At 67.9% G+C, this 115343-nt stretch carries 93 protein-coding genes (1 of these 93 running past the window's edge); 47 read left to right on the forward strand and 46 right to left on the reverse strand.

Features of this window, described 5'->3' with window-relative positions:
* Positions 1-400: 400 nt before the first annotated feature.
* Positions 401-2308 carry a B12-binding domain-containing radical SAM protein gene (locus tag RQI28_RS14205; protein ID WP_311223315.1) on the reverse strand — a complete coding sequence of 636 codons (1908 nt, stop codon included), beginning with the start codon at positions 2306-2308 and terminating at the stop codon, positions 401-403.
* 140 nt (positions 2309-2448) lie between these two features.
* Here RQI28_RS14205 and RQI28_RS14210 point away from each other — a divergent pair, with 140 nt between their 5' ends.
* Positions 2449-3438 (forward strand): tripartite tricarboxylate transporter substrate binding protein, encoded by a 990-nt coding sequence (locus RQI28_RS14210; RefSeq protein ID WP_311223316.1) that lies wholly within the window; start codon positions 2449-2451, stop codon positions 3436-3438.
* Here RQI28_RS14210 and RQI28_RS14215 read toward each other — a convergent pair.
* Positions 3425-4474 (reverse strand): sensor domain-containing diguanylate cyclase, encoded by a 1050-nt coding sequence (locus RQI28_RS14215; protein WP_311223317.1) that lies wholly within the window; start codon positions 4472-4474, stop codon positions 3425-3427. The genes RQI28_RS14210 and RQI28_RS14215 overlap by 14 nt on opposite strands.
* Positions 4475-4599: 125 nt before the next feature.
* Here RQI28_RS14215 and RQI28_RS14220 point away from each other — a divergent pair, with 125 nt between their 5' ends.
* Positions 4600-5715, forward strand: coding sequence for an MBL fold metallo-hydrolase (locus RQI28_RS14220; protein WP_311223318.1), 1116 nt, complete (start codon positions 4600-4602; stop codon positions 5713-5715).
* An 80-nt stretch (positions 5716-5795) separates the two neighbouring features.
* Here the strand turns inward: RQI28_RS14220 and ubiM are convergent, their stop codons facing one another.
* Positions 5796-7085, reverse strand: coding sequence for a 5-demethoxyubiquinol-8 5-hydroxylase UbiM (ubiM, locus tag RQI28_RS14225; RefSeq protein ID WP_311223319.1), 1290 nt, complete (start codon positions 7083-7085; stop codon positions 5796-5798).
* 369 nt (positions 7086-7454) lie between these two features.
* Positions 7455-8936 (reverse strand): aldehyde dehydrogenase (NADP(+)), encoded by a 1482-nt coding sequence (locus RQI28_RS14230; RefSeq protein WP_311223320.1) that lies wholly within the window; start codon positions 8934-8936, stop codon positions 7455-7457.
* Between the two features lie 169 nt (positions 8937-9105).
* Between RQI28_RS14230 and RQI28_RS14235 the strand changes: the two genes are divergently transcribed.
* From RQI28_RS14235 to minE, 8 genes are all read left to right on the forward strand, one after another.
* Positions 9106-9342: a DUF6139 family protein gene (locus RQI28_RS14235; protein WP_311223321.1), complete on the forward strand. Its 237-nt coding sequence runs from the start codon at positions 9106-9108 to the stop codon at positions 9340-9342.
* Positions 9343-9568: 226 nt separating this feature from the next.
* Positions 9569-10402, forward strand: a complete 834-nt coding sequence (locus tag RQI28_RS14240) for a M48 family metallopeptidase (protein ID WP_311223322.1) — start codon at positions 9569-9571, stop codon at positions 10400-10402.
* A gap of 206 nt (positions 10403-10608) precedes the next feature.
* Positions 10609-12762, forward strand: coding sequence for an acetoacetate--CoA ligase (locus RQI28_RS14245; RefSeq protein WP_404976910.1), 2154 nt, complete (start codon positions 10609-10611; stop codon positions 12760-12762).
* 243 nt (positions 12763-13005) lie between these two features.
* Positions 13006-18528, forward strand: coding sequence for a diguanylate cyclase (locus RQI28_RS14250; protein ID WP_311230895.1), 5523 nt, complete (start codon positions 13006-13008; stop codon positions 18526-18528).
* Between the two features lie 105 nt (positions 18529-18633).
* Positions 18634-19263 (forward strand): CDP-diacylglycerol--serine O-phosphatidyltransferase, encoded by a 630-nt coding sequence (gene pssA, locus RQI28_RS14255; RefSeq protein ID WP_311223325.1) that lies wholly within the window; start codon positions 18634-18636, stop codon positions 19261-19263.
* A gap of 316 nt (positions 19264-19579) precedes the next feature.
* Entirely contained in the window at positions 19580-20350 is a 771-nt protein-coding gene (minC, locus tag RQI28_RS14260) for a septum site-determining protein MinC (RefSeq protein WP_311223326.1), read from the forward strand.
* Positions 20351-20421: 71 nt separating this feature from the next.
* Positions 20422-21237 (forward strand): septum site-determining protein MinD, encoded by an 816-nt coding sequence (gene minD / locus RQI28_RS14265; RefSeq protein WP_311223327.1) that lies wholly within the window; start codon positions 20422-20424, stop codon positions 21235-21237.
* Positions 21238-21242: 5 nt separating this feature from the next.
* On the forward strand, positions 21243-21509 hold the full coding sequence (gene minE / locus RQI28_RS14270; protein ID WP_311223328.1) for a cell division topological specificity factor MinE: 267 nt from the start codon (positions 21243-21245) through the stop codon (positions 21507-21509).
* A 110-nt stretch (positions 21510-21619) separates the two neighbouring features.
* On the opposite strand, the gene RQI28_RS14275 is transcribed toward minE, so the two are convergent.
* Positions 21620-22177: a flavin reductase family protein gene (locus RQI28_RS14275; protein ID WP_311223329.1), complete on the reverse strand. Its 558-nt coding sequence runs from the start codon at positions 22175-22177 to the stop codon at positions 21620-21622.
* A 106-nt stretch (positions 22178-22283) separates the two neighbouring features.
* Between RQI28_RS14275 and RQI28_RS14280 the strand changes: the two genes are divergently transcribed.
* On the forward strand, positions 22284-23069 hold the full coding sequence (locus RQI28_RS14280; protein WP_311223330.1) for an alpha/beta fold hydrolase: 786 nt from the start codon (positions 22284-22286) through the stop codon (positions 23067-23069).
* A 29-nt stretch (positions 23070-23098) separates the two neighbouring features.
* Positions 23099-24202, forward strand: coding sequence for a M14 family zinc carboxypeptidase (locus RQI28_RS14285; RefSeq protein WP_311223331.1), 1104 nt, complete (start codon positions 23099-23101; stop codon positions 24200-24202).
* A 151-nt stretch (positions 24203-24353) separates the two neighbouring features.
* Here RQI28_RS14285 and RQI28_RS14290 read toward each other — a convergent pair whose 3' ends face one another.
* On the reverse strand, positions 24354-24713 hold the full coding sequence (locus tag RQI28_RS14290) for an H-NS histone family protein (protein ID WP_311230434.1): 360 nt from the start codon (positions 24711-24713) through the stop codon (positions 24354-24356).
* A gap of 159 nt (positions 24714-24872) precedes the next feature.
* On the opposite strand from RQI28_RS14290, the gene RQI28_RS14295 reads away from it, so the two are divergent.
* Positions 24873-26477, forward strand: coding sequence for an alkaline phosphatase D family protein (locus RQI28_RS14295; RefSeq protein WP_311223333.1), 1605 nt, complete (start codon positions 24873-24875; stop codon positions 26475-26477).
* 34 nt (positions 26478-26511) lie between these two features.
* On the opposite strand, the gene RQI28_RS14300 is transcribed toward RQI28_RS14295, so the two are convergent.
* On the reverse strand, positions 26512-27864 hold the full coding sequence (locus RQI28_RS14300) for a D-amino acid dehydrogenase (RefSeq protein WP_311223334.1): 1353 nt from the start codon (positions 27862-27864) through the stop codon (positions 26512-26514).
* Positions 27865-27952: 88 nt separating this feature from the next.
* Between RQI28_RS14300 and RQI28_RS14305 the strand changes: the two genes are divergently transcribed.
* Complete coding sequence (locus tag RQI28_RS14305) at positions 27953-28870, forward strand: LysR family transcriptional regulator ArgP (RefSeq protein ID WP_311223335.1); 918 nt, start codon at positions 27953-27955, stop codon at positions 28868-28870.
* Between the two features lie 103 nt (positions 28871-28973).
* Positions 28974-29591, forward strand: a complete 618-nt coding sequence (locus tag RQI28_RS14310; RefSeq protein ID WP_311223336.1) for a TetR/AcrR family transcriptional regulator — start codon at positions 28974-28976, stop codon at positions 29589-29591.
* Positions 29592-29630: 39 nt separating this feature from the next.
* Here the strand turns inward: RQI28_RS14310 and RQI28_RS14315 are convergent, their stop codons facing one another.
* From RQI28_RS14315 to RQI28_RS14325, 3 genes are all read right to left on the reverse strand, one after another.
* Positions 29631-30053, reverse strand: a complete 423-nt coding sequence (locus RQI28_RS14315; RefSeq protein WP_311223337.1) for a universal stress protein — start codon at positions 30051-30053, stop codon at positions 29631-29633.
* A 90-nt stretch (positions 30054-30143) separates the two neighbouring features.
* Positions 30144-30992, reverse strand: a complete 849-nt coding sequence (locus tag RQI28_RS14320) for a metallophosphoesterase (RefSeq protein ID WP_311223338.1) — start codon at positions 30990-30992, stop codon at positions 30144-30146.
* Positions 30989-31978: a LysR family transcriptional regulator gene (locus RQI28_RS14325; protein WP_311223339.1), complete on the reverse strand. Its 990-nt coding sequence runs from the start codon at positions 31976-31978 to the stop codon at positions 30989-30991. Before RQI28_RS14325 ends, RQI28_RS14320 begins: the two co-directional genes overlap by 4 nt.
* A gap of 130 nt (positions 31979-32108) precedes the next feature.
* Here RQI28_RS14325 and RQI28_RS14330 point away from each other — a divergent pair, with 130 nt between their 5' ends.
* The gene (locus RQI28_RS14330) at positions 32109-32549 is read left to right on the forward strand and encodes a hypothetical protein (protein WP_311223340.1); all 441 of its coding nucleotides are present in this window, start codon (positions 32109-32111) and stop codon (positions 32547-32549) included.
* A 181-nt stretch (positions 32550-32730) separates the two neighbouring features.
* Here the strand turns inward: RQI28_RS14330 and RQI28_RS14335 are convergent, their stop codons facing one another.
* From RQI28_RS14335 to RQI28_RS14380, 10 genes are all read right to left on the reverse strand, one after another.
* Positions 32731-34173: an efflux transporter outer membrane subunit gene (locus RQI28_RS14335; RefSeq protein ID WP_311223341.1), complete on the reverse strand. Its 1443-nt coding sequence runs from the start codon at positions 34171-34173 to the stop codon at positions 32731-32733.
* A complete protein-coding gene (locus RQI28_RS14340; protein WP_311223342.1) occupies positions 34170-37319 on the reverse strand; it encodes an efflux RND transporter permease subunit in 3150 nt (1049 codons plus the stop codon). The genes RQI28_RS14335 and RQI28_RS14340 overlap by 4 nt, the downstream gene beginning before the upstream one ends.
* On the reverse strand, positions 37316-40483 hold the full coding sequence (locus tag RQI28_RS14345) for an efflux RND transporter permease subunit (protein WP_311223343.1): 3168 nt from the start codon (positions 40481-40483) through the stop codon (positions 37316-37318). Before RQI28_RS14345 ends, RQI28_RS14340 begins: the two co-directional genes overlap by 4 nt.
* Positions 40484-40499: 16 nt before the next feature.
* Positions 40500-41795 carry an efflux RND transporter periplasmic adaptor subunit gene (locus RQI28_RS14350; protein WP_311223344.1) on the reverse strand — a complete coding sequence of 432 codons (1296 nt, stop codon included), beginning with the start codon at positions 41793-41795 and terminating at the stop codon, positions 40500-40502.
* Between the two features lie 300 nt (positions 41796-42095).
* Positions 42096-43958: a phosphoenolpyruvate carboxykinase (GTP) gene (locus RQI28_RS14355; RefSeq protein ID WP_311223345.1), complete on the reverse strand. Its 1863-nt coding sequence runs from the start codon at positions 43956-43958 to the stop codon at positions 42096-42098.
* Between the two features lie 286 nt (positions 43959-44244).
* Entirely contained in the window at positions 44245-44961 is a 717-nt protein-coding gene (gene queC / locus RQI28_RS14360; protein WP_311223346.1) for a 7-cyano-7-deazaguanine synthase QueC, read from the reverse strand.
* A 94-nt stretch (positions 44962-45055) separates the two neighbouring features.
* Entirely contained in the window at positions 45056-45208 is a 153-nt protein-coding gene (locus tag RQI28_RS14365; protein ID WP_311223347.1) for a hypothetical protein, read from the reverse strand.
* Between the two features lie 249 nt (positions 45209-45457).
* Positions 45458-47059 carry a glucan biosynthesis protein D gene (locus RQI28_RS14370; protein WP_311223348.1) on the reverse strand — a complete coding sequence of 534 codons (1602 nt, stop codon included), beginning with the start codon at positions 47057-47059 and terminating at the stop codon, positions 45458-45460.
* A gap of 148 nt (positions 47060-47207) precedes the next feature.
* Positions 47208-48407 (reverse strand): threonine ammonia-lyase, encoded by a 1200-nt coding sequence (locus RQI28_RS14375; protein WP_311223349.1) that lies wholly within the window; start codon positions 48405-48407, stop codon positions 47208-47210.
* Between the two features lie 96 nt (positions 48408-48503).
* Positions 48504-48992: an Lrp/AsnC family transcriptional regulator gene (locus RQI28_RS14380; RefSeq protein WP_311223350.1), complete on the reverse strand. Its 489-nt coding sequence runs from the start codon at positions 48990-48992 to the stop codon at positions 48504-48506.
* Positions 48993-49140: 148 nt separating this feature from the next.
* Between RQI28_RS14380 and RQI28_RS14385 the strand changes: the two genes are divergently transcribed.
* The 7 genes from RQI28_RS14385 (at position 49141) to RQI28_RS14415 (ending at position 59184) form a co-directional block, all read left to right on the forward strand.
* Positions 49141-49299, forward strand: a complete 159-nt coding sequence (locus tag RQI28_RS14385) for a hypothetical protein (protein WP_311230738.1) — start codon at positions 49141-49143, stop codon at positions 49297-49299.
* Entirely contained in the window at positions 49296-49454 is a 159-nt protein-coding gene (locus RQI28_RS14390) for a hypothetical protein (RefSeq protein ID WP_311230737.1), read from the forward strand. Before RQI28_RS14385 ends, RQI28_RS14390 begins: the two co-directional genes overlap by 4 nt.
* The gene (locus RQI28_RS14395) at positions 49451-53017 is read left to right on the forward strand and encodes an indolepyruvate ferredoxin oxidoreductase family protein (protein ID WP_311223352.1); all 3567 of its coding nucleotides are present in this window, start codon (positions 49451-49453) and stop codon (positions 53015-53017) included. The genes RQI28_RS14390 and RQI28_RS14395 overlap by 4 nt, the downstream gene beginning before the upstream one ends.
* A 267-nt stretch (positions 53018-53284) precedes the next feature.
* A complete protein-coding gene (yajC, locus tag RQI28_RS14400) occupies positions 53285-53620 on the forward strand; it encodes a preprotein translocase subunit YajC (protein ID WP_311223353.1) in 336 nt (111 codons plus the stop codon).
* Positions 53621-53766: 146 nt separating this feature from the next.
* A complete protein-coding gene (gene secD, locus RQI28_RS14405; protein ID WP_311223354.1) occupies positions 53767-55662 on the forward strand; it encodes a protein translocase subunit SecD in 1896 nt (631 codons plus the stop codon).
* A gap of 12 nt (positions 55663-55674) precedes the next feature.
* Positions 55675-56628 (forward strand): protein translocase subunit SecF, encoded by a 954-nt coding sequence (secF, locus tag RQI28_RS14410; protein ID WP_311223355.1) that lies wholly within the window; start codon positions 55675-55677, stop codon positions 56626-56628.
* A 150-nt stretch (positions 56629-56778) separates the two neighbouring features.
* The gene (locus RQI28_RS14415; protein ID WP_311223356.1) at positions 56779-59184 is read left to right on the forward strand and encodes a DUF1631 family protein; all 2406 of its coding nucleotides are present in this window, start codon (positions 56779-56781) and stop codon (positions 59182-59184) included.
* A gap of 43 nt (positions 59185-59227) precedes the next feature.
* Here RQI28_RS14415 and RQI28_RS14420 read toward each other — a convergent pair whose 3' ends face one another.
* The 3 genes from RQI28_RS14420 to recA form a co-directional block, all read right to left on the reverse strand.
* Positions 59228-60202: a tripartite tricarboxylate transporter substrate binding protein gene (locus RQI28_RS14420; RefSeq protein WP_311223357.1), complete on the reverse strand. Its 975-nt coding sequence runs from the start codon at positions 60200-60202 to the stop codon at positions 59228-59230.
* 149 nt (positions 60203-60351) lie between these two features.
* The gene (gene recX / locus RQI28_RS14425; RefSeq protein ID WP_311223358.1) at positions 60352-60825 is read right to left on the reverse strand and encodes a recombination regulator RecX; all 474 of its coding nucleotides are present in this window, start codon (positions 60823-60825) and stop codon (positions 60352-60354) included.
* A 104-nt stretch (positions 60826-60929) separates the two neighbouring features.
* On the reverse strand, positions 60930-62045 hold the full coding sequence (recA, locus tag RQI28_RS14430) for a recombinase RecA (protein WP_311223359.1): 1116 nt from the start codon (positions 62043-62045) through the stop codon (positions 60930-60932).
* Between the two features lie 141 nt (positions 62046-62186).
* On the opposite strand from recA, the gene RQI28_RS14435 reads away from it, so the two are divergent.
* The 3 genes from RQI28_RS14435 to RQI28_RS14445 all read left to right on the forward strand — a co-directional run bounded on the left by RQI28_RS14435 (position 62187) and on the right by RQI28_RS14445 (position 65028).
* Positions 62187-62690, forward strand: a complete 504-nt coding sequence (locus tag RQI28_RS14435) for a MarR family winged helix-turn-helix transcriptional regulator (protein WP_311223360.1) — start codon at positions 62187-62189, stop codon at positions 62688-62690.
* Between the two features lie 70 nt (positions 62691-62760).
* A complete protein-coding gene (locus RQI28_RS14440) occupies positions 62761-63450 on the forward strand; it encodes a response regulator transcription factor (protein WP_311223361.1) in 690 nt (229 codons plus the stop codon).
* Positions 63451-63561: 111 nt separating this feature from the next.
* Complete coding sequence (locus RQI28_RS14445) at positions 63562-65028, forward strand: sensor histidine kinase N-terminal domain-containing protein (RefSeq protein ID WP_311223362.1); 1467 nt, start codon at positions 63562-63564, stop codon at positions 65026-65028.
* A 78-nt stretch (positions 65029-65106) separates the two neighbouring features.
* Here RQI28_RS14445 and RQI28_RS14450 read toward each other — a convergent pair whose 3' ends face one another.
* From RQI28_RS14450 to RQI28_RS14460, 3 genes are all read right to left on the reverse strand, one after another.
* Positions 65107-65490, reverse strand: a complete 384-nt coding sequence (locus RQI28_RS14450; protein WP_311223363.1) for a hypothetical protein — start codon at positions 65488-65490, stop codon at positions 65107-65109.
* Between the two features lie 416 nt (positions 65491-65906).
* Entirely contained in the window at positions 65907-66257 is a 351-nt protein-coding gene (locus RQI28_RS14455) for a DUF4148 domain-containing protein (RefSeq protein ID WP_311223364.1), read from the reverse strand.
* Positions 66258-66411: 154 nt separating this feature from the next.
* On the reverse strand, positions 66412-68064 hold the full coding sequence (locus tag RQI28_RS14460) for an adenylate/guanylate cyclase domain-containing protein (RefSeq protein ID WP_311223365.1): 1653 nt from the start codon (positions 68062-68064) through the stop codon (positions 66412-66414).
* Positions 68065-68184: 120 nt separating this feature from the next.
* Between RQI28_RS14460 and RQI28_RS14465 the strand changes: the two genes are divergently transcribed.
* Positions 68185-68901, forward strand: a complete 717-nt coding sequence (locus RQI28_RS14465) for a Crp/Fnr family transcriptional regulator (RefSeq protein WP_311223366.1) — start codon at positions 68185-68187, stop codon at positions 68899-68901.
* Between the two features lie 90 nt (positions 68902-68991).
* On the opposite strand, the gene RQI28_RS14470 is transcribed toward RQI28_RS14465, so the two are convergent.
* The gene (locus tag RQI28_RS14470; protein WP_311223367.1) at positions 68992-69912 is read right to left on the reverse strand and encodes a LysR substrate-binding domain-containing protein; all 921 of its coding nucleotides are present in this window, start codon (positions 69910-69912) and stop codon (positions 68992-68994) included.
* 135 nt (positions 69913-70047) lie between these two features.
* Here RQI28_RS14470 and RQI28_RS14475 point away from each other — a divergent pair, with 135 nt between their 5' ends.
* Positions 70048-71010: a tripartite tricarboxylate transporter substrate binding protein BugE gene (locus RQI28_RS14475; RefSeq protein ID WP_311223368.1), complete on the forward strand. Its 963-nt coding sequence runs from the start codon at positions 70048-70050 to the stop codon at positions 71008-71010.
* A gap of 21 nt (positions 71011-71031) precedes the next feature.
* Positions 71032-71961, forward strand: a complete 930-nt coding sequence (locus tag RQI28_RS14480; RefSeq protein WP_311223369.1) for an N-formylglutamate amidohydrolase — start codon at positions 71032-71034, stop codon at positions 71959-71961.
* A 50-nt stretch (positions 71962-72011) separates the two neighbouring features.
* On the opposite strand, the gene RQI28_RS14485 is transcribed toward RQI28_RS14480, so the two are convergent.
* Entirely contained in the window at positions 72012-72914 is a 903-nt protein-coding gene (locus RQI28_RS14485; protein WP_311223370.1) for a DMT family transporter, read from the reverse strand.
* Between the two features lie 112 nt (positions 72915-73026).
* A complete protein-coding gene (gene lplT / locus RQI28_RS14490) occupies positions 73027-74307 on the reverse strand; it encodes a lysophospholipid transporter LplT (protein WP_311223371.1) in 1281 nt (426 codons plus the stop codon).
* A gap of 139 nt (positions 74308-74446) precedes the next feature.
* On the opposite strand from lplT, the gene alr reads away from it, so the two are divergent.
* From alr to RQI28_RS14505, 3 genes are all read left to right on the forward strand, one after another.
* Positions 74447-75541, forward strand: a complete 1095-nt coding sequence (gene alr, locus RQI28_RS14495; RefSeq protein WP_311223372.1) for an alanine racemase — start codon at positions 74447-74449, stop codon at positions 75539-75541.
* A 55-nt stretch (positions 75542-75596) separates the two neighbouring features.
* Positions 75597-76382 (forward strand): hypothetical protein, encoded by a 786-nt coding sequence (locus RQI28_RS14500; RefSeq protein ID WP_311223456.1) that lies wholly within the window; start codon positions 75597-75599, stop codon positions 76380-76382.
* Positions 76383-76521: 139 nt separating this feature from the next.
* Positions 76522-78117: an ABC transporter substrate-binding protein gene (locus tag RQI28_RS14505; RefSeq protein ID WP_311223373.1), complete on the forward strand. Its 1596-nt coding sequence runs from the start codon at positions 76522-76524 to the stop codon at positions 78115-78117.
* A gap of 52 nt (positions 78118-78169) precedes the next feature.
* On the opposite strand, the gene RQI28_RS14510 is transcribed toward RQI28_RS14505, so the two are convergent.
* The 3 genes from RQI28_RS14510 to RQI28_RS14520 form a co-directional block, all read right to left on the reverse strand.
* Positions 78170-78787: a glutathione S-transferase family protein gene (locus tag RQI28_RS14510; protein ID WP_311223374.1), complete on the reverse strand. Its 618-nt coding sequence runs from the start codon at positions 78785-78787 to the stop codon at positions 78170-78172.
* Positions 78788-78914: 127 nt separating this feature from the next.
* Positions 78915-79910, reverse strand: coding sequence for a 2-dehydropantoate 2-reductase (locus RQI28_RS14515; protein WP_311223375.1), 996 nt, complete (start codon positions 79908-79910; stop codon positions 78915-78917).
* Positions 79911-80089: 179 nt separating this feature from the next.
* The gene (locus RQI28_RS14520) at positions 80090-80419 is read right to left on the reverse strand and encodes a hypothetical protein (protein ID WP_311223376.1); all 330 of its coding nucleotides are present in this window, start codon (positions 80417-80419) and stop codon (positions 80090-80092) included.
* 255 nt (positions 80420-80674) lie between these two features.
* Here RQI28_RS14520 and radA point away from each other — a divergent pair, with 255 nt between their 5' ends.
* The 4 genes from radA to RQI28_RS14540 all read left to right on the forward strand — a co-directional run bounded on the left by radA (position 80675) and on the right by RQI28_RS14540 (position 83800).
* Entirely contained in the window at positions 80675-82054 is a 1380-nt protein-coding gene (radA, locus tag RQI28_RS14525) for a DNA repair protein RadA (protein ID WP_311223377.1), read from the forward strand.
* Positions 82055-82127: 73 nt separating this feature from the next.
* Positions 82128-82565 carry a glycerate kinase gene (locus RQI28_RS14530; RefSeq protein WP_311223378.1) on the forward strand — a complete coding sequence of 146 codons (438 nt, stop codon included), beginning with the start codon at positions 82128-82130 and terminating at the stop codon, positions 82563-82565.
* Positions 82566-82649: 84 nt separating this feature from the next.
* Positions 82650-83588, forward strand: coding sequence for a branched-chain amino acid transaminase (locus tag RQI28_RS14535; RefSeq protein ID WP_311223379.1), 939 nt, complete (start codon positions 82650-82652; stop codon positions 83586-83588).
* Positions 83589-83593: 5 nt separating this feature from the next.
* Positions 83594-83800, forward strand: a complete 207-nt coding sequence (locus tag RQI28_RS14540) for a zinc-finger domain-containing protein (protein WP_311223380.1) — start codon at positions 83594-83596, stop codon at positions 83798-83800.
* Between the two features lie 34 nt (positions 83801-83834).
* Here RQI28_RS14540 and RQI28_RS14545 read toward each other — a convergent pair whose 3' ends face one another.
* Positions 83835-84821 carry a capsular polysaccharide synthesis protein gene (locus RQI28_RS14545; RefSeq protein WP_311223381.1) on the reverse strand — a complete coding sequence of 329 codons (987 nt, stop codon included), beginning with the start codon at positions 84819-84821 and terminating at the stop codon, positions 83835-83837.
* Positions 84822-85006: 185 nt separating this feature from the next.
* Here RQI28_RS14545 and RQI28_RS14550 point away from each other — a divergent pair, with 185 nt between their 5' ends.
* From RQI28_RS14550 to RQI28_RS14565, 4 genes are read left to right on the forward strand one after another with little or no spacing between them, the layout of a single operon-like run.
* Positions 85007-86311 (forward strand): O-antigen ligase family protein, encoded by a 1305-nt coding sequence (locus RQI28_RS14550; RefSeq protein WP_311223382.1) that lies wholly within the window; start codon positions 85007-85009, stop codon positions 86309-86311.
* On the forward strand, positions 86308-87474 hold the full coding sequence (locus RQI28_RS14555) for a glycosyltransferase (protein ID WP_311223383.1): 1167 nt from the start codon (positions 86308-86310) through the stop codon (positions 87472-87474). The genes RQI28_RS14550 and RQI28_RS14555 overlap by 4 nt, the downstream gene beginning before the upstream one ends.
* Positions 87471-88532, forward strand: a complete 1062-nt coding sequence (locus RQI28_RS14560) for a glycosyltransferase family 2 protein (RefSeq protein ID WP_311223384.1) — start codon at positions 87471-87473, stop codon at positions 88530-88532. The genes RQI28_RS14555 and RQI28_RS14560 overlap by 4 nt, the downstream gene beginning before the upstream one ends.
* Positions 88529-89509: a capsular polysaccharide synthesis protein gene (locus RQI28_RS14565; protein ID WP_311223385.1), complete on the forward strand. Its 981-nt coding sequence runs from the start codon at positions 88529-88531 to the stop codon at positions 89507-89509. The genes RQI28_RS14560 and RQI28_RS14565 overlap by 4 nt, the downstream gene beginning before the upstream one ends.
* Before the next feature lie 65 nt (positions 89510-89574).
* Here the strand turns inward: RQI28_RS14565 and RQI28_RS14570 are convergent, their stop codons facing one another.
* Both RQI28_RS14570 and RQI28_RS14575 read right to left on the reverse strand, forming a co-directional pair.
* On the reverse strand, positions 89575-90660 hold the full coding sequence (locus RQI28_RS14570) for a nitronate monooxygenase (RefSeq protein WP_311223386.1): 1086 nt from the start codon (positions 90658-90660) through the stop codon (positions 89575-89577).
* Between the two features lie 44 nt (positions 90661-90704).
* Positions 90705-91565 (reverse strand): LysR family transcriptional regulator, encoded by an 861-nt coding sequence (locus RQI28_RS14575; RefSeq protein ID WP_311223387.1) that lies wholly within the window; start codon positions 91563-91565, stop codon positions 90705-90707.
* A 71-nt stretch (positions 91566-91636) separates the two neighbouring features.
* On the opposite strand from RQI28_RS14575, the gene RQI28_RS14580 reads away from it, so the two are divergent.
* Positions 91637-92872 carry a YbfB/YjiJ family MFS transporter gene (locus RQI28_RS14580; RefSeq protein ID WP_311223388.1) on the forward strand — a complete coding sequence of 412 codons (1236 nt, stop codon included), beginning with the start codon at positions 91637-91639 and terminating at the stop codon, positions 92870-92872.
* A gap of 15 nt (positions 92873-92887) precedes the next feature.
* On the opposite strand, the gene RQI28_RS14585 is transcribed toward RQI28_RS14580, so the two are convergent.
* The 5 genes from RQI28_RS14585 to RQI28_RS14605 all read right to left on the reverse strand — a co-directional run bounded on the left by RQI28_RS14585 (position 92888) and on the right by RQI28_RS14605 (position 99292).
* On the reverse strand, positions 92888-94111 hold the full coding sequence (locus RQI28_RS14585) for an ATP-binding protein (RefSeq protein WP_311223389.1): 1224 nt from the start codon (positions 94109-94111) through the stop codon (positions 92888-92890).
* 13 nt (positions 94112-94124) lie between these two features.
* Positions 94125-94841, reverse strand: coding sequence for a response regulator transcription factor (locus RQI28_RS14590; RefSeq protein WP_311223390.1), 717 nt, complete (start codon positions 94839-94841; stop codon positions 94125-94127).
* A 103-nt stretch (positions 94842-94944) separates the two neighbouring features.
* Positions 94945-95511 (reverse strand): isochorismatase family protein, encoded by a 567-nt coding sequence (locus RQI28_RS14595; protein WP_311223391.1) that lies wholly within the window; start codon positions 95509-95511, stop codon positions 94945-94947.
* 38 nt (positions 95512-95549) lie between these two features.
* On the reverse strand, positions 95550-96920 hold the full coding sequence (locus RQI28_RS14600) for an AmpG family muropeptide MFS transporter (RefSeq protein WP_311223392.1): 1371 nt from the start codon (positions 96918-96920) through the stop codon (positions 95550-95552).
* Between the two features lie 152 nt (positions 96921-97072).
* A complete protein-coding gene (locus RQI28_RS14605) occupies positions 97073-99292 on the reverse strand; it encodes a bifunctional diguanylate cyclase/phosphodiesterase (RefSeq protein WP_311223393.1) in 2220 nt (739 codons plus the stop codon).
* A 140-nt stretch (positions 99293-99432) separates the two neighbouring features.
* On the opposite strand from RQI28_RS14605, the gene RQI28_RS14610 reads away from it, so the two are divergent.
* The 3 genes from RQI28_RS14610 to RQI28_RS14620 all read left to right on the forward strand — a co-directional run bounded on the left by RQI28_RS14610 (position 99433) and on the right by RQI28_RS14620 (position 102197).
* Complete coding sequence (locus RQI28_RS14610) at positions 99433-100230, forward strand: AraC family transcriptional regulator (protein ID WP_311223394.1); 798 nt, start codon at positions 99433-99435, stop codon at positions 100228-100230.
* A 47-nt stretch (positions 100231-100277) separates the two neighbouring features.
* Complete coding sequence (locus RQI28_RS14615; protein WP_404976911.1) at positions 100278-101219, forward strand: DMT family transporter; 942 nt, start codon at positions 100278-100280, stop codon at positions 101217-101219.
* Between the two features lie 72 nt (positions 101220-101291).
* Positions 101292-102197, forward strand: coding sequence for a M48 family metallopeptidase (locus tag RQI28_RS14620; protein WP_404976912.1), 906 nt, complete (start codon positions 101292-101294; stop codon positions 102195-102197).
* Between the two features lie 118 nt (positions 102198-102315).
* Here the strand turns inward: RQI28_RS14620 and RQI28_RS14625 are convergent, their stop codons facing one another.
* The 3 genes from RQI28_RS14625 to RQI28_RS14635 form a co-directional block, all read right to left on the reverse strand.
* The gene (locus RQI28_RS14625) at positions 102316-103698 is read right to left on the reverse strand and encodes a tripartite tricarboxylate transporter permease (RefSeq protein WP_311223395.1); all 1383 of its coding nucleotides are present in this window, start codon (positions 103696-103698) and stop codon (positions 102316-102318) included.
* 18 nt (positions 103699-103716) lie between these two features.
* Positions 103717-104226, reverse strand: a complete 510-nt coding sequence (locus RQI28_RS14630; RefSeq protein ID WP_311223396.1) for a hypothetical protein — start codon at positions 104224-104226, stop codon at positions 103717-103719.
* 87 nt (positions 104227-104313) lie between these two features.
* Positions 104314-105603, reverse strand: coding sequence for a hydroxymethylglutaryl-CoA reductase, degradative (locus RQI28_RS14635; RefSeq protein WP_311223397.1), 1290 nt, complete (start codon positions 105601-105603; stop codon positions 104314-104316).
* Between the two features lie 117 nt (positions 105604-105720).
* On the opposite strand from RQI28_RS14635, the gene RQI28_RS14640 reads away from it, so the two are divergent.
* Positions 105721-107124: a PLP-dependent aminotransferase family protein gene (locus RQI28_RS14640; RefSeq protein ID WP_311223398.1), complete on the forward strand. Its 1404-nt coding sequence runs from the start codon at positions 105721-105723 to the stop codon at positions 107122-107124.
* A gap of 128 nt (positions 107125-107252) precedes the next feature.
* Here the strand turns inward: RQI28_RS14640 and RQI28_RS14645 are convergent, their stop codons facing one another.
* The 3 genes from RQI28_RS14645 to RQI28_RS14655 all read right to left on the reverse strand — a co-directional run bounded on the left by RQI28_RS14645 (position 107253) and on the right by RQI28_RS14655 (position 112888).
* Positions 107253-107891 (reverse strand): MBL fold metallo-hydrolase, encoded by a 639-nt coding sequence (locus tag RQI28_RS14645; RefSeq protein ID WP_311223399.1) that lies wholly within the window; start codon positions 107889-107891, stop codon positions 107253-107255.
* A gap of 512 nt (positions 107892-108403) precedes the next feature.
* Positions 108404-110725, reverse strand: a complete 2322-nt coding sequence (locus RQI28_RS14650; protein ID WP_311223400.1) for a TonB-dependent receptor — start codon at positions 110723-110725, stop codon at positions 108404-108406.
* A 57-nt stretch (positions 110726-110782) separates the two neighbouring features.
* The gene (locus RQI28_RS14655) at positions 110783-112888 is read right to left on the reverse strand and encodes a sensor histidine kinase (protein ID WP_311223401.1); all 2106 of its coding nucleotides are present in this window, start codon (positions 112886-112888) and stop codon (positions 110783-110785) included.
* A gap of 65 nt (positions 112889-112953) precedes the next feature.
* On the opposite strand from RQI28_RS14655, the gene RQI28_RS14660 reads away from it, so the two are divergent.
* Together RQI28_RS14660 and RQI28_RS14665 are read left to right on the forward strand one after the other, a co-directional pair.
* Positions 112954-113712, forward strand: coding sequence for a response regulator transcription factor (locus tag RQI28_RS14660; RefSeq protein ID WP_311223402.1), 759 nt, complete (start codon positions 112954-112956; stop codon positions 113710-113712).
* A gap of 276 nt (positions 113713-113988) precedes the next feature.
* Positions 113989-115343, forward strand: the beginning of a protein-coding gene (locus RQI28_RS14665) for an IPTL-CTERM sorting domain-containing protein (RefSeq protein ID WP_311223403.1). The gene runs 2191 nt beyond the window's last position; the window shows 1355 of its 3546 coding nt (coding positions 1-1355); the start codon lies at positions 113989-113991; the stop codon falls past the right edge of the window.

Here is a 115343-nt window from a genome sequence, read left to right on the forward strand (position 1 = left end):
CGCTGCAAGCGCGCAGTGAGTTCTGCGGCACACCCCGCCCGCGAGCACCGCAGGTTGCCCCGTAGCGCAGCGAAGGGGACGCAGACAGCAGGGTCGCCCTTTCTTTGCTTACTTTCTTTCGGCGAAGCGAAAGAAAGTGAGTGCGCCGCCGGGCGCATCCCCCGGCCCCGGGACGCAACCTCACAACAGCTGTCAAAAAGATAGCTGAAAGCGCTTGCCAAATAAGCGCTAGAGTCCAAAAAGACCCCAAACTTCCTTCGCGTTGATGAAGCAAAGGAGAGCAAGCGTTCAGCCGGCCACATCACCCCGCCCCAGGAAGCAATTCCACCAGCAAGATACAAGACAAATAGCCCTCTAACGCTTGATAGATAAGCGCAAGCAGCTATCAAATAAATAGCAATTACCCACCCCGAAGCGCCCTCTCAATCCGATTCCGCTGCACCGTCGTCTTAGGCACCTTGAACGGAAACCAAGCCCGCACATCCTCTTCCAGCCCGATCCCGTGCATGTAGTTGTAGATCGCCTTCTTCAACCCCAGCCCCAGCGCATCGTGGTCCACACCCGTAGGGTCAATGAAGCCCACATCGTTCTTCGCGAAGTCGCCCGGCGGCAAAGGGGCCAGCGTCACGCCGTACTCCTCGGGGTTCTTGCCCACCGGCGAGTGCACGGTGCAGGCAAAGCGGTGAAAGAACCCGCTCTGGATGCAGCCGTTGGCGAACAGCTGGCGTACGTACTCCAGCGCGTCCACCGTGTCCTGCACCGTCTGCGTCGGAAAGCCGTACATCAGGTAGGCGTGCACCAGAATGCCGGAGTCGCTGAACGCCTTGGTCACGCGCGCTACCTGGTCCACCGACACGCCTTTTTTCATCAGCTGCAGCAGCCGGTCAGACGCGACCTCGAGCCCGCCCGAGATGGCGATGCAGCCCGAGTCGGCCATCAGCTCGGCCAGGTCGGGGGTGAAGGTTTTCTCGAAGCGCACGTTGCCCCACCAGCTGATGCCGGCCTTGCGCTCGATCAGCTCGGTGGCCAGGGCCTTGAGGGCCTTGGGAGGGGCGGCTTCATCGACGAAGTGAAAACCCGTCTGCCCGGTCTCGCGCACGATCTGCTCGATGCGGTCGGCCAGCACCGCCGCGCTCGCGCCCTCGTAGCGGCTGATGTAGTCCAGGCTCACATCGCAGAAGCTGCACTTCTTCCAGTAGCAGCCGTGCGCCACGGTGAGCTTGTTCCAGCGCCCGTCGCTCCACATCCGGTGCATGGGGTTGAGCATGTCCAGCAGCGACAGGTAGCGGTCCAGCGGCAGGCCGTCCCAAGTGGGCGTGCCCACTTCGGCGAAGGCCACGTCGGCTTCCATCATGTTCACGTACTGCACGGCGCCGTCATCGCCGCGCACGAAGGTGCGCACCAGCCGCTGGCGGCCGCGCTGGCCCTGCAGGTGCTCCAGCAGCGCCAGCAGCGGGCGCTCGCCGGCGTCCAGCGTCACGTAGTCCACATGGTCGAACACGCGGGGGTCGGCCAGTTCGCGCAGCTCGGTGTTCACGAAGCCACCGCCCAGCACCGTGGCGATGTGCGGCCAGCGTGCCTTGATGGCCTGCGCAATGCGAAACGCCGCGTATACCGAGCCGGGGAAAGGAACGGACAGCAGCACCACCGTGGGCTGGTGGCGCTCAATGGCGTCGTGTGTGAGTTGCACCAGCATGTCGTCCACCAGCGTGGGCGGCGCGGCCAGCGCCTGGGCCAGCGGGTCGAACGTGGGCTGGCTGCCAGCCAGCGATTCGGCGTAGCGCACGAACTCGAAGCGCTCGTCCACCGCGTCGCGCAGCACGTCGGCCAGGTCGTTCAAATACAGCGTGGCCAGGTGCTTGGCCTTGTCGTGCAACCCTAAGGCGCCAAAGGCCCAGCCCAGCGGGTCGCCGCCTTCGTCGTCCACATACACGTCGAGCGTCGCAAAGCGCGGCCCCTCTGGCAGGTAGTGCCGCCCGGCGATGCGGTGCGCCAGCGTGCTGTCGCGGCCCTGCAGGAAAGCGATGGCGGGGCCGATGGTGGCCAGGTAGCGGCCTTGCTGCTCTGCGAAAGATTGCACGGCAGGGCTGCGCTTTTTTGGCGGCAAGGCCTGCACGCGCGCCGCCACGTCTTTCAGGCCTTCGGGCGACAGCAGCCGCAGCACCAGCGCCAGCGCCAGGTCTTCCTGGAACGCGGTGACGCCGCGCGAGCGCAGAAAGCCCGTGAGGTAGGCGGTGGACGGGTAGGGCGTGTTCAGCTGCGTCATCGGCGGGATGACGGCGAGCACGCGGCAGGCAGAAGCGGACATGAAGGCGTGGGGTTGTGAAGCCCGATTATCCCGGTCGGTGTGCACACCCGCTGGGCCAGGGGCATGCGGCAGGCACATTTTTGGCTTTGCCTACCATCGCGGTCTTACCTGTTTGGGTCACAGGAGAGAGTGTGGTTTTCATGAAGATGCAACGTCGGGCCTGGGCCTGGAAAGTGGCGGCCGTGGCAGCGGCCGCATGGGTGGGCAGCGCCGGCGCGCTGGCGCAATCGGCCTATCCCTCGCGCCCCGTCACGCTGGTGGTGCCGTTCCCGCCCGGCGGCAGCAGCGACACGATTGGCCGCGCGATCGCACCCAAGCTGGGTGAAAAGCTCGGCCAGACCGTGATCATCGACAACCGGCCCGGCGGCGGCACGGCCGTGGCGGCCGGCTACGTGGCGCGTTCGGCGCCGGACGGCTACACGCTGCTGATCGGCTCGGGCTCCATGCTCACGCTCAACCCGGCGGTGCGCAAAGACCTGCCCTACGACTCGATCAAGAGCTTCGAGCAGATCGGCATGCTGAGCCGCGCCGGCATGGTGCTGCTGGCCGGCAAGGACGCGCCCTTCAACACGCTCGCGCAGGTGCAGGCCGCAGCCAGGAAGGCCCCGGGCCAGTTGCCCTATGCCTCGTTCGGCGCCGGCACTGCGTCGCAATTCACGGCCGAGATCGCCTGGCTGGCCATGGGCGTGCAGCTGCTGCACGTGCCCTACAAGGGCAGCGCGCCCATGCTCACCGACCTGATCGGCGGCCAGTTGCCGCTGGCCATGGACACGGTGGTCACCGCGGCGCCGCAGATCAAGGCGGGCAAGGTCCGCGCCATCGCCGTGGCGTCGCCCAAGCGGCTGCCCACGCTGCCGCAGGTGCCGACCTTCGCCGAGGCGGGTTTCCCCGACGTGGTGCTGGAATCCTGGGGCACGGTCATGGCGCCGCGCGGTCTGCCGTTAGCCGTGCACGCCCGGCTGGAAAAGGCCTTGATGGAAACCATGGCCGACGCCGGCGTGCGCAAGGCACTGGCCGACCAGGGCGTGGAGGCCGTGGTCGGGCCGGCCAAGCAGGGCGACGCGCTGCTCGAGCGCGAACTGCCCTTGATGCGCGCCGTGGCGGCGTGCGCCGGCATCAGCGCGGACTGATCGGCGGCTGCCCTGTGCTCTGCCGGGCTTGCCGGCGGGCCATCTTGGTCTGGTACATGGCCTGATCGGCCAGGCGTATCGCATCAGCGGCCCGATGGGGGCCGGCTGCGGGGGGCTGGCAGACCACGCCCACGCTGGCGCCTTCGTAGTCGAGCGAGATGCCGTTGAGCTCGAAGCGCCCGCGCGTGGCATCGGTGATGCGCTGGGTCAGCGTCTCCTGCGCAGCGCGGGCGGCGTGCCCGGTGTGCGCGCTCAGGCTGATCACGACGAACTCGTCCCCACCCAGGCGGGCGGCCATGTCCTCCGCGCGCAGCGTGCCCCGCAGACGCTGCGCCACGGCCATGAGGAACTGGTCCCCCGCCTCATGGCCGTGGGTGTCATTGATCGCCTTGAAACCGTCCAGATCCATGAAGGCGATCAGCACGTTCATTTTCTGGCGCTGTCCCTGGGCCAGCATCCGCTCCAGTGCGGCCACCAGCGCGTGGCGGTTGGGCAAACCGGTCAGCGCGTCGGTCGTGGCAAACGCCTGCAGCTTCTCGTTGGCGGCCAACAGCTGGTGGATCAGCTGCTCGCGCTCCACCTGCTGGCCAATCAGGTACGCGAACAGGGTCAGGATGCGCTCGGCCTGCGCCGTGCGGGGCCGCGAGCGCGGGCTGACCGCGCAGAGCGTGCCGTACAGCACGCCGTTGCCAGTGCGCACGGGCGTGCTGGAATACGTCTGGATGCCCAGCGCGCGCGCCGCCTGCGAATCGGGCCAGCGGTCCGGCACGTCATTGACGAACGTCTGGCCCTCGTTCAACGCCCGCTTGCACAGCGAATCGTCCCAGGGCACCGACAGCCCTTCGCTGATCTGCAGCGCGCTCGAATTGCGCGCATACAGCACGCGCTGTAGGCCCAGCGTGTGGTCGATGGAGGTGAGGTAGGTCGATTCAAGGCCCGTCACCGCCTCCAGCATCTCCAGCAGCGGCCGTGTGAGTTCTTCCACGGTGCGGGCGGTGGACACGGACTTCGACAGGTGCTCAAGGATCTGGGTCATGCGCGGAAATTATCCCCTTGTGGCGTCCGGACGCCGTGCGGGTCTCTGCCTTGCATGCCCTTGCGCCGTGCCCTGGTGTTGCAGCGGGACACCCCCGTATCCTGAATCGACGACACACTCTGCCCATGCCGCGCCGCATGCGCAGCACCCTGTCTGCCCTTCTTCTCCTGATCGCCATGGCCACCAGCCTCTCTTCTTGCGCCACCCCGGCGGCCCCGCCGCATGCACAGTCCTCCCAATACGTGGATGGCAAATTCCGCAACCAGGCGCCGCGCCGCCCGCTGGGCTTTGCCAAGACGGTGAGCGTGTTCTGGAACTTCCTGACCGGCAACAAGCCGCCGGACACCGTGCCCAGCCAGCCCATCGCCGTGCAGCCGCTGACCCGCGCCGCGCTGCTGGCCGCGCCCGATCTGAGCCTGTGGCGCCTGGGCCATTCCACGATGCTGATGAAGCTGAACGGCGGCTTCTGGCTGACCGACCCGGTGTTTTCCGAGCGCGCTTCGCCGGTGCAGTTCGCCGGCCCCAAGCGCTTTCATGCGCCGCCCATCGCCATCGATGAGTTGCCGCCCATCACCGGCGTGGTGCTCTCGCACGACCATTACGACCACCTGGACCACGCGGCCATCCTGGCGCTGGCGCCCGCGGTGGAGCACTTCGTGGCGCCGCTGGGCGTGGGCGACCGGCTCATCGCCTGGGGCGTGCCTGCGGCCAAGGTGCAGCAGTTCGACTGGTGGCAGGGCACGACCATTGGCGGCGTGCAGCTGGTGGCCACGCCCGCGCAGCATTTTTCGGGCCGCAGCCTGACCGATGGCAACAGCACGCTGTGGGCGTCATGGGTGCTCATCGCCGGCGGTGCGGCCGGCGAGACTCGCATCTTTTTCACCGGCGACACCGGCTACTTCGACGGTTTCAAGGCCATCGGCGAGCGCTACGGACCGTTCGATCTGACGATGGTGGAAACCGGCGCCTACAACCAGGACTGGCCCGACGTGCACATGCAGCCCGAGCAAAGCCTGCAGGCGCACCTGGACGTGCGCGGCCGCCACATGATGCCCATCCACAACGGCACATTCGATCTGTCGCTGCATGCGTGGAACGAGCCGTTCGAGCGCATCGATGCGCTGGCAGCGCAGCGCGGCGTACCGCTGGTCACACCCGCCATGGGCGAGCGCGTGGACATCGCCGCGCCCACCGGCACGCAGCCCTGGTGGCGCGCGAGCGTGGCCCAGCCTGCGGGCTGAAAAAATCTGTTCTAGGGAATCGACCTTGCCGCGCGCGCTGCTCAGGCCGGCGGTGCGGTTGCGGCTGCAGACCTGCCGGGCTATCGCAGCCCAGGTGCCGCCCCGCGCCCCGTCAGCTGCCGAGTGATCGCCGCCTGCAGCGGCGGCAGCCGGCGCGCGCCCTGCAGTACCAGCTGGCGCAGCAGCCGTGGTAGCGGCCGCGCATCGGTGTAGAGCCGCACGATGGCGTTCGTGCCCTGGTAGATGGGCAGGGCGTGCCGGTGGTGGGCGCGGGCGTAGCGGGCCAGCACCGACGCCGCGCCGATGTCCTGTCCGCGCGCTCTGGCTTCGGCCAGCACCCGGCTCAGGCCCTCGACGCCCGCCAGGCCCAGGTTGTAGCCGTGCGCCGTCACCGGGTGCATGCCCACGGCGGCGTCGCCCAGCAGGGCGCAGCGGTGTGCGCAAAAGCGGTGCGCGTACACGGCGACCAGTGGGTAGGCATGGCGCTCGCCCACCAGCTGCATGCTGCCCAGGCGCTGCTGGAACTGGGTGGCGACCTGCGCGGCGAATTCGCCTGCGTCCTGCGCCATCAGCGCTGTGGCATCGGCCGTGTCCGTGGTGACCACCACCGAGCACCGATGCGTGCCGTCCTGCCCGTCGTCCGGCAACGGCAGCACGGCCAGCGTGCGTGCGTAGCCGAAGCACTCGTGCGCCACGCCGCCGTGCGGCTGCGCGTGGCGCATGCGGCAGACGATGACGGTGCGGCCGAAGTCGGTCATCTGCGCGCCGATGCCCAGCTGCCGCCGCGTGGCGGAAAAGCGGCTGTCTGCGGCCACCACCAGCGGCGCCTGCAGACGCGTGACCGGTGTCTCGGCGGCGCTGCTTGGCTGTGTGTAGTCCACCTCGGCATGCGTGGCTAGCGTGGCGACCCGGCCCACCTGCGCGCCGCAGACGATGCGCACGCCCGGCGTGGCAGATGCCGCTTGCCAGGCCGTGCGGCGCAGGGCGTGGTTGGGCACGATCCAGCCCAGGTGGTCGGCGCCGCTGCGGTGCGCGCCGGGCGCCGCCAGCTGCAGCGCCGCGTGCTGGCCCACCGGCCCGTCGTGCACCTGCGCTTCGGTGATGCGGCCGATCTCGTGGGCGGCCAGCATTTGCCAGCTGCCCAGCCGGCGCAGCGTGTCGCCGCTGGGGTGCGTCAACGCGATCTCGCGGCCGTCCGGCGCGGGGCTGGCCAGTGATGCTTCGTCCTGCTGGTCGAGCACCGTGACGCGAAAACCGGCCTGCCCGAGCGATGCGGCCAGCGACAGGCCTGCCGGGCCCGCGCCGACAATCAGGACGTCGGTCGGGTCGGCGCTGGGGCTGCTGCGGTGGGCGGGCGACTCAGGAGACATGGCGGTTCCGCGGCGGTGGATACGGGGTGATGCGGTGGGCGTTGCGGTGGGGTGCGGGTCGAGGCGCCGTGGGCGGCCACTGCCTGCGCGACCATTGTCGGACAGCGGCAAACGCGCCGCTTGGCCTGCGTCAAAGAGCGGAGAGAAAGAAACCTTGTTGAATGGCGCTATGTTTTTAATAGCTGCATATCATTGTTGGATAAGCGCTAGAGGCCGAAAAGACCCAAAATTCACACGGCTTGGGTGCCATAACGCCTGCCTCACTGGGTTGCACAGGCGCTCCGCGCCCACGAAAAAAGGGCTCCGCGTGTTCGGCGGAGCCCCTTTGAGTGAGTGCGACAAGCAGCCGCGCAGCGCGGCGGGGTCAGGTCAGACCGAAACGCCCTTGCGATCCGTCAGCCAGGCCGGTGCGTCCTGCAGCGCCACGGGGCGCAGGAAGCGGTCCAGCGCGGCGTAGCCCACCGAGGTGGTGAACGGCGCGGTCGACGCAGGGAACGGGCCGCCGTGGTGCTGGGCGGCGGTCACTGCCACGCCGGTGGGCACGCCGGTGAACAGCACGCGGCCGCTGATTTGCGTTGCGGCGCGCACCAGGTCGCGGTTCTCGGCCGTGTCGTTGTCGGCACCCCAGATGGTGACGGTGAGCGAGCCGCCCACAGCCTTCAGCACGGCGATGGTCTCGGCAACGGAGCCCACGCGCACGACCAGCGCGGCAGAGCCGAACACTTCATCGTGCAGCTGGTGATCGGCGATGAAGTCGGCAGCCTGCACTTCACCCAGGAACGGGCGCGGCGTGGCGCCGGCGGCGGCCGTGTCGCTCACCAGGGCCTTGAGCTTGGCGTTGCCCTTCCAGGCGGCCACGCCCTTGTCGAACGCGCCACGGATGCCGGGGGTCAGCATGGCGTGGGGGGCCAGGGCGGCGAGCTTTTCAGCCAGGGTGGCGACGAAGGCGTCGCCCGAGGCGTCCGTGCGCACCACGATCACGCCGGGGCTGGTGCAGAACTGGCCCGAACCCAGGCAGATGGAGCCGGCCAGCGTCTCGGCCAGCGCGGCGCCGTTGGCTTCCAGCGCGGCAGGCAGGGCGACCAGCGGATTCACCGAACCCAGCTCGCCGTAGAACGGGATCGGGCGGGGGCGCTCGGCGGCCACCTTGGCCAGTGCCGTGCCGCCCTTGAACGAACCCGTGAACGCCACGGCAGCGATCGCAGGCGCCTTTACCAGGGCCACGCCGGCTTCGATCGAGCCGCCTTCGACCACCTGGAACACGCCGGCCGGCAGGCCGCGCGCAGCCACCACCTTCTGTGCCAGCGCCACGGTCTGGCGCGTCAGCTCGGGGTGGGCGGGGTGGCCCTTGATGACCACGGGGTTGCCGGCGGCCAGGGCCGAGGCGGTGTCGCCACCCAGCACGGAGAACGCGAATGGGAAGTTGCTGGCCGAGAACATGGCCACCGGGCCCAAGGGCACGCGCACGCGCAGCATGCGAGGACGGCCGGCGGGCGGCGCACCTGCCACGGCCGGGTCGTCGATGGTGGTGTGCGCGTCGCCGCGCTCGATCACGTCGGCAAAGCCGCGCAGCTGGAAGGCGGTGCGGTCCAGCTCGCCGTTCAGGCGCACGGGGCCTAAGCCGCTTTCGCGGTCAGCCAGGGGCACCAGGGTTTCGCGCTGGGCTTCCAGGGCGCTGGCCAGGTCGCGCAGCAGGGCGGCGCGGTCGGCGGCGGAGGTGGCGCCGAAGGCATCAGCGGCCTGCGCCGCGGCGGCCACAGCGGCGTCGATCTGGGCGGGGGTGGATTCAGCCCAGGCGTCGCCGTGGGGTTGGCCTGTGCGGGCGTCGATGGATTGGAGTGTGTTGGCCATAAGTTGTCTGATGTCTGATAAGTGAGAGCCCGCAGAGCATAGCGCGGCTAGGGCGCCGCAGGCAAGCCGGGCTGTCTGCCGCCCTGCCGGCGAAGCGCCTATTCCTACGCTCGTGTTCGGGTGCTGCCGGTAGAGTGGGCCTTCTTCCAACCCGACCCAGGATCCGACCATGCGCGTGGACATCTATCGCCGAGCCGAAGCCGAAGGCAAGTTCTCTCACCTTGTCGTGCCAGAAGGGCGCCAAATTCCCCAGGAGGCGATCAATACCGACTGGGAAAGCGAGCTGGCCGGCCAGGAGCTGGACGAGGGAGCCGCGCATTGGGACGACTTCGGCATTGCCGAGCCCGGTCGGCAGATCAGCGAGAAGGGCTACGCAATCACCAGCGTACGGGAACAGACGGACTGATCTGCCGAAGGGCTGCTTCAGCAATCTGAGCCGATGGCATTTCCCAAGGCGCTGTGGTCCCCGCGCGCCTGTTGGCAAGAGAAAAGTGCGTTGAACCGGGTATTTGCCCTGTCAAAAATTGCAACAATGTTGCCGCGCAGCGGGATCCTTGCTGCGTGCTTCGAAGAAGGTGCGGGCGCTATATCGGCTGCCCGCCACCTCGCCATTTTTAAAACGAGGGAAATTCATGAACACTTCTCGCCTGAGCGCGCTTGCGCTCGCTTTGTTTCTGGCCGGCTGCGTTACCAATGGCTCCAAGGGCAGCTCGTCCGCAGATTCGTCGCCCATCGCGTCCGTTGCTTCCGCTCTGGGCTCGGTAGGCGGTGGCAGTTCTAGCAGTACCGACAGCAAGATCGGCGCTGCAGCGGACGTGTTCAAGGCGGCCACCGTGTCGGACGAGGAGCTCAAGGCGGTATCGCTGCAGCTGCGCGCCTATGAAGAGCGCACCGAAAAGGTGGCCCCAGCCAACAATAAATATGCCCAGCGCCTGGCCCGGCTCACCAAGAAGCATGTCAACGAAGACGGCCTGAAGCTCAATTTCAAGGCCTACCTGAGCAACGAGGTCAATGCCAACGCCACGGCAGACGGCTCCATTCGCGTCTACAGCGGACTGATGGACATGATGAACGACCAGGAACTGCTGGGCGTCATCGGTCACGAGATCGGCCACGTGAAACTGCAGCACTCGCTGAGCGCCATGCGCACGGCCTACCTGGCTTCGGCCGGCCGTAAGGCCGCGTCTGCCGCCGGTGGTGTGGGCAAGCTGGCCGATAGCGACCTGGGTGCGCTGGGCGAGAAGCTGGTCAACAGCCAGTTCTCGCAAAGCCAGGAGACGGCCTCCGACGACTACGGCCTGGCTTTCATGAAAAAGCACAACTACAAGGTGAGCGGCATGGAGTCGGCCTTCCGCAAGCTGGCGGCGCAGAGCGGTGGCAAGGGCGGTGCGCTGGACGAGATGCTGTCGTCACACCCCAACCCCGCCGGCCGTGCTGACCGCATGCGCGATCTGGCGGCGAAGTAAAGCAGTAGACATTGCCGCGCCTCGCATGGCATGACTCCCCATCCCCTCGTGCGTCTGGCACCGCGAGGGGATTTTTCTTGGGCTCGATAAGCGCCATGGCCATGGCCCTGGGGCGTGAGAGCAGGCTCGTTTTGCTGTCAAGCCAGCGACGCGCTGTGGATGACATGTCCGGGTGATACGAAGTAGGCTGCGCTGCTATGGAAACCATGAAATTGCTGCCACCGCCGTACGTTCCCCAGATCCGCCTGTACCAGGACTGGCTGGGCCGCGAGCGGGGCCTGGTGTTCGATGATTACGACGCGCTCTGGCGCTGGTCCACCACCGACCTGGGCGCCTTCTGGCAGAGCATGTGGGATTACTTCGACGTGCAGTCGCCCACGCCGTACACCGCCGTGCTGGCGCGCAACGCCATGCCGGGCGCGCAGTGGTTTCCCGGCGCACAGGTCAACTACGCGCAGCAGGCCCTGCGGCATGTGGAGGCGGCCCACGCCGCCGGTCAGCCGGCCGTCATCAGCCGCGATGAAAGAGGCCGCCACCGCGAGCTGAGCTGGCCCGAGCTGCGCCGGCAAGTCGCGTCGCTCGCGCTGCACCTGCAGCGCCAGGGCGTCGGCCCCGGCGACCGCGTGGCCGCGTACCTTCCCAACATTCCTGAAGCACTGGTCGCCCTGCTGGCCACCGTGAGCCTGGGCGCCATCTGGAGCGTCTGCGCGCCCGACATGGGCACGGCGGCCGTGCTCGACCGCTTCCGGCAGATCGAGCCCAAGGCGCTGATCGCGGTCGACGGCGTGACCTACGGCGGGCGCGAGTTGGACCGCACCGGCGTGCTGGCCGAGCTGCGCGCGGCGCTGCCGTCGCTGCAGCACGTGGTGGTCGTTAACAACCTGAATGCTACTAAAACTATAGCTGATTGCGCTTGCTACATAAGCGCTACAGGCCGAAATGATGCTGAAGTCGCTGCCTTTGAGCCGCGCTGGGTGCCGTTCGATCACCCGCTCTGGATCGTCTATTCCAGCGGCACCACCGGCCTGCCCAAGCCCATCGTGCATGGCCACGGCGGGATGGTGCTGGTGGCGCTGCAGCTCAAAAGCCTGCACAACGACATCGGCTGCAGCTACGAGCCCAATTCCTTAGGCGAGCGCTATCACTGGTACAGCTCCACCGGCTGGGTGATGTGGAACGCGCAAGCCAGCGGGCTGTTGTCGGGCACGACCTGCGTGATCTACGACGGCAACCCCGGTGGCACCAAAGACAATCCCGACTGGGGCGTGCTGTGGCGCTTTGCTGCCGAGACCGGCGTCACCTTCTTCGGCGCCGGCGCGGCGTTCTACGCCAACTGCATGAAGGCGGGGCTGGAGCTTGCCGCCTGCGGTGACCTGTCGCGCATCCGCGCGTTGGGCACCACCGGCTCGCCGCTGTCGGCGGACGTGCAGGCCTGGGGCACGGCGCAGTTCGAGCGTATCGGCACGCCTGACGCCGCCGCGCCGGTCCGCGCAAGCCAAGGCGCGGCCCCCTCGGGGGGCAGCGACCCACACGCAGTGGGGGAGCGTGGGGGCGAACCCATCTGGTGGAACAACATCTCAGGGGGCACCGATTTTTGCGGCGCCTTCATCGGCGGCCACCGCGAACTGCCGCAGGTGCCCGGAGAGATGCAGTGCCGCATGCTGGGCGCAGCCGTAGAGGCCTGGGACGCTGAAGGCCACCCGGTGGTGGACGCCGTGGGCGAGCTGGTCTGCACGCAACCGATTCCCTCCATGCCGCTGTACCTATGGGGCGATACGGACGGCAAAAGATACCTCTCCAGCTACTTCGACATGTACCCACCGGGCCACGGCCGCCAACCCGGCGGCGGCGACGGCCCGCCGGAGATGGGCGCGGTCTGGCGGCACGGCGACTGGCTGAAGGTCACGCCTACGGGCAGCTGCATCATCTACGGCCGCAGCGACGCCACCATCAACCGGCACGGCCTGCGCATGGGCACCAGCGAGCTGTACAGCGCCGTCGAGGCCCTGCCCGAAGTGCTCGACAGCCTGGTGGTCGATCTGGAATATCTGGGTCGCCCCAGCTACATGCCGCTCTTCGTCGTGCTGCGGGATGGCGTGGTGCTGGACGACGCGCTGCGCCAGCGCATCGCCGGTGCTATCCGCACCGCGCTGTCGCCGCGCTTCGTGCCCGACGACATCCTGGCCGTGGCCGAAGTGCCGCGCACCCTCACCGGCAAGAAGCAGGAACTCCCCGTCAAGAAGCTGCTGCTGGGCCAGCCACTGGACAAGGTCGTGAACAAGGACGCCATGGCCAACCCCGGCAGCCTGGACTGGTACGTGGCCTACGCGGCGGCGCGGACGAGCAGCACCCACGCTTGACCCCCATCAGTCGCTGAACTGTCCGAACCCCCGGGAGCGCTGCTGACCGTGCTGGGCGATGTTCGGCCGCGACCTGCGCGGGGGGTGCGGGCAGGACGCGTCGAAGGCCGGGTGAGTCGCTCCTGCGCTGGGGCGGCTGTCGCCTGAAAATGCAACAAATGGTGCGCGCGCCACTATCATCGTCGGCAATTGCGCTCACAACCCATGTTGCCCCCTTCGTCCCCAGCCGCCGATCCGCTAGGTGTGCCTCCGGTTCCTGGCTTCGCCCGCCCTGGCCAGTCGTTCGCCGGCTATGAGGTGGGGGAAACTTTGTACCAAGGCCCCCGTTCGGTCGTGCTGCGCTGCCGGCAGGTGAGCGGACCGGCGGTCATCGTCAAATTGCTGCGGTGCGACCGGCTGGGGCCGGGCGACGTGGCCCGGTTTCGGCGCGAATACGAATTGTCGCGGCGCGTGCCACATGAGCGCGTGGTCAGCGCCACCGCACTCGGCAGCCATGACGGCGTGCTGTTCATCACCATGCCCGACGACGGCGCCACCGCTCTGCGCGAATGGCTGCGGCAGGGCCCGCTGCCCATTGCACAGGCGCTGGACATCGCGCTGGCCGTGGTGGACGCCCTGGAGGCCATTCACGTGCGCAACATCGTGCACAAGGACGTGGCGCCAGGAAACATCATTGCGCGGCCTGGCGGCGTCGTTCGCCTGATCGACTTCGGCATCGCCGCCAGCGTGTCGGTGGAGCGTACGCAGGCCGTGAGCCTGCGCGAGCTGGAAGGCACGCTGGCCACCATGGCGCCCGAGCAGACGGGCCGCATGAACCGCGACCTGGACTACCGGGCCGACTTCTACGCGCTGGGTGCCACGCTCTACGAATTGCTGACCGGCGCACCGCCCTTCGGCGCCATCGACGACCCGCTGCGCGCCGTGCACGCCCATCTGGCGCTAATGCCCCCGCCATTGCAGGCAGGCTGCCCGCAGGCTCCGGCCGTGCTGGGTGCGTTGGTCGACCGGCTGCTGGCCAAGGAGCCCGAGTCGCGCTACCAGAGCCACCATGTGCTGCGGCGCGATCTGCAGCGCATTCGTGCATCGTTGAACGACCCTGCTGCGCTGCAGGGCCTGGTGCTGGCGCAGGGTGATCTGTCAGAGCGTTTTCACGTCGCTGGCCGGCTCTACGGCCGCGCGCCTGAGGTGCGCCAGTTGCTGGCCGCTTTCGACGCGGCAGCCGGCGGCGCCGCGCGGCTGGTGACGCTGGACGGTGCTCCGGGCGTGGGCAAGACCGCACTGGTGCAGGAGGTGCAGCGCACCCTGCTGGCGCGGCAGGGCCAGATGGCCAGCGGCAAGTTCAACCAGTTCGGCCAGCCTGCGCCCTGCGCCGCCTTCGTGCAGGCGCTGGCGCAGCGCACCCGCCAGTTGCTGGCGCTGCCGCCGGCCGAACGCGCGGTGTGGGGCGCCCGGCTGCAGTCGCTGCTGGGTGCCAACAGCGCCCTGGCGCAGTCCACCCTGCCCGAGTTGGTGGCCCTGCTGGAGCCCGCCGCGCCCGATGAGCATGCGCTGGGCCCGATGGAGGCAGAAAACCGGTTCGTGCGCACCATGCAGTTGTGCTTTGCGGGCCTTTGCAGCGCCGACTCTCCGCTGCTCGTTTTCATCGACGACCTGCAGTGGAGCGACCGGCTGTCGCGCCGGCTGCTGCGCGAGATGGTGCTCGACGACGGCCTGCAGCACCTGCTGGTGATCGGCGCCTACCGCGCCGACGAAGTGGGGGCTGACCACCCGTTGGCGCAAGACCTGGCCACGCTGGCCGCCCAGGGCGACGCGGGCGGCCGGCACCTGGCCATGCGGCTCGATGCGCTGACGGTCAGCGACGCGGTGCAGTGGCTGGCCGATGCGTTGCAGCGGTCGCAGACCGAGGTGCAGCCGCTGGCACAGCTGTGCTATGCCAAGACCGGCGGCAACCCCTTCTTTCTGGGCCGTTTTCTGCACGACCTGCACCAGCGCGGCCTGATCTGGCTGGACCGGGCCGAGCCCCGCTGGAGCTGGGACAACGAACGCATCCGCCACGAGCATGTGGCCGACAACGTCGTGGCGCTGATGCTCGAGCAACTGCGCCGCCTGCCACCCGACACGCGCACCGTGCTGGCGACGGCCGCATGCCTGGGCAGCCGGTTCGACCCGCACCTGCTGGGCGTGGCGTGCGCGCGCACCACAGCCCGCGTGGCGGCTGCCCTGCACCCTGCGCTGGAGGCCGGGCTGGTGGTGCCCCGTGACGCGCGCTACAAATGGCTGCCGGTGCTGGACGCGCAGGAAAGCCAGGGCGTGCAGGCCGAGTTCGCCTTCGCCCATGACCGCGTGCAGGAAGCGGCCTACCTGCTTTCGTCCGAGCTGGCACGGCCCGCCCTGCACCTGCACATCGGCCGGTTGCTGCGCGACGCACGGCCGGGCGAGCAGCCCGATTTCGCGGTCGTCAACCACCTCAACCTGGGCCAGGCCCTGGTGCAAGCGCCCGCCGAGCGCGCGGCATTGGCCGGCTACAACGCGCGCGCCAGCGTGCTGGCTTGCGAGGCCGCATCGTTCGATTTGGCTGCGCATTACGCGGCCCAGGCCGTGGCATTGCGCGGCGCCGAGGGCTGGCACGCCGACGCTGCGGGCGCGCTCGAATTGCACGTGCATGCCGCGCGCATGGCGGCCCTCACGGGCAGCGCCGACATCATGGACGCGCTGATCGACACCGCGCTGCCGCATGCCGCCACGCCCATGGCACGGGCGCGTCTGCTGGACGTGCGCATCGAGTCTTTCTACGCATTGGGCCGGCTCGACGACACGCTGGAGTTGGGTTTGAGTGTGCTGCAGCTGCTGGGCGCGGCGCCGCCCGAGGCCGCATCGCCCGCCGACGCGGTGCAGCTGGTGACCGATGTGCGCGCCGAGATCGAGGCCATCGGCTTCGACGCGCTGGCTGCACGCCCGGCGATGACCGACGCGCTGTGCCTGCAGCAGTTGTCCGTGGTGGCCAAGATGACCGCCGCTGCCTATATCGCCCGCCCGGCGCTGCTGCCGCTGCTGACGGTGCTGCAGGTGCGCCTGATGGTGGCGCATGGGCACGCGCCCGTGGCGCTTTCGGCCTATTCGGTCATGGGGCTGATGGTGGCCGAATTCCTGCAGGACTACCCCTTCGGCTACCGGCTGGGCCGCCTGTCGATGGACCTGGTGGAGCGCCACGGCTGGCGCCATGTGCATGCGCACGCCGGGTTCTCGTTCAATGCCTTTCTGCGCCACTGGATCGAAGGCCTGGCCAGCGGCCTGCCGGGCCTGATGTCCGTGCACCGCAACGGGCTGGAGACGGGCAATCTGCGGCATGCGGGGCTGGGACTGTACGTGCACGGCTACCACGCGCTGCTGGCCGGCATGCCGCTGGCCGATCTGGAAACGCAGCTGGAGGCTGACGCCACCACGCTGCGCCGCATTCGCCAGCCCGTGGCGCACGATTATCTGGGCGCGTTGCTGGCCGTGGTGCGCGCGCTGCGCCGCCCGATGTTCGACGCCGAGCCGCTGGAGCAGCAGGCCGCCGGCTTCTCGGCCCGCGCGCTGGAGCAGACCTATGCCGACCGCGCCGACCAGACCGGCGCCATGTTCCTGCATGCGTGGCACTGCATGCTGCACGCGCTGGCCGGGCGGGCCGAAGAGGCCGTCGCCGCGGGCGATGCCGCCCAGGCCCTGTTTGCGGCCGGGCGGGGCATGGCCATGGTGCCGTTCTGCGTGTTCTTCTCTGCCATGTCGGCGCCGCACAGTGGCCGGCCCGATGCGGCGCAGCGCTGCAAGTCGGCCCTGCACCGGCTGGAGCTGTGGGCACACACCTGCGCTGACGTGCGGCCGCTGGCCTATCTGCTGCGCGCGCGCATGGCGGCCTTCGACATCAGTCTGCCCGGCCCCCCGGTGGATGTGCAGGCCGAAATCGATGCGGCCCAGCGCGCCGCGCAGACGCTGGACAACCTGTTCGTCCAGGGCCTGGTGCACTGGTCGGGCCACCAGGACGCAGCGCCCGCGCACCTGGCCGATGCCGCCGCCCGGGCCGAACGGGCGCAGGCGCGTGCGCTGTTCCTGCGCTGGGGCGCGGTGGCGCTGGCTGGCCGCATCGAGGAGCCCCGTGCCGCGGCGACCGACCCGTCGTCGCGCCCATCCGCATCGGCCTCCTCGCTGCCGGGCGGCGCCTTGCTGGCGAGCCCGGGCAGTGCGCTGGACTTGTCCACGCTGATGAAGGCGGTGCAGGCCGTCACGGCAGAGATCGCGCTGGATGCGCTGCTCAATCGCCTGCTGCAGGTGCTGCGCGAAAGCGCCGGCGCCAGCCGCGCGGCTGTGGTGCTGAGTGATGGCACGGTAGCCGGCGCCTGGTCACTGCGCGCCGACAGTGCCGCGCCCGCCGATGCCGGGCCCGACGGCACGCCGCTCGAAGACGCCGGTGCGCGCCTGCCGCTGGAGGTGCTGCGCACCGTGCTGCACCTGGCCGCCCCGGTGCTGATTCCCGATGTGCTGCAAGCGCATGTGTGGCGGCGCCTGCCTTACTTCAGCACGCGCTCGGTGCGCTCGGTGCTGTGCGTGCCGCTGGTGCGCCTGGGCAGCACCATGGGCGCGCTCTATCTCGAAAACGACGCGATGGCGGGCGTGTTTTCGCAGCAACGCATCCAGTTCCTGGAGCTGCTGTCGGGCAACGTGGTCAACGCCATCGACAACGCCCGGCTCTACGCGCAGTGGCGCGGGCTGGCGCAAACGCTGGAGCAGCGCGTGGCCGAGCGCACCCAAGCACTGGCCGAAAGCGAGTCGCGCCTGATGTCCATCCTGCACAACGCGCCGCTGCCCATGCTGGTAACCAACGTGGCCGAAAACAGATTTGTCTACGTCAACGAACGTGCCGCGCACCTCTCAGGCATGCCCATGGCCGAGCTGATGGAACGCGAGCCGCGCAGCCTCTATCGCAACCCCGGCGAACGCGACCGCATGTTTGCGCAATACCGCCGGGACGGTGTGCTGCGCGACTATGAAACCAGCCTGCTCACGCCGGACGGGCGCGAGCTGTGGGTGCTGGTGTCGATGGTGCCCGTCACCTATGACGGCGCGGCCTGCGCGCTGGCGACCATCGTCGACATCACGGAGCGCAAGGCGATGGAAGACGCGCTGCGTGTGGCCGCCACCACCGATGCGCTGACTGGCACGGCCAGCCGCCGGCATTTCATGGAGCGCTCCGAGGCCGCCGTGGCGCAGGCGCGCCGAGCGCCGCAAGGCAGCGCCGCCGCAGCGCTGTCGATGGTGATGTTCGACGTGGACGACTTCAAGCTCGTCAACGACCGGCACGGTCATGCGGCTGGCGACGCCGTGCTGCGCGCAGTCACGGCGGCTGCCGTGGGCCGGGTGCGCGCGGGCGACCTGGTGGGGCGGCTGGGCGGCGAGGAATTCGGTATCTTGCTGCCCGCCACCGGCCTGGCCGATGCGGTGGCCCTGGCGCAGGCGCTGCGGGCGGCCGTTGCGGCGGTCAACGTGCCGGTCGGCGACTCGGTGGATGCCTTGGCCGATGTGCCGGCAGGTGCAGCGGGCGTGCAGGTCACGGCCAGCTTCGGCGTGAGCACGCTGGCGCCCTGCGACACGCTGGACACCCTGCTCGCGCGTGCCGACGGCGGCCTCTACCAGGCCAAGCACCAGGGCCGCAACCGGGTGAACTGCCTGCCGACACCGCAGGTGCCGGCCATGGGCAACGATCTGCCGCCGACCCCCGCTGCTCCGTAGGATTCGCCTGACGGCCCGCCGCGTGGCTGCGTTCCATAATGGTTCGCAACGCCGGCCGGCGCTCTCCGTCTCGTCGCCAGGCCGACCGCCATCCCAAGGAATCCCATGAACGCACCCGTCCCCAAGCGCTTTTCGATGATCCGCGAGTTCCACCTCGCAGACTGGTTCACGCTGGGCAATGCCGTGTGCGGCGTCGGCGCGCTGTTCTCATGCATGACCTTTCTGGCCACGGGCGACGTGCGGCACATCTATTTCGCCGCCGCGCTGGTATTGGCCGCGCTCATCTTCGACGTGCTCGACGGCCGCATCGCCCGCTGGCGCCAGAAGTCGTCGGCCATGGGACGCGAGCTGGATTCGCTGGCCGACGTGATCTCGTTCGGCGTGGCGCCCGCCATCATTGCCTACGCCTGCGGCATGCAGGGGCTGTACGACCGCATCGTGCTGGCGTACTTCGTGGCCTGCGGCGTGTCGCGCCTGGCGCGCTACAACGTCACGGCCGAGACGCTGTCGGACGGCTCCGGCTCGGGCAAGGTGAAGTACTTCGAGGGCACGCCCATTCCGACCTCCATCGTGCTGGTGGGCGTGATGGCGCTGGCCGCCTGGCTGGGCGCCGTGGGCGACCAGCTGTGGTTCGGCTCGGTGCGCCTGGGTGGCTTCACGCTGCACCCGCTGGTGCTGCTGTTCGCGGTGTCGGGCTCGCTGATGATCAGCCGCATCCGCATTCCCAAGCTTTGACGCTGAAACGATCTAGCCAGGCAACTTTTCGGGTAAGGCTCTTTTGCTATTGATTTAATAGCTGCTAGCGCTTATGGATAAAGCGCTGGAGGCCATTTTGGCTTCAATTCTTCCAGTGATGGCCCACATGTCGAATCCGGCGCGGTCTTGGGGCAGTTCGGCGGCAGTGCCCGCTGCGGTGCCCTCAGCCCCGCGCAGGACACGTCCTGATGCAGCCCGTGCCGTGGTGCGCTGTACACTTCGCGGCTTTCCGGCGCCGGGCCCCGTGAGCGGCGCGCATCTCTCATTTTCATCTTTCCGCGCACCCACAAGCTTCATGGCCGTTGATACGGCGGGCGCTGCCCGCACCAGCTTTGACCTCAAGAGCGCCCAGTTGCCGGTAGTGGCCGTGGCGCTGAAGACGACCGACGCCGCCGTGCTGGCCGCCGACCTGGCAGCCCGGCTGGCCGACGACCCTGAATTCTTCGACAACGACCCGGTGCTGATCGACCTGGCCGGCGTGCGCGATGCCGCCGAGCCGGTGGACTTTGCGGCGCTTATCCAGTCGCTGCGCGCCCTGCGCACCCAGCCCGTGGCCGTGCGCGGCGGCAACCCCGAGCAAATGCAGGCCGCCCTGGCCGCCGGCCTGGTGGCCGCGCCCGAGGCGGCCCCTGTGCGCGCTGCCATCCCGGCCGGCGCACCTGCAGCGCCCGTGCGCGAGGTGGTGCGGGAAGTCGTCCGCGAGGTCGAAGTACCCGTCGAGGTGCCCGTGGCCGGCCCCAACACTGTGGTGGTCGACAAACCCCTGCGCTCGGGCCAGCAGGTGTATGCCCGCGGCGGCGACCTGGTGGTGATGGCCGTGGTGAGCTTCGGCGCCGAAGTGATCGCCGACGGCAACATCCACATCTATGCGCCGTTGCGTGGCCGGGCGATTGCCGGCGCGCGTGGCAACACCGAGGCGCGCATTTTCAGCACCTGCCTGGAGCCGCAACTGGTCTCCATCGCAGGCATCTACCGCACTACCGAGACCGAGCTGCCCGAGAACGTGCGCGGCAAGCCGGCGCAGGTGCGGCTCGAAGGCGAGAAGCTGCTCATCGAGCCGCTCTGAGCCATTCCCATTTTTCTTCACTTTCGATTTTTCCGTCCATCCGGATCACCAACGCAGGGAAACAGCACACCATGGCCAAAATCGTCGTCGTGACCTCCGGCAAGGGAGGCGTGGGCAAGACCACCACCAGTGCCAGCTTCGCATCGGGCCTGGCCCTGCGCGGCCACAAGACCGCCGTGATCGACTTCGACGTCGGCCTGCGCAACCTCGACCTGATCATGGGTTGCGAGCGCCGCGTGGTCTATGACCTGATCAACGTGATCCAGGGCGAGGCCAACCTGAACCAGGCCCTCATCAAGGACAAGCAGTGCGACAACCTGTTCGTGCTGGCCGCCAGCCAGACGCGCGACAAGGACGCACTGACGCAGGACGGCGTGGAAAAGATCCTGAAGGATCTGGCGGCGATGGACTTCGAATACATCATCTGCGACTCGCCCGCCGGCATCGAAAGCGGTGCGCTGATGGCGATGCACTTCGCCGACGAGGCGTTGCTGGTCACCAACCCCGAAGTCTCTTCGGTGCGCGACTCCGACCGGATCCTGGGCATGCTGGGCAGCAAGACCAAACGCGCCATCGAAGGCAAGGAGCCCATCAAGGAGCACCTGCTGATCACGCGCTACAACCCCGGCCGCGTGCAGGAAGGCCAGATGCTGAGCCTGGAGGACATCCAGGACATCCTGCGCATCGATCTGATCGGCGTGGTGCCGGAATCGGAAAGCGTGCTGCAGGCCTCCAACCAGGGCACGCCCGCCGTGCACCTGCAGGGCTCGGACGTGTCCGAGGCCTACAAGGACGTGGTCGCGCGCTTTCTGGGCGAAGACAAGCCGCTGCGCTTCATCGACGCGCAAAAGCCTGGCTTCTTCAAGCGCATCTTCGGCGGGAGGTAATCGGCATGGCTTCGTTTCTCTCTTTTTTGCTGGGCGAAAAGAAAAAGACCGCCAGCGTCGCCAAGGAGCGCCTTCAGATCATCCTGGCGCACGAGCGCAACGGCCGCAACGCGTCCGAGCCCGACTACCTGCCAGCCCTGCAGCGCGAACTGATCGCGGTGATCTCCAAATACGTGAAGATCAACCCCGATGACCTGAAGGTGCACCTGGAACGCCAGGACAACCTGGATGTGCTTGAAGTAAAGATCGAGTTGCCCGACGCGGTCAAGTAAAACCCGCCCAGGGCTCCATGTCGGTCAATGAGACCCGTTGGCCCTGAGTCCGACAGCAGGTTTAGGGTCAAATCAGGCTCTAGCGCTTATGCATCAAGCGCTGGCAGCTATCATTTTTGATTGGCACTCGCCAGCGCAGGCGCCGCGCCCAGCGGCAGTTCGGCATAGAACATGCCGCCGTGATAGAGCAGGGGCGATGCGCCCTCCAGGTGGCTGCACTGCTCCACCTCGCCCACGAAGATGGTGTGGTCGCCCTCCACGTACTGGCTGCGGTTGAAGCACTCGAACACCGCCGCCGCGCCCGCCAGCACCGGCGCGCCCGCCACGCCGGGCGCATGGTCCACCCCCGCGAACCGATCGATGCCGCGCGTGGCAAAGCGCTCTGCCAGCGCCTGCTGCCCGGCGGCCAGCACGTTGATCGCGTAGTGCGAGCCGGCCGCGAAGGCCGGCAGCGACGACGCCCGGTGGGCCAGGCTCCACAACACCAGTGGCGGATCGAGCGAGACGGAGTTGAACGAACTGGCCGTCATGCCGACCAGCGAGCCGTCGGCCGCGCGCGCAGTGACGATGGTCACCCCCGTGGCAAACATGCCCAGGGCGTCGCGGAACTCGCGCGTGGAAAAGCCCGGCGAGCGGGCGGCGAGGGGGCGGGGCGTTGGGGAATTCACGGGCAACGAAGCGCGGCGCAGCGCGCGGCGGTCAAAAAGGGGTGGGCTATTATGGTCTGCGCATCCGCCGTGCCGCGCGGGCGGCCCGCTCCCCATCCTGTAGTCCATGGCTCTTCTTCCCACCTTCACCACCCTCGGCTCCGGCCACACCGTCTTGATGCTGCACGACGTGGACGGCAGCCATCTCACCTTTGCTCCCCAGGTTGAAACACTGGCCAGCGCCGGCTACCGCGCCGTGGCGTGGGACATGCCCGGCTACGGCCACAGCGCGCCCATCGAGCCCTACGGCTTCATGGGCCTGGCGCAAAGCTGCACGCGGTTGATCGACGCGCTGCAGGGCGGCGCCGTCACCCTGGTGGGACACGGCATGGGCGCCATGCTGGCGCTGGAAGTGGCGCTGCGCCAGCCGCAGGCCGTGCGCCGGCTGGTGCTGTGCGCGGGCGGCCCGGCGCTCGATGCCGCCAGCGAAGCCGCCTGGGTGGCGCCGCGCCTGGCCGCGCTCGATGCCGGCCAGTCGATGGACGCCATCGCCCAGGCGCTGGTGCCGCGCACCATCGGCACCGGCGCGCTGCCCGAGGGCGTGCGCCTGGCCAGCCACGCCTTGAGCCAGGTGAACCCGTCTGCCTGGCGGCATGCGCTGCAGGCCCTGCCCACGTTTGCCCGCGGCGCTGCCGAATTCGCCCGCGTGCAGGTGCCCACCCTGCTGGTAGGTGGCGAGCAAGACCGCTGCACCCCGCCCGAGGCACTGCAGGCGCTGGCCCACGTGCTGGTGGACGCGCGCCACGTCTCCATGCCCCACGTCGGCCACTGGCCACAGCTCGAAGACCCCGACGCCTTCGACGGTGCGCTGCTGGACTTTCTGGCGGCGACCCCCAGCCGGGTGCTGCACTGATGCGGCCGGGCGATCACACACCCGGCACGGTGGCTGCTGCCCTGCGCTGGGTGCTGCCGGCCCTGGCCGTGCTGGCCTTGGCTGCAGGCGGCTGGCAACTCTGGCAATCGCCCCGCGACGGGCGCGACACCGCCCGCGGCCCACTCGGCGCGGCGCTGTTCGCCGAAGGGGCCGACGCGCCTCTGCAACTGCTGGGGCCACGGGTCTCCCACCCATCCGGCGTTGCCCAGGCCCCGCCGCGGCCTGCCGCAGCGGCAGCACCTGCCGCACCCTTGGCACGGCCCATTCAAGCCGCGTCGCCGCAAGCCGCTGCGGCCGCATGCCAGCGCCTGCTCAAGCGCCTGCCCACCATCACCGCTGCCGACTGCGCCGCCACGCTGCTGGCCGAGAGCGGGGCCCAGTCCGTGCTGGGCACGCCGATCTACTGGCGCGATGTCGCCCCGGTGGTGGCCCCGCAGATGGCCCCCGCCACGGCGAGGAGCGCCGAGCCCCTGCGCGTGCTGGTGGTTGGCGCCATGCACGGCGACGAGCTGACGTCGGCCTCGCTCGCACTGCGCTGGATCGCGCTGGCCGAGGCGCAGGTGCAGGGCGCAGCAGGGCGTCTGCCCGTGCACTGGCGCTTCATTCCGGTGCTGAACCCCGACGGCCTGCTGGCCAAGAAACCCACCCGGGTGAACGCGCGCGGCGTGGACCTGAACCGCAACTTCCCCACGCCCCACTGGGATCGCGATGCGCCCATCTACTGGGACAAGCGCACCCGCAAGGACCCGCGCCGCTGGCCCGGCCCCACGCCGCTGTCCGAGCCGGAGTCACGCTTTCTGCACACGCAGATGGAGCAGTTCGCGCCCGATCTGGTGGTGAGCATCCACGCGCCGTACGGCGTGCTCGACTACGACGGCCCGCTGCCGCCGCCCAGCCGCCTGGGGCAGCTGCGGCTCGACCAGCTGGGCATCTTTCCCGGCTCGCTGGGGCATTACGGCAGCGTGCGTCAGGGCATGCCGGTGGTCACCATCGAGCTGCAGCACGAGCTGCGCATGCCGGCAGACGAGCAGGTGCGCGCGATGTGGCGCGATCTGCTGCGCTGGATGGACGCGCATTTGGCGGAACCACCCCAAGCCACCGCCAGTCCTTGAGGTTTACAAAGGAAATCCGCCTCTAGCGCCCATATATCAAGCGCTCTTAGCTATTAAAAGCGTAGCAATTGCCTGCTTCGCCAGCGAGCCGTGCTGGCTCCATAGCGCGCGCAGGTCGTGGGAAGCAGGCCTGCGAGGCCCGGTGCGCGCGTTACCGGCGCTGGTTGCGATGTGCTGCCGCTGCCATCTCGGCCAGCAGTGGAGCGCGGTATTCCGGCTGTTGCGTGGGCTTCTCGATCAGGAACGCTGCGCGGTCCTTGCCCTGTATCCAGGCCGGCGGCTTGCCACGGCCGGTCCAGGTGGCGCCCGATTTTTCGTCCAGGTACTTGGCCGCGACCTTCTTGGTGGTCGGGGCCTTCCAGGGGAACACCTGCTGCGCGGTGAATCCGAATTCTTCCACCCACGCGTGGATCTGCGCGAGCGCATCCTTGGCCTCGGTGCTGCGGGCCTGCGCAATCTTTGCTTCCAGCTCGGCGCGAGCGGCCAGCAATCTTTTCAAATCAGTTGTCATTTCGGTGCAAGAAGTCCAGGGAGGCGCTGATCGCCGTAAGGCGCAATTATCCCGTCCGCTGCCGCTTCTTGCATGGCGATGGCAGACCAACCTGCGGGTCGATGCGGGTGATGTCAGTCCGGGCCACAATCCGGCGCCCGTCCGTTCAAGGAGCCCGCCATGCATCGCCGCGAACTCATCCGCCTGGCCACGGCAGCCGCCGTTGCCACGTCGCTGCCGCGCTGGGGCTGGTCGGCCACGGTGCGCCAGCGCAATCTGTTCCCGCTGGGCGTTGCCAGTGGCGCGCCTTCTGCCGACGGATTCGTGCTGTGGACGCGCCTGCTGGACGGCCCGGTGCCGGGCAGCGTGCCCTTCGACTCGCCACGCGGCGTGCTGCCCGATGCGCTGACAGTGCGCTGGGAGGTGGCCGAGGACGACGCCTTCCGCCGCATCGTGCGCAGCGGCCAGGCTCAGGCGCTGGCCCTGCTGGGGCACGCCGTGCACGTGGAGGTGACGGGCCTTGCGCCGGGCCGCTGGTACTTCTACCGCTTCATGCATGGCGACGCCGTCACGCGCACGGCCCGCACGCGCACCGCACCGGCGGCCGACGCGATGCCGCCGAAGACGCGCTTTGCCTTCGCCTCGTGCCAGCGCTGGGAGCAGGGCCACTACGCCGCCTACCGCCACCTGCTCGACGAAGAGCTCGATCTGGTGCTGTTTCTGGGCGACTACATCTACGAATACGCCATGCCCAGGAAGCCGCCCGCCACGGCGCTGGTGCGCACGCACACGCTGCCCGTAGCGGCAACGCTGGCTGACTTCCGCGACCGCTACGCGCTCTACCGCACTGACGAACACCTGCAGGCCGCGCATCGCGCCTGCCCGTGGATCGTCACCTGGGACGACCATGAGGTGCAGAACGACTACGCGGGCCTGGGCGGCATCGGCGCGGCGGGCGACTTTCTGGTGCGGCGCAATGCCGGCTACCAGGCGTTCTATGAAAACATGCCGCTGCGTGCATCGGCGCTGCAGCGCGGGCTTGCCGGGCTGGGCACGCTGGACGCGGTGCGCGTGCATGAACGCCATGCGTGGGGGCCGCTGATGAACGTCCATGTGCTGGACACGCGCCAGTACCGCGACCGGCAGGCCTGCCGCGCGCCTGGCAGCGCATCGGAAGGGCCCGTGTCGCCGCAGCGCTGCGCCGAACTGCGCGATCCGGCCCGTTCCATGCTGGGCGCGCAGCAGGAGCGTTGGCTGGCACAGGGCATCGCGCAGGATGCGGCCAGCGGCGTGCGTTGGAGCGTGCTGGCGCAGCAGACTCTTTTCTCGCAGCGCAACAGCCGGCAAGCGCCGCAAGAGAGCTTCAGCAGCGACACCTGGGGCGGCTACCCCGCCAGCCGCCAGCGCGTGCTGGATGCGGTGCGCAGCGCCCGGCCGCGCAACACCGTGTTCGTCGGCGGCGACATCCACCAGAACTGCGTCTGCCGTGTGCTGGCCGACTTCTCAGACCCCGGCTCGCCCGTGATCGGCAGCGAGTTCTGCGGCACGTCGATCTCCTCGGTCAGCAATGTGCCGCCTGAGCGTGCACAGCAGACCGTGCGCCGCAACCCGCACATCCTGCTGGCGAGGCCCGATCAGCGCGGCTACGCGGTGGCGGAGGTGACGCCCGAGCGCTGGACCACCACGCTGCGGGTGGTGGACGACGTGACGCGGGAAGACAGCGGTGTGTCGACGCAGGCGCGCTTCGTGGTGGACGACGGCGTGCCGGGGCCGCGCGCTGTGTGAGGTCGGTGGGTCAGGCGACGGATCAAGCGATGGCTCAGGCGGCCAGGGGCGTGACGGAGCGGCCCCGCACCGGCGAATCCATGCCCAGAAAGCCGAAAGCCATCGCCGGCTGCTCGCCGCTGATGAGCTCGGCCATCGCCTTGCCTGAGCCCGCGCCATGCGTCCAGCCCAGCGTGCCGTGGCCGGCGTTCACCCACAGCTTGCCGACTTTGGTGCGGCCGATGAACGGGATGTTGGTGGGCGTGGCCGGGCGCAGGCCCGTCCAGTACTGCGGGTTGCCGCCTTGCTCGAGCGTGCGGGTGTCGCATACGCCGGGCAGTATCTCTTCGATGCGGCGCGACAGCATGTGGCAGCGCGCGCGGGCTAGCGGGCTGTCCAGCGACAGGTCGTAGCCGCCCAGCTCGATGGTGCCCGCCACGCGCAGGAAGTTGCCCAGCCGGCTCATGGCGATCTTCTTGCCGTCGTCGATGGTCGAAACCATGGGCGCGCCTTCGGGTTGGAGCAGCGGAAAGGTGGCGCTGTAGCCCTTGCCGGGGTAGATCGGCAGGTGCACGCCCACGGTGCGCAGCAGCGGCGCGCTGTACGAGCCGCAGGCCACCACGACGGCGTCGGCCGTGAGGTTGCGGGTTTCAGGGTCTTTTTGGCCTCTAGCGCTTGATGGGCGAGCGCTGATAGCTACTGATTCGATAGCGTCACCTGCCTGGTTCAGCCGCACCACGTCGTGGCCGTAGAGAAACTGCACGCCGCGCTCCGCGCAGCGGCGGGCCAGTTGCTGCGTGAAGACGCGCGCGTCGCCGCTCTCGTCGGTGCTGGTGTAGGTGCCGCCGGTGATCCGGTCGCCATAGGCGCGAAAGGCGGGCTCGATCTGCAGCAGTTCGTCACGGCTGACCAGGCGGCGCTGCACGCCGTGGCGGCGCATCACCTCGACCGCGTGGCCGGCGGCGTCGAATGATTGCTGGTCGGTGTAGAAGTGCGCAATGCCGCGCTCCAGCCGCTCATATTCGATGCCGGTGGCGCGCACCACGTCTTTCAGCGCGGCGTGGCTGTACGCGCCCAGGGCCACGATCTGCTGCACGTTGCGCTCGAAGGCCGCGTCATTGCACTGCGCCAGGAACTTCAGGCCCCAGCGCCATTGCTCCAGGTCGAGCTGCGGGCGAAACAGCAGCGGCGCCTCCTTGTCGAACATCCATTTCAGCGCCTTCCAGGGTGCGTCGCGGTTGGCCCAGGGCTCGCAGTAGCTGACCGAGATCTGCGCCGCGTTGGCAAAACTCGTCTCCAGCGCCGCGTCGGGTTGGCGGTCGACAACGGTGACGTCATGGCCGCGCTCAGCCAGGTGCCATGCGGTGGAAATGCCGATGATGCCGGCGCCGAGAACGATGGTTTTCATGGCTGGGCAGTGTGCTGCGCGTTGCGGCGAATTAAAAGCAAAATTAAACTTGCTCCAGTTTCATCAGTTAGTCTTATTGAACAATCTAATGAGCACCTACGACCCCGCCGCCCTGGAATGCCTGGCCGCCATCGTGGAAGAAGGCGGTTTCGAGCGCGCCGCGCAGCGCCTGAATGTGACCCAGTCCGCCGTATCGCAGCGCCTGCGCGCGCTGGAGGCGCAGGTCGGCTCGGTGCTGATCGTGCGCAGCCGCCCGCTCAAACCCACCAGCGCCGGGCAGTTGCTGCTCAAGCACACCAAACAGCTGCGCTTGCTGCGCGCCGACCTGGAGCGTGACCTGCAGGAGCTGGCACCTAGCGCACAGGGCAGCGGACGCGAGGACGAGCGCATCTCCATTGCGATCAACGCCGACAGCATCGCCACCTGGGCGCTGGACGCGCTGCGCGACCTGGTGCGCCAGCGCCTGCCGCTGGAAATCATCGCGGACGACCAAGACTTCACGCAGGAATGGCTGCGCTCTGGCCAGGTGCTGGGCTGCGTCACCACGCTGAAGAACGCGCTGCGCGGCTGCAAGGTGGTACCGCTGGGCGCCATGCGCTACGTGGCCGTAGCCGCGCCGGACCTGGCCAACCGCTATCTGCCGCAGGGCCTGACGGCGCATAACTTTCGCGACGTCACCTTCATCGCCTTCAACCGCAAGGACGACCTGCAGGCCGAATTTGTGGCCCGCACCTTTGGCTTGAAGCGCGTGGCGTTAAACCAGCTGTTCGTACCCAGCTCCGAAGGCCAGGTGCGCGCCGTGGCCGCAGGCTGGGGCGTGAGCGTGGTGCCCGAGTTGCTGGCCCGCCCGCTGCTGGCCGATGGCCGGCTGGTGGACCTGGCTGCCGGCCACACGCTGCCCGTGCAGCTGTACTGGCACTGCTGGAACCTGGAGTCGGAGGTGCTGGATGCGCTGACCGACGCGCTGACCAACGCCGCCGCGCGCGCGCTGACCCAGGCCGGCTGACCCCGGCCGGACGCGCCGCCCGCGTGACGGCCATGCAACAACGCGGGTTTGCCCGTGGGGTCTTGCTGCTGTGCCGGCGCGGCCTATCGATAAGATCGGCCCGATGAATATCCCGCAGCCCCGCCCCTCTTTCAAGGAGCAGATGCATCAGGCGCGTGAGGAAGCGATCGTCACTGCCGCCAGCCGCCTGATGGGCGAAAAAGGCTTCGAGGCCATGACGGTGGACGAAGTGGCCGGCGCGGTTGGCATTGCCAAGGCCAGCCTGTACAAGCACTTTGCCGGCAAGGACGAACTGTGCGCTGCCGCCATGGTGCATGTGGTGGAGCGGGTGGATCGCTTTCTGCAGGGCGTGCCCGCCAGCCTGGCGCCGCTGGAGCGGCTGCGTGCCTTGCTGCGCTGGTCATTGGAGCTGCAGCTGACCGACGAGATGCCGCTCATGCTGAGCCGCAACTCCGGGCTGGCCGGGCCGCTCAAGACCTGCGAGGCGTATCAGACATCGTTGCAGGAAGTGAGTGCGTTGGTGATCGACTGGATCGAGCAGGCCCAGGCGGCCGGGCAGATCAATCCCGCGTTGCCGCCCGATGTGGTCTCGTGCGCGTTGTTCGCGCGATGCGCGGACCCCATGTTGACGATGCTGCGCGAGCGCGGCACCTACACCGACGCGCAGATCGTCGGATGGGCGACGGAAAGCTGCCTGTCGGGCCTGGCAGCACGGCCCTGAAGCCTGCCCCGCATGGCTGCGGGGCGCAGCGCCAGCGCGTCAGCGCACCAGCAGCACCGGCACCGTGCTGTTGGCCAGCACCTGCGTGCTGACCGAGCCCATCACCAGCTTGCCCAGCGCGCCGTGGCCGTGCGTGCCCATCACCAGCAGGTCGTACTTGCCCGAATCAGCCACCTTGGCGATGGTCTCGCCCACGGGGCCGACCTTCACCACGTTCTTGATCTGCACGCCGTGGCGGCCCAGGAACTTGCCCACCGGAGCGATGACCTTCTCTCCTTCTTCGGCGTAGTACTTGTCCACGGCTTCCTTGCCCAGTGCGGCGCGCGCACGGGGTGGCAGCTGGGGCTGCACGGTGACGGCTGTGAAGGTGTGGGTGCCAGCCAGGAGTTCTTCGTGCGTGGCCAGGTAGGCCAGCATCTTCTTGGTGTAGGGGCTGCCGTCGACGGCGAGGAGGATGTTCATGCGATGACTCCAGAAAGTGAAATGTCAGACTAATCCGCGCTCGTGGCTGTTGTCTTGACCTGGGTCATCTTTGTTCTGGGCGCAAGGCGATCATACGGTCACGGTTGCCTGCGGCTTGAAGGACACCTGCTCGCCTTTGCGGGCATAGCCCAGCGGGTTGGCGACCACGCGACAGCGCCAGGGCGAGCCATCGGCGCGCGCGCCCTGCACCGTGTAGTCGCTGGGGGCGTGCAGATGGCCGTGCAGCCACAGGTCGGCGTGCGGCAGGAGCTCGTCGAGCGCATTGCAAAAGCCGGCGGTGCCGGGCACAAGGCCATAGCGCGGGTCGGCGCTGAGCAGGCTGGGCGCGAAGTGGGTGACGACCACGGTCGGGCCGCCCGCCCAGGGCTCGGCCAGCGCCGTGCGCAGCCAGGTCTGGCAAGCGAGCGATTCCTCGCGCATCGGCTCGGCCAGAAACGGCTCGCCCGCGCGGGTGCCGCCGGTCTTGCGCAAGTAGAAATTGGCGGCGCGAAACGCCTTGTCACGGTGGCGCAGGCGGCGCGTGGTGTCGGGGTTGCCCTCGTTGTCGGCCAGCGCGTCGAAGTCGCTCCAGAGCGTGGTGCCGACGAAGCGCACGCCTTGCAGCAGCACCGTCTCGCGTTCCAGCCATACGATGCCGAGCCGCTCGCAGGTACTGCGCAGGCGCGCGTGCGCGGCGTCAAAATCTTGCGCGTCGTATTCGTGGTTGCCGGGCACGAAGAGCACCGGCACCGGCCAGCCCGCGTATTGCGGCAGCGGCGAAAAGCGGGCCAGGCCAAAGTCGTCGTCCGCCAGCATGGTGCCTTCCTGGTAGGAGCCGATGTCGCCGGCCAGCACCAGCACGTCGGCACCGGGGGCGGGCGTGGCGGTGAAGTGCGGGTGCGTCTCCAGGTGCAGGTCGGACAGGAGTTGAATCTTCATTCGTGCGATTGTGGCGGCGCCACCGACTCGTGCGGCGCACCGCTGCGCAAGCCCGACTGCTCCATGGCCTGGCGCAGCCAGCGGTGGGCCGGGTCGTGCCGGCGGCTGCGGTGCCAGAGCGCATCGACGTGCACGGTCGGCAGCGGCATGGGCAACTGCCGCCAGACCAGTTCGTCCTTCAGGCTGGCGACGCCCACGAAGTGGCGGGGAAGCACGGTCAGCAGGTCGCTGGCGGCCACTACCCGGCCGGCGGTGAAGAACTGGTTCACGGTGAGAACGATGCGGCGCTCACGCCCCAGCGCGGTGAGCGCCTCGTCGATGAAGCCGTACGGCCTGCCCGAAAAGCTCACCAGCAAATGGCGTGCGGCGCAGAAGCGGTCGAGCGTGAGCGGCACCTGCGCCAGCGGGTGGCCCTGCCGCATCACGCAGACGTATTCGCCGTCGTAGAGCCGCGTGCTTTCGTACGCCACCAGGTTGCCCGACTGCGCGCGCGCCGTCAGGTCGGCCATCACGGCAGGAAAGTAGCCTACCGCCATGTCGGCCGCCTCGTCGTCGAGCAGGCGGCGCGGGTCGCGGGTGGTGAGCGGCACCACGCGCAGCGACACGCCGGGCGCCTCCCGCTGCACGATGTCCACCAGCGGCGGGATCAAGGTGGCGCCCGTCGCGTCCGCCATGGCCAGCACGAAAGTGGTGTTGGCGGTGGCCGGTTCGAAGGCGCCCGGCGCCAGCGACTGTTGTAATTGCGCCAATGCCGCGCGCACCGCCGGCCACAGCGCCAGGGCGCGTGGGGTGGGTTCCACGCCCTGGCCGCTGCGCACCAGCAGCTCGTCGCCCAGCGCATCGCGCAGCCGGCGCAGTGCATTGCTGACGGCCGGCTGAGTGAGAGACAGCGTCTCTGCGGCGCGGGTGAGGTTGCGCTCGGACATCACCGCGTCGAAGACGCGCAGCAGATTCAGATCGAACGTGCGGAAGTTCAGCGGCTGCATGGTTGAATCATCACTGGTGTGAATGACTGGGATTCAAAATATAAAGTGGAATCGTTCTGGGGTAAACCCTAAGATTCACCCCATCAGCCCGGCAATCTCGCCACAAGCGGCTTACAAAGGGTTTCACATCATGTCCAGCTTCATCCAAATCGACTATCGCACCGAACATCCTGGCGTGGCACGCGCAGAAAACGCCTTCGCCTCGCTCAAGGGCGCTTTCACCCACTTCAGCGGTGCCCGCGCCGGTGCGTCCCTGCTGCTCGCCGCCCTGGTGGCGTCTTTGATGGTCGTGGCCAACCAGGTCATTGACACCTGGGGCGAAGGCCACCTGCTGGCTGCCTGGATGGTGTTGTGGATGGTTGCCTTCGTTGCCCTCGCCCTGTTGGCCGGCCCTGCACGCGGCGTTGCCGCCAGCCTGCGCGCACAGTATGGCCGCTGGACCGAAGCGCTGCGCCGCCAGGAAGAAGACGAGCGCACCTGGAACGCCGCTCTGCACGACGCCCGCATCATGGCCGACCTGAGCCGCGCGATGAACGGCATGGCCGTGGACAACGTCCGCCGCTACTACTGATCCAGGCGATCCACTCGCCGGGCGTCCATCGCCGGCAAGAAGAAAAGGGCACCGCAAGGTGCCCTTTTTTCGTTGTACGCTGCATTTTCTTTTTGCTATTAAATTAATAGCTGATGGCGCTTATGAATAGAGCGCCAGAGGCCTAAAAGGCTATAAATCTGCCGCGGCTGTGGGCTCTGACTCAGGGAGTCCACCCGCCGCCCAGCGCTGCCACCAGCCGCACCTGTGTGGCCAGTTGCAGCCCCAGGGTTTCGAGCGCAGCGCGCTGGCTGGTGTAGGTGAGGTTCTGCGCGGTACTCAGCTCCAGAAAGTTCACCAGGCCTTCGCGGTAGCGGTTGGTGACCACGCGTTCGTTCTCTTGCGCCAGCGCGACCAGGCGTTGCTGCTGTGCCGCCTGGCCTGCCAGCGACAGCAGGCCGGAGAGCGCGTCTTCCACCTCTTGCCATGCCACCAGCGCGCTCTGGCGGTAAGCGGCCACGCGCTCGTCGTACTGGGCCTGCGCCTCGGCAGTCAGCGCGGCGCGGCGGCCGCCGTCGAACAGCGTGGCTGCCAGCGTGGGGCCCAGCGACCAGACACGCGAGGGCGTGTCCAGCAGCCGCGCCAACTGGCTTGCGTTGCCGCCCGCGCTGGCCGACAGCGTCAGGTCGGGCCACCACGCGCTCTGCGCCACGCCGATGGCGGCGTTGGCGGCGGCCACCTGCCGCTCGGCCACCACCACGTCGGGCCGGCGCAGCAACAGGGTGGAAGGCAGCGTGCCGGGCACGGCCGGCAGCGACAGCGCAAAGCCGCCTTCGGGCGCCAGCTGCCAGTCGCCGGGCGCGCGGCCCAGCAGTACGGCGACGGCATGCTCGGTCTGCGTGCGCACGCGGGCCAATTCAAAGATCTGCACGCGCAACGATTCACGCTGTGTTTCCGACTGAATGACGTCGGCCCGCGCCACCAGGCCCGCGTCGTACTGGTTGCGCGTGAGCTGCAGCGCCCGGTCGTACGACGCCAGCGTCTGCTGCAGCAGCGCGTTCTGCCGGTCGATGATGCGCAGTTGGAAGTAGGCCTGCGCGGCCAGCGACTGCACGGCCAGGCGTGCGCCCGCCACGTCGGCGGCGCTGGCCTGCAGGCCGGCCTGACCGGCTTCGACCAGGCGACGCACGCGGCCCCACAGGTCGGGCGTCCAGCTCAGCTGCAGGCCGGCGTTGTAGCGGGTGCCGGCGCTGCGGTCGTTGTCGCTGCTGCTGTTGCTACCGCCACCTCCGCCGGACCGGGTGGCGCCGGCGTTGGCCGTGAGCTGCGGCAGCCGGTCGGCACGGTTGCCGTCCAGCCGCGCCTGTGCCTGCCGAAAGCGCGCTTCGGCCTGCGCGATGGTCTGGTTGGAGCGGCCCGATTCATCCAGCAGCGACTGCAGCGCCGGGTCGGCGAACAGCGACCAGCTGGCGGTGTCGGGCGCGGCGCCAGGTGTGGAGCCAGGTGCGGGCACGGTGCTCCAGCCGGCGTCGTGGCGGAAGGCGGCGGGGGTCTGCAGCGCGGGGCGCTGGTAGTCGGGGCCGGCGGTGCAGCCAGCCAGAACGGACAGCGCGGGCAGTGCCAGCCAGGGCAGGGCGCGAAAGAGTGGAAGGCGAGGCGGCGTCATGGCGTGTGGGGTGCGGTCAGCGGGGCCGGCGGGGCGTGTACGGGGCCGTCCGCTTCGGGACGGATCCAGCGCTGGCGCCAGCGTTCGAGAATCTGGTAGACCACCGGCGTGGTGTAGAGCGTGAGCAGCTGGCTCACGGCCAGCCCGCCGACGATGGCCAGCCCCAGCGGGCGCCGCAGCTCGGAGCCTTCGCCCGTGCCCAGCACCAGCGGCAGCGCGCCCAGCAGGCCGGCCAGGTTGGTCATCAAAATGGGCCGCAGGCGCAGGGCGGCGGCGCGGCGGATGGCCTGGTGCGGCGGCAGCCCCTCGCGGCGCTGCGCGTCGAGCGCGAAGTCGATCATCAAGATCGCGTTCTTCATCACCACACCGATCAGCAGAAAGAGGCCCAGCAGCGCCATCAGGCTGAACGGCGTGTGGGTGACCCACAGCGCCAGCAGCGCGCCCACGCCTGCCGGCGGCACGGTCGACAAGATGGTGATGGGGTGCAGCGTGCTTTCATACAGAACGCCCAGCACCAGGTACACCGCCAGGATCACGCCCAACACCAGCCAGGGCTGCGCGCGCACGGCACGGTCATTGGCCGTGTCGGCCGTGGACGGGGCCAGGTGCACATGGCTGGGCAGCATCACCTTGTCCATTACCGCATCGAGCGCGCGGCGCCCGGCCTCTTGCGTGACGCCCGGCGCCAGGCTGTAGCCCACGTACATCGATGCGAACAGTGCGTCGTGGAACACCTGGTCTTCCGCCAGCCCGTAGCGCCAGCTGGCAAAGGCCGACAGCGGCACTCGCTGGCCGGCCGCCGTCAGCACCTGCACCTGGCTCAGTGATTCGGGCTGGGCCGTCCAGCGCGGGTCCACCTCCATGACCACGCGGTACTGGTTGAGCCGGTCGTACAGGGTGGCCACCTGCCGCTGCGAGAACGAGTTGTTCAGCACCGAGGCGACGGTCTGCATGTTCACCCCCAGGCGTCTCGCCGCCTCGCGGTCGATCTGCAGCAGCACCTGTTGCGCACCGCCGTCGCTCACGGTCTGCACGTCGGCGAATTCGGGCGTCTCGGCCATGGCCAGCGACACCTTGCGCGCCCAGGTGCGCAGCGAGCGCACGTCGCCCGAGCGCAGCACCACGTTCGATTCGGCTTCGCCAAATCCCACGCCGCCGATGCGGATGTCCTGCTCGATGCTGGGGCTGAGCACGCCGCCGGGCACGGCCGGGGCCAGTTCACGCAGCCGGTTGACCACCGCCTGCGTGGGCTCGCCCCCGCGCTCGGCCAGGGGTTTGAGGCTCACGATGAGAAAGCTGTTGGCGATGCTGCCGATGCCGCCGCTGGTGCCGGCCACATGCGCCACCGCCGGGTCTTGCAGGATGAGCCGGCGATAGGCCTCGATCTTGGGTTGCATGACCTGGAACGAAAAGCCGTCGTCGCCGCGGATGAAGGCATGCACCACGCCCGTGTCCTGCCGCGGAATCATGATCTTGGGCAGCGACTGGTAGAGCCACACGTTCAGTGCGATCACCCCCGCCAGCGCCACCATAACAATGCTGCCGTGGGCCAGCGCCCAGCCCAGGCTGCGGTCGTAGGCATGGCGCACGTCGGCCAGCATCAGCGCGCTGGCGTGCGCCAGCCGCTCGCGCCAGCCGGGCGGCCGCACCCGGGCAGTGCGTGCACGCCGGGCCTGCAGGCCGTAGGCGCACAGCACCGGTGTCACGGTGAGCGACACCACCAGCGAGATCACCACCGCTGCCGTCAGGGTGAGCGAGAACTCGCGAAAGAGCCGCTGCACGATCCCGCCCATGAAGAGGATGGAGATGAACACCACGGCCAGCGCCAGCGTCATCGCCACCAGCGTGAAGCCCACCTCGCCCGCGCCGCGCATTGCCGCGCGCAACGGCGAATAGCCGCGCTCGATGTAGCGCTCCACGTTCTCCAGCACCACGATGGCGTCGTCCACCACCAGCCCGGCCGCCACGATCAGCGCCATCAACGACAGGTTGTTCAGCGAGAAGCCCGCAACGTACATGAACGCGAACGTGCCGATCAGCGACACCGGAATGGCGACGGTGGGAATGAGCGCGGTGCGCAACCGGCCGAGGAAGGCGGTGACCACGGCCACCACCAGCGCCACCGACAGGGCCAGGGTGAAGTGCGCTTCGTGCAGCGTGGCGCGGATGCCGCGCGAGCGCTCCAGCACGATGTCCAGGCGCGCACCGGGGGGCATCAGCGTGCGCAGGTAAGGCAGCTGGGCCTGCACGGCGTCCACGGTGGCGACGATGTTGGCGCCCGGCTGGCGACGCACCTGCACGATGACCGCGTCCTTGTCGTTGTGAAAGCCCCGGCTGTAGCGGTTCTCGGTGGAATCGGACACCTTGGCCACGTCCCCCAGGTGTACCGGCGCACCGTCCACCTGGCGCACCACCAGGGGCGCGTAGTCTGCCGCGCGGGCGGGCGCCTCGGGCATGGCCAGCTGCCAGCGCCGGCCAGCGTCTTCCACCGCGCCCAGCGGCTGCACGGCGCCCGACTGCACGATGGCGGTGCGCACCTCGTCCAGCGCCACACCCTGGTGGGCCAGCGCGCCGGGATCGAGCTGCACGCGCACGGCAGGCAGCGAAGCACCGCCCACCGTTACCTCGGCCACACCGGGCACCTGCGAGAGCCGCTGGGCCAGGATGGTCGAGGCCGCGTCGTACAGCGCGGAGGGCGGCAGGTGCGGCGACGACAGCGCCAACACCACGATGGCCCGCTGCGTGGACTGCACCTTGCGAAAGTCCGGGTTGCTCTTCATGCCCGCGGGCAGCTGGCTGCGCACGGCGTTGAGCGCGGCCTGCACGTCGCGTGCGGCGGCTTCCAGGTCGCGGCCCAGTTCGAACTCCAGTTGCACTTCGGTGGCGCCCTGGTTGCTCGAAGAGGTGATCGCTTGCACGCCGGCAATGGCACCCAGCGCGCGTTCCAGCGGCGCGGCCACGGTGGCAGCCATGCTTTCAGGGCTGGCACCGGGCAGCCGCGCGTTCACCTTGATCACCGGGTAGTCCACCTCCGGCAGCGGCGCCACGGGCAACTGCCGCCACGCCAGCAGGCCCACCAGCACCAGGGCTAGCGCCAGCAACCCGGTGGCGACCGGGCGGCGAATGAAGATGCGCGCCAGGTTCATCCCGCCGTGGCCTGGGTGCTACCCGCAGCGCCGGCCCGGCGGCGCGCCAGCCGCTGCGCCAGGCGGTCGAAATAGAGATACACCACGGGCGTGGTGAAGAGCGTGAGCACCTGGCTGACCAGCAGCCCGCCCACCATCACGATGCCCAGCGGCTGGCGCAGTTCGGCGCCGGAGCCGCCCGCCAGCATGAGCGGCAAGGCGCCCACCAGCGCGGCCAGCGTGGTCATCAGAATGGGCCGCAGCCGCATCAGCGCGGCGCGGCGAATGGCCTCTTCGGCCGGCAGGCCCAGGCTGCGCTGTGCATGGAGCGCGAAGTCGACCATCATGATGCCGTTCTTCTTGACCAGCCCGATCAGCAGCACGATGCCGATCACGGCAATCATGTCCAGCGGCCGGCCGCTGACCAGCAGCGCCAGCAGCGCGCCCACCGCAGCCGAGGGCAAGGTGGACAGAATGGTGACGGGGTGGATCGTGCTTTCATACAGCACGCCCAGCACGATGTACATGGTGACCACCGCCGCAAGCACCAGCCACAGCGTGTTCGAAAGCGACGCGCGGAAGGCCTCCGCCGCGCCCTGAAAGCGCGTCTCGATCTGCGGCGGCAGACCGGTGGCTTTCAGCTCCGCTTCAATGGCTGTCACTGCCGCGCCCAGCGACGAGCCCGTGGCCAGGTTGAACGACACCGTCGCGGCCGGGAACTGTCCCTGCTGCGATATCTGTAGCGCCGCCGGCCGCTGCGATATGCTTGCCACGGCCGCCAGCGGCACGCTGCGCCCGCTGGGTGTGGTGATGAAGGTGGTCTGCAGCGCATCGAGCCCGGAGGCCTGCTGGGGTGCCACCTCCAGCACCACGCGGTATTGGGTGGACTGCGTGAAGAGCGTGGCCACCTGGCGCTGGCCGTAGGCGTTCTGCAGTGCGGTAGCGATGTGGGCCACGGTGAGGCCCAGGCGCGCGGCGGCGTCCCGGTCCACGTCGATGTACGCCTGGCGGCCCTGCTGCTGCAGGTCGCTGGCCACGTCGGCCAGCTCGGTGCGCGCGCGCAGGCGCTCGACCAGACGCGGCACCCAGGTGTCCAGCAGGCCCGCATCGGGCGTGGTCAATGTGAACTGGTACTGGGTGCGGCTCACGCGGTCTTCGATGGACAGCTCTTGCACCGGCTGGAACCACGCCGTGATGCCCGGCACCTGCGCGGCCCGCGTGCGCAGGCCGTCCAAAATGGCGGCGGCGCTGGCCGAGCGGTTACCGTGCGGCCGCAGGTTGACCAGCATGCGCCCGCTGGCCAGCGACGCATTGCTGCCGTCGACGCCGATGAACGACGACAGGCTGGCCACGTCGGGCTCGTGCAGCAGCGCATCGGCCAGCGCCTGCTGGCGCTGCGCCACCACGGTGAAAGCGCTGTCGGGTGGCACCTCGGTCACCACCTGCACCACGCCGCTGTCCTGCACCGGAAAGAATCCTTTGGGCACCACGAGATAAAGCAGGCCGGTCAGTACTACCGTGGCCAGCATGACCAGCAGTGTGAGGCCCTGGTGGCGCAGCACCGTGTCGATGGCCTGTCCGTAGCGCACCATGACGCGGTCCATGAAACCGTTGGAGCCGCCGTGGTGCAAAGGCTTTTTCAGCAGGCGTGCGCTCATCATCGGCGTGAGCGTGAGGGACACCAGCAGCGAAATGCCGATGGCCACCGCCAGCGTCATCGCGAATTCGTGAAAGAGGCGCCCCACCACGTCGCGCATGAAGAGCAACGGAATCAGCACCGCCACCAGCGACACGGTGAGCGACACCAGCGTGAAGCCGATCTCCGACGCGCCCTTGAGCGCGGCCTGCATCGGCGGCAGGCCGTCCTCGCGGTGGCGGGCGATGTTCTCCAGCATGACGATGGCGTCGTCCACCACGAAGCCGGTGGCGATGGTCAGCGCCATCAGGCTCAGGTTGTTGACCGAAAAGCCCAGCAAATACATCACCGCGAAGGTGCCCACCAGCGACAGCGGCACCACCACGCCAGGAATGAAGGTGGCCGTGGCGCTGCGCAGGAAAAGAAAAGTGACCAGCACGACCAGCCCGATGGCGAACACCAGCTCGAGCTGCACGTCGCGCACCGAGGCGCGGATGCTCTGCGTGCGGTCGGTGAGCAGGGTGACGTCCACGGCGGCGGGTAGCGTGGCGGTGAGCTGCGGCAGCAGGGCGCGCACGCGGTCGGCCACCTCGATCACGTTGGCGCCGGGCTGGCGCTGAACGTTCAGCAGCACGGCCGGCTGGCGGTTCGCCCAGGCGGCAAGAAAGCGGTCTTCCGGGCCGCTGGCGATGGTGGCCACATCGCCCAGGCGAATGGGGGCGCCGAGGGCGGTGGAAGTAGTGGCCGTTGCGCTGGCCGTCCCGGCTGGGGCATTCGCGGGGACGACGCTGCCGCTGGGCGTGCGCCAGGCCACGATCAACTGGCGGTAGGCCTCGGGCGATGTGATCTGGTCGTTGGCGTCCAGCAAAGTGGTGCGGTAAGGGCCGTCAAAGCTGCCCTTGGGCTGGTTGGCGTTGGCACCGGTGATGGCGGTGCGCAGGTCTTCCATGCTCAAACCGTGCGCGGCCAGCGCCGTGGGGTTGGCCTGCACGCGCAGCGCCGGCCGCTGCCCGCCCGCCAGGCTGACCATGCCCACGCCCGACAGCTGCGCCAGCTTCTGCGCCACGCGCGTTTCCACCAGCTCGTGCACCTCGTGCAGCGGCAGCGTGGGCGAGGTGATGGCCAGCGTCAGGATGGGTGCGTCGGCCGGGTTCACCTTGCGGTAGATGGGCGGCGCGGGCAGATCGGTGGGCAGCAGGCTGGCAGCGGTGTTCAGCGCCGACTGCACGTTCTGTTCGGCCACGGCCAGGTCGGCATCGAGCGTGAACTGCAGCGTGATGACCGAGGCCCCGGCAGAGCTGGTGGACGACATCTGCCTCAGGCTGGGAATCTGCCCCAGCCGGCGTTCCAGCGGCGCGGTGATGGTGCGCGCCGTCACGTCGGGGCTGGCGCCGGGCTGGAAGGTGAACACCTGCACGATGGGGTAGTCCACCTGCGGCAGCGCCGCCACCGGCAACAGGCGCCAGGCGATGGCGCCGGCGACCAGCAGCGCCAGCATCAGCAGCAGCGTGGCCACCGGCCGCAGGATGAAGGGGCGCGACAGGCTCATGGTGTGGGCACTGCGGTCAGCGGGTGGTGCCGGGCGCCGCTGCGCTGGCTGGCACGGTGGCCGGCGGTGTGGCGCTGCTGGCCTTGGAGGCCGCCTGCGCGCGCTGCTGCGATTGCTGCAGCTGTTGCGCGGTTTGCGGCGGCTCGCCATCGCGCACCTGCACCACATTGCTGCCTTCGCGCAGCCGGTCCAGGCCTTCCAGCACCACGGCGTCGGTGGCCTGCAGGCCGGTCTCGATCAGCACAGAGGTGCCGTCGCCCGGGCCCACGGTCACGCGGCGCAACGCGGCCTTGCCGTCTTTCACGGTGTAGACGTAGGGCCCCTGGCTGCCGTACTGCACGGCGTCCACCGGAATCACCAGCGCGCCTTCGTGCGTGCGCACCTGCAGCCGCACGTTCACGAACTGATTGGGAAACAGGCTGTCGTCGGCATTGTCGAACTGCGCGCGCAGGCGCAGCGTTCCGGTGGCAGTGTCGATCTGGTTGTCCAGCGTGGTCAGCCGGCCGCTGGCCAGCACTTGCTGTTCGGTGCGGTCCCAGGCCTGTACCGCGAGCTTGGTGTTGCCGCGCCAGCTGGCGCGCACGGCGGCGAGCTGCGTTTCAGGCACCGAGAACACCACGCTGATCGGCCGCGTCTGCGTGATGGTGACCAGCCCCTGCGCGTCATTGGCGGTTACCAGGTTGCCGGCATCCACCCGGCGCAGGCCCAGGCGGCCGCTGGCCGGAGCCTCGATGCGCGTGTACGACAGCTGCAGCCGGGCTTCGTCCACCTGCGCGCGCGCGGACTGCGTGCCGCCGCGCAGCTGGGCCACCAGCGCTTCCTGGCTGTCGAGCTGCTGGCGGGCGATGGAGTCTTGCTGGAACAGTGTGCGCAGGCGAGCCAGGTCGCGCTCTGCGCTTTGCAGCTGTGCCTGGTTCTGCTGCTGCTGGCCTTCGGCCTGTGCCACCCGCACGCGGTAAGGCGCGGGGTCGATCTCGGCGAGCAATTGGCCTTTGCGTACTTCCTGCCCTTCCTGGAACAGCACGCGAGCCAGCGCACCGTCCACCCGGCTGCGCACCACCACCGTCTGCAGCGGCGTGACGGTGCCGATGGCCTTGATCTGTTCCACCAGCGGCTTGCGCTCCACCGCCACCATGCGCACAGGAATAGGGCCGTTCCAGGGGTTGGGGCCGGTCTGTGCAACGCTGGGCTGGCGCCAGAAGGCGTACCACGCCAGGCCCGCTGCCAGTGCGAGAACCGTCAACCACAACAGGCGCAGCCACAAGCGCCGCGTGGACGCAGGCGCAAACTCCTCAAAAACCTTTTCAACCATCTCGACGAACCCGTTCTGGAGGACTGGACTGTGTGCGCCACGGCGCATGGCCGGGCGGCGGGGTGACTGTCACACGCTCTGGGCGAGGTGCGCAGACGCTGGTGATCCAGCAGCATGGCGTCATCGGCGGCTGCCGCGTGCAACGGCCGACACTGTAGCCGATGCAAAGGGTTTAAATGAGAATCTCTGTCATTTGAAGGTGTTTGAAGTTCGCCTCGGCGCTCTGAACAGTGGCAAAAGAAAAGCCCCGGCCACCTGGGTGGCACGGGGCTTTTGCGGTTTGGCCGCGCTATCGGCGCATCAGGCGCCCAGGCGTTCTTCCAGAGCGGCCTTGGTCTGCAGCATTTCGGCGGGCAGGTGGTAGGCCAGCTGGTCGAAATGCGCCGTGTGCAGCTTCAGCTCGTCTGCCCAGGCGGCCTGGTCGATGCGGGTCACGGTTTTGAACTGCTCGCCGGAGAAGTCCAGGCCCGTCCAGTTGATCTCGCTGTATTGAGGCGCGACGCCGATGGCGGTGGTCTCGCCTTCAGCGCGGCCCTCGATGCGGTCGATCATCCACTTGAGCACACGCATGTTCTCGCCGTAGCCGGGCCAGACGAACTTGCCGGCGTCATCCTTGCGGAACCAATTGGTGGTGTAGATGCGCGGCAGCGTGGCGCCCGTTGCGGCGATCTTCTCGCCCAGGTTCAGCCAGTGCTGGAAATAGTCGCTCATGTTGTAGCCCATGAACGGCAGCATGGCGAACGGGTCGCGGCGCACTACGCCCTGTTGGCCGGCAGCGGCAGCGGTGGTTTCCGAACCCATGGTGGCCGCCATGTAGACGCCTTCAGTCCAGTTGCGGGCTTCGGTCACCAGCGGCACGGTGGTGGAGCGGCGGCCACCGAAGATGAACGCGTCGATCTTCACGCCCTTGGGGTCATCCCAGGCGTCGTCGAGCGCAGGGTTGTTGGTGGCAGCCACGGTGAAGCGCGCGTTGGGGTGTGCGGCCTTGGCGCCGGTTTCCTTGGCGATCTGGGGCGTCCAGTCCTTGCCCTGCCAGTCGATCAGATGGTCGGGCAGCTTGCCGGTGTCCTTCTCCATGCCTTCCCACCACACGTCGCCGTCATCGGTCAGCGCGACGTTCGTGAAGATCACGTTCTTGTCGAGGCTGGCCATGCAGTTGGGGTTGGTGTGGTAGTTGGTACCCGGTGCCACGCCGAAGTAGCCGGCTTCCGGGTTGATGGCGCGCAGGCTGCCGTCGGCTTGCGGCTTGATCCAGGCGATGTCGTCGCCGATGGTGGTGACCTTCCAGCCTTCGAAGGCCTTGGGTGGCACCAGCATCGAGAAGTTGGTCTTGCCGCAAGCGCTCGGGAAGGCGGCGGCCACGTGGTACTTCTTGCCCTCGGGGTTGGATACGCCCAGGATCAGCATGTGCTCGGCCAGCCAGCCCTGGTCGCGGCCCATGGTGGAGGCGATGCGCAGCGCAAAGCACTTCTTGCCCAGCAGCGCGTTGCCGCCGTAGCCGGAGCCGTACGACCAGATCTCGCGCGTCTCGGGGTAGTGCACGATGTACTTGGTCTTGTTGCAGGGCCAGGACACGTCCTTTTCGCCGGCTTGCAGCGGGGCGCCCACGGTGTGCACGCAGGGCACGAAGTCACCTTCCACGCCCAGCACGTCGTACACGGCCTTGCCCATACGGGTCATGATCTTCATGTTGACGGCCACGTAGGGGCTGTCGGACAGTTCGATGCCGATGTGGGCGATGGGCGAGCCCAGCGGGCCCATGCTGAAGGGCACCACGTACATGGTGCGGCCGCGCATGCAGCCGTCGAACAGCGGCTGCAGCGTGCTGCGCATCTCGGCCGGGGCCATCCAGTTGTTGGTCGGGCCGGCGTCTTCCTTCTTGGCCGAGCAGATGTAGGTGCGGTCTTCCACGCGGGCCACGTCGGTCGGGTCAGACCACGCCAGATAGCTGCCGGGGCGCTTGGCCGGGTTCAGCTTTTTGAAGGTGCCGGCATCCACCAGTTGCTGGCAGAAGCGGTCGTACTCTTCCTGCGAGCCGTCGCACCAGTAGATGCTGTCGGGCTTGCACAGGGCGGCCATGTCGGCCACCCAGGCCAGCAGGCGGGCGTTCTTGACGTATGCGGGGGCCTTGAGATCCAGGCCTTGCATGGTGGGTGCGTTCATCGGGAGCTTCCTAAGGTTGAAAAACAGTTTTTTCAAAGGAAGCGAACCGATGACGGCGCGGCCTGTGTGAGCACGCTCGAGACTCCTGAGCGCTGCCTTTGAGAAAACGGCTGAATGCTCAGTCGGCGGGTGGAGCCGAGGGGCTGCCCTTGCCTTGTTGGGCGGCGGGTGCCCCGCCTTCCACGGGTCGGCTGGGATGACGATTTTATGAACCGACGCCGGCCGTGTCTGTAAGACGCGGGGTAAATCCATGCAAAAAAAGCATGGGGTTATGCGGTCAGTGTGTTCAGGCGGATGGGCTTGGGGTTTGTTCCAGCCACTGTGCATGTCCTGTACGGCGCAACGCGCAGGCCGGGCATTCTCCGCAGCCGTACCCCCAGCTGTGCAGCGTGTCGCGCACCCCGTGGTAGCAGGTGTGCGACTGGCGCACCACGATGTCCACCAGCGCGTCGCCGCCCAGCTCGCGCGCCAGCGCCCAGGTGGCGGCCTTGTCGATCCACATCAGCGGTGTTTCAAAAGTGAAGCGCTGGCCCATGCCCAGCGACACGGCCACCTGCAGGGCTTTGAGCGTGTCATCGCGGCAGTCGGGATAGCCGGAAAAGTCCGTCTCGCACATGCCGCCCACCAGGGTGTGCAGGCCGCGCCGGTAGCCCACGGCAGCGGCCAGCTGAAAGAACAGCAGATTGCGGCCCGGCACGAAGGTGTTCGGCAGGCCGGCTTCGGTCATCTGGATGGCGGTGTCGCGGGTGAGCGCGGTGTCGCTGATCTCGCCCAGCACCGCCAGGTCGATCATGTGGTCGTCGCCCAGCCGCCCGGCCCACTGCGGAAACTTTTCGCGCACGGCGGCCAGCACTTCGATGCGCGCCTGCAATTCCACCTGGTGCCGCTGGCCGTAGTCGAAGCCGATGGTTTCGACGTGCGCAAAGTGGGTGAGCGCCCACGCTAGGCAGGTGGTGGAATCTTGCCCGCCGGAAAATAAAACGAGTGCGTGGCCGGGTCTCATGAAAAGTCCTTGCAGGAAAAAGTAGGAACGAAGGGCATCGGAAAAAGAAAAAGCCCCGCTGGGCGGGGCTCCGGGCGATGCGAGAGCAGCGCCTTCAGGCCATGTAGATCGCGATGAACGCCAGCAGGAACATGATGACTGCGCCGACAGCGGGCAGCACGATGGGCATCAGCGGCACCACCGCCTCAATGGCGTCGGGTGCGTGCGTTTCGCCAGCGTGCGGGGCCGTGGTGGTGTCGTGTGCCATGGGCTTTGTCTCCTGCATGTGTTCTGCCTAAAAGTTACGCAATTCTAGCGATGCTGCCGCAGACGCACATGCGGCCTTTCCCGGGGGGATGGCAGCCAAGTGGCACGGCGGTCGCCACAGGCGCGGCTCTAGGCCAGCAGCAGCCGCGCAAGGGCCGCCCCGCCGCGCTGGCTGCGTCCCCCTTCCCGCCTTGCGCAGCGAGGCGAGAGAAGGGGGAAGGCGCGAAGCGCCTCAGGGGGATGCACTCCTTCAATACGGTTTGCGATCCGCCACGGCTGGCGGCACCCACTGGTACAGCCAGGTTTCGGTGATCGGCCGACCGTTCTCGCGCAAAAAGAGGCGAATGGTGATGGGCGCCGTGCTCTCGTCCTCTGGCCGCACATCGAACATGGCGCGCCAGCCGTTGATGGCGTCCAGGGGGCGGGCCGAGGTGATCTCCACCTTGCCGCGGCTCACGGTGATCACTGGTTCCACCTTGGCGTCGCGGCCCAGCGCGGCCAGGTTCTCGCCCGCGAAATCGACCGCAAAGCGCCACGAGAAATACTTGCGCGGCTGGCCCACCACGCCGCCCAGGCCCGTGCGGGTGGCCACGCAGCGCGCCAACGCAGGCTTGGCCGGCGCATCGGCGCCCCAGAACAGGCGGTAGCCGATCAGCCATTCCTCGCCGGCCTGCGGTTTGCGCTCAGGGTTCCAGAAAGCGACCACGTTGTCGAAGGTCTCGTCCACGGTCGGAATCTCCACCAGCTGGATCGAACCCTTGCCCCAGTCGGCCTTGGGCTCGACCCACAGCGAGGGCCGGCGCTCGTAGAACACACCGTCGTCCTGGTAGTGGTCGAAGTTGCGGTCGCGCTGCAGCAGACCGAACCCGCGCGGGCCCTGGTCGGCGAAGGCGTTGAACTGCAGGGTCGGCGGGTTGGTGATGGGGCGCCACACCCATTCGCCGTTGCCGCGCCACATCGACAGGCCGTCGGAGTCGTGGATCTCCGGGCGCCAGTCGTTGGCCATGCGCTGGTCGTTCTCGCCGTGCTGGAACATGCTGGTGCACGGGGCGATGCCCAGCCGCTCGATGGTCTTGCGCGGATACAGGGCCGCGTCGATCTCCATCACCTGCGTGCCGCCCGGCGTGATGGCGAAGCGGTAGGCGCCGGTGATGCTGGGCGAGTCGAGCAGTGCCAGCACCACGACGGTGTTCGAGCCCGGCGCGGGGCGCTCCAGGTAGAACGCGGTGAAGTCGGGGAATTCTTCGGGCCGCTCCATGCCCGTGTCGATGGCCAGGCCGCGCGCAGACAGGCCGTACTGCCATTCGCCGCCCACGGCGCGAAAGTAGCTGGCGCCCAGAAAGGCCGCCACGTCACGCACCGGGTCGGTGTGGAAGTTCAGGCGAAAGCCCGCAAAGCCCAAGTCAGGCGGCAGGTCGCCGGCCTTCAGGCCGCTCTTGCCGTAGTCGAACATGGCCGGGTCATAGGCCAGTTCCTGCGCCTGGCCATTGGCCAGTTCGTACATGTGCACGGGTTTCTTGAAAAAGAGCCCCAGGTGGAAGAACTTGGCTTGAAAGCGCAGCTTCTCGTCGGCCCATAGCGAGTGATCGGCCTGGAATTGCATGGACTGGTACTGGTCCCAGTCCAGCGCCGACACCGACGGAGGAATGTTGCCTGCCGGGGGCGTGTAGGCCTTGGTGGCCAAGGTGCGCGCTTCGCCCTTCAATGCGGCAAAGTCGAAGGCGCGGGGCTTGCCAAGTGGCTTCATGGCGGCGAAGGCCTGCGTCCAGTTCAGGCCGAGGGTGCCGGCCGAAGCCAGCGCGGCGCCGCGGCCGAGGGTGCGCAGAAAGTGGCGTCGTTGTGGTTTTTGCATGGGTGGGCAGTGTGCCGAAAACCCGGGCCTCCGATGCAACGGCGTGTGAAAGTTCGGGGAATTTGCGCCAATTGCCGGTGTTTTCCTACAGCGACACGCGCGCGCTGCCTGCAAAAGCCCAGGTTTCGCCGCGCGGCCCCTGAGGCCCTCAGATCATGTCGACCTGCATCTGCGCGCCCCTTAGCTGCTCCAGCACCTGCTGCACATGCGCATGGCCGCGTGTTTGCAGCACCAGTTCGATCTCCACGTTCTGCGCGGCCAGCGTCGTGAAGGCGCGCTGGTGATGCACTTCTTCCACGTTGGCGCCGGCGTCGGCCACGGTGGCGGTGATGCGCGCCAGCACGCCCGGAATGTCGCGCGCGCTGACCTTGATGCGGGCAAGGCGCCCCGAGCGCACCATGCCGCGCTCGATGATCGCGGCCAGCAGCAGCGGGTCGATGTTGCCGCCGCACAGCACCAGTCCCACCTTGCGGCCCTTGAAGCGCTCGGGGTAGCGCAGCAGCGCGGCCAGACCGGCGGCGCCTGCGCCTTCCACCAGCGTCTTTTCAATCTCCAGCAGCATCAGCACGGCCTGCTCGATGTCGCCTTCATCCACCAGCACCAGGTCGTCCACCAGTCGCGCGATGATTTCCTGCGTGACCTTGCCGGGCCGGCCCACGGCGATGCCCTCGGCAATGGTCGACGTGCCCTGCACGTGCTGCGTCCCCTTGATGGCGTTGACCATGGCCGGAAAGCGTGAGGTCTGCACGCCCACGATCTCGATGCCGGGCTTGAGCGCCTTGGCCGCGGTGGCAATGCCGGCGATCAGCCCGCCGCCGCCCACGGCGATGACCAGCGTGTCCAGCTCGGGCACGGCCTGCAGCATTTCCAGCCCCAGCGTGCCCTGGCCGGCGGCCACGGCTTCGTCGTCATACGGATGCACGAAGGTCAACCCGCGCGTGTCGGCCATGGAGAACGCGTGTGCACGGGCTTCTTCGAGCGTGTCGCCGTGCAGCACCACCTCGGCGCCGAAGCCGCGCGTGCGCTCCACCTTCACGCCGGGGGTGAAGCGCGGCATGACGATGACGGCCTTCAGGCCCAGGCGCTGCGCGTGGTATGCCACGCCCTGCGCGTGGTTGCCGGCGCTCATGGCGATCACGCCGTTCTGGCGCTCATCGGCCGACAGCTGGCTGAGCTTGTTGCAGGCGCCGCGTTCTTTGAAGGAGGCGGTGAACTGCAGGTTCTCGAACTTGAGGAACACCTGCGCGCCGACGATCTGCGAGAGCGTCTGCGATTCCACGCATGGAGTGTCAAGCACCTGCCCTTGCAGGCGGGCGGCGGCGTCGCGGATGTCTTGAAGGCTGAGCATGGGCGGTATTGTGGTGCAGGCTAAGGAAATGCTGTTTGCTATAAATAATATAGCTACCAGCGCTTATTAGTAAAGCGCTAGAGGCACATTTGGTTATTATTTTCGCAGCGCGGGCCGCAGGTGCGCCAGCGGCAGCGCTCCGCTGGCCTTCACTTCGCCCAGCGAGAAGCTGGTGTGCATGTCTTTCACATTAGGCAGATTCAGCAGTACCTCGCGCGCAAACTGCGAAAAGCTGTCCAGGTCGCGCGCCACCACCTGCAATTCGAAGGTGCCGGTGCCGCTGATGTAGTGGCAGGCCACCACCTCCGGAATCTGCGCGATGGCCAGCTCCATCTCGCGCGTCAGCCCGCCCGTGCTGCGGTCGGCGTCCAGCCGCACGAAGGCCAGCACGCCCAGGCCGATCTTGTGGCGGTCGATCTCGGCGCGGTAGCCCTTGATGAAGCCGGATTGCTCCAGCGCCCGCACGCGGCGCCAGCAGGGCGCCGCCGACAGGCCCACGCGCTGGGCCAGCTCGGCGTTCGTCAGGCGGGCGTCGGTCTGCAGTTCTTGCAGGATGGCGAGGTCGTATTTATCCAGTTCTTCCATGAATCGATTGTTTCAAGAAAGGATCTTTCTGAAACGAGGGTAAACACGGCACGAATGAGAAAGGACATATCCGGCGCGCGTCCCTAAACTTCTTCGCATAGGCCAAGCCCACGAGGCGCGGCCGCCTCACGACGATGGAGAGACAAATATGAACGCCCAACTGCCCGAGCACATCCGCCGCGCTATCGAGACCGTCACGCTCGACGACAACCCGCAAAGCGGGTTGCACCACAAGGACGTGGCGGGCGGCAACGCCGCACGTAGCGGATTTGGCGTCGAGCTTGCTTGCAAAGGAAATGTGCAATGAACGCCCCGCTGCCAGAGCACATCCGCCGCGCTATCGAGACCGTCACGCTCGACGACAACCCGCAAAGCGGGTTGCACCACAAGGACGTGGCGGGCGGCAACGCCGCACGTAGCGGATTTGGCGTCGAGCTTGCTTGCGAAGGAAATGTGCAATGAACGCCCCGCTGCCAGAGCACATCCGCCGCGCTATCGAGACCGTCACGCTCGACGACAAATACGCCCTACCCGACGGGCGTGCCTTCATGAGCGGCGTGCAGGCCCTGGTCCGCCTGCCCATGCTGCAGCGCCAGCGCGACGCCATGGCGGGGCTGAACACCGCCGGCTTCATCAGCGGCTACCGAGGCAGCCCGCTGGGCACTTACGACCAGGCGCTGTGGTCGGCCAAGAAGCACCTGGCCAAGAACCACATCGTGTTCCAGCCCGGGGTGAACGAAGAGCTGGGCGCCACGGCCGTGTGGGGCACGCAGCAGTTAGACCTGTACCCGCAGACCAAAAAGTACGACGGCGTGTTCGGCATCTGGTACGGCAAGGGCCCGGGCGTGGACCGGTGCTCGGACGTGTTCAAGCACGCCAACATGGCCGGCACATCCAAGCACGGCGGAGTGATCGCCATCGCGGGCGACGACCACATCAGCAAGAGCAGCACCGCGCCCCATCAGAGCGACCACATCTTCAAGGCCTGCGGCCTGCCGGTGTTCTTCCCCAGCAGCGTGCAAGACATTCTGGACATGGGCCTGCATGCCTTCGCCATGAGCCGGTTCTCAGGCGTGTGGTCGGGCATGAAGACCATCCAGGAGGTGGTGGAGTCGTCCAGCAGCGTCTCGGTCGACCCCGACCGCGTGAACATCGTCATGCCCGAGGACTTCGCCATGCCGCCGGGCGGCCTGCACATCCGCTGGCCCGACGCGCCGCTGGAGCAGGAAGCGCGCTTGATGGACTACAAGTGGTATGCGGCGCTGGCGTATATCCGCGCCAACAAGCTCAACTACAACGTGATCGCCGGCCCGAAAGACCGCTTCGGCATCATCGCCAGCGGCAAGGCCTACAACGACACGCGCCAGGCGCTCATCGACCTGGGCCTGGACGAAGACGTCTGCCACCAGTTGGGCATCCGCGTGCACAAGGTCAACGTGGTGTGGCCGCTGGAGGCCACCATCACCCGCGACTTTGCTCAAGGGCTGCAAGAGATTCTGGTGGTCGAAGAAAAGCGCCAGGTCATCGAATACCAGATCAAGGAAGAGCTCTACAACTGGCGCTCCGACGTGCGGCCCAACGTGCTGGGGAAGTTCGACGAGGTGGAGGGCGACAACTCCGGCGGCGAATGGAGCATGCCCAACCCCAGCCAGAACTGGCTGCTGCGCCCCAAGGCCGACCTGACGCCCGCGATCATCGCGCGGGCCATCGCCAAGCGCCTGAAGAAGCTGGGCGTGCCGTCCGACGTGGTCGCCCGTATGGACGAGCGCCTGGCCGTGATCGACGCGCGCGAACGCGGCATGGCGGAATTGAAGGTGGAGACTGGCGACCGCACGCCGTGGTTCTGCAGCGGCTGCCCGCACAACACCAGCACCCGCGTGCCCGACGGCTCGCGCGCGGTGGCCGGCATCGGCTGCCACTACATGGTCAACTGGATGCCCGACCGCAACACGTCCACCTTCACGCAGATGGGCGGCGAGGGCGTGACCTGGGTGGGCCAGGCTCCGTTCACCACCGAACGCCACGTGTTCGCCAACCTGGGCGACGGCACCTACTTCCACAGCGGGCTGCTGGCCATTCGCCAGAGCATCGCGGCGGGCACCAACATCACCTACAAGGTGCTCTACAACGACGCCGTCGCCATGACGGGCGGCCAGCAGGTGGGCGAGCGGCCTGAAGGGCATTCGGTGCTGCAGATCATGGCCAGCCTGAAGGCCGAAGGCATCGCCAAGCTGGTCATCGTGACCGACGAGCCGGCCAAGTACGACGGCGTGAAGCTGGCCGAAGGCGTGACGGTGCACCACCGCGACGAGCTGGACACCATCCAGCGCGAATTCCGCGAGATCGCCGGCTGCACGGCCATCATCTACGACCAGACCTGCGCGACTGAAAAGCGCCGCCGCAGAAAGCGCGGCACCCTGGCCACGCCCGACAAGACGGTGGTCATCAACGAGCTGGTGTGCGAGGGCTGCGGCGACTGTTCGGTCCAATCGAACTGCCTGTCGGTCGAGCCGGTGGAAACCGAATTCGGCCGCAAGCGCCGCATCAACCAGAACAGCTGCAACAAGGACTATTCCTGCGTGAAGGGCTTCTGCCCGAGCTTCGTCACCGTCGAAGGCGGCACGCTCAAGAAACCCAAGAAGGAAAAGAAGGGCGATCTGTCGGTGATGCCGAACCTGCCTGAACCGGTGCTGCCGGTGGCCGAGGCCGCGTGGGGCATCGTCGTGGCCGGCGTCGGCGGCACGGGCGTGATCACCATCGGATCGCTGCTGGGCATGGCCGCGCACCTGGACGGCAAGGGCGTCATCACGCAGGACGCAGCAGGCCTGGCGCAAAAGGGCGGCGCCACCTGGAGCCACATTCAAATCGCCAACCGGCCGGACGCCATCTACACCACCAAGGTCGACACCGCCAAGGCCGACCTGATCATCGGCTGCGACCCCATCGTCGCCGCCACCAAGACCACGCTGGCCGCCATGCACCCGGGCCGCACCTACGTGGCGCTGAACACGCACGGCACGCCCTCGGCTGCCTTCGTGCACAACCCCGACTGGCAGTTTCCGGCCGGCAGCTGCGAGGCGGCCATTGCCGGCACGGTGGGGCAGGGCAGCCTGGACGCGTTCGATGCCGACCAGGTCGCCGTGCAGCTGCTGGGCGACAGCATCTATACCAACCCGCTGATGCTGGGCTACGCCTGGCAAAAGGGCCGCGTGCCGCTGTCGCACGCCGCGCTGATGCGGGCAATGGAGCTCAACGGCGTGCAGATCGAAAACAACCAGGCCGCCTTCGAATGGGGCCGCCGCTGCGCGCATGACCTGGCCGCGGTGCAGGCGCTCTTCAAGGCCGCGCAGGTGATCCAGTTCGTCAAGAAGCCGGGCTTGGCCGAGATGATCGCCAAGCGCGTGGACTTCCTGACGCAGTACCAGAACGCCGCCTATGCCGCCGAATACCAGGCCTTCGTGGACAAGGTGCGGGCCGCGGAAGCCACCGTCGGCACCACGACGAAGCTCACCGAGGCCGTCGCGCGCTACCTGTTCAAGCTGATGGCGTACAAGGACGAATACGAAGTCGCCCGCCTGCACACCGATGCGGCCTTCGTCGCCAAGATCGACGGCATGTTCGAAGGCGACTACCGCGTGGTGCACCACCTGGCGCCGCCGCTGACGACCAAGAAGAACGACAAGGGCGAACTGGTCAAGCAGCCCTTCGGCCCGTGGATGCGCCGCGCCTTTGCGGTGCTGGCGAAGTGCAAGGGCCTGCGCGGCACCGCGCTCGACCCGTTCGGCCGCACCGAAGAACGCCGCACAGAGCGCGCGTTGATCGGCGAATACCGCGCGGCCATCGACGAGCTGCTCGCCGGGCTGTTGGCCGAACGCCTGCCGCTGGCCGTGGAGATCGCCCGCATCCCCGAAGGCATTCGCGGCTACGGCCACGTGAAGGAACGCCACCTGGCTACCGTGCGCCCGCAGTGGGACGGCCTGATGGCGCAGTGGCGCAACCCCGGGGCCGAGCGGCAGATGGCCTGAGCGCCGGCGTCATCCCTGCCGGCCTCATTATTCGATTTGCTATTAAAATCATAGCTAATAGCGCTTATGGAATAAGCGCTAGAGGCCCATTTGTTGCTTGAATTGATGGGCTGACAGCGGGTGCGCCGGCCAAAGCCCGGCAGGGCGCGGGTTATGACAGGCCCGCTGGGGCGGCGCCGAATACAATGCCCGGTTACGTCCCGCCCGGCCTCGTTGGCTGCAGTGCGGGCGTCCGAATCGACCCCTCACTCCGTGGAGCTTCCCGCCGTGTTCATTTCTTCCGCCTTCGCCCAGACCGCCCCTGCTGCCACCGCCACCGGCGGCGGCCTGATGGGCTCGCTCACCGGCATGCTGCCGCTGGTGCTCATGTTCGTGGTGCTGTACTTCATCATGATCCGTCCCCAGATGAAGCGCCAGAAAGAGCACCGCGCCATGATCGAAGCCATCGCCAAGGGCGACGAAGTGGCGACGTCCGGCGGTCTGCTGGGCCGTGTATCGCGCGTGTCCGAAGGTTACTTGCACCTCGAAATTGCCTCGGGCATCGAAGTGCAGGTCCAACGCAGCGCCGTGGCGCAAGTCTTGCCCAAGGGCACGGTCAAATAAAGACAACCCCCTGAGCGGCTGTGCCGCTTCCCCCTTCTCTCTGCGCCGACGCGCGGGCAGGAGGGCGACGCCAGTGGCCTGGCACACAGCCAGTTCCACGGCGTCTGCTGGCCTGGGTCTGGATAACAGAGAGAAGAAGCGCGATCATGAACCGTTACCCGGTCTGGAAGTACGCGATCCTCGTGATCGTGATGCTGGTGGGGGTGCTCTACACCCTGCCCAATTTCTTCGGTGAGGCGCCTGCAGTGCAGGTCTCCTCGGCCAAGGCCACCGTCAAGGTGGACGTGGCCGTGCAGCAGCGCGTGGAGGCGGCCTTGCAGGCCGCTGGCGTCGCCGCCGACCAGGTCGTGCTGGAAGGCAACTCGGTGCGCGCGCGCTTCGACACGCCCGACAACCAGCTCAAGGCCAAGGACGCCATCCAGCGCGCCCTGGTGCCTGACGCGAACGATCCGCCCTACATCGTGGCGCTGAACCTGGTTTCGCGCTCGCCCGCCTGGCTGACCGCGCTGCATGCGCGCCCCATGTACCTGGGGCTGGACCTGCGCGGCGGCGTGCACTTCATGCTGCAGGTGGACATGCAGGCCGCGCTGACCAAGCGGGCCGAATCGCTCGCCGGCGACCTGCGCACCACCATGCGCGACAAGAACATCCGCCACGGCGGCATCAGCCGGGACGGCCAGACGGTCGACGTCCGCGTGCGCGACGAAGCCACGCTGACGGCTGCGCGCAACCTCATCGCCGACCAGTTCCAGGACCTGCAGGCCACCAGCACGCCGGACGGCGACGGATTCCGCCTGCGCGCCACCATCAAGCCCGAGGCCGTGCGCCGCGTGCAGGAACAGGCCCTCAAGCAGAACATGACCACGCTGCACAACCGGATCAACGAACTCGGCGTGGCCGAGCCGGTGATCCAGCAGCAAGGGTTGGATCGCATCGTCGTGCAGCTGCCCGGCGTGCAGGACACCGCCAAGGCCAAGGACATTTTGGGCCGCACCGCCACGCTGGAAGTGCGCATGGTGGACGAAGGCTCCGACGCGCGTTCGGCCGAGATGGGCTCCGGCCCCGTGCCGTTCGGCTCCGAGAAGTACCTCGACCGCAATGGGCAGCCGATTATCGTCAAGAAGCAGGTCGTGCTGACCGGCGAGAACCTGACTGACGCGCAGCCCGGCTTCGACGGCCAGACGCAGGAAGCCACCGTGAACCTGACGCTCGACGCCAAGGGCTCGCGCATCTTCCGCGACATCACGCGCGAGAGCATCGGCAAGCGCATGGCCATCGTGCTGTTCGAAAAGGGCAAGGGCGAAGTGGTGACCGCGCCCGTCATCCGCAGCGAAATCGGCGGCGGCCGCGTGCAGATCTCCGGCCGCATGACCACCGCGGAAGCCAACGACACCTCGCTGCTGCTGCGCGCCGGCTCGCTGGCTGCGCCCATGGAAATCATCGAGGAATACACCATCGGCCCGAGCCTGGGCGAAGACAACATCCAGCGCGGCATCAACAGTGTGGTCTGGGGCTTTGTCGCGATCTCGGTGTTCATGTGCATCTACTACGCCCTGTTCGGCGTGATCTCGTCCATCGCCCTGTCGGTGAACGTGCTGCTGTTGTTGTCGATCCTGTCGATGTTGCAGGCCACGCTGACATTGCCCGGCATCGCCGCGCTGGCGCTGGCGCTGGGCGTTGCCATCGACTCGAACGTGCTGATCAATGAGCGCATCCGGGAAGAACTGCGCGCGGGCGTGTCACCGCAGGCAGCCATTCATACGGGCTACGAGCGTGCTTGGGCGACGATTCTCGACTCCAACGTCACCACGCTGATCGCCGGCCTGGCGCTGCTGGCTTTCGGCTCCGGCCCGGTGCGTGGCTTTGCCGTGGTGCATTGCATCGGCATTCTGACCAGCATGTTCTCGGCCGTGTTCTTCTCGCGCGGGCTCGTCAACCTGTGGTACGGCCGCAAGAAGAAGCTCAAGAGCGTGTCGATCGGCCAGGTCTGGAAGCCTGAGCCGGAAGCTCCGTCCGCACCCGTTGTGACCAAGAACATTTAAGGAGGAAGAACCATGGAGTTTTTCCGCATCAGAAAAGACATTCCGTTCATGAAGTACGCGTTGTTGCTCAACGCGATTTCCTTCATCACGTTTGCGCTGGCGGTGTTCTTCCTGATCACGCGCGGGCTGCACCTGTCGGTGGAGTTCACCGGCGGCACGGTCATGGAGGTGGCCTACACGCAGACCGCCGACATCGGCAAGGTGCGCGAGACCGTCACCAACCTCGGCTACCCCGAAGTGATCGTGCAGAACTTCGGCACGTCGCGCGACGTGATGATTCGCCTGCCCGTGCAAAAGGGCGTTACCTCGGCACAGCAAAGCGAGCAGGTGCTGGCCGCGTTGAAGGCGGCCGACCCTGAGGTCACCATGCGTCGTACCGAATTCGTCGGTCCACAGGTGGGGGAAGAACTGGTGCACGGCGGCCTGATGGCGCTGGGCGTGGTGGTGCTGGGCATCGTGATCTACCTGGCCTTCCGCTTCGAGTGGAAGTTCGGCGTAGCGGCGGTCATCGCCAACCTGCACGACGTGGTCATCATCCTGGGTTTCTTCGCGTTCTTCCAGTGGGAGTTCTCGCTGGCCGTGCTGGCCGGCGTGCTCGCGGTGCTGGGCTATTCGGTGAACGAGTCGGTGGTGATCTTCGACCGGATCCGCGAGGCCTTCCGCAAGTACCGCAAGATGAACACGCACGAGGTGATCGACCACGCCATCACCAGCACCATGAGCCGCACGATCATCACCCACGCCTCGACCGAGGCGGTGGTGCTGTCGATGTTCTTCTTCGGTGGCCCGAGCCTGCATTACTTCGCGCTGGCCCTCACCATCGGCATTTTGTTCGGTATTTATTCGTCGGTGTTCGTTGCTGCCGCCATCGCCATGTGGCTGGGCGTCAAGCGGGAAGACCTGGTCAAGACGCCCCCCCGCAAGGACGGCGACCCGAACGACCCGAACGCCGGCGCTGCCGTCTAGAACCACCTTATGAACGCACCCGCACAGCCCACCCGGGCGCGCCGGGTGCGTGGCCTGCAGCCTGCCGCATGCGCACAGGGACTGCGGGCCAGGTTCGAGGGTTCACCATGCTTTCGGCCGGCCGGCCGGCGCGACTAAGATCAGGCGCGTATGCAAGAAGCAGTTCCTTCCCCTGTTCCACACCGCCGGCTGGGCCGTGTGGCGCGGCACCGGTTTGCGGAAGGCCTGTGCGCGGCGCTGCCGGCGCTCGACAGAAAGCTGCTGGATTTCCTCGTCGAGTTGACGGGCCTCACCGCCACACAGCGCGAGATGCAGTCCCGCCGGGATGCCCTGACGCGCTATCAGCAGCATCACCTGAAGTGGATCGAGGGCGTTGCCCGGGCCTGGCGCAGCAGCTTGGCTCCGCTGGTCACCACGTCGCGCGGCGCGCTGTCTTCCGCCACCGACAGCTTCGAGCTGGTGAGCGACGACGTGGTCGAAAACAAGATCCTCGCCTCGCGCATCGCCCTTACCGTGGCCGAACATGCCGGCACCAACTACGATGCACTGCGCCAGCGCACCCAGCAACTGGAAGGCCAGGAGCTGGAGAGCCACGACATCCTGCGGCCCGAAGTGCTGTGCCTGGCACTGGTAGACCAGTGGGTGCATGCCGGCCTGCCGCGCACCGATCTGCAGTTGCCGCTCGATCCGCTGCAGCGCGAGCTGGCGGCGCTGGTGCAGGCGCAGTACCAGGAAGCTGCGGCATTCCTTGAAGCCCAGGGCGTGCAGGCGTCCAACGACCTGCGCTCGCGGGTGCGCCGCACCGCCGGCGGCTCGCTGGTGGGTGGTGGTGGTGCTGGTGCGGCCGACAGCGCAAACGCCGGCGTCAACGCGGCTTCCACATCGTCTGCTGGCGGCCTGGCCACGCAGGCGCTGCGCGCCTCGCGTGAAGCGCTGGCAGGCGGCGCCGGGCTCCGCTCCGGCCTCACCCAGCCCGGCCCCGTGACGGGCGCGCCCTCCGGCCTGTTCGTCACGCCGCTGGTGCGTGCGCGGCAGCGGGCGCAGGGCGTCATGGGTCAGCTGCGGCGCTTGCTGGTGCAGCCCGCGCCCGGCGTCGATCTTTCGCAGCCCGGACAGTTGATGCACCCGGGTCAGCCCGGTGTGCCGGGCCAGCCCGCGCCGCCGGCATCGGCCGCGCTGGTGCAGGCGCTGGCCGCGCAGCGCATGCAGGCCGACAGCTATTACGGCGGCGCCACCTTGGTCGAGGACTACAGCCCGGTGGCCGTCGTGCAACTGGTGGGCGCCGTGCGCGAGCGCTCTGCCGAGCTGAAGAAGAAGGCGACGACTGCGGGCGAAAAGGCCATCATCGAAGTCGTCGCCCTGATGTTCCAGAGCATCCTGAGCGAAGACCGCATTCCGCCCTCGGTGCGGGTGTGGTTCGCGCGGCTGCAGGTGCCGGTGCTGCGCGTGGCGCTGGCCGAGCCGGAATTCTTCAGCAACCTGACCCACCCCGCGCGCCAGCTCATCGACCGCATGGGCGCGGTGGTGCTGGGCTTCGATGCGGCAGCCATCAGCGGCAGCGCCATGGAAGGCGAGATCCGCCGCGTGGTACAGGTGATCGAGCAATACCCGGAAACCGGGCAGCGCGTGTTCCAGCTGGTGTATGACGAGTTCGAGAAATTCCTGTCCAAGTTCCTGACCGAGAAGCAGACCACCTCGCGCCTGGTCACGGTGGCGCAGCAGGTCGAGCAGCGGGAAACGCTGGCGATCCAGTACACCATCGAGCTGCGCGCGCTGCTCAAGGACATGCCGGTGCGCGACGAGATCCGCGAGTTCCTGTTCAAGACCTGGGCCGAGGTGCTGGCCCTGTCCGCCGTGCGCGACGGCCCGCAGCATGCCGACACCACCGTGTTCAAGCAAACGGCGGCCGACCTGGTATGGGCCGCCAGCGCCAAGCCCAACCGCGCCGATCGCGCCAAGGTCATCCAGACCCTGCCGGCTCTGCTGCAGCGCGTGCGCCAGGGGCTGGCGCTGGTGGGCACCAGCGGCGAGGCGCAGGACGCCCAGGTGAAAGTGCTGACCGACACGCTGGCCGACGCCTTCCTGTCCAAGACGGCATCCATTCCGCAGGCGCACATCGACACGCTGGCGCGGCGCCTGGCCAACCTGGAAGACTACCTGTCCGACGCCACGCTGGGCGAGATGCCGCTCAATGCGGACAACATCGAGATGCTGCTGGGCATCGACGCGTCCTCGATCCACGTGGTGGCCGACAACGGCGCGCCGGTGCAGGCCGAAATGGTCGCTTGGGCACAAGAGCTGCCGGTGGGCAACTGGTACACGCTGGACCACAACGGCGCCTCTGCCCAGGTGCAGTATGTCTGGCACAGTGCGCGCAAGCAGCTGCATCTGTTCGCCGCCACCGACGGCAGCAGCTACCTGCTGCAGCTGCACCGGCTGGGCGCCTATCTGCAGGCCGGCCTGCTGGTGGGGCAGGACGACGAAGGCCTCACCACGCGCGCCACACGCGACGCGCTGGCCAAGCTCGACGCGAATCCGGAGCGGCTGCTGGGCTGAGGTTTCCGCAGCGCGCACCGGGGCGTGCCCGCGCGGCTACTGGCTATTGCTTCGGAATCCCGGCACGCTGAATCACGGCTGACCAACGCTGGATCTCGCTGGCCAGCAATGCCGCCTGCTGCGCGGGCGTGCTGCCCCGCGCCTCGACTCCCCACTCCTGCAACTGCCGGCGCAGCTCCGGTGCGGCCAGCGCGGCGTTCACTTCGCGGTTCAGCCGGGCGATCACGTCGGGCGGCGTGCGGGCGGGTGCCGCCAGGGCGTTCCATGAAGTCACGTCGAACCCCTTTGCTGCTGCATCGCTTTCCGCCACGGTCGGCACGTCCGGCAGCGACCTGGCGCGCCTGGCGCCCATCACCGCGAGCCCGCGCAACGCCTTGCCGGTGATCTGGCTCGTCACGGGCGCGAGTATTTCCACGGCCGCATCCACCTGGCCGCCGCGCAACGCAGTGACGACGGCGGGCGTGCCGTTGAAAGGCACCACCTGCACGTCGATGTTCAGCGTGCTTTTCAGCAGCTCGGCCGCCAAGTGCTGTGTGCTGCCCACCTGCACGGTCGCGATGTTGAGGCGCCCGGGCCGGGCCTTGGCCTCGGCGATCAGGGTGCGCATCGAGGTGATCGGGCTGTTGGCGGCCACCAGCACCGCCAGATCGAAGCTGCCCAGCGTGGAGATGGGCGCGAAGTCTTTCACCGTGTCGTAGGGCAGTGAGGCGAAAAGGCCTGCGCTGACTGCGGTGCCGTTCGACATCAGCAGCAGGGTGTGCCCATCGGGCGCGGCATTGGCGACCGTGCTGGCGGCCACCACGCCGCCCGCGCCGGGCTTGTTGTCCACCACGATGCTTTGCCCCAGCGACGCGGCCATCTTCTGCGCCACGCTGCGTACCGTCAGGTCGGCCACGCCGCCCGGGCCGAACGGCACCACGATGCGTATCGCCCGCGAGGAAAGGGGTTGCGCCAACGCGCGCAAGGGCGGCAGGCCCAGCGCCAGCAGGGCGCTAAAGGCCCAGCGTCTTCTATTCATGGAAAGGTCTCCTGCGCCCCCGGACGCGGGCCGGAGGTCGAGCCTCACTATGACCGGCCTGCCGCCGCGTGCCTAGCGCCAGCGCCCTCTGTCTGCTATGCCTTGCCGGCATGGCATGACGACCGGGGTACAGCCCTCATCAGACCCCATCAACCCGCGCTGCCCTCATCGCCCGCGTCTTCTAAAGCACCCGCCAACACCTTGCGCACCGTGTCGCCGCCAAAGCCCCGCGTCATCAAAAAGCGCGTCTGCTTCGCGCGCTCCTGCAAGCTTTGCGGCGGGCCGTCGAAGCGGCGGCGCCACACGGCGCGGGCGCGGTCGATTTCCGTGTCCTTCAAGCGTTCGGCCGTGGCGCGCACCAGGGCTTCGTCCAGCCCTTTGCCGCGCAGCTCCTGCATCACGCGCTGCATGCCCAGCCTGGGGGCGCGGCGGTTGACGACCGAATCGGCGACCCGGCCGGCGTTGATGAAATCCTTGGCCTCCAACTCGTCGAGCACGGCGGCCAGGTCGTCGCCTTCCTGCACGTGGCGCGACAGCTTGGTCTGCAGCTCGGCGCGGGAATGCTCGCGCTGTGCCAACAGGCGCAGCGCGCGGCCCTTGAGCGATAACGTGGCAAAACCCATTGGTGCTATGAAAAATGTAGCTTGCAGCGCTTGTCAATCAAGCGCTGCAGCCACTTTTCGTTCAAAAATCGCAGATGGAAGGGCGTGCCGGATTCAACCCCGGATCACTTCTCCGCCCGGTCGGCTTTGTCGGCCTTGGGCGCCTTGTCGGCCTTGCCCTCGGCTGCTGCGGGCACGCCGCCCGGCAACAGCGAGATGCCCAGGCTCTCGCGCACCTTGTTCTCGATCTCCACCGCCAGGTCAGCGTTCTCGCGCAGGAATTCGCGGGCGTTGTCACGGCCCTGGCCGATCTTCTCGCCGTTGTAGGCATACCAGGCGCCGCTCTTTTCGATGATGCGCGCTTCTACGCCCATGTCGATGATCTCGCCTTCGCGGCTGATGCCTTCGCCGAACAGGATGTCGAACTCGGCCGTCTTGAAGGGCGGGCTCACCTTGTTCTTCACCACCTTCACCTTGGTTTCGTTGCCGATGGCTTCGTCGCCCTTCTTGATGGTGCCGGTGCGGCGGATGTCCAGGCGCACGGAGGCATAGAACTTCAGCGCATTGCCGCCGGTCGTGGTTTCGGGGCTGCCGAACATCACGCCGATCTTCATGCGGATCTGGTTGATGAAGATGACCATGCAATTGGTCTTCTTGATGGTGGCAGTGAGCTTGCGCAGCGCCTGGCTCATCAGGCGGGCCTGCAGGCCGGGCAGCGCGTCGCCCATCTCGCCTTCGATTTCAGCCTTGGGGGTCAGTGCGGCCACCGAGTCGATGACGATCAGATCCACGGCGCCCGAGCGCACCAGGCTGTCGACGATTTCCAGTGCTTGTTCACCGGTGTCGGGCTGGCTGATCAGCAGGTCGGACAGCTGCACGCCCAGCTTCTGGGCGTACTGCACGTCCAGCGCGTGCTCGGCGTCGACGAAGGCGCACTGGCCGCCCACCTTCTGCATCTCGGCGATGACCTGCAGCGTGAGCGTGGTCTTGCCCGAGCTTTCCGGGCCGTAGATCTCGACCACGCGGCCACGCGGCAGGCCGCCCACGCCCAGGGCCACGTCCAGGCCCAGCGAGCCGGTGGAGACGACCTGGATATCCTCGATCACCTCGCCTTCGCCCAGGCGCATGATCGTGCCCTTGCCGAACTGCTTTTCGATCTGCGCCAGCGCGGCTTGCAGGGCCTTGGCCTTTTCGGCGTTGACGGGTTGTGCGGGGTTGGTGTTCTTGACTGCGACGTCCATGGAAAACTCCTGGAAAAACAAGGGGGTTATGCGTTTCATCCGATCTGCTGTTAAGCACAGGCTGGATGCTTGAACAGTAGTTTATGGGCGGGTTGCAAGGTTTCAAAGCAAATTTTGGTCAGTTTGGCTGACAATCGACCCATGGCTGATTTGACTCACTCTCCGGCTGCCGGCGACAGCTGGCGGCACACCCACCTCGGCCGGCTGCTGGGTCATGCCATGCGGCGCTTCGACGCCCGTGTGCTGCAACTGATGGCGCACGACGTAGAGGTGCCGCTGGCGCTGTCCAACCTGGCCGCGCGTGACCAGATCAGCGCGGCGCATGTGCACATCACGCGCCACCTGGCGCTCTCCGGCGACCGGCTGACCGACCTGGCGCGCCGCGCGGGCATGACCAAGCAGGCCATGGCCAACCTGGTGGACCAGTGCGAGGCCTGGGGCTTGGTCACGCGCGAGCCCGACCCGCTGGACGCCCGCGCACGCCGCGTGCGCTTCACGCCCACCGGGCTGGCCTGGCTGCAGGCTTTTCAGCGCGCCGTGGCGCAGGCTGAGGCGGAGTTTCGCGATGCGGTCGGCCACGACGTGGCCACGGTGGTGGCCATTGGGCTGGAGGCTTATGCCGGCGGTGATGCGCCGGTGGACTGACGCCTAGAATCACCGCCACGCGCGGCGTGTCGAAGCTTCGACCCCAGACCGCGCACCAGGAGACCAACGCATGCGAATTCTCATTGCCGAAGACGACCAGGTGCTGGCCGACGGCCTGCTGCGCACGCTGCGCGGATCGGGCGCGGTGGTCGACCATGTGGCCAGCGGCACCGAGGCCGACGCCGCGCTGCTGGCCAATAGCGAATTCGATCTGCTGATACTGGACCTGGGCCTGCCGCGCCTGCACGGCCTGGAGGTGCTCAAGCGCCTGCGCGGCCGGGGCTCGGCCATGCCGGTGCTGATCCTCACCGCCGCCGACAGCGTGGATGAGCGCGTCAAGGGCCTGGACTTCGGCGCCGACGATTACATGGCCAAGCCGTTTTCGCTGCAGGAGCTGGAAGCGCGCGTGCGGGCGCTGACCCGGCGCGGCATGGGCGGCACCACCAGCGTGATCCGCCACGGTCCGCTGGTGTACGACCAGGCCGGGCGCGTGGCCACCATCGACGGCCGCATGGTCGAGCTGTCGGCGCGCGAGCTGGGCTTGCTCGAGGTATTGCTGCAGCGCGCCGGCCGCCTGGTCAGCAAGGAACAACTGGTCGAGCGACTGTGCGAATGGGGCGAAGAGGTGAGCAACAACGCCATCGAGGTGTACATCCACCGCCTGCGCAAGAAGATCGAGCGCGGCCCGATCCGCATCGCCACGGTGCGCGGCCTGGGCTACTGCCTGGAAAAGGTCGCGCCCGAGCGCTCGGTGGCATGATTGCTCTTGTTTTTATAGCTACTCGCGCTTGACCATCAAGCGCTAGAGCCTTAAAACACCTCAAACCCTACCACCCACCGCTCACCACCGTATGGCAGCCGAGCCCTTGGCGTGAAGATCTTCCAGCGCGAACAGCGCTCCCTGTTCGGCGAAATCCTCGACTGGATGCTCACGCCGCTCTTGCTGCTGTGGCCCGTCAGCCTGGCGCTGACCTGGCTGGTGGCGCAGGGGCTGGCCAACAAGCCGTTTGACCGCGCGCTCGAATACAACGCCCACGCGCTGGCGCAGTTGGTCACCGTGCAGGACGACCGGGTGCAGTTCAACCTGCCGCAGCCCGCCAGCGAGATCCTGCGCGCCGACGAATCCGACATCGTCTACTACCAGGTCGTGTCGCCCGACGGCGCGTACCTGTCGGGCGAGCGCGAGCTGCCGAAGCCGCCCGACGACGAAAAGCCGTTCTCTGGCGAGGTGCGGCTGCGCGATGCCGAGCTGCGCGGCATCGACATCCGCATCGCCTACCTGTGGGTGCGCGTGCCGCTGCCCGGCGCGCCGGCGGCGCTGGTGCAGGTGGCCGAAACCCGTGAAAAGCGCAGCGTGCTGGCCACCGAAATCATCAAGGGCGTGATGCTGCCGCAGTTCGCCATATTGCCGCTGGCCGTGCTGCTGGTGTGGCTGGCGCTGGCGCGCGGCATCAAGCCGCTGTCGCAGCTGGAAGAGCGCATTCGCGCGCGCAAGCCCGACGATCTGTCGCCGCTCGACCACAAGGCCGTGCCGATGGAAGTGGCGCCGCTGGTCGACTCGGTCAACGATCTGCTGCGCCGGCTCAACGAATCCATCGCCACGCAAAAGCGCTTTCTTGCCGACGCCGCGCACCAGCTCAAGACGCCGCTGGCGGGCCTGCGCATGCAGGCCGACCTGGCGCAGCGCGAGGGCTCAGACACCGAGGCGCTGCGCCGCTCGCTGCAGCAGATCGGCCGCAGCAGCATGCGCGCCACGCACACCGTCAACCAGTTGCTGGCGCTGGCCCGGGCCGAGGGCGGCACCGGCATGGTTCGCCAGCCGGTGGACCTGGCGCGGCTTGTGATCGAAGTGGTGCGCGACAGCGTGCCGCGCGCATTGGAGCGGCACATCGACTTGGGGTACGAAGGCGCAGAGCCTGGCGCGCCCGGCGTCTGGATGCATGGCAACGCCACGCTGCTCAAAGAGCTCGCGCGCAACTTGCTGGACAACGCGATGAACTACACGCCCTCCAACGCAGGGCAGCCCGGCGTCATCACTGCGCGCGTGTTGGCCGACACCTTCGGCCACGTGCTGCTGCTGCAGATCGAAGACTCCGGCCCTGGCGTGCCCGAAAGTGAGCGCGACCTGATCTTCCAGCCGTTCTACCGCGCGCTGGGCACTGACGCCGACGGCTCGGGCCTGGGCCTGCCCATCGTGGTGGAAATCGCGCGCCAGCATGGCGCCACCGTGCGGCTGGACGACGCGCAGCCAGGGCATGTGCCGCCCGGCGCGCGATTCACGGTGCAGTTCGCGTCACAGCCGGCACCTGCGCCCAGGCACTCGACCGGTCTTGAATGAAAAAAGCCCGCGCAGCAGGCGGGCTTTTTCTATGGTTGACCAGTGAGCACCCGCAGGGGCGCCCTCAAGTCAAGCCCATCAGTTGGTCATCGGAACGGTGCGGCTTTCGTACACGGACGCCACGGCGCTGGTCTCGCCACCCAGGCGGCGGACTTCGGCCACGTACTCAGGGCCGCTGCGCATGCGTTGGTATTCGGCCAGGCGTTGGGCGTACAGCGGGTCGGCGGCTGGCGAGCCTTCACCCACCTGGTACTGGCCCAGGCCTGCCATCTGCCACAGGTTCCAGTCGGCCTGCACTTCGGCGCGAGACACCTGGCGCGACGTGTCCGACACCATCGCCACAGGCGTTGGGCCTGCCCACACTTCCTGGTTCACGGGTGCGCCGGACATGCTGCCTGCGGCGGATGCGCCGGTGGCTGCGATGGCGAGGGTAGCTGCTGCGATGAGGTGCTTGCTGTTCATGTTGGGAAGTCCTTTCGAGGTCACACGGTGAGTGCAAAAAAGCGGTTGTCGAAGCGCGATGGCAAGGCAGGGGAGCGATGTCTTCGCGTTTCGCAACGTGTTTGCTTTTTGCTGCGAGGAAGGTCAGTGTGGACTGCGATGCAGGCGCTGCGTTGTGCGAAAACGCAGGGATTCGTGTCAGGTCCAGTCCGACGCGCCTGTGCTCCCTGGCGCCGCCGGGCGTACGCCATCCGGTCGTTTCCCAATGACAAAGACAACGCCGCCGCAAGGCACTGGAGTGTTGATCTTCCAGGCCATTGCGGCGGCGTCGTGCGGCTGTTTCCAATCGCTCTGCAGCCATTGGGCTGCGCTTTTTTTGAACGCTGCTTACAGCGCTTGCATTCACATGCAGGTGCTGCGCGTGCTGATCGCGTCGATCAGTTCACCGAGCGCTGCGATGCGGCGCCGGCGGTATTCACGCTGCCGCCCAGGCGCTGCACTTCAGCGACGTATTCAGGGCCGCTGCGCAGGCGTTGGTAAGCGGCCAGGCGTTGTGCGTAGGCGGGGTCGGCCACGTCGTTGTGGTCGCCGGCGTTGGCCTGGTTCAGGCCGGCACGGTTCCACAGGTTCAGTTCGGCCTGTACTTCAGCGCGAGAGAGCGACGCGCCCGAAGCCACAGGCTGGGCGCCGAACCATTCTTCTTGCGATGGGGCAGCAGCAGAAGCGGTGCCAGCAAAGGTGGTGGCGGCCAGGGCGGCAATGGCGAGGAGGTGCTTGGTGTTCTTCATGACAGTGCTTTCTTCAGTGATCTACAGGGCGGAATTGCTCGCTGCATGGACTGAAGTGTGTGCTTTTGCCGCTTTGGCGTATGTGCGCAAACGCACAGCTTTTCGCAGTTGCCGCCGGAGTGAAAAGGGCGCTGCGGCGCAGCTTCTTTTCAGGTCATTCAGCGGGTGGCCACTGGTGCGCCGGGTGCGGCACGTGCAGCACCTGCAGCGGCTGCGAGCGCCCGCGCACCTGCACTTCCACGGGCGCGCCCAGCGCGTCGGCCACGCCCGCCTGGCGCGCAGCCTCCAGCGACAGCACCAGCCGCGCGGCAGCCACCTTGGAATAGTCTTGCAGCCGGCTGGCGGTGTTCACCACCTCGCCCACGGCGCTGAACGTGGTGGCCTCGCCATAGCCCACGCAGCCCAGGGCCACGCGGCCGGCGTGCAGGCCCATCCCGAAGTCCAGCGCATGGCCGAACTGCGACGAGAAGCCGGCTCCCCATTCGTCCATGCGCTGCTCGATCAGCGCAGCCGCCTGCACCGCCTGGCGGCAGGCAGTGGGCAGGTCGGTCTGCAGGCCGAAGATCGCCATCACGCTGTCGCCGATGAACTGGTTGGCCAGCCCGCCGCTGGCCTGCACCGCTGCGCCCACGCGGGCGAAGTATTGGTCCAGCACCCAGGCCAAATCGAACGGCCACTGGCGTTCGGCCAGGCCCGACCAGCGCCGCAGGTCCACGAAAAGAATGGCTACCTGGCGCTCTTCGTCGGCTGGTGCAGCGGGCGGATTCGAGCGGGAATCGGCGCGAAAGAGCGGCGTGACGGAGATGTCACCGCGCGGGCGCAGCTGGCAGGCCAGCCGCACGTCGGGCGGCGCCTGCACGCGCGCCAGCGTCAGGCGCTCATCGCGCCCGGGCGGGGGTAGAACGCCCGGTGCGGCCTGCACGCGTACGCGGCAGGTGGAGCAGCGCGCCCGCCCGCCGCAGCGCGACAGGTGGGCGATGCCGTGGGCGCGGCTGGCTTCGAGCACGCTGAAGCCCAGCGGCACCTGCACGGCGCGGTCGGGGTAGCGCACGGTAATGGGGCCGCCGCCGCGCCACTGCCGCAGCGCGTCCCAGGCCCAGCGCAGCGCCAGCAGCGCGGCCAGCGCGAGCAGCCAGCCCATGCGCAGCTGGTCGGTCAGCTGGCCGGCGGCCTGCGCGCCCCCGGGCGTGGGGCGGGGCGATGGCGGCAGGCCGGCCCACTGCAGCTCGCGCGCCATCGCCAGCACGCCTAAAGCGGCCAGCACCGGCAGCAGCACCGCGCCGGTCAGCAGCAGCGGCTGCCAGCGCCGCCAGCCGGCACGCACGCGCAGCGCCAGGTGCAGGCCCAGGCAGCCGTGCGCCCAGGTGGCCGTCAGCAGCAGCCATTGCAGCGTGAGGCCCTCGGGCGTCCAGATGGCGCGCACGGTGCGCGCGTAGGTCGGCTCCACCGCCAGCCACTCCAAAGTCCAGCGCGTGCCTACCGCATGGGCGGCCAGCAGCAGCGGCAGGGCCAGGCCCAGCGTCAGCCGCACGGCTTCGATGGCCGGCATGCGCAGGCTGCGGCGCTGCCAGACCGCCACGCAGGCCATGGCGAAGTGCGCGGTGAACGCGCCGTAGAGCACCAGTGTGCCCAGCCACGTGCCCCAGGCGCCGTGCAGCCCCACGCGCAGGCCTTCAGCCGCTGCCAGCGACACCAGGCCCGTCGCATGGTTGGCCAGGTGCAGCGCCACGTAGACCCACAGCACGATGCCGCTGACCCAGCGCACGTTGCGCAAGGAAGGCCAGGTCGATGAGTGGGGCAGATGCATGCGGTGGGTAAGGGTTTGCGCCGGGCGAGGCGACGCTGCGGCGGGGCGCTGAGCATAATGCGCCGCCGCATCGCCCGCTTCGCTCTCCTCTCATCGCGTGTTCGCCCCCACGCCCAGTCCATGACCGCCTCCGCCCCCGCACGCTCCAGCCTGGCCCTGCGCCGCATCGCCCTGTTCGAGGGCCTGGGCGATGCCTGCCTGGACAGCATCGCCGCCGCCTGCGACTGGCGCACGGTAGAGGCGCGCCGGCCGCTCTTCACCCGCGCGTCGGACGGCGGCGAGGTCTACTTTCTCGTGTCCGGCCGCGCGCGCATCACCACCTATTCGGCCAGCGGGCGCGAGGTGGCGTTCCGCGATTGCGAGCCCGGCGAGCATTTCGGCGACCTGTCGGCGCTGGACGGCCTGCCGCGCTCGGTCGACGTGGTGACGCTGGAGCCCTCGCTGCTGGCCTGCCTGTCGCAGCAGGCGTTTCTGGAGCTGCTCCAGTGCGAGCCCGCCTTGGCCATGCGCATGATGCGCAACCTGACGCGGCTGGTGCGGCTGCTGACCGAGCGCGTGATCGACCTGAGCACGCTGGGCGTGCACACGCGCGTGCACACCGAGCTGCTGCGCCTGGCGCAGGAGGCGGGCGTGGCGCCGGACCACAGCGCGCGCATCGCGCCCGCACCGCCGCATGCGGAGCTGGCCAGCAAGATCAGCACGAACCGCGAACAGGTCACGCGCGAGTTGGGCGCCTTGAGGCGGCGCGGTGTGCTGAAAAAGGAAGGCGCGCACACGCTGGTGGTGACCGATGTGCGCTTGCTGGAAGCGCTGGTGGCTGCCGTGCGGGGCGATTGACGGCGGTTATTTGCTATTAAATTAATAGCTACTTGCGCTTGATGGGTAAGCGCTAGAAGCTTATTTGATTCAAATATTCGCTGCGGCGCATCAGGCGAATGGGGCCAGCGCCTGCGGCGCCTCCAGTCCCAGCAGCCAGTCCCGAAAGCGCACCAGCGGCGCCAAGTGCGCTCGCGCTTCGGGGTAGCAGAGCCAGTAGCCCACGTCGCTGGTGTAGCCGCCCGCCGGCAGTGGCTCGGCCACTGTGCCGGCGGTGATCTCGTCCTGCACGAGGCAGCGCGGCACCAGCGCCACGCCCATGCCCACCGACACCGCGCGAATCATGGTCTGGAACTGGTCGAACTGCGGGCCCGAGAGTGTGTTCTTCACCGGAACGCCGTGCGCCTCGCTCCAGCGCTGCCACGCCTCCGGCACCGTGACGTGGCGCATCAGGGTGCAGCGCGCCACGTCGCTCAGGGTGCGCACGTCCACCTCGCCCACGCCGCTGCGCGGCACGATCAGCGCCACGTCGTTGCCCGCCAGGTAGTGCGAGCGCGCGCCCGGCCAATGGCCGTCGCCAAAGAGGATGGAGCAGTCCAGCTCCGGGTCGGAAAAGTCGTAGCCGTGCACATAGGGCACGAAATGCAGCGTCAGCTGCGGGTGCAACTGCTGCAGCTGCGGCAGGCGCGGGATCAGCCACTTGGCCGCGAACGTGGGCAGCGCCGACAGGTGCAGCGCGCTGCCGCCGTCGCCGCCGCTGGTGATCAGCTCCAGCGTCACTGCCTCCAGCCGCGCCAGCAGCGCGCTCACCGCCTTCTCATAGCGCTCGCCTGCGGGCGTGAGGGACAGGCGCTTGCGGCTGCGCTCGAAAAGGGCGATGCCCACCCAACGCTCCAGCTCCTGCACCTGCTTGCTGACGGCGCTCTGCGTCAGGTGCAGCGCCTCGGCAGCGCGGGAGATGCCGCCGAAGCGCGCCACGGTGCAAAAGGCGCGCAGCAGATGCAGCGGAGGATTCAGGCGGCGCAAGGACATGGCGGGAAAAGGGATGGGTCGATCCGTGGGGAGATTTAAATCATTCCGAATTGGAATGTTATCAGGCACAGCCATTGCTTTTTAGTCTGGGCCGACTCCGGTACTCTCACTCTCATATTCAAAGGAAGACCCTCCATGCAACGTCGCCATCTTCTGGCAGCCCTGGCTGCTGCTTCTGTCGCTCCTGGAATGTCCTTTGCGCAAGACAAGCCGCTGCGCATCGTCGTTCCCTTCCCGCCGGGAGGCGCTACCGACATCGCCGGCCGTGCCCTGCAAGAACCTCTGCAGCGCCTGCTGGGCCAGCCCGTGGTGATTGAAAACCGCGCCGGCGCGGGCGGCTCCATCGGCATGGCGGAAATCGCCCGTGCCGCGGGCGACGGCCTGACCTTCGGCGTGGCCACGCTGTCCACGCACGGCGTGAACCCGGCCGTCTACGCCAAGCTGCCCTACGACCCCATCAAGGACTTCGCCGGCGTCACCGAGATCGTCAAGGCGCCGGGCATCATCGTCATCAACCCGCAGGTGCTGCCCGTGAAGGACTTCGCCGACCTGGTGAAGTACCTCAAGGCCAACCCCGGCAAGATCTCCTACGCCACGCCCGGCAACGGCACCATCGGCCACATGTGGGGCGAGCTGTTCAAGAGCAGCACCGGCACGGCCATGGTGCACATTCCCTACCGCGGTGCGGGCCCGGCCATCAACGACGTGCTGGGCGGCCAGGTGCCGGTGTACTTCGACCAGGTGGCCTCGTCGCTGCCCCACGTGAAGGCGGGCAAGCTCAAGGCGCTGGCCGTGTCGTGGCCCGAGCGGCTGGACGTGCTGCCCGACGTGCCGACCTACGCCGAACTCGGCTTCAAGCAGGCCAACGAACCTTCGTGGTTCGGCCTGGTGGCGCCCGCGTCCACACCTGCAGCCGCCGTGCTGCGCGTGCAGCAGGCCGTGGCCGCGGCGCTGAAAGAGCCGGCCGTGCGCGACCGCCTGGCGGGGCAGGGCCTGTATGCCTCTGGCACGTCGCCGGCCGATTTTTCGCAGCAGATCGTGCGGGAGATCGAGAAGATGAAAAAAGTGGCCGCCTATGCCAAGATCAAGATCGAATAAACCCGCTGGAGCGATGTGCCTATGCAAGCCGTGCTGAAACTCATCCACAGCCATTACCAGCAGGCCGAGCCCGGTGCCGCCGGGGCGCCCTGCGCGCCCCCGGCGCAGCGCACGGTCAGCGTGGTGCCCGGCCGCACGCCGGTGGTGCTCGACTCGCCGCACAGCGGCACGGTCTATCCGGACGACTTTCGCGCCGCGCTGGACTTGCCCGTGCTGCGCCGCGCCGAAGACACCCACGTCGAAAAGCTCTACAGCTTTGCGCCCGCTCTGGGCGTGGGCTGGGTGGAGGCGCACTTTCCGCGCATCTACCTGGACGCCAACCGCGACACCACCGAGCTGGACGTCGAACTGCTGGACGGCCCGTGGGCCGATGAGGTCACCACCGACCCGGTCGTGCTGCAGAAGGTGCGCCTGGGCAAAGGCCTGATCTGGAAGTTCACCGACGAAGGCGTGCCGATCTATGACCGCCAGCTGGGCGTGGATGAAGTGCGCGCGCGCATCGAGCGCTGCTGGCGCCCGTATCACCAGGCGGTGGCGCGGGAGATCGACGCGGCCCATGCGCGCCACGGCTACAGCATCCACATCAACTGCCACTCCATGCCCGCCGTGGCCGCCAGCCATGCCACGCTGCACCCGGGCCTGGTGCATGCCGACTTCGTGGTGGGCGACCGCGACGGCACCACGGCCAGCCCGCTGCTGTCCGAAAAGCTGTGTACCTTTTTGCGCGGCCGTGGCTACAGCGTGGACTACAACCACCCGTACAAGGGGGTCGAGTTGGTGCGCCGCTACGGCAAGCCCGCCGAGCAGCGCCACAGCATTCAGGTCGAGATCAACCGCAAGCTGTATATGGACGAGCAGACGCTGGCCGTGAACGAGGCCGGTTTTGCGCGGTTGCAGGGCGACCTGAAAGCCATGGTGGAACTGCTGCTGGCGACCGACCCGCGCGGCTGACCTGGCTGCTTGGCCGTCCCGCCGACCCCGCCCGCAACGGCGGGGTTTTTTTACGCGTGGGTGGCAGGTTGCTGGCGCCGCTGCAGCGCCGCCAGCAGCGAGGCCGCCACGATCAGCCCACCGCCCAGCAGCGTGCGCGGCTGCAGCTGCGCGGCCGACAGCACCACCGACGACACGCTGGCGAACACCACCTCCGAGAGCAGCACCACCGCCGTGGTGCCAGCCGCCAGCCGAGCGGCGCCGAACTGCAGCGCCCAGTTGCCCAACAGCAGCAGCACCGCCAGCCAGGCCGCCGTCACCACCCAGGTGGCATTGGGCGCGGGGAATGCCTCAACCACGCCCACCTGCAGGCCCACGCAGGCCACGGCCAGCGCCATCAGCATGCAACCGCCGAACATGGCGAACATGCGCGCCTGGCCCGGCACGGCGTGCAGCCGCCGCAGCGTCACGTTGGTCAGCGCGAACATGAAGCCGCCCAGCAGCGCCAGCCCGTCCGCCATCGACAGGCCCTGCAGCAGGCGCGCGGGCGATGCGTCTTCGGGCAGCAGCACCAGCGCCACGCCGGTGAAGGCCAGCAGCAGTCGGCCGATCGCCGCCGGCGTGGGGCGCTCGCCCAGCACGCGCCAAGCCAGCAGCACCGCCCAAGCGGGCATCAGATAAAAGAGCAGGATCACGCGTACCACGTCGCCCACCGTCACCGCCCAGTTGAAGGCCACGTTGTTCAACCCCGAGCACACCGCCAGCAGCCACAGCTGCGGGTGCGCCCGCACTTGGCGCCCAATGCCCGGGCGCAGCGCCAGCAAGGCCAGCAGCACGCCGCAATACATGACTGCCGTGGCCCACAGCGGATGCAGGCCGGCGCCGTGCATCTGCCGGAACGGCCACCACGCCAGGCCCCAGACCAGGGCGTTGAACAGCAGGGCGGCAATCGGCAGCAGCGGGGACGGGGTCATGAATGAAAAACGGCTCCAGCGCTTGATAGATAAGCGCTGGTAGCTATAAAAATAATAGCAAATGAAACTGCTACAGGCGCAGGCCGTGCGCTGCGTGCAGCGCGGCTGCGGCTCAGTGGTGGTGGTCGTGCCGGGCGATGTGCAGCAGGTGTTCCACCTCTTCGCGGTGCACCATGCAGTTGCGCCGGTGCCAGCGCTGGATGAGCCACATCACCCCGGCCACCACCAGCCCGAACGCCGTGATGGCGCCGAACACCGACAGTCCCATCTTCAGCGACAGGCTGTAGAACGCGCCCAGCGCCAGAATGCAGGCCTGCTCGTTGAAGTTCTGCACGGCGATGGAGCGGCCCGCGCCCATCAGGTTGTGGCCCCGGTGCTGCAGCAGCGCGTTCATGGGCACCACCAGGTAACCGCCCAGGCCGCCCAGCAAGATCAGGAACGGAATGGCGATCCAGATGCTCTTGATGAACACCATCATCACCAGCAGAAGGCCCATGGCGATGCCCAGCGGAATGACCTTGGTGGCCGCGTCCAGCCGCATGCGCATGGACGCCACTACCGCGCCCACGGCGGTGCCGATGGCGACCACGCCGGTCAGGGCCGACGCCTGCGTGGTGTTGTACGACAGGGCCGCTGCCGCCCAGGCCAGCACGATGAACTTCAGGTTGCCGCCCGCGCCCCAGAAGAGCGTGGTGGTTGCCAGCGAAATCTGGCCCAGCTTGTCGCGCCACAGGCGGTTGTTGCAGGCCCAGAAGTCCGGCAGCATGGCCACCGGGTTGGCGGGCATGGGCCGCATCTCGACGCCGGTGTGCGGAATGCGCGTGTTGAACCAGGCGGCCACCAGGTACAGCAAGATCATGGCGGCGATGGCCGCTTCAGCGGGGGTGTCCACGCCGGTGTCCAGCATCGGCATGTCGAATGACAGCAGCGCGCCCGACACCGCAGGCCCCACCAGCTGGCCGCCCAGCAGCACGCCCAAAATGATGGACGCGATCGTCAGCCCCTCGATCCAGCCGTTGGCCTTGACCAGCTGCGACGCGGGCAGCAGTTCGGTGAGGATGCCGTACTTGGCGGGCGAATAGGCCGCAGCGCCCAGGCCCACCACTGCGTAGGCAATGAGCGGGTGCGAGCCGAACAGCATCATCAGGCAGCCCACCACCTTGATGGCATTGCTGAAGAACATCACGCGGCCCTTGGGCATCGCGTCGGCGAAGGCGCCCACGAACGGGGCCAGCACCACGTAGAACAGCGCGAACATGGGCACCAAAGCGGCGCGCTGCCATTCAGGGGCGCCACCGGTGCGCAGCAGTTCGACGGCGGCCACGAATAACGCGTTGTCGGCCAGCGAGCTGAAAAACTGCGCCGACATGATGGTGTAGAAACCGCGCTTCATCGATGGGCTGAGGGCTGCATCAGTCGGGCTGATGTCCTGTTAAATATCTCAAACTGCTACAAGTGAGCGGCGGTTATATCACGCAGCCTGGGGCGCCCAATGCCAGAATTCCGACCTTTCTCCCCGTAGAAATACCCCCATGCCGCGTCCCATTCAGGCCACCATCCACCCCGCTGCGCTGCAGCACAACCTGGCGCGTGCGCGCCGCGCTGCACCCGACACGCTGGCCTGGGCGGTGGTCAAGGCCAACGCCTACGGCCACGGCATCGAACGCGTCTTCGACGCCCTGCGCGCCGCCGATGGCTTTGCCCTGCTGGACCTGGCCGAGGCCGAGCGCGTGCGCGCCCTGGGCTGGCGCGGCCCGATCCTGCTGCTGGAAGGCGTGTTCGAGCCGCGCGACCTGGAGCTGTGCTCGCGCCTGGGCCTGTGGCATGCCGTGCATTGCGACGAGCAGATCGACTGGCTTAGCCGCCACAAGACGCAGGCGCCACACCGCGTCTTCCTCAAGATGAACACCGGCATGAACCGGCTGGGCTTTGCGCCCGAGCGCTATCGCGCCGCCTGGGCGCGGCTGAACGCGCTCACGCAGGTCGACGAGATCTCGTTCATGACCCACTTCAGCGACGCCGACGGCCCGCGTGGCACGGCGCACCAGATGGAGATCTTCCGCACCGTCGCGCAAGACCTGCCCGGCGAGCGCAGCGTGTGCAACAGTGCCGCCACGCTGCGCCAGGGGGGCGACCCGTCCGTGCGCGGCGACTGGATCCGCGCCGGCATCGTGCTGTACGGCAGCGCGCCCGATCACCCCGAGCGCACAGCCGCCGACTGGAACCTGCAACCCGCCATGACGCTCGCTACCCGTCTGATCGCCGTGCAGCACCTGAAGGCGGGCGACACCGTGGGCTACGGCTCGCGCTTCACCGCCGACAGGCCGCTCACCATCGGCATCGCTGCCTGCGGCTACGCCGACGGCTACCCGCGCCATGCAGACACCGGCACACCCGTACTGGTGAACGGCGTGCGCACGCGGCTCGTCGGCCGCGTCAGCATGGACATGGTCACCGTGGACCTGACCAACGTGCCGGGCGCAGGCGTGGGCAGCGAGGTCACGCTCTGGGGTCGTGCCGCCGGCGGCGCCGCGCTGCCCATTGACGACGTGGCGCATGCGGCCGGCACCGTGGGCTACGAGCTGATGTGCGCCGTGGCGCTGCGCGTGCCGGTCGTCGTGGGCTGAGCCTTTCGTGGCAGCGCCAGACCGCAAAAAACGGCCCACGTCCACCTGGCGCGGCATGCGCGCGCCGCGCCGCGTGCTGGCGGGCAGCCTTCAGCAGCGCCACCGGCTGCACGTGCATGGCTGGTGCATCGGCAGCTTCACGCTGGCGCTGATGTGGGCCACATCCCACGCGCAGATGGTGCTGGGCGTCGATTCGCTGGCGTTGCGCTATCTGCTCACGCTGGGCGTGGGCTATGGAGCCTATGTGCTGGTGCTGCGCCTGTGGGCGGCCTGGCTGGTGCGGCCACGCCGGCAGCCGCGCGACACCGACGGCTGGCTGGACGCCGCAGACCTGCCCCTGCCTGATTTTGCTGGAGGCGGCGGGGCGCGGCCGCCATTGCCGCGCTCGGGCGGTGGCGGCGATTTCGGCGGCGGCGGGGCCAGTGGCGACTTCGGCGATCCGGTGGCCGGCGGGGACGGCAGCGGCGTGCTGGGCGACCTGGCGGGCGGCGCGCTGGAAGCCGCCGGCAGTGCCGACGAAGGCGCCGTGGTGGTCGTGCCGGTGGTGGCCATCTTTCTCGTCGGCCTGGCGATCGTTTTCGGCGCGGGCGCGCTGGCCTGGCTGTACTTTGGTTGGGAAGTGCTGCTGGCCGTCGCGGTGGAGGTGGCTTTCTCGGTCGCCACGGCGCGCGCCGCCATGGGCGCCGAGAGCGCCGGCTGGCTGGCCGCGGCCGTGCGGCTGACCTGGAAGCCGCTGCTGGGCGCGCTGGTGTGCGCCGTGCTGCTGGGCGCCGGCATCGACCACTTCATTCCGCACGCGCAGTCGCTGCCGGAGGCGGTACGCATCCTGCGCGGGCGTTGACAGAAAGCATTCGGCGTGTCGTCACCGGCGCGGCCAAGCACCGGCAGGTCATATGGATACAACCAGAAAATGGTTACGTGTGGGTCTCAGGGGCGGCATAGTGGCAACACTTTTTTCCCCCTCGAAAGATCTGCCACACATGCGCACTTCCAAAACCTTGCTTGCCACCGCAGCCATAGCCGTGTTCACCGCATCGGCGCTGCCGCTGGCAGCCGGTGCCGCCACCTTCCGCTTTGCCCGCTCGGCCGACGTGTCGTCGTGGGACATCCACGCGCAGAACGTGGGCGTGAACAACGCGCTGCATTCGGCGGTGTACGAAACGCTGGTCGAATACAACAGCAAGACCTTCAAGCCCGAGCCGCAGCTGGCCGCCGCCTGGAAGCTGGTCAGCCCCACGCAGCTGCGCATCAGCCTGCGCCAGGGCGTCAAGTTCAGCGATGGCTCGGCACTCACGGCCGACGACGTGAAGTTCTCGCTCGAACGTGCCAAGGCCAAGACGTCGAACTACGCCGTCTACACCCAGGGCATCGACCGCGTGGAAGTGGTGGACGCGAACACCGTCGACATCTTCTCCGACGTGCCCAACCCGGTGCTGGTCAACCAGCTGACCGAGCTGCGCATCATGAGCAAGCCCTGGGCCGAGAAGAACAACGCCACGACGCCGAAGGACATCAAGACCCCCGACGAGCCCTACACGCACCGCAACACGCTGGGCACGGGGCCGTTCGTGCTGAAGTCGTGGGCGGCCGACCAGCGGCTGGTGCTGGCGGCCAACCCTAATTGGTGGGGCAAGGGCAAGTTTGGCGGCAACGTGACCGACGTGGTCTACACCCCCATCAAGTCGGACGCCACGCGCACGGCGGCGCTGCTGTCGGGCGAAGTCGACTTCGTGCTCGATCCCAGCCTGCAGGATGTGCCGCGCATTCGCCAGCAGCCGGGCCTGAAGGTGCTGGACGGCGCCGAGAACCGCACCATCTTCCTGGGGCTGGACCAGTTCCGCGACGAGCTGCAGAACTCGAACGTGAAGGGCAAGAACCCGCTCAAGGACGTGCGCGTGCGCAAGGCCCTCTACCAGGCCATCGACATCAACGCCATTCAGCGCGTGGTGCTGCGCGGCCTGGCCCAGCCGACTGGCGCGATCGTCGCGCGGCAGGTGAACGGCTGGACCCCCAAGGCCGACGTGCGCTGGCCCTACGACGCTGCCGCCGCACAAAAGCTGCTGGCCGAGGCGGGCTACCCGCAAGGCTTCGAGGTGGACTTTGCCTGCAGCGCGGGCCGCTACATCAACGACGAGCAACTGTGCCAGGCCATCACCGCCCAGTGGGCCAAGGTGGGCGTGAAGGCCAAGCTGCGCTCGCTGCCGTTTGCCACGTACTTTCCGATGATCCAGCGCAACGAAGCCAGCATCTACCTGCTGGGCTGGGGCGTGCCGACCTTCGACGCGTTCTATTCGCTGCAGTCGCTGATCCGATCGCCGGGCGCGGGCGGTGACGGCAACTTCAACCTGGGCCGCTTCAGCAATCCGCAGCAAGACGCACTCATCGAGCGCATCAAGAAAGAGACCGACACCGCCACCCGCAACGGCCTGATCGAGCAGGCGCTGATCAAGGACCACGAGCTGATCTCGCACATTCCGCTCTACAACCAGATCATTCCGTGGGCGGCCACGCAGAAGGTGGAGATCGTCCACCGCGCCGACAACCGCATCGACTGGCGCCTGTTGAAGGTGAACTAAAGCCTTGCCGGCTGCGGAGCCAGGCGGCCAGCGCCGCCCTGGCGCCCCCGACCTATGTGGCCAGCGCGCGCTGCACGGCCGGGCGCGCGGCCATGCGCTCGAAGTGCGCCTGCACCTTCGGAAACTGCGCAATGTCCACGCTGTCGCTCTGGAGCCAGCCCGCCACGGTGAACAGATAGCCGTCGGCCACCGAATACGCATCGCCCAGCACCCAGGTGCCCTGCAGGTAATGGCGCTCGATCAGCGCAAAGCAGTCCGCCATGTTCTGCGGCACCTTGCGCTGCATGGCGGCGATGGCCTCGGGCTCGTCGGCCCAGCGGCCGGCGCGCGGGCGATGGGCATGGGCCACGTGCACGGTCGACGCCAGATAGCTGTGCACTTCCTGCATGCGCGCAAAGCCGAACGCATCGGTGGGCGCCAGGCGGGCGGCAGGAAAGCGCTGCGCGATGTAGGCCAGCAGCGCCGGGGTTTCGGTGAGCACGCCTTCTTCGGTCACCAGCACCGGCACGCGGCCCTTGGGGTTGATGGCCAGGTACTCGGCCGATTGCTGCTGCCGGGCGGAGAAATCCACCCGCTGCAACTGATAGGGCGCCTGGGCTTCTTCCAGTGCGATGCGAACGGCGAGGGCGCAGGTGCCGGGGGCGAAATAGAGGGTCAGTGAAGAAGGCATGGCGGGGCTCTGCAAGTTGGTTTGCTATTAAAAATGAAGCTAGTTGCGCTTGCCATTCAAAGGCTTCAGGGTCGTTTGGTATGGAAAACGCCTGTTATCAAGCGCTAGTAGCTATGGTTTCAGGAGTTCACGGCGCCGTGGCGTGGTACAGGCCGCGCTCGCTCGCCATCAGCCGCACCAGGCCCAGCAGCGCGCTGGTGTGGGGCGTCGGCACGCCGGTCACTTCGCCCAGCTCGTGCACGGCGCCCACCAGCGCGTCGATTTCCAGCGGCCTGCCGGCCTCCACGTCCTGCAGCATCGAGGTCTTGAACGCGCCCAGCTTGCGGGTCACGGCATGGCGGTCTTCGGGTTGCTGGTCGATGGGCAGGCCCAGCCGCTCGCCGATGGCCTTGGCCTCCAGCATCACGGCCGAGATGAGGCCGCGCACCAGGTCGTCGCCCAGGATGCGGTCGGTGGTGGCGCCCGTCAGCGCGCTGATCGGGTTGACGGTGAGGTTGCCCCAGAGCTTGAACCACACGTCCTGCTGAATGCGCGGCGACACGTCTGCGTCCACGCCCCCTGCGCGCAGCAGGCTTGCCAGCGCATTGGCGCGGGCTGTGTCCTGGCCCAGCGCGTCGCCCACGATCAGGCGGTTGCCGAAGTGCTGGCGCACGTGGCCGGGGCCTTCAAGCGAGCAGCTGGCATGCACCACGCCGCCGATCACCTGGGCCGCAGGAATGGCACGCGCCACCTGGCCGCCGGCACCCACGCTGTGCAGCGTGCGCCCGCGCGCCGGGCCGTCGCAGCCATCCAGAAACCACCACGGCACGCCGTTCATGGCGACCAGCACCTGCGTCTGCGGGCCGATCAGCGGGGCGATGCGGGCGGCGACATCGGCCAGGGCCGGGGCTTTGACGGCGATGACGACCAGGTCCTGAACGCCCAGGGCTTGCGGCGTGTCGGTGGTGCGCACTGGCACCTGGACGGTTGTGCCATCAGGGCGGATCAGTCGCAGGCCATGGGCCTGCAGGGCAGTCAGCGTGGCGCCGCGCGCAATCGCGCTCACGTCGCCACCCGCGTGGGCGAGCGCCACGCCCAGCCAGCCGCCAATGGCGCCGGCACCGTAGATACACACTTTGGCCAAGACGATCCTCCCAGGAATGCCGCGGCCGCAGGGCCGTGTACGGAAGATGGTAGACCGTCTTGGCGCTGCACCGCCGGCCTGCTGCTTACCGCAAAAAAGCCAAGGCCCCACACCGGTGTGCGGTGCGGGGCCTTGTTGCTTCAACGATCAGCCGCGAAGCCGATCGCGCTGATGTGTGATCAGTTGGTGGTGCGTGGCACGCTCGAAGGCTGCGAGGCCGGTGTGGCGGGCGTGGTGGCGGTGCCGCCGAACGATGGCGTAGCTCCGCTGGTGGTGCCCGTGGCCGAGCCGGAGCTCATGCCGGCACCCGCACCCGAGCCCGTTGCGGCCTCAGGGGCTGGTGTCGGTGGCGCGGATGGGGCCGGCGTCATCGGCGCAGGCGTGGTGCTGTTGGCTGGCTCGCCTGGCTTGTTGCGGTCGCATGCGGTCAGCGCGAATGCGGAGACGATGACGAGCGGTGCAGCCACCAGCCAGCGGGAAGCGGTGCGGGGTGTCTTGGAAGAGGTCATTGGTTTTCTCCTTGGAATGAAGGCGCGGCGAACCGCCGCTGGAGCCGCCATGCTAGGCAATGCGCACCGTCTCCAAGGTAGGATAGTGCTGACATCGCATTTGCTTACGTCCTTTGCTTTTCAGGTGCCTGCAACCCTTGCGCCCTTGCATACGGACGTGCCTGATCGCACCTCCGCATCCCTATCAGCACACCGCTTGCACACAAAGGCGATTTGCGCCGTTGCCAGCCGCCGCCCTTCAGAATCTTCCCTCCCATGGCCAAAGAAAAAACGCTCTTCACCTGCAATGCCTGCGGCGGCACCAGCCCGCGCTGGCTGGGAAAGTGCCCTGCCTGCGGTGCCTGGAACACGCTGGTCGAAACCGTGGCAGAGGCCGGGCCGGGCAAGAACCGCCTCAGCGCGCCGCAGTTCGCGGGACTGGCGCAGGCGCAGGCCGTGATGCCGCTGGCCGCCATCGAGGCGACCGACATTGCTCACACGCCCAGTGGCATCGACGAGCTGGACCGCGTGCTGGGCGGCGGCATCGTCGAAGGCGGCGTGGTGCTGATCGGCGGCGACCCGGGCATCGGCAAGTCGACGCTGCTGCTGCAGGCGCTCGATGCCTTTCAACGGCTGGGCCTGCCCACGCTGTACGTGACGGGCGAGGAAAGCGGCGCGCAGGTGGCGCTGCGCTCGCGCCGTCTGGGGCTGGATCACAGCCAGGTCAATGTGCTGGCGGAAATCCAGCTCGAGAAGATCCTGGCGACCATCGAAGCTACCCAGCCGGCGGTGGCGGTGATCGACTCGATCCAGACCGTGTATTCCGACCAGCTCACCTCTGCGCCAGGCTCGGTGGCGCAGGTGCGCGAATGCGCGGCGCACCTCACGCGCTGCGCCAAGTCGTCGGGCGTGACCATCGTGCTGGTGGGTCATGTGACCAAGGAAGGTGCGCTGGCGGGCCCGCGCGTTCTGGAGCACATGGTCGACACGGTGCTGTACTTCGAAGGCGACACGCACAGCCAGTTCCGGCTGGTGCGCGCCATCAAGAACCGTTTTGGCGCCGTGAACGAAATCGGCGTGTTCGCCATGACGGAAAAGGGCCTGAAGGGCGTGACCAACCCCAGCGCCATCTTCCTGAGCCAGCACAGCGAGCCCGTGCCCGGCAGCTGCGTGCTGGTCACGCTGGAAGGCACGCGGCCCATGCTGGTAGAGATCCAGGCGCTGGTGGACGAAGGCGGCCCCAGCCCGCGCCGCCTGTCGGTGGGGCTGGACCGCGACCGGCTGGCCATGCTGCTGGCCGTGCTGCACCGGCATGCCGGCGTGGCCTGCATGGACCAGGACGTGTTCGTCAACGCCGTGGGCGGCGTGCGCATCAGCGAGCCGGCGGCCGACTTGGCCGTGATGCTCGCCATCACATCCAGCCTGCGCGGCAAGCCCCTGCCCAAAGGCTTCATCGCCTTCGGCGAAGTGGGCCTGGCTGGCGAGGTCCGCCCCGCGCCACGTGGCCAGGAACGGTTGAAGGAAGCTGCCAAGCTGGGCTTCAGCGTGGCGGTGGTGCCCAAGGCCAATGCGCCCAAGAAGCCCATCGAAGGCCTGACCATCCATGCGGTGGAGCGTGTGGACCAGGCGATGGAAGTGGTGCGCGGCATCGGCTGAGCGCAAGATCGTCGATGCGTTCTAAGCACGATCCACAGCGAAAGGCCTCCCGGCCTGCGAGACAATCGCGGGCATGAACCTGCGCCGCATCGCCATCCCCCTCGGTATTCTTGTGCTTTGTTTTGCCGCCTGGCGTGCCATGGGCTGGCAAGGCGTGATGGCAGTGGCCGGTGGCCTGGTGATGTGGGCCTTGCTGCATTTCACGCGGCTCATGAACGTGATGAAAAAGGCATCGAATCGGCCGATCGGCTACGTGGGCAGTGCCGTCATGCTCAATGCCAAGCTGCGCAAAGGGGTCAACCTGCTGCACGTGGTGGCGCTCACACGGTCGCTGGGTGAGCGGCTGTCGCCCGACGGCGCCGAGCCCGAGCGCTACCGCTGGACAGACGGCAGCCAGTCGCACGTGACGTGCGAATTCCGCGCGGGCGTGCTGGTGCAGTGGGAACTGGTGCGCCCCGCGCCGGCTGCCGATCCTGCACAGGCGCCAGCCTCAGCGGCAGACGGATCGTAAAATCGCGGGTTCAGCGATTTCCCGCAATTTCCGCAGATTCTGCGGTTTCCCCCGATTCGATTCGTTTGCGACAAAAGGATGCCCATGAGCCCCGTAGTTCCCTCGATGGCCGACCGTGACGGCAAGATCTGGATGGACGGCCAGATGGTCGACTGGCGCGATGCCAAGATCCACGTCCTGACCCACACCCTGCACTACGGCTGCGGCGCCTTCGAAGGCGTGCGCGCGTACAAGACCGAACAGGGCACCGCGATCTTCCGCCTGGAAGAGCACACCGAGCGGCTCTTCAACAGCGCCAAGATCCTGCGCATGAAGATCCCGTTCACCAAAGAAGAGGTGAACGAGGCGCAAAAGGCCGTGGTGCGCGAGAACCATCTCGAATCGGGCTACCTGCGTCCGCTGACCTGGATCGGCTCGCAAAAGCTCGGCGTGTCGCCGCGTGGCAACCAGATCCACCTGATGGTGGCGGCCTGGGCCTGGGGCGCCTACCTGGGCGAGGAGGGCATGCAGCGCGGCATTCGCGTCAAGACCAGCAGCTACACGCGTCACCACGTCAACATCACCATGACGCAGGCCAAGGCGGTGAGCAACTACACCAACTCGATCCTGGCCAACATGGAAGCGCTGGACGATGGCTACGACGAAGCTCTGCTGCTCGACAGCTCCGGCTTCGTCTCCGAAGGTGCTGGCGAGAACGTCTTCGTGATCAAGAACGGCGTGATCTACACGCCTGATCTGTCGGCCGGTGCCCTGAACGGCATCACCCGCAACACGGTGTTCCACATTGCCAAGGATCTAGGCCTGGAAATTGTGCAAAAGCGCATCACGCGCGACGAGGTGTATATCGCGGACGAGGCCTTCTTCACGGGCACCGCCGCCGAAGTGACGCCCATCCGCGAACTCGACCGGATCGAGCTCGGTAGCGGCAGCCGCGGCCCGATCACCGAAAAGATCCAGAGCGCCTTCTTCGACATCGTCAACGGCCGCAATCCCCACTATGCCCACTGGCTCACGAAGGTCTGATCGCCATGTCCCAAGCTGTCATCGAACTGCTCGCCAAAGACCTGAACCCGCAAGGCGGCGTCTTCTGCCCCAGCCCCAAGGCTGACATGAAGGTCTGGAACACCCATCCCAAGGTGTACCTGGACGTGGCCCACACTGGTGAGGCCAAGTGCCCTTATTGCGGCACTGTGTACCGGCTGAAGGCGGGCGAAACCGTCCGTGCCGGCCATTGAGCCTGCGGCGTTGGCGGGTGGCGCCTCGGGTCAGCTACCTGTCCGGGCCTGGATCGCTGCAGGCGCGTTGCCAGATGCTGCCGGGTTGAGGGCCGCCGTGCTGCTCGAACAGCGCAGCGAAATGGCGGCGCTCGCCACCGCGCAGCTTGATCAGCGGCGCTGGTTGGGGCTCGGCCGCAACCAGGCAGAGGCGGGGGTACAGCAAGTACCACTTCCAGCGCAGCGCCTGCTGATAGAAGAACGCCGTGTCCTCGGCCTTGAACAGCGCCAGGCGAAAGGCATTGGCGCGCCGCAGCACCTGTTGGGCGGCCACGTGGATCAGCAGATAGGCCGGGTCTGGAATGCCTTGCAGCGGCGTGGCGGCGTCGTCGCGCGCGCGCAGCGCCGCCAGGTAGGCGTCAGTGCCGGTCTCGATCAGCGCATGGTGGAATTCCTGCTGCCACGCCACCACGAAGTGCGACTGCGCGGGCGCACCGAACGCCCAGCTTTCCACTATCGGGAAGCGGGCGTCGTGCGTGTAGCCGTCCAGGTAGAAGCCCACGAATTGCGCTCCGCGAGAAAGTCGCGACGTGTCCATCCACTGGGGCGAGCGGGTCAGCAAAATGGTGGCGTCCAGCCAGTAGCCACCGTGGTGGCGCACCAGATACAGACGAACCCAGTCCGACTGCTTGGTGGGATGCAGCTGCGTGAAGCCGGGCGGCAGATCTGCTGGCGCGATGAAGTTGCCCATATTGCGGCGGTTGATGACCTGCACGTCGAAGCCCGGGCAATGCGCGCGCCAGTTGGCGACGCATTGGTCCACCAGCGGATCGACCGTTTCGGAGTCCCAATAGGTCCAGATGCGCTGCGGAATGGCATCGATGTCGGACCTGGCCCGCGCTGCGTCGCCAGCGGGGCTCTCGAGCCCTTCGAACAGCAGGGCCTCGGGCCGATTGCGGTAGGTGACGGCGTAGCGCGGGCGCAAGCAACTCACCAGCCGATAGACGGTGTGCAGGGCGCGGGCGGAAATGCGGATCGTCATGGAATGCAATGGGGTCGGTACTTCTCGGGGGCGCGACGACCGGCATTCTGGCACCGCCGCGCTGCGTTACGATCCGCCGCCCAGGGCGACCCCCAAAGAAATGGCCGGTGGGCTGCAGCTACGCAGCGCCCGGTTACCGCTTTTGATCCTGTTTGCGTGCCTGCGGAGCACGACGTGCTAATCCGATGACCCTCGCCTCTGTTTTGTCCCTGCTGGGCCCAGGCCCCTGGCCGCGCCGCGTTGCCACCGCAGCCGCCTTTCTTGTGCCGGCCCTGGCGCTGACCGTATCGTCCGGCTATTCCTACGGAGCCGTGCTGTTATTGCTGGGGGCACTAGCGACCCTGCCGCAGTGGGTGCGGCGCAGGCCAGACGTTCAGACCGTGGTGCTGGCGGGCGTGGTCGTCGTCATGGGCATGTTCTGGTTCATCCTGGCGGCTCCGGAGCCCGGGTGGAACCAATGGGACCGCCCGATGAAGTTCTTTCTTGCGGCCTGGTGCCTGCTCTTCGTCACGCAGTTTCCGCCCCGGCCCATGGCGTTCTACTGGGGGGTGCTGGTGGGCTGCGTAGGTTGCGGCGTCGTCGCACTGTGGCAGGTGTTTATTGAGGATCAAGCGCGTGCCTCGGGCTTCCCCACGGGCCGGACCAATGCGATCCAGTGGGGCAACCTGGCGATGTTGCTGGGTGCCATCCTTGCGGTGCAGACCATCGCACTGCGCAGACAGCTAGGGCGGTGGCGCGTGGTGCTGGCGGGTTTGGCGGCGCTTGGTGCGGTCAACGCGTCGGTGCTGTCGCAGTCGCGCGGCGGTTGGCTCGCGCTCCTGTTGTGCACACCGGTCGTTCTGCTGCTGCTGTTTCAGCTCAACCGCAAGGAAATGTGGCGATGCCTGGGTGTGACGGCCGTGGCGCTGGTGACCATGACTTTGCTGAACCATCAGATGATGGTCAAGCGCTGGGAAGTCATGGAGCACGAAATGGAGATCTACGAGGCCAAGCGCGAAGCCGGCAACTCCGTGGGGCAGCGCCTGGAGCACTGGCGTTTCGCCTGGGATCTGGGGCGCGAGAAGCCGCTGCTGGGCTGGACCACGCAGGGCTACATGCTGGAGAAAGAAAAGCGTGTCGCTGCAGGGCTCTACCAGCCGTCCATCAGCGAATACGTGTTCGCGCACAACGAAGTGCTCGACGTCTTCGTCAAGGCCGGCTCGCTCGGTGTGGCCTGGCTGCTGGCGCTGTACGGCTGGCCGATCTATCTCTTCTGGCCGACCCGGCGCCGTCTGGCGCGCCATGCAGGCATGCCGGCCGACTGGCGGGCTCGCATGCTGGCGATGCGGCTGGGCGGGCTGTGCGTTCCGGTGCTGTATGTGGGGTTCGGCCTGACGCAGGTTTTCTTTGCGCACAACAGCGGAATCATGGCCTACCTGTTTCTGATCATGCTGCAGTGGGGGGCGGTTCTGGGCATGGAGCGCCACGCCCGAGGCGCCGCCAGCGCATGAATTCCACCGCCGCCGCCGCTGGCACGCCGGCCCGGCCGCGGGTACTGCACTTTGTGACCGGCGGCTTTTCCGGCGCGACGCAGGTGGCTGTGGACCTGGTGCGCGCCCATGCCGCGTCGGGCCATTTCCAGCCCCTGCTGGTGCTGCGCCGCAAGCGCACCACGTCGGCCGAACGCGTGGCAGCACTGCGCGCCGAGGGGCTCGCCGTCGAGGCCGTCGCTGGCTGGGCGCACGCAGCCACTGTGTGGCAGCTGGCCGCGCTGTGCCGGCGTTGGCGGCCCGACGTGTTGGTGGCGCATGGCTTCAGCGAGCACCTCTGGGGCCGCTATGCCGGGCTCATCGCGGGCGTGCCACACCTGGTGCACGTGGAGCACAACTCGCGGGAGCGCTACACCGCCTGGCGCCTGCGGCAGGCGCTCTGGCTCAGCGACCGCACCGACGCTATCGTCGGCTGCTCCGAGGGCGTACGCCGCAGCCTGCTCGAGCGCGGTTTTCCGGCGGCCAAGACGCAGGCCATCTCCAACGGCATCCGGCTCGAACCCTTCGCCAGCGCGGCCCAGCGCGGGTGGAGCGACCGCGTGCCCGGCATCGTGATGTCCGCGCGCTTTGCCCGGCAGAAAGACCACGCCACGCTGCTCAAGGCCGTGGCGCTGCTGCGCGACCGTGGCCTGGCGCCACCGGTGCGGCTGGCCGGCGGCGGCAAGGCCGGTGCGCGCCGCGCGGCAGAGCGCTTGTGCGCAGAGCTGGGCTTGCAGGGCCAAGTGGAATTCCTGGGGCACTGCGATTCAGTCCCCGAACTGCTGATGCAGCACCAGATCTATGTGCTTTCCACCCACTACGAGGGCATGCCGCTGGCGCTCATCGAAGGCATGGCCGCCGGCTGTGCGGTGGTGGGCAGCGACGTGGTGGGCGTGCAGGACGTCGTCGAGCCTGAGCGCAACGGCCTGCTCGCCGCGCACGGCGACCCCAAGGCCCTGGCCGATGCGCTGGAGCGCCTGCTCACACAGCCGGCCCATGCCGAGCGCATGGCGCATCAAGCACGGCTCGATGCCCATCGGCTCTACGGCCTGCCGACCATGACGCAGCACTACGAAGCCCTGCTGCGCCAGGTGATGGCGGGCGATGCGCACGGCCGCAGCCCATCCTTTGGCACACGCCCATGACGACGAGCTCCACCCCGCCCTCGGCCCCGTGGCTGAGCGTGCTCATTCCCGTCTTCAACGTAGAGGACTACCTGACGGCATGCGTGCAGTCCGTACTCGACCAGTCGGCCGACGACGCGGCGGGCGTGGAGGTGCTGCTGCTCGACGACTGCTCCACCGACAGCTCGGCCCAGCTGATGCAGTCGCTGGCCGAGCGCTGGCCGGGGCGCCTGCGCCTGCTGCGGCACGACGCCAATGCCGGCCTGAGCGCGGCGCGCAACACCATGATCGACAGCGCGCGGGGCGACTACCTCTGGTTTCTGGATTCCGACGACAAGCTGCTGCCAGGCGCCATCGCCGGCCTGCGCCGCATCGTGCAGCAGCACGCGGTGGACGTGGTGCTGTGCGACTTCCGCGTGTGGCGCCGACACGAACGGATCAAGCACGTGCTGCGTGGCGAGCGCCACCGCGCCACGTTCGACGGCCCCTCCGGCGGACCGCAGGAGGGCGGCGACGCGCTGGCGGCCGGTTTGCTGATGACGGGGCAGCTGCATGCCTGGTCCAAGATTTCGCGGCGCGCACTCTGGGCCGACGGCCTGCGCTTTCCGCCTGGGCGCTACTTTGAAGACATGGCCACCATGCCGCTGGTGGCCCGCCGCGCCCGCAGCTTCTATTACGCGCCCCAAGCCTGGGTCGCCTATCGACAACGCGAAGGCAGCATTCTGGCCAGCACCAACGTGCGCAAGGCCGCGGACCAGTCGGGCTCGTTGCTGGCTTTTGCAGCGGAGCGGGCCGCGCTGCAACCGAACGACGCGCTGCCCGACCGCTTGCCTGATCGCCTGCGCTTGGCACTCGCCCACCAATGCGCCCGCAACCTGGTCGGCGCGATGCGCAGCCTGCACCGCATCGGCACCGCGGAGCCGCTGCCGGTGCGGCAGGCCGCTGCGGAGCGTTTTCGCCTGGACTTCGACACCGCGTCTCCGATACCGCTGGCAGCGCTGCGCCGGCAATACCTGTGGCGCGGCTGGTGGATGCGCGGCCTGCGGCTGGGCCGCTGGTACGCTTACCAACCACGATGACGACTGCCCGATCCCCTTCCCAGCTGACTTTCAAGAACCGCGCCGAGCTGTGGCTGGCGGGCGCCATTCGCCGCTACTGCCAAGCCACCGGCCGCACGCTGGAGCCGCACCAGCCCGCTGCACTGCGGTGCTATCCGATTGGCGTGCCCGGTGCGCCGGTGACCGCACCCATTCCGCGCGTGGTCTGGACCTACTGGAACAGCCCCACGCTGCCGTTGCTCGTCGAGCGCTGCATCGCCAACTGGCGGCAGGTGAACCCGGGCTTCGAGATCCGGGTGCTCGACGATGCAGCGCTACGCGAATACGTGCCCGACGCGCCCGATGCGCTCGCCCGCGTGGCCCCGGCCAAGCGCTCCGACTGGATCCGCCTGCGGCTGCTGCGTGACCATGGCGGCATCTGGATCGATGCCAGCACCATCCTCACGCAATCGCTCGACTGGGTGATCGAGGCGCAGCAGCGGGAATGCAGCGACCTGGTGGCCTACTACCTGGGCCGCTTCACCACCGATGCCGACTGCCCCGTGGTCGAAAGCTGGTTTCTCGCTGCCCCGCCCGGCAGCCGCTTTGCCGCCGACGCGTTCGAGGAATTCAACGCACGGGCGATCAACCGCACCGGCGAGCAGTACATCGACTGCCTGCGCGAAGAGGGCGTGTTCGACCTGGTGCGGCAGAACATCGATGCGCCGGACTACCTCAGCATCCACCTGGCCATGCAGTACGTGATGCGCAAGCGCGGGGGCTACCGTCTGTGCCTCTCGAATGCGGAAGATGGCCCGTTCCAGTACCACGTGCTGGGGCAATGGCGCCGCACGCCGCTGAAGCTGCGCCTGCTGTTCTCACGCGTGGCGGGCGAGTTGCCGCCCGTCATCAAGCTGCGCGGCCCGGATCGGCGCCGGCTGGACGACTACCTGGGTCGGGGGCTGTATCTGCCGGACAGCGTGGTGGGCCGGCTGCTGATGGCCGACCACACTCACTAATACCTGTTTGCTATAAAAATAATAGCTGCCTGCGCTTGATGGATAAGCGCTAGAGGCCGATTTGGCTAATATTTGGCAGTTGCGCTCGCTACGGCGCGCCATTCCTGCTCCAGCACCGCCACCAGCTCCCCGGCCGGCAATGGCCGCGCCGCCGCCACACCCTGGCCGGCCCACAGCGCAATTGCTTCCGCGCGACCCTGTGCGGCGGCCGCACGGCGCAGCGGCCCCATCAGCGCGTTCTGCACCGGGTAGGCCGGCACCGTGGCCTCATGGGACGCCAGCCGCTGCATCGTGGCGTTGACGATGCCGCGTGCCGGCCGGCCCGAGAACACGCGGGTCAGTCGCGTGTCGGTGTCGCCCGCCCCGGCCAGCGCTGCGCGGTAGGCGGCGCCGATGCCCGATTCAGGGCAGACCAGAAAAGCCGTGCCCATCTGCACGGCCTGCGCACCCAGCGCCAGTGCAGCGGCAATGCCGCGCCCGTCCATGATTCCGCCCGCGGCGATCACCGGAACGTCGATGGCATCCACGCATTGCGGCACCAGGGTCAGCGTGCCCACCTGGCTCGATTCAAAGTCTTCTAGGAAGGTACCGCGGTGCCCGCCGGCCTCCACCCCGCTGGCGCACACCGCATCCGCGCCCACGGCCGCCCAGGCGCGCGCCTCGGCCACGGTGGTGGCGGTGCCGACCACCACGCAGCCCGCAGCGTGCAGCCGCTGGACCTGCGCTGCGCTGAGGATGCCGAAGGTGAAGCTGGCCACCGCCGGGCGCGCGGCTATCAGCGCTTCGAATTGCGCCGCGAAGTCTTCACACCAATGCGCGGGCACGGCGGGCTGCAGGCCGAAGTCGGCGTACAGGGGCGCCAGCCGCTCCATCGCCTCGCGCACCGTGGCGTCGCCCGGCGTGGGCGTGTCCTGCACGAAGAGGTTCATGCCGAAGGGTTGGTCGGTCAGGCGGCGCACTTCGGCGGCGGCCTCCTGCATGGCGGCGGGCGAGCGCATGCCGCAGCCCAGCTGGCCCAGCCCGCCCGCGTCGGAGACGGCAGCGGCCAGCGCAGGGGTGTCGGCACCGGTCATGGGCCCTTGCACGATGGGCAGGGCGATTCTCAGGCGGGCGAGAAGTGCGGAGGCGGGGAGCGCGCGTGGCTGTGTCATGGCAAGGCTCTGATGGGACGGAGGTGGTAGAGAAAGGAGCGGCGTCAGGCGCCCCGTAAGGCTTGGAGCAGCGCATCCAGCGCGGCCGACTGGTAGCCGCGCCGGCGCACCAGCACCGTGTCGCAGTCACCCAGCGGCAGCAGGCGCAACGCAGGTGGCTCGCGCATCAGCTCGATCACCGCCTGCGGCACCACGCCGGCGCAGCGCCCGGCAGCCACGCAGGCCAGGATGGCGTGGTACGAGGCCAGCTCCAGCACGCGGAGCGCAGCGCCGTGCAGCTGCTGGCGCATCCAGTCTTCGCCCATGCGGCGGTAGGTGCAGCCGCTGGTGAAGGCGGCCAGCGTGTTCACCTGCAAGTCGCCCGGCTGCGTGACTGGCGGGTGGCTGGCGGGCAGGGCGATGTACAGCGATTCGGTGAACACGGTAGTGCGCTCGATGGGCGCGTCCAGGTCCACGCCCGGCGGTGGCCAGGCGACCAGGGCGCAGTCGCTGGCATGCGCCAGCACCTGGTCGACCAGCGGGCCGGACGGGCCGGTGCGCAGTTCCAGCTGCACCTCCGGCCACTGCGCGTGCAGTTGCGCCAAGGGCGCGGGCAGGCGGGCGGCGGCCGTGCTTTCCATGGCGCCCAGCCGCAGCCGCCCGCCGGGGCGGCCCGGGTGTACGCTCTGGCGGGCCTCTTCGGCCAGCGCCAGCAGGCGCTCGGCATAGCCGCTAAGCGCCGCGCCGGCCGGCGTCAGCGCCATGCCGCGGCCTTCGCGCAAGAACAGCGTGGCGCCCAGTTGTTCCTCCAGCTGCTGCATGCGCGTGGTCACGTTGGACTGCACCCGGCCCAGCCGCTCGGCGGCGCGGGTCACGCTGCCTTCCTGGGCGACGGCGCGGAAGATTTCCAGGGCTGCCAGATCCATTCGTTATTCTCTTTATGAGATGATTTGTGCCAATAATAATCTCTTGAAGAGAATAATCAATGCGCCCCGGCATGACCCCTGTTTCACCTGCTGATCGCCCGCTGGCTGTCGCCCTGGCCGGCATGGCCGCCCTCGCGGCTGCCATGGGCATCGGCCGTTTCGCCTTCACGCCCTTGCTGCCGATGATGCTGCGCGATGGCGTGGTCACCCTGGCGGGCGGCAGCTGGCTGGCCACCGTCAACTACGCCGGCTACCTGGCCGGCGCGCTCGCCTGCATGGCGCTGCCCTGGGTGGCGCCGCGCACCGCGCGGGCCTGGCAGGGCGCGCGGCTGGCGCGCTGGGGACTGGCGGCCACGGTGGTGCTGACCTGCGCCATGGCGCTGCCCGTGGCGGCAGCCTGGCCGGCGCTGCGGGGGGCGGCGGGCTTCGTCAGCGCCGTGGTGTTCCTGAACGTGTCGGCCTGGTGCATGGTGCGGCTGGTGGCGCTGGGCCAGCCGGCGTTGGGCGGGCTGATCTTCTGCGGGCCGGGGCTGGGCATCGTGCTGACCGGCCTGTCGGCCAGCGCCATGGTGGCCGCCCACTGGCAGGCGGCGGCCGGCTGGGCGGTGTTCGGGCTGCTGAGCGCCGTGCTGTGCGCGCTCGTCTGGCCTGTGGTGCGCGGCGCGGCGCAGGGCGCGCCTGCAGCCGGCGCCGTGCCCACGCAGGCAGCGCCCACTGCGCCGCCGGGCGGCCCGCCGGCGCGGGCGCTGCTGGCACTGGCGTACGGCCTGGCGGGGCTGGGCTACATCGTCACCGCCACCTTCTTGCCGGTGATTGCGCGCGGAGCGCTGGCGGCGGGCTCGCCCTGGCCCGACCTGTTCTGGCCGCTGTTCGGCGCCGGCGTGGCGCTGGGCGCGGCGCTGTCCACCCGCACCCCGGCCGCGTGGGACCGGCGCTGGCTGCTGGCCGGCTGCTATGTGGTGCAGGCCGCCGCCATCGGCCTGGGGCTGGCATGGCCGCAGGCGGCGGGCTTTGCGCTGGGCAGCCTGCTGCTGGGCCTGCCGTTCACCGCCATCACCTTCTATGCGCTGCAGGAGGCGCGGCGCCTGTGGCCGGCAGCCGGCGACAGCTTTGCCGGCCTGCTGACAGCGGCCTACGGCGTGGGCCAGATCGCCGGCCCGCCGATGGTGGCGTGGATGCTGCACCGCGCAGCCACGCCGCAGCGCGGCTTTGTCGATGGCCTGTCGGTGGCGGCCGGCGCGCTGGTGTTGGGGGCGGGGGTGCTGGTGGTGATGGCGCGGCGCTGGCCACTGGTGGCCAGGCGCTGAGCCGGAGGCGGCGCTTCAGCCGCCGCGCGGCAGGGTCAGCACGAAGCACGCGCCGTTCGCGCCGTCCGGCCGGGCGGTGCATTTCACCTCGCCGTCGTGCCGCAGGGCGATGGAGCGCACCAGCGCCAGCCCCAGGCCCACGCCGCCGGAGCGCTCGCTGGCACCCGGCAGCCGGTAGAACGGCTCGAAGATGCGTTCGCGCTGCTCGGGCGGCACGCCCGGACCCTGGTCGCACACGCTCACCTCCACCCGCTGGCCCACGCTGCGCAGCGTCACGGTGATGTCGCCCTGGCTGTAGCGGCGGGCGTTCTCCAGCAGATTGCGCAGCGCGCGGCGCAGCAGCTTGGCCACGCCGCGCACTTCCAGCGCGTCGGCTGCGGTGCCGGCGCCCGCCTGCAGTTCGGCATCCACGCGCACGCATTCCTCGGCGGCCAGGCCCATCAGGTCGACCACCTCGACGGTGCCCACGTCGGCCTCGCGCGCGTCGAGCCGGCTGGCCAGCAAGATTTCATCGACCAACTGGTCCAGCTCGGCGATGTTGCGCAAGATTTCGGCGCGAAAGCTGGGCGAGGGCGCGTCGCCCTGCATCAATTCGAGCCCCATGCGAATGCGCGTGAGCGGCGAGCGCAGCTCGTGCGATGCATTGGCCAGCAGCGACTTGTGCGACTTCACCAGCGTTTCCACACGCGCCGCCGCCGCGTTGAACTGCCGCGCCAGGTCGGCCACCTCGTCCTGCCCGCGCTCGGCCACGCGCACCGACAAATCGCCTTCGCCGAAGCGCTGCACGCCGCGCTGCAAGTGCTCCAGCCGCTGCAGCAGTCGGCGGATGATGGGGAACACGCCCACGGTCACCGCAATGCCCACCAGTGCCAGCATCCACAGAAAGCCGAAGGGCGGGCGCAGCCAGAAAGCGGCATCGCGCCGGTCGGGGCCGAGCGGGCGCTGACGCGGCGACATCTGCAAGGTGTAGGCAGCGCCGTTGTCCACGTCCAGCATGAATTCGACGCCCTCGCCCCGATCGCCCGGCCGGCGCTGGGCCTGGCCCTGCAGCACCGGCTTGCCGGCCGCGTCGCGCAGGACGAACTCACGTCCTTGCGGCAGCGCGGTGTTCTGTGCGTTGTGCTCGGCGGCAATGCGCCAGGCCAGCCCCACCAGCAGCGCAAACACGGCCACGCCGCCGACGACGGCCAGCCAGATGCGCAGGTAGAGGCGGCGTGAAAACGGGCTGACCAGGGACATGCGAGTGCGCCCTTCAGTCTTGCTGCTTGGCGAAGACGTAGCCCACGCCGCGCACCGTGAGGATGCGGCGCGGGTTCTTGGCGTCTTGCTCGATGGCGGCGCGGATGCGGCCCATGTGCACGTCGATGGAGCGGTCGAAGGCTTCCAGTTCGCGGCCGCGTACGGCCTCCATGATCTGGTCGCGCGTCAGCACCCGGCCGGCGCGCTCGGCCAGGGCGACCAGCAGGTCGAACTGGTACGAGGTGAGCTCGGTCGGCTGGCCGCCCACCGACACGGTGCGCGCGTCGCGGTCGATCTCCAGCGTGCCGAAGCGCAGCAGCTGGGGCGCCGGCCGCGCGCCGTTTTCGCGGCGGCGCAAGATGGCGCGGATGCGCGCCAGCAGCTCGCGCGGCTCGAAGGGTTTGGGCAGGTAGTCGTCCGCGCCCAGCTCCAGACCGATGATGCGGTCCATCGGGTCGCCCTTGGCGGTCAGCATCAGCACTGGCACCTGGGCGGCGCCGCCTTGCAGCGAGCGTATGCGACGGCACACCTCCAGCCCGTCCATGTCGGGCAGCATCAAGTCGAGGATCACCAGGTCGGGCAGCGTGGCGCCGCCGTCGCCCTGCAGGTGCGCCAGGCCGCTGCCGCCGTCCGCCTTGTGCGTGACCTGCAGGCCCGACTGGGCCAGGTACTCGCCCACCATTTCGGCCAGGCGGGTGTCGTCTTCGATCATCAGCAGTTGGGAACTCATGGCAGGGCGTCGGGTTGGGTTTTATGCAGAGGCTTCATGGTCGCGCCGGGGCATCTCGGTGCGTTGAAGTCTCTGTAAAGTTAGGTAAACGCCTGCCTATGCGTCAAGCGGCGGGCGGTGCGGCTGCGAAGTCAATCGATTCGGCCGGCACGGCACGAATGGGCGTGCCAAAACTCTGGAGCGACGGCAGCGTGCCGTTGTGGTGCGCGCGGATGGCGTCGGCCTTGGCATGGGGCTTGTCGTGCGTGGTGTGCGCGTTGGCGGCGATGGTGATGGGAAAGCCCAGGGCCGCAGCGCGGCGCACGGTGGTGTCCACGCAAAACTCGGTGGCGTAGCCGCAGACGACCAGCTCGGTGGCGCCGCTGGCCAGCAGTTTGTCGGACAGGTCGGTGCGCAGGAACGAGTCGGGCGTGGTCTTGCGCACGAAGGCGTCGGCCTCTTTATCTACCCGCAGGTCGCTCTGCAACTGCCAGCCGGCGCTGCCATGCACCAGCGGGCCGTCGATGCCCTCGGCGTGTTCGTGCTGCACGAAGATCACCGCCGCGCCGGCTGCGCGCGCGCGGGCGGCCAGGGCATCGATGCGGGCGATGACCGCATCGGCATCGGCCGGGCGCGGAGCGGGGTCGAACAGGGCGGACTGCGTGTCGATGATGATGAGTGCAATGGTCATGTTTTGCTATTAAAAATATAGCTATAAGCGCTTATATATCAAGCGTCAGGGGCCAATTTGACTCTGGAAGCCAGCGCCACCAGCACCAACACCGGCAAGCCCAGCAGCGCAGTGCCGACGAAGAACTCCGGGTAGCCATACGTGTCGACGAAGCGGCCCGAGAACCCGGCGATCCACTTGGGCGCCAGCAGCATCATCGAGCTGAACAGTGCGTACTGCGTGGCCGAATATTGCACGTTCGTCAGGCTCGAGAGGTAGGCGATGAACGCGGCCGATGCGATGCCGCCCGAGAGGTTGTCGGCCGACACCACCAGCATCAGCAGCGTCACGTCGTGCCCCTGCGTGCTGAGCCACGCGAACAGCAGGTTGCTGAGAGCGCTGAGCACGGCGCCCAGCATCAGCACCCGCATCACCCCCAGCCGCATGGACAGCACGCCGCCCACGAAGGCGCCGGCCAGCGTAGCCAGCACGCCGAAGATCTTGCTGACTGCCGCCACCTCGTCCTTGGTGTAGCCCATGTCCACATAGAACGGGTTGGCCATGATGCCCATCACCACGTCGCTGATGCGGTAGATGGCGATCAGCCCCAACAGCAGCGCGGCCTGCCAGCGGTATCGGCGGATAAAGTCGGCGAACGGCTCGACGAGCGCGCCGCGCAGCCATTCGGCGGCGTTGCGTGCGGGCGGCAGCGGGCGCGGCGCGGGCTCGCGCGAGAGCAGCACGGTCAGCGTGCCGACCAGCATCGACGCGGCCATGACGAGGTAGGCCACCTGCCAGGCGCCGTGCTGGTAGCTGCCGGCAGCGGCGGGCGATTCGGCCCGCGCGGCCACCCACAGCACGCCGGCGCCGGCCCAGATCATCGCCAGCCGGTAGCCCGTCTGGTAGGTGGCGGCCAGCGCGGCCTGCTTGTCGGCATCGGCCGATTCGATGCGGAAGGCGTCCAGCGCGATGTCCTGCGTGGCCGAGCCGAAGGCCACGAAGAGCGCGCACCACACCATGGGCGCCAGGGCCACGCGCGGGTCGTTGAACGCCATGCCCACCAGCCCGGTCATCACCAGCGCCTGCGACAGCAGCAGCCAACTGCGGCGGCGGCCCAGCGTGCGCGTCAGCCAGGGCAGCGGCAGCCGGTCCACCAGCGGCGCCCACATCCACTTGAAGGCATAGGCCAGGCCCACCCAGCTCAAGTAGCCGATGGTGGTGCGGTCGATGCCCGCCTCGCGCAACCAGAAGCTCAGCGTGCCCAGCACCAGCAAGAGCGGCAGCCCGGCGGCAAAGCCCAGCGCCAGCATGCGCAGGCTGGCGGGCTCCCGGTAGACGCGCAATGACTGGCGCCAAGTGCGGCGGGCTGGGGCAGTGCCGGGCTGCGCTGCGCTGGGCCGAGGGGCAGGGGGTGTGGACGTAGGGGGCATGTCGGGAGAACGGGGGCGAGCGGGCGGCGTCGTGCCCGTGGCCTGAGAGGGCCGGGGCCCGGGTGGAACGCCAGGTGTGATTGCCGGCGATTATCGGCCGGCGTTGCAGCAGACGCCGGCCAGCCTGCGCCAGCCGGGAGCCAGCGAGTTCGTCAGGCTGCGCGGACCAGCTTGAGTTGCGGCGGGGCCACCAGGACTTCTTCCACCACCTCTTCCGGCTCCGACGCGGCGCTGACGAGGAACGCGGTCGCCGCCTCGGCCGGCATGGGCCGCGCGAACAGGTAGCCCTGCAGCAGGTGGCAGCCCCAGTGCTTGAGCAGTTGGGCCTGCTGCACGGTCTCCACGCCTTCTGCGACGATCTCCAGTCCCAGGTCGAACGCCAGCCCGATGGCGGTGGCGCACACCGCCTGGCCGCGGCCGCTGAGGTCGACGTCGCGAATGAAGGACCGGTCGAGCTTGAAGGCGTGCACCGGCAGGCGCCGCAGATAGCTCAGCGACGAATAGCCGGTGCCGAAGTCGTCGATGGACAACCGCACGCCCAAGGCGCGCAACGCGGTCAGCCGCTCGGTGGCGCGTTCCAGTTGCGACATCAGCACGGATTCGGTGATCTCCAGCTCCAGGTCAGCCGGTTGCAGGCGGTGGCGGGCCAGCGTTTGCATGATGAGCGATTCGAGCGACTCGTCTTCCAGTTGGTGTACCGAGAGGTTCACCGCCATGCGCATGCCGGTATGGCCCTGCGCCTGCCACTGCGCGAGTTGCCGGCAAGCTTCGTTCAACACCCACGCACCCAGGCGGTGGATGACGCCGCTGGTTTCGGCCAGCGTGATGAACCGCAGCGGAGATATCAGCCCGCGCAACGGGTGCTGCCAACGCACCAGGGCTTCCATGCACGCCACCTGGCCGGTTTCGCCATGCACCTGCGGCTGGTAGTGCAGCACGAATTCATCGCGCTCGAGCGCCATGCGCAGCGCGTCTTCCAGCTCCATCTGTTCCTGCAGCTGGTCTTTCAGCGCGGGGGTGAAGGTCTTGAGGGGGCTACCACTGCGGCCGGTGGTCTTGGCTTCGTGAAGGGCCAGCTCTGCGGCGTCCATCACCGCCTCGGCTGTCATGCCGTCGCCCGGAAAGCGCGCTACGCCTGCGCTGGCGCGCACGTTCAGCACCTTGCCGAAGACGGCGATGGGCAGGGCGAAGGCGTTGTCCAGTTGCGCATGGCGCTGTGACACCGCATGTGGCGCCAGCCCGGTGCACACCACCGCAAAGGTAGCGCCATGGCCGCGCGCCAGCAGGTCGCGGCCCTGCACCGCCTGCTGCAGGCGGCCGGCCAGCTGGGCCAGCAGGGCGTCGCCAGCGGCATGGCCGTGGGTGGCACAAATCAGGTCGAACCGGTCGATGTCGAACACGAAAACGGCCAGCGAGGCGGCGTTGCGCTGGTGCTCGTCCAGCAGCGGGGTCAGCTGGCGCAGCAGGCCGGCGCGGTCGGTCAGGCCGGAAAAGCGGGTGTCTTCGGCGTCAGGCGCCCGGCGCGCCATGCGGCCTGCAGGGTGGGCTTGCGGCTGCTGTTGCTGCTGCGCCTGGGGCTGCGGCTGCTGTTGTTGCTGCGCGACGGAACGGCGCCTGGCGGGTGCAGCAGGTGGGCGCAGCTGCGCGGCTGAACGCTTGCGCGGACGCACTTGCAAGCGTCCCAGGTCCTGCATGACCACCCAGAGGAAGAGCACGCTCATGACCAGGAAGCCGAAGCCGGCCACATAGGGAAGCGACAGCACGCCCATGTCGGACAAGGCGGCCAACGCCGAGCTGACGGTCATCAGCCCCATGGCCAGCCACGGCAGCTTGCGCCACACACCCTCTTCGTAGCGGCCCGTGCGCAGGCGCGGCAGGCTCGCCACCATCAAACCCAGCGTCAGCAGGCGCAGCAGGTGGAACAGGGTGTCCGGCGTGCCCGACAGCAGGCGGATCGACTCGCCCCAGGGCATTTGCACCAGCCGGTCGGCGTGCAGCTGGCTGAAGCGGTAGCCATAGTCGGACGTGAAGTTGTGCGCCACGATCACCAGCGTGACGGCGGTGACCGCTGCAGTCAGCCGCAGGCGCGGCCGGCGCGACGCCAGCGATTCGAAGAAGAATGTGCACACCGGCACCACCACCAGCGACCACAGGTTCAGCCAGCGGTGTGCCTGCAGCGCGGCAGCCGAGTCGGTAGCTGAATATTGCAGGGCGTTGCCCATCTGGAACAGCGCGAAGACCACACACAGCGCACCATAGCTCCACTGGGCCCGCGGCTGCGTGCTGTGCCGAGCGAGCACGACGGAGTACCCGGCACCCATGAGCAGGAAGCCGACAGAAATCAGGTACGCCGTGACTAGGGGGCTGTCCATGGGGGCGGCGCGGGCAGGCGCGCCGATACAAAATATGACATTTGATTGTGCCCCAGATGCGGTTTTCGTGTGGCAGGGCTTTTGCCGCTCTACAGAACCTGGCGATGCCGTCCTACAGGTAGCGCGCTACCATCCCGCGAGTGACGCCCCCCGCATCCACCCCTGCCGCCTGTTCCGTGCGCGCCTACAGCGGCGAATATGCGGTGCATGCGCACGACCACGCCCAGGTGGTGTATGCGCTGGCCGGGCGCATGGAAATGGAGGTGGCCGGCCGCTCCCTCTGGGTGGACCGCGCCAGCGGCATCGTCGTGCCCGCCGGGGTGCGGCATGGCTTTCATGCCCCGCCGGGTGCCCGTTTCTGCGTGATCGACCTGCCGCAAGTCAGCGGCACCGAACGCGTGCGCCGCTTCGCCGTGCCGGCCCAGGCGCGTGGGTGGATCGACATGGCAGCGGCCATGGCTGCCGAGGCTGATGATCTGCACCCGGCTTTCATGGGGTTGGGCCTGCCCAGCGGCGTCGTTCATGCCTGGGCCGCGCAGGCGGCCGGCCCCACCCCGGCGCTGCCCCAACAACTGGACGGCCTGTTGCACGCGCCGCGGGTGCTGGCGCGGCGCGCGCTGGCACCTGAGCGGCTCGAGCAAGCCGTGCGCGCCGCGCTGCACGAGCCCTGGCCCACCGCCCGCATGGCTGCGCTGTGCCACCTGAGCGTGCAGCGCTTTCACACCCGCTGGATCGAGCTGAGCGGTGCCACGCCGCAAGCCTGGCTGCGCGGCGTGCGGCTGGACGCGGCCACCCGCTGGCTGGCGGGCGGCCGGCCGCTGGAGCGCGTGGCGCTGGCCTGCGGTTACGCCACCGGCTCGGCGCTGGCCTCGGCGCTGCGGCGCGAGCGCGGCACCGGCGCCCGCCAATTGCGCCAACGCAGCCAGCCTGCACCTTGAGCGTTGCGCGACAGTCGCGGTGCGTGCGCCGTGGCACCCTCACGGCCATGGTCGCCTCTCGCTCTTCCTCTTCCTCTGCGGCATCTTCTTCGGGCGATGCCACCCGCCACGGTGCGCGCGGCATCGCCATGGTGCTGCTGGCCGCCATGCTGTGGGGCACCACCGGTACCGCGCAAAGCCTGGGGCCGGCGGTTCTGTCGCCTTACTGGGTGGGCGCCTTGCGGTTGGCGGTGGCGGCGGTGTTCTTCGCCGCGCTGACCGGCGTTCTGCGCCAGCGCGGCGGCACGCTGGCCTGGCCGCGCGTGCTGGCGGCGGGTGCGTGCATGGCTGTTTACAACCTCAGCTTCTTTGCCGGCGTGAAGGCCAGCGGGATAGCGCTGGGCACGGCCATTGCCATCGGCAGCGGGCCCATCTGGGCGGGCCTGCTGCAAACCTTGCAGGCGCGCCGCCTGCCCGCACCGGTATGGTGGGCCGGCACGCTGCTGGGCGTGGCGGGTGGCGCGGCCATGGCGCTGGACGGCGGCGGCCCGGGCGGCCGGGGCGGCGCGTCGGCAGGCGGCATCGCCCTTTGCCTGATGTCGGGGCTGACGTATGCCGCCCACACCCTGCTGAACAAACCGCTGGTGGAGCGCGCCGGCGCCGCCACGGTCAACCTGGCCGTCTTCGGCACGGCGGCGGTGCTGTCGTTGCCTGCGGCTGCCGTGCTGGGCGGCCCGCTCGCCCTGTCGGCCGGCACGTGGGTCACCGTGGGTTACCTGGGCCTGGTGGCGACCGGGCTGGCCTACCTGCTGTTCACCAGCGCGCTGCGCTACATCTCCGGCGCCACCGGGGTCACGCTGGCGCTGGCCGAGCCGGTCACCGCCTTCGTGCTGGCGGTCGTGGTGGTGGGCGAATCGCCTTCGCTGCTGTCCGTGGCAGGGCTGGTGGCAGTGCTGTCGGGCCTGCTGATCGTGGTGTGGGCGGAGCTGCGCGCCAGCCGGCGCGGCTGAGGGCTGTGGCCTGCGCTGCGCCGGCACCGCTGCCTACACACAGGCGGTGGCGCGCCGCTAGACTCGGGCGCCATGCAAAACACCCACCTCTCTGCCGCTTCCGCTGCCGACTCGAACCCTTCCAGCGGGGACGTGTCCGGTTGCCGGCTGTGCGCACTGCGTCAGGGCCATGGTGCCTGGAACGCACGGCGCGGCTTTCTGATGGCGGCGGGCGCTGCCTTTGCCGGCCCGGCGCTGGCCCAGGTCGATGTGGGCTCGTCGTCCGCCATGCGCCAACTGGTGCCGGCCGAAGCGCTGGAGCAGGCCGCCACGCAGCAATACAGCAAGATGATGGAGCAGGCCAAGGCCCAGCGCGCCCTGGCCGGTGACACCAACCCGCAGCTGCAGAAGCTGCGCGGCATCTCGCAGCGGCTGATTCCGTTCAGTGCGCAGTGGAACAACCGCGCTACCGCATGGAAGTGGGAGGTCAACCTGATCGGCAGCAAGCAGATCAACGCCTTTTGCATGCCAGGTGGCAAGATCGCCTTCTACACCGGCATCCTCGACCAGCTGAAGCTGACCGACGACGAGTCCGCGATGATCATGGGCCACGAAATGGCCCACGCCCTGCGCGAGCACGCCCGCGCCCGCCTGGCCAAGACGCAGGCCACCAGCATGGGGCTGTCGCTGGGCGCGCAGCTGCTGGGCCTGGGCGACCTGGGCAATGCGGCGGCCAACCTGGGCACGCAATTGATCACGCTGAAATTCAGCCGAGGCGATGAGACCGAGGCCGATCTGGTGGGCCTGGAGCTGGCCGCACGCGGCGGGTTCGACCCTGACGCGTCCGTCAGCCTCTGGCGCAAGATGGGCGAGGCCAACAAGAACCAGGGCGGCCCGGCGTTCCTGTCCACCCACCCGAGCGGGCCCGACCGCATTCGCCAGCTGGAGGCCAACGTGCCCCGCGTGGAAGGGCTGTACAAGGCGGCCAAGCGCGGTTGATTTTGGGTCAAATAGGCCTCTGGCGCTTATCCATCAAGCGCTATTAGCTATAAAAGAGATAGCAAAAAACGACGGCCCACGATAGGCACGCAGCCCATCGTGGCCCATTGCAGCTTGCTTAGAACAGCTTCACGATGGCCGGCACGCTCAGCACGGCCGTGTAGTAGCCCATGAACTGCACGCCGGTGTTGAAGCCGAAGGCGCGCGACAGCAGTCCGCCCAGCAGGCCCATGGTCAAAATCACCAGCAGGCCCAGCACCTGGCCTTCCCATACGCTGATCACGATGATGAGGCCCACGAAGGTGGCGATGATGGCCTCGTGGCTGACCTTGCGCGACACAAACAGCGCTGCGCTGCGCGCGTAGTTCATGGCGAAGGGGTACGACACCACAGCCGCCAGCAGCACGGCCAGCATGCCGTAGCCCAGAAACTCCCAGTGGTTCAGCAGGTTGTGCAGGTTGTAGGTCTGGCCGGTGGCGGCATCGACGGTAAAGCGGGGCGGCGCGTTGAACAGCGGCGCGGCCGGGCCCGCGGCCACGGGGCTCAGCGGCAAGCCGAAGGCGATCAGCGGAATCAGCGCCTCGGCGATATAAGTGGCCTCGGTCACGCCGTTGCGCGCGCTCAGCACCGTCGTCAGGCGGTGGTAGGCGTGCTTGATGCGTGAACCCACCAATTCGCCCAGCACCACGGTCATGGCCACGGGGCTGAATACGAAGGTGGCGCTGGAGATGGTGGCGGTGATCAGCGTCCAGCGGGTCTGCACGCGGTCCATCACTCGCAATGGGTTGGGAAAGTAGCCCGACCAGCCCTTCACGTCCGGCGCCAGGTTGAACTGGCGCACCTTGTCGCGCAGCATGCGCTGGCGCCCGGCCGGCGCGATCACGGTGAACAGGTCGGCGATCAGCGGCCCGATGGCGATGCCCAGGAAGTAGCTGATGCTGAGCTTCACGTCGTACTTGGCCGTCAGGCTTTGCAGCGCAATGATCACCACCACGAATGGAACCAGCAGCGCCACCGAGGCCCAGCGCCCGGCCGAGAAGTAGGCGATGAGGATGGCCGCGCCCAGGAAGATCCACGGCGCGGTCTTGGTGATGGCGGCGCCGAAGGGCGCCAGCATCACGGCGAACAGCACGGCCAGCGGCACGGCAACGAAGGCCGCCACGATGGCGCCCGACACCATCTTGCGCAGGGCGATGTGGGGCACGCCCAGCTTGCGCAGCATGTTGGCATCCTGCAGCAGCGGCGTGGCCAGCGTGTCGCCCGGTATGCCCAGCAGGGCGGTGGGCACGGCGTGCGTCATGTGCTTGGCTACGGCGCCGGCCAGAAAGAACGTGAAGATGCCTGCGGGCGGCACGCCCAGCAGCACCACCAGCAGCGTGAGGGGCGCCAGCGTGGTGGTCTCGTCGGTGCCCGAAACCAGGCCGATGGCGGCGAACACCACTGCGCCCACCAGCCCCATGGCGGCGGCAACAGCGATGTCGTTGATCAGTTGGGGATCCATATCGTGCGCTCCTGGGGATCAACGTGGCGCGGTGACTGAGGCAGTCACCGATGCGGATGCCGGCGCGGCCATGGCAGCACCCGTGGACGCGTCTGAGTCCGGCTGGAGTTGCTGCTCGTGCTGCTCGAACAGCTCGTAGAGCTTCAGCTCCTTGAGCTCCTGCACCACGGCGGGCGGCAGGTCGGCAATGGAGCCCAGGCCGCCGGGTTGCGCGGCCAGCTCCTGCAGCACTTCGCGCCGCCAGGCGGGGTCGGTGGAAAGATCCTGCTCGGTCACTTCGCGCTTCGGGGGAAAGGCCCGCGCGCAGATCACGCCGGCGGTCACGCAACCCGCCAGGCCGGCCAGCATGGCGTAGGCGTGTGCCAGTTGCCGGGATTCGACGAACGTGGCGAGCCAGCGGCTGGCCAGGAAGAACCCGACCACGCTGATGCCGATGCCGATCGCGATGGACCAGGCCAGATGCCGCAGGTCGACGGTGTCGCCCCACACTTCGGCCAGCCGCCAGTGGGCGGGGTCTTTGGTTGTCATGTTGGTCTCCTGATTTGTTCTGGGTCGGTGGTGGGGCGGGACATGCAGCGCACTGGCGGCCCCACCGCCGCCAGCGCTCCGTGGGGTTCAGCCCTTGGCGCGCAGCTCCTGCAGCACTTCCAGCGCGCGATCGGTGCGCACGTCGTGCTCGTCGGCCAGGCGTCGGGCCACGGCGTCGACCTCGTCGCCCACCGCACCAGCCACCAGTGCGATGTTGCGGGCGTGCAAGGCCATGTGGCCGCGCTGGATGCCTTCGGTGGCCAGCGCGCGCAGGGCGCCCAGGTTCTGCGCCAGGCCCACGGCGGCGGCGATCTCGCCCAGCTCCTGTGCGCTCTTGACGGCCATGATCTTCAGCGCCAGGCGCGCCAGCGGGTGCGTCTTGGTGGCGCCGCCCACCAGGCCCACGGGCATGGGCAGCTCGATGGTGCCGACCAGCGCGCCGGTGCGGTCCTTCTCCCAGCGCGTGAGCGAGGTGTAGCTGCCGCTGCGGCTGGCGTAGGCGTGGGCGCCGGCTTCCACCGCGCGCCAGTCGTTGCCGGTGGCGACGATGACGGGGTCGATGCCATTCATGATGCCCTTGTTGTGGGTGGCCGCGCGGTAGGGGTCGATGGCGGCGAAGGTGTACGCGTCCAGCACGCCTTCGATGATCTCCTCGCCGCTGCGCTCCTTGGTGGCCAGCGTCTGGGCCGTCAGGCGCACGCGGGCGCGGGCCAGGCGCAGGTCGGCCAGGTTGGACAGGATGCGCAGGCGCACCGAGCCGCCCGTGATCTCTTCGACCAGCGGCGCCACCGACTCAGCCATGGTGTTCACTGTGTTGGCGCCCATGGCGTCGCGCACGTCCACGATCAGGTGCATGACGATCATCGCGCCGCGCGGCGAGTCGGGGAACACATGCACCTCGATGTCCTTGCAGCCGCCGCCAAGGCCGATCAGCACCTTGTCGCGGCTGTTGGCGCGCTCGATGATCCGCTCGCGCGCCTGCAGCACCGCAATGCGGGCGCCGTAAGGGTCGGTGATGCCCACCACCTGCACCTGCGCGCGCATCAGCGGCAGCGTGCTGGAGGTCTGAAAGCCGCCGTCAGCGCGTGCCAGCTTGGCCATGTACGACGCGGCAGCCACGATGGAGGGCTCCTCCACCGCCATCGGAATCAGCACGTCGCGCCCGTTGATCTGGAAGTTGCTGGCCACGCCCATCGGCAGCTCGAAGGTGCCGAAAACGTTCTCGATCATGCCGTCGGCCAGTGCGATGGGCAGGGCGCCCGGCTGGCGAATCAGCGCGCGGTCCTCATCGGTCAGGCCGCAGGCGTCGGCCAGAAAGTCCCAGCGCTGGGCGGGCGTGAGGGCGCGGAAGTTGGGCAAGCGCGAGTCGGCAACCATGAATGGCATCTCCTGAAGTCATGAATCTGGTCGCCGACTGTAGGCAAACTGTACCCTTTTCAAAAGGTACAGTTTGCGGGAACAGTACCATCGCAGTGCAACAAAAAGGGGGTGGCGATGGCAGATGGCAGAGGACGGTCGGCACCCATTGCCGGCAAGCTGGCGGACCTGATCGGCCAGCAGATAGCGGACGGCGTGTACCGCCCCGGCGACAAGCTGCCGTCATTGCGGGAGCTGGCGCAGTTGCATCGCTACGCCAAGAACACCATCGTGGCGGCGTTCGACCTGCTGGTCTCGCGCGGGCTGGTGGAGCCGCGCCGGGGCTCGGGTTTCTTCGTGCTGGGCCCGGCGCGCCCGGCGCAGCGGGCCGACGAGGACGCGGGACAACTGGGCCGCGCGATGGACATCGTCTGGCTGATGCGTGAGCAGCTCAAGACCGAGCCGGACGCGGTGGGCGTGGGCGATGGCTTTCCGCCCGTCGAATGGCTGGCCGACATGCGGCTGGACCGCTATCACCAGAAGGTCGTGCGCACGGGGCTGGGCTCGCTGTTCCGCTACGGCAGCCGCTACGGCTATGCGCCGCTGCGTGACAGCCTGGTGCGCAAGCTGGGCAACTTCGGCCTGCAGGCCACGCCCGGCCAACTGGTGCTGACGCACGGTGCCAACGACGCGATGGACCTGGTCATCCGCTACTTCGTGCCGCCGGGCGCCACCGTGCTGGTGGATGAGCCGGGCTACTACCCGCTGTTCGGCAAGCTCAAGCTGGCAGGTGCGCGCGTGGTCGGCGTGCCGCGCCTGGCCGACGGCCCCGACGTGGCGGCGCTGGAAGCGATCCTGCAGCAGGAGCGCCCGCGCCTTTTCTTCACCCAGTCGCTGGCGCACAACCCGACGGGTTCGGACATCACCGCTGCCAAGGCCTACAAGGTGCTGCAGCTGGCCGAGCGCCACAATTTGGTGATCGTGGAAGACGACCCGCTGGCCGACTTCAAGCCCACATCGGCCGTGCGCCTGTCCACGCTGGACCAGCTGGAGCGCACGATCTACATCGGCAGCTTTTCCAAGTCGTTCTCGGCCGCCCTGCGCGTGGGGTTCATTGCCTGCAATGGCGCGCTGGCCAGTGACCTGGCCGATCTGAAGGCGCTGATCCACGTGAGCGGCTCGGAATACTGCGAACGCATGGTGGACGTAATGCTGCGCGAGGGCCATTACGAGCGCCACCTGGTGCGCCTGCGCCAGAAGCTCGGCCAGGCCACGGCGCAGGCGCTGGCGTGGTTGGACGGCGCGGGCTGCGAGGTCTTTGCGCGCACCCCGCAAAGCCTGTACCTGTGGGTGGCGTTTCCGGGGGTGGACGACTCGCTGCGGCTGGCCGAGGCGCTCATGGCGCGCAAGGTGACCATGGCGCCAGGCCGCGTGTTCCATTCAGACGCGTCGCTGCCATCGCGCTGGTCGCGCTGCAATGTGGGCGCCATGCTTGACCCGAGATTCCCGGCGGCCGTGCGCGGGATACTGACCGCGCCCTGAAGGCTACGGCGCTGCATATTTAAGCCAAATTGGCCTCTGGCGCTTATGTATCAAGCGCTGGCAGCTATAAAAATAGTAGCAATTGCTTGACTGAGCGCTACCTGGCGCAAGGTAGCGCTCGCGCGCCCTCAGGTGTTGCCCACGTACGGATTGCTGCGCCGCTCGCGCCCGAAGGAGCTTTCCGGCCCGTGCCCGGGGATGAACACGGTCTCATCGCCCATGGGCCACAGCCGCTGCACGATGCTGTCGACCAGATGCTGGTGATTGCCCTGCGGAAAGTCGGTGCGGCCGATGCTGCCGGCGAACAGCACGTCGCCCACAAAGCAGCGCTCGATTTGCGGCGCGTGGAACACCACGTGGCCGGGCGTATGGCCCGGGCAGTGGCGCACGTGCAGCTTCTCCTGCCCGATCTGCACCGTATCGCCATCGTGCAGCCAACGCGTGGGCGTGAACGGCCTTGCGGGCGGAAAGCCGAACATCGCGCTCTGCTGCGGCAGCCCGTCGATCCAGAACTGATCGGCCGGATGCGGGCCTGTGATCGGCAGCGACTGCGCGTCGGCCAACTCACCCGCGCCGCCCGCGTGGTCGATGTGGGCGTGCGTCAGCCAGATCTGCACCAGCGACAGCCCGCGCTGCGCCACGGCCTGCAAGATGAGCGGCAGGTCGCCGCCCGGGTCGATGACGGTGGCTTGACTGGTGGCGTCGCACCAGACCAGCGAGCAGTTTTGCTGAAAGGCGGTGACGGGAATCGTGTGGTACTGGAGCATGGGGCGAGGCCTGGATGTTGTTAACAGCGGGTGGATTTTGCAAACACAGTGTGGATCTATGCACCACAGAGATGGGACTTTGCCAGCATGGACTGGACCTATCTGGCTTCCACGCCGACGCTAGTGAGGGACGTGCGTGCGTCGCGGTTCGGCGGCATCAGAGCCGGCAAGTCGGTCTGGCGGGTCTCTAACCCCAGATGGCTGCGAAATCTCTGTCGAAGCATTGCAACGAACCACCGGGCAGCGCTTGTCGTGCCGTGCCCATTGTCGTGACGGCACACGATGTGTGCTGTCGATAGATCTGAAATCCGGCCCTTTCTGAGAAAGGCTCAAGGCCACCAAGCTGTACTCAAAAGTACGGAGGACAAGGAAAGCCAGTGAGCGCTAATTGAACCCTTCATAGCCCGACATGCGTACAACCGAGTCGGCTCTCGGCACTCCTGACCCACGTGGAAACGAGGTCATTCAAACCAAGCGCTGCCGCCGATCAAACGTCTCGTCTCCGTCGGGTATCAGTAATCGACTTTGACCGTAAGTCCCCAAGTCCTCGGGGAGCCCAGGGACGCCACGTAGGCACCGTTGGCTGTGGCAGTCACCGCTTGAAAGTAGCGCTTGTCCAGAGCATTGCGCACCCAGAGTGACAGATTCCACAGCTGGCGGCCCTGTACCAGATCCCAACTGGTGGCCACATTGAACACCCCATACGAGGGGACGCGGGAATAGGTCGACGCATCCAGCGTGCCATCCTTGCCGGACTGCCAAGCGTAGGCCGCTGCTACAGCATGGGTCACGGAAGGCGACCAGCGGTAGCGGTATTCCCCCCCGGCCCTGAACATCCAGCGTGGCGCGCCGGCCACCTGGCGCCCGGACAGGCTGCAGCGTGCAGCGGGCTGCGCAATGGCCGCCTCGGGAGGGCATGGCGCATTCTCGTACCCCAGGTAGCGCGCATCGTTGAAAGACCCGTTCGACCAAAGCGTCAGCCCCCGGGACGGCCGGCCCTTGAGTTCGAGCTCGATGCCCCGCGATCTCACGTCGCCCGCGTTGGTCAGAATCTGCACGTAGTTGCCGACCCCTGCGCCGGACGGCACCAAGTAGGCTGTCTGATAGCCGTTGACCATCGCCGCGAAGAAGTTCAGGTTGACGTGCAAGCGGTCCTCCTGAAAGCGTCCCTTGAAGCCTATATCCAGGCTGTTGACCCGTTCGGGGCCGACCATCAGCGAGTCCACACCTAGCGGCCCCGGGGCCGCGCCCGGTCCCGCGAGATTGATACCGCCGGATTTTTCCCCGTGCGACAGGCTCACATATCCCAGCAGTGCGGGCTCCAACTGGTAGCTCGCGCTTAACAATCCCGACGGGCTGAACTGCCGCGTGCGCAGTGGACCGGTGTCGTAGGCGCCCAGCACCAGCGGGTTGTTCCGCAGCACCGCGGTGGCAGACGAGCCGCCGATAGAGTCACCACGGTGGATGCGGGCCTTTTTGACTTCCTCTGTGACCCTCAGCCCGGCAGTGATGTCCAGCCGATCTGTGGAGTGCCACGTGGCTTGCGAGAAAAGCGCGTAGCTTTGCGTGTCCAGTGATCCGTGGTTGATGCTGTAGGCGTTGGCAAATACCGGAGTGGGCGTACCTTGCAGCACGATATCGGCGCGTGGTCCGAAGTCGGTCCATCCCGCATTGCGGGTACGTTGCCGCAGCAGGTAGGTGCCGACAACGTAGCTGATCGGTCCGCCCGACGGGCCAGCCAGCCGCAGCTCCTGCGATATCTGTTGCTGCTGCAGTGCGCTGCCTCCTTCCACAAGAACCGGAATGTTCAGGCTGTCATTGGTGATTCTCGTAAAGCGCCAGTCGCGTGCGGCGGTGATCGATGTGATCTCGGCGCCCGAGGCCAGGCGCCAGCGTGCTTGGGCCGATAACGCGTTCTGATCGCTGCGGACGGACTCCTCCCCGTCCACGTTGATTTCGCGCCGCCTGGGATCGGTGACGATGCCCGTCGCACCGCCCGCGATAGCCCGGGCGACGGCCAGGCCGGGGCCGAGGCCATAAGTCACCGCAGTGCCGCTGCTGCCGCGCTCGCGGTGGTGCTCGCCAATAAGCCGAAGGTCAAATCCGGCGCCTTGGCGCACCAGCAGTTGTGCACGCACTCCTGATCGGTCGCTGCCCCCCAGCTTTTCGCCGTTGTAGAGGTTGGTGATCACACCGGGATCGTGGGAGTCGTACACAAGCAAGCGGCCTGCCGCGTCTTCGGCCAGGGGCCCAGACAAGATGGCTTGTGCCTGCCGCAGGCCGCGTTCTCCGGTGGACAAGCGAACGCTTCTCTCCCGCTCGAAGGTCGGCGGCTTGGTGTGCACGCTCAGCACGCCTGCAGTGGTGTTCTTGCCGAACAGCGTGCCCTGCGGCCCCCGCAGCAGGTCCACGCGCTCCACGTCCAGCAGGTCGAACGCGGCCATGCCGGCCCGGCCCAAATAAACGTTGTCTAAGTACACCCCGGTGCTCCCCTCCAGCCCATCATTGCTTGGATTGAGGCCGATACCTCGCACGGCGATAGTGAGTCGGCGCGCGTCGGGGGTGGCGATGTTGGTACTCGGCAGTTGCTGCGCCAGATCGTCAAGGCGCTGCATGCGCAACGTGTCGATCTCGCGCTCCCCAATCACCGTGACCGGTACCGGAACTGATTGCACGGCTTCTTCGTGGCCGCGGGCGTTCACGGTCATCGGTGGCAATGTCCCCCCGTCGAGCGGCTGCGCAGCCGTCATTGAGGACGTCATACAAATTGCCAGACCCCATGCGGTGGCCGAGAGGTTGAAGGTGCGGCAGATAGCGGCGGTTGATGATTTCATAGGAACGGAGCAACAGGTCACCGTCTCATTGGGTGACCGAGGGTCGGGATGCGCTGGTCATCGCTCGTCCGGCGCGGGGCCGCCGATGGGCAGAACCAAGCGGAAGGTGGCTCCTTGCGGGCTGTTCTCGGCCAGCACTACGTCGCCGCCGTGGCGCCTGGCGATCTCGCGGGCGAGATGCAATCCCAGTCCCGAGCCGGCGACGGTCGCCACCGTGTCCGAGCGAAAGTACTTCTCAAAGATATGTTGAATGTCTGCTGCAGGGACGCCGGGCCCCCGGTCGGTGACGTCGATCTGGGCCGCGTCGCCGACACCGGTCAGCGTGACCGACACGCTGCTGCCCGGCGGTGAATACTTCAGTGCGTTGTGCATCAGGTTCTGCAGTGCGATCTCGATGAGTGCCCGGTCTGCGACGACCTGCGGCAGGCGTTGCACCGTCAGCTGAAGACGTCCCGTTGCTGCCTGGTTGAACCCTTCGCACAGTTGCTGCAACAGGGCGTGCATATCAAGGGATTGCAGCCGCAACGAGCGCTCATCGAGGTGAAGCCGGTCTGCCAGCAGGATGTTCTCGATGAGCATGGACAAGCGCAGCACTGAACGGCGGATGCGCTCCGTCCTGCGCTGGACGGTCGCCTCCCTGCCGAACCTGGACAGATCCAGCGACTGGGCTGCCGCGTCGATGACTGCCAGCGGGGTGCGGAATTCATGCGACACCATCGAGACGAATTCCTGCTGCTGGTCCGCCATCTTGCGCGTTTCCTCCAGGGATTGCCGAAGGCGCGTCTCCAGCCGGCTGCGCTTGCCGATCTCGTCACGCAAGGCCACATTGGCGCCGGCCAGCTCGGCCGTGCGACGTGCCACGGTGGATTCAAGCGCCTGCTCAGCTTCTATGCGAGCGGACAGTGCGAGCGCGCGCTCCTTCAGCACCTCCCGCTCGGCGCGCCGCGTGCGGTCTGCCACGGCCACGTTCAGCACGATGAGATGGGTCAGGGAGCCCAGCAGGTAAAGGTGCTCAGGCGCGGCCCCCGGCACCGCATCGCCCAGCCACAACTTGACCAGGCTATAGAGGCCGATCAGCGTGCCCACCGAAAAGGCGAGCGCAGGCAGAAGGTATTGCCACAGCCTTCGCACCGCCAGCAAATAAAAAACGAAAGCCGCACCGAAAACGGTCGACATGGTGGTGACCAAGCTGACCCAAGGGCCGATTCGTGTGTGCAGGGGCGTCAGAGCCAGTGCGAACGCCACCAGATTGAACGCAGCGACGGCGGCGAAAAAGTGGGAGGCCGGCGGCCAATGCCTGCGGAACCCGAACATCCGTGCCATGAACAAGGTGGCGACTGTGTTGAAGAGGCAATTGATGGCCAGCACGGCTTGCGCGACACGTTCGGGCCGCGTGTCGAGTATCCATTCCGCGAGATAGCCCAAACGGGCCGTTGCCAGGACGGCGATGGCCACGACATACAGCGCATAGTGTCCGTACAGCGTGTCTCTGAGCCACGACATGAAGATCAGGTTCATGCAGACGGACAGCAGCGCAGCGCCCAGCAAAACGCCGATGGCCGTGTAGTCCCGCTTTTGGAAACGGGCAAACCCCCCGGGCTGCCAGACGTCCATTACTACCCGCAGCGGCACGCCTGCATTGCTGAGCTTCAGGTAGTACTCGCGTGGATCCAGCCCAACATCCATCGGAAAGACGAAGTTGTGGTCGGGGACTGCGCGGCCTCTGAAGGGCTGGCGGTCGCCCAGATGGGTTTCAACGTAGCCGCCGTGGCCGTCGGGCGCATAGAGCGTGGCGTTGTTGATTCGAGGGGGGCGCAGCCGCAACAGCCATCCGGCTGCGGCCTCAGGCGTGCGCTGCAATATGAAACGCACCCACACCGTATCCTGCGTGAAGCCCCTTTCCACGGCACCGGGCAGATGACTGAAGCTGTCCCTGTGCGGGCCATTGGCCACGTCTTCTATTGTCTGGGTACCGGATGGATCGCTGTGCATCCACAGCGCGCCGCCAAGGTCTATCGGCTGCTCCACGCCGTCGCTGGCGCCCAGAACCAGTGCATGCGCAGGGAAAATTGCCATCAGCGCTGTTGCCACAGCTAGCGCAAGAACACGCAGGGCGCGGAAACGGAACCAGGCGAGGGCAACAGATGGCAGGTAAGGCGGCATGGGATGGCCGTGCATGCCAGCCGGCCGAAACAAAGCGTAAAGCGTGCGAATCTACAATTATTGCTATGTCATCGGCAAGCTCTCATTCCGCCTTACGCGTCTACGTTGTTGAGGACGACGACGATCTTCGGGACGAAATGGTCTTCTCGCTGGGCGAGCTGGGCTTTGAGGCGGAAGGTTTTGCTGCGGCGCCTGCGTTCTATCGGGCCTTCGCGTTGGCACCGTGCGACATAGCAGTGGTCGATATCGGGCTGCCGGGAGAGAGCGGGTTGTCGATCGTGGCCCACCTGCGCAGCATCGTCGGGGTGGGGCTCGTGCTGGTCACGGCGCGCGGACAGCTGGAGGACCGCCTGAATGGCTTGCGACAGGGCGCTGACGCTTATATGGTCAAGCCTGTCCACCTGGAAGAGCTCGCTGAGACGCTGAACGCTTTGGGTCGGCGCCTGCACGGTGACCGAGCCGCCAAGATGCCGGTGCAAGCGCTCGCGCCTGCCGCAGCTTCGGTGTCGGCAGCGTCGGTGCAAGACAACCCGGATCTGCATGACTGGCGGCTTCTGCAGGGCGACTGGGTCCTGTGCGATCCCGCAGGGCGGCGCATGAAGCTGACCACCACGGAGCGCACCTTCGTTGCGTGCCTTTTCAAGAGCCGGGGCAGCGCGGTCAGTCGTGACGATCTCATTCGCGCCCTGGGCGGTGACGTCTATGACTTTGATGGCCACCGGATTGACGCCATCGCCAGCCGGGTCCGGCGAAAGGCCGAAAAGCAGGGCATGCAACTGCCGCTGCACGCGGTCCGTGGCACGGGATACGTGCTGGTTCGCTGACGCCACAGCCGCGTTCCAACGCGCGGCCATTGCCGCTCCCGCTTGTGCGCGGGGCTGCCAAACAACTGCCCACCTTCCACGCCCACTCATCGTCTCTGGTGTTCGTCAGGAACGGTCAGGAACGGTGATGAAGCATGGATGAATGTATCGGGCCTTCTCCGCAGACTCGGGGCCGTTGCACGCTACAGGCTCTCATCCCCGATGGAAAATCCATGCTATCTCGCGCGGTTCGACCACGCAGTCATTCCACAAGCTCGTCATAAGAAGTCGTGTTTGATGGCCCCCAGCTGGGCACTTGCGGCGGGATTCGTGCTTCCGCTCATGGGCTTTTCCTCGGCTGCGATGGGTCAAACCGCCGACCTGGTGCTCGCGCAGCACGTGGTCGCCCCCGATCCGGTACCCGCCGGCGGCATCGCAACCATCACGATGACCGTGCAGAACAACGGCACCGGTACTGCAAACAACGTTGTGCTGAGCGACGCGATCCCCAGCGGCTCCACGTTCGTCAGCATGGCTGCAAGTGATGGCGGGACGTGCTCCACCACCGCTCCGTATGCGTGCACATGGGCAACCATTCCCTATCCTGGATCACGCACGGTGACGCTGCGCGTCCGATTGCCCGCTGCGACGGTCTGGACCAATGCGGCCTCGGTGACTGCGAATACCCCAGACTCGAACGGTGGAAATAACGCGCTGACGCGGAACATCACCGTCGTGGCCGCCGCGGACTTGGGGCTCACCGCGACGAGCTCAGCCGGCGCGGGAACCATCGCTGCGGGCACGCCGTACACCTATGCCCTGAACGTTAACAACGCTGGCCCGGACCCGCTGCCAAGTGGTCAGGCGCCGGTCGTCACTTTCAATGTCCCGACCGGGTCTTCGGTCACTGGTGTGCCCACTGGTGCCGGATGGACATGCCAACCTACGACTGCCTACCCCAAAACCGCACCAGCGGGCGGAGCACCAGGCGCAGAAATTACCTGCTCCCGAGCAGATGCGCTGGCTGTGGGAGCAAGCTATCCGCCGATCACAGTTCCTGCTGTGGCCAATGTCACTGGGTCGGTCGACGCGACGTTCGATGTGCGCTCCAACTTCCCTGACGGTGACACTGGCAACAACGCTGCGACGGTACGTGTGGATCTCAGCGCGGGCACCGACATGGGCATCAGCAAGACGGCCAGTCTGGCCGCCGTTGGAGGCGCCACGCGAGCAACCTACACGCTGACTGCGCGGCAATTGGGCGGCGGAGCGCCCACTGGAGTCACGGTGCGCGACACCCTGCCAGCAGGACTTGTGTATGCCTCCCACAATGCGCCGGCCCCCTGGGTTTGCGAGTTCGGGGGCGCACAGGCCGACACCTTGACCTGTGTCTACGACAACGGGGCGGCCTACACAGGAGGGGCTTTCTCCACGCTTCCAGCCATCAGGTTGGTCGCTGACGTCACCGGCATAGGTAACATTCCTAACACAGGAAGCGTCGAGGCGGCGGAACCCGACGCCAACGGCGTGAACAACACCGACACCGTGACGGTGAACAACTCGGCTGACCTGGGAATCACCAAGACGCCGAGCGTGAACCCGGTGGTGCTGGGAGCACCCTACACCTGGACGATCCGCGTCAGCAACTACGG

It is taken from the genome of Acidovorax sp. WCS2018Noco2-16 (assembly GCF_031843945.1).
Classification (GTDB): Bacteria; Pseudomonadota; Gammaproteobacteria; order Burkholderiales; family Burkholderiaceae_C; genus Paracidovorax.

Excerpts from the sequence above, each read along its gene's own strand:
- RQI28_RS14630 (WP_311223396.1), bottom strand. The coding sequence starts at position 104,226 with ATGACAACCAAAGACCCCGCCCACTGGCGGCTGGCCGAAGTGTGGGGC.
- pssA (WP_311223325.1), top strand. The coding sequence starts at position 18,634 with ATGAACGCACCCGTCCCCAAGCGCTTTTCGATGATCCGCGAGTTCCAC.
- RQI28_RS14240 (WP_311223322.1), top strand. The coding sequence starts at position 9,569 with ATGAACACTTCTCGCCTGAGCGCGCTTGCGCTCGCTTTGTTTCTGGCC.
- RQI28_RS14450 (WP_311223363.1), bottom strand. The coding sequence starts at position 65,490 with ATGAACAGCAAGCACCTCATCGCAGCAGCTACCCTCGCCATCGCAGCC.
- radA (WP_311223377.1), top strand. The coding sequence starts at position 80,675 with ATGGCCAAAGAAAAAACGCTCTTCACCTGCAATGCCTGCGGCGGCACC.
- RQI28_RS14545 (WP_311223381.1), bottom strand. The coding sequence starts at position 84,821 with ATGACGATCCGCATTTCCGCCCGCGCCCTGCACACCGTCTATCGGCTG.
- RQI28_RS14460 (WP_311223365.1), bottom strand. The coding sequence starts at position 68,064 with ATGCATCTGCCCCACTCATCGACCTGGCCTTCCTTGCGCAACGTGCGC.
- RQI28_RS14370 (WP_311223348.1), bottom strand. The coding sequence starts at position 47,059 with ATGCAAAAACCACAACGACGCCACTTTCTGCGCACCCTCGGCCGCGGC.
- minC (WP_311223326.1), top strand. The coding sequence starts at position 19,580 with ATGGCCGTTGATACGGCGGGCGCTGCCCGCACCAGCTTTGACCTCAAG.
- RQI28_RS14455 (WP_311223364.1), bottom strand. The coding sequence starts at position 66,257 with ATGAAGAACACCAAGCACCTCCTCGCCATTGCCGCCCTGGCCGCCACC.
- RQI28_RS14220 (WP_311223318.1), top strand. The coding sequence starts at position 4,600 with ATGCCGCGCCGCATGCGCAGCACCCTGTCTGCCCTTCTTCTCCTGATC.
- RQI28_RS14305 (WP_311223335.1), top strand. The coding sequence starts at position 27,953 with ATGAGCACCTACGACCCCGCCGCCCTGGAATGCCTGGCCGCCATCGTG.
- RQI28_RS14620 (WP_404976912.1), top strand. The coding sequence starts at position 101,292 with ATGCAAAACACCCACCTCTCTGCCGCTTCCGCTGCCGACTCGAACCCT.
- RQI28_RS14660 (WP_311223402.1), top strand. The coding sequence starts at position 112,954 with ATGTCATCGGCAAGCTCTCATTCCGCCTTACGCGTCTACGTTGTTGAG.
- RQI28_RS14295 (WP_311223333.1), top strand. The coding sequence starts at position 24,873 with ATGCATCGCCGCGAACTCATCCGCCTGGCCACGGCAGCCGCCGTTGCC.
- RQI28_RS14635 (WP_311223397.1), bottom strand. The coding sequence starts at position 105,603 with ATGGTTGCCGACTCGCGCTTGCCCAACTTCCGCGCCCTCACGCCCGCC.
- RQI28_RS14510 (WP_311223374.1), bottom strand. The coding sequence starts at position 78,787 with ATGCCTTCTTCACTGACCCTCTATTTCGCCCCCGGCACCTGCGCCCTC.
- RQI28_RS14570 (WP_311223386.1), bottom strand. The coding sequence starts at position 90,660 with ATGACACAGCCACGCGCGCTCCCCGCCTCCGCACTTCTCGCCCGCCTG.
- RQI28_RS14415 (WP_311223356.1), top strand. The coding sequence starts at position 56,779 with ATGCAAGAAGCAGTTCCTTCCCCTGTTCCACACCGCCGGCTGGGCCGT.
- RQI28_RS14315 (WP_311223337.1), bottom strand. The coding sequence starts at position 30,053 with ATGAACATCCTCCTCGCCGTCGACGGCAGCCCCTACACCAAGAAGATG.
- RQI28_RS14560 (WP_311223384.1), top strand. The coding sequence starts at position 87,471 with ATGACGACGAGCTCCACCCCGCCCTCGGCCCCGTGGCTGAGCGTGCTC.
- recX (WP_311223358.1), bottom strand. The coding sequence starts at position 60,825 with ATGGGTTTTGCCACGTTATCGCTCAAGGGCCGCGCGCTGCGCCTGTTG.
- secF (WP_311223355.1), top strand. The coding sequence starts at position 55,675 with ATGGAGTTTTTCCGCATCAGAAAAGACATTCCGTTCATGAAGTACGCG.
- RQI28_RS14590 (WP_311223390.1), bottom strand. The coding sequence starts at position 94,841 with ATGAGTTCCCAACTGCTGATGATCGAAGACGACACCCGCCTGGCCGAA.
- RQI28_RS14365 (WP_311223347.1), bottom strand. The coding sequence starts at position 45,208 with ATGGCACACGACACCACCACGGCCCCGCACGCTGGCGAAACGCACGCA.
- RQI28_RS14650 (WP_311223400.1), bottom strand. The coding sequence starts at position 110,725 with ATGAAATCATCAACCGCCGCTATCTGCCGCACCTTCAACCTCTCGGCC.
- recA (WP_311223359.1), bottom strand. The coding sequence starts at position 62,045 with ATGGACGTCGCAGTCAAGAACACCAACCCCGCACAACCCGTCAACGCC.
- RQI28_RS14205 (WP_311223315.1), bottom strand. The coding sequence starts at position 2,308 with ATGTCCGCTTCTGCCTGCCGCGTGCTCGCCGTCATCCCGCCGATGACG.
- RQI28_RS14280 (WP_311223330.1), top strand. The coding sequence starts at position 22,284 with ATGGCTCTTCTTCCCACCTTCACCACCCTCGGCTCCGGCCACACCGTC.
- RQI28_RS14440 (WP_311223361.1), top strand. The coding sequence starts at position 62,761 with ATGCGAATTCTCATTGCCGAAGACGACCAGGTGCTGGCCGACGGCCTG.
- minE (WP_311223328.1), top strand. The coding sequence starts at position 21,243 with ATGGCTTCGTTTCTCTCTTTTTTGCTGGGCGAAAAGAAAAAGACCGCC.
- RQI28_RS14655 (WP_311223401.1), bottom strand. The coding sequence starts at position 112,888 with ATGCCGCCTTACCTGCCATCTGTTGCCCTCGCCTGGTTCCGTTTCCGC.
- RQI28_RS14385 (WP_311230738.1), top strand. The coding sequence starts at position 49,141 with ATGAACGCCCAACTGCCCGAGCACATCCGCCGCGCTATCGAGACCGTC.
- RQI28_RS14595 (WP_311223391.1), bottom strand. The coding sequence starts at position 95,511 with ATGACCATTGCACTCATCATCATCGACACGCAGTCCGCCCTGTTCGAC.
- RQI28_RS14290 (WP_311230434.1), bottom strand. The coding sequence starts at position 24,713 with ATGACAACTGATTTGAAAAGATTGCTGGCCGCTCGCGCCGAGCTGGAA.
- RQI28_RS14580 (WP_311223388.1), top strand. The coding sequence starts at position 91,637 with ATGACCCCTGTTTCACCTGCTGATCGCCCGCTGGCTGTCGCCCTGGCC.
- RQI28_RS14475 (WP_311223368.1), top strand. The coding sequence starts at position 70,048 with ATGCAACGTCGCCATCTTCTGGCAGCCCTGGCTGCTGCTTCTGTCGCT.
- RQI28_RS14390 (WP_311230737.1), top strand. The coding sequence starts at position 49,296 with ATGAACGCCCCGCTGCCAGAGCACATCCGCCGCGCTATCGAGACCGTC.
- RQI28_RS14600 (WP_311223392.1), bottom strand. The coding sequence starts at position 96,920 with ATGCCCCCTACGTCCACACCCCCTGCCCCTCGGCCCAGCGCAGCGCAG.
- queC (WP_311223346.1), bottom strand. The coding sequence starts at position 44,961 with ATGAGACCCGGCCACGCACTCGTTTTATTTTCCGGCGGGCAAGATTCC.
- RQI28_RS14230 (WP_311223320.1), bottom strand. The coding sequence starts at position 8,936 with ATGGCCAACACACTCCAATCCATCGACGCCCGCACAGGCCAACCCCAC.
- RQI28_RS14470 (WP_311223367.1), bottom strand. The coding sequence starts at position 69,912 with ATGTCCTTGCGCCGCCTGAATCCTCCGCTGCATCTGCTGCGCGCCTTT.
- RQI28_RS14625 (WP_311223395.1), bottom strand. The coding sequence starts at position 103,698 with ATGGATCCCCAACTGATCAACGACATCGCTGTTGCCGCCGCCATGGGG.
- RQI28_RS14605 (WP_311223393.1), bottom strand. The coding sequence starts at position 99,292 with ATGGACAGCCCCCTAGTCACGGCGTACCTGATTTCTGTCGGCTTCCTG.
- RQI28_RS14540 (WP_311223380.1), top strand. The coding sequence starts at position 83,594 with ATGTCCCAAGCTGTCATCGAACTGCTCGCCAAAGACCTGAACCCGCAA.
- RQI28_RS14530 (WP_311223378.1), top strand. The coding sequence starts at position 82,128 with ATGAACCTGCGCCGCATCGCCATCCCCCTCGGTATTCTTGTGCTTTGT.
- RQI28_RS14375 (WP_311223349.1), bottom strand. The coding sequence starts at position 48,407 with ATGCTCAGCCTTCAAGACATCCGCGACGCCGCCGCCCGCCTGCAAGGG.
- RQI28_RS14575 (WP_311223387.1), bottom strand. The coding sequence starts at position 91,565 with ATGGATCTGGCAGCCCTGGAAATCTTCCGCGCCGTCGCCCAGGAAGGC.
- RQI28_RS14505 (WP_311223373.1), top strand. The coding sequence starts at position 76,522 with ATGCGCACTTCCAAAACCTTGCTTGCCACCGCAGCCATAGCCGTGTTC.
- RQI28_RS14550 (WP_311223382.1), top strand. The coding sequence starts at position 85,007 with ATGACCCTCGCCTCTGTTTTGTCCCTGCTGGGCCCAGGCCCCTGGCCG.
- RQI28_RS14565 (WP_311223385.1), top strand. The coding sequence starts at position 88,529 with ATGACGACTGCCCGATCCCCTTCCCAGCTGACTTTCAAGAACCGCGCC.
- RQI28_RS14615 (WP_404976911.1), top strand. The coding sequence starts at position 100,278 with ATGGTCGCCTCTCGCTCTTCCTCTTCCTCTGCGGCATCTTCTTCGGGC.
- RQI28_RS14420 (WP_311223357.1), bottom strand. The coding sequence starts at position 60,202 with ATGAATAGAAGACGCTGGGCCTTTAGCGCCCTGCTGGCGCTGGGCCTG.
- RQI28_RS14395 (WP_311223352.1), top strand. The coding sequence starts at position 49,451 with ATGAACGCCCCGCTGCCAGAGCACATCCGCCGCGCTATCGAGACCGTC.
- RQI28_RS14215 (WP_311223317.1), bottom strand. The coding sequence starts at position 4,474 with ATGACCCAGATCCTTGAGCACCTGTCGAAGTCCGTGTCCACCGCCCGC.
- RQI28_RS14480 (WP_311223369.1), top strand. The coding sequence starts at position 71,032 with ATGCAAGCCGTGCTGAAACTCATCCACAGCCATTACCAGCAGGCCGAG.
- alr (WP_311223372.1), top strand. The coding sequence starts at position 74,447 with ATGCCGCGTCCCATTCAGGCCACCATCCACCCCGCTGCGCTGCAGCAC.
- RQI28_RS14380 (WP_311223350.1), bottom strand. The coding sequence starts at position 48,992 with ATGGAAGAACTGGATAAATACGACCTCGCCATCCTGCAAGAACTGCAG.
- RQI28_RS14310 (WP_311223336.1), top strand. The coding sequence starts at position 28,974 with ATGAATATCCCGCAGCCCCGCCCCTCTTTCAAGGAGCAGATGCATCAG.
- RQI28_RS14520 (WP_311223376.1), bottom strand. The coding sequence starts at position 80,419 with ATGACCTCTTCCAAGACACCCCGCACCGCTTCCCGCTGGCTGGTGGCT.
- RQI28_RS14235 (WP_311223321.1), top strand. The coding sequence starts at position 9,106 with ATGCGCGTGGACATCTATCGCCGAGCCGAAGCCGAAGGCAAGTTCTCT.
- RQI28_RS14585 (WP_311223389.1), bottom strand. The coding sequence starts at position 94,111 with ATGTCCCTGGTCAGCCCGTTTTCACGCCGCCTCTACCTGCGCATCTGG.
- RQI28_RS14500 (WP_311223456.1), top strand. The coding sequence starts at position 75,597 with ATGCGCGCGCCGCGCCGCGTGCTGGCGGGCAGCCTTCAGCAGCGCCAC.
- RQI28_RS14465 (WP_311223366.1), top strand. The coding sequence starts at position 68,185 with ATGACCGCCTCCGCCCCCGCACGCTCCAGCCTGGCCCTGCGCCGCATC.
- lplT (WP_311223371.1), bottom strand. The coding sequence starts at position 74,307 with ATGAAGCGCGGTTTCTACACCATCATGTCGGCGCAGTTTTTCAGCTCG.
- RQI28_RS14640 (WP_311223398.1), top strand. The coding sequence starts at position 105,721 with ATGGCAGATGGCAGAGGACGGTCGGCACCCATTGCCGGCAAGCTGGCG.
- RQI28_RS14335 (WP_311223341.1), bottom strand. The coding sequence starts at position 34,173 with ATGACGCCGCCTCGCCTTCCACTCTTTCGCGCCCTGCCCTGGCTGGCA.
- secD (WP_311223354.1), top strand. The coding sequence starts at position 53,767 with ATGAACCGTTACCCGGTCTGGAAGTACGCGATCCTCGTGATCGTGATG.
- RQI28_RS14535 (WP_311223379.1), top strand. The coding sequence starts at position 82,650 with ATGAGCCCCGTAGTTCCCTCGATGGCCGACCGTGACGGCAAGATCTGG.
- ubiM (WP_311223319.1), bottom strand. The coding sequence starts at position 7,085 with ATGTCTCCTGAGTCGCCCGCCCACCGCAGCAGCCCCAGCGCCGACCCG.
- RQI28_RS14325 (WP_311223339.1), bottom strand. The coding sequence starts at position 31,978 with ATGCAGCCGCTGAACTTCCGCACGTTCGATCTGAATCTGCTGCGCGTC.
- RQI28_RS14245 (WP_404976910.1), top strand. The coding sequence starts at position 10,609 with ATGAAATTGCTGCCACCGCCGTACGTTCCCCAGATCCGCCTGTACCAG.
- RQI28_RS14300 (WP_311223334.1), bottom strand. The coding sequence starts at position 27,864 with ATGAAAACCATCGTTCTCGGCGCCGGCATCATCGGCATTTCCACCGCA.
- RQI28_RS14555 (WP_311223383.1), top strand. The coding sequence starts at position 86,308 with ATGAATTCCACCGCCGCCGCCGCTGGCACGCCGGCCCGGCCGCGGGTA.
- RQI28_RS14485 (WP_311223370.1), bottom strand. The coding sequence starts at position 72,914 with ATGACCCCGTCCCCGCTGCTGCCGATTGCCGCCCTGCTGTTCAACGCC.
- RQI28_RS14345 (WP_311223343.1), bottom strand. The coding sequence starts at position 40,483 with ATGAGCCTGTCGCGCCCCTTCATCCTGCGGCCGGTGGCCACGCTGCTG.
- RQI28_RS14340 (WP_311223342.1), bottom strand. The coding sequence starts at position 37,319 with ATGAACCTGGCGCGCATCTTCATTCGCCGCCCGGTCGCCACCGGGTTG.
- RQI28_RS14435 (WP_311223360.1), top strand. The coding sequence starts at position 62,187 with ATGGCTGATTTGACTCACTCTCCGGCTGCCGGCGACAGCTGGCGGCAC.
- RQI28_RS14320 (WP_311223338.1), bottom strand. The coding sequence starts at position 30,992 with ATGAAGATTCAACTCCTGTCCGACCTGCACCTGGAGACGCACCCGCAC.
- RQI28_RS14210 (WP_311223316.1), top strand. The coding sequence starts at position 2,449 with ATGAAGATGCAACGTCGGGCCTGGGCCTGGAAAGTGGCGGCCGTGGCA.
- RQI28_RS14330 (WP_311223340.1), top strand. The coding sequence starts at position 32,109 with ATGTCCAGCTTCATCCAAATCGACTATCGCACCGAACATCCTGGCGTG.
- minD (WP_311223327.1), top strand. The coding sequence starts at position 20,422 with ATGGCCAAAATCGTCGTCGTGACCTCCGGCAAGGGAGGCGTGGGCAAG.
- RQI28_RS14350 (WP_311223344.1), bottom strand. The coding sequence starts at position 41,795 with ATGGTTGAAAAGGTTTTTGAGGAGTTTGCGCCTGCGTCCACGCGGCGC.
- RQI28_RS14355 (WP_311223345.1), bottom strand. The coding sequence starts at position 43,958 with ATGAACGCACCCACCATGCAAGGCCTGGATCTCAAGGCCCCCGCATAC.
- RQI28_RS14645 (WP_311223399.1), bottom strand. The coding sequence starts at position 107,891 with ATGCTCCAGTACCACACGATTCCCGTCACCGCCTTTCAGCAAAACTGC.